General features: G+C 62.5%; 98 protein-coding genes and 1 tRNA gene (1 of these 99 only partly in view). 45 read left to right on the top strand and 54 right to left on the bottom strand.

Annotated features, from left to right (window positions below; translation table 11 throughout):
* The first annotated feature begins 71 nt into the window (after nt 1-71).
* From eno to B5E67_RS05055, 7 genes are all read left to right on the top strand, one after another.
* Complete coding sequence (gene eno, locus B5E67_RS05085) at nt 72-1,373, top strand: phosphopyruvate hydratase (protein WP_087383487.1); 1,302 nt, start codon at nt 72-74, stop codon at nt 1,371-1,373.
* A gap of 173 nt (nt 1,374-1,546) precedes the next feature.
* Nucleotides 1,547-2,947, top strand: a complete 1,401-nt coding sequence (locus B5E67_RS05080) for an MATE family efflux transporter (protein WP_242956786.1) — start codon at nt 1,547-1,549, stop codon at nt 2,945-2,947.
* A 277-nt stretch (nt 2,948-3,224) separates the two neighbouring features.
* A complete protein-coding gene (locus B5E67_RS05075) occupies nt 3,225-4,124 on the top strand; it encodes an RICIN domain-containing protein (RefSeq protein WP_087383484.1) in 900 nt (299 codons plus the stop codon).
* 249 nt (nt 4,125-4,373) lie between these two features.
* Complete coding sequence (locus tag B5E67_RS05070; RefSeq protein ID WP_087383481.1) at nt 4,374-5,393, top strand: metal ABC transporter substrate-binding protein; 1,020 nt, start codon at nt 4,374-4,376, stop codon at nt 5,391-5,393.
* A gap of 10 nt (nt 5,394-5,403) precedes the next feature.
* Nucleotides 5,404-6,126 (top strand): metal ABC transporter ATP-binding protein, encoded by a 723-nt coding sequence (locus B5E67_RS05065; protein ID WP_087383478.1) that lies wholly within the window; start codon nt 5,404-5,406, stop codon nt 6,124-6,126.
* Nucleotides 6,123-6,974 carry a metal ABC transporter permease gene (locus tag B5E67_RS05060; protein ID WP_087248852.1) on the top strand — a complete coding sequence of 284 codons (852 nt, stop codon included), beginning with the start codon at nt 6,123-6,125 and terminating at the stop codon, nt 6,972-6,974. The genes B5E67_RS05065 and B5E67_RS05060 overlap by 4 nt, the downstream gene beginning before the upstream one ends.
* Complete coding sequence (locus B5E67_RS05055; RefSeq protein ID WP_087383474.1) at nt 6,971-7,504, top strand: hypothetical protein; 534 nt, start codon at nt 6,971-6,973, stop codon at nt 7,502-7,504. Before B5E67_RS05060 ends, B5E67_RS05055 begins: the two co-directional genes overlap by 4 nt.
* A 708-nt stretch (nt 7,505-8,212) precedes the next feature.
* Here the strand turns inward: B5E67_RS05055 and B5E67_RS05050 are convergent.
* The 3 genes from B5E67_RS05050 to B5E67_RS05040 all read right to left on the bottom strand — a co-directional run bounded on the left by B5E67_RS05050 (nt 8,213) and on the right by B5E67_RS05040 (nt 11,279).
* The gene (locus tag B5E67_RS05050) at nt 8,213-9,001 is read right to left on the bottom strand and encodes a ZIP family metal transporter (protein WP_087383471.1); all 789 of its coding nucleotides are present in this window, start codon (nt 8,999-9,001) and stop codon (nt 8,213-8,215) included.
* Nucleotides 9,002-9,309: 308 nt separating this feature from the next.
* Complete coding sequence (locus B5E67_RS05045; protein ID WP_087248858.1) at nt 9,310-9,507, bottom strand: hypothetical protein; 198 nt, start codon at nt 9,505-9,507, stop codon at nt 9,310-9,312.
* Nucleotides 9,504-11,279 (bottom strand): bifunctional homocysteine S-methyltransferase/methylenetetrahydrofolate reductase, encoded by a 1,776-nt coding sequence (locus B5E67_RS05040; RefSeq protein ID WP_087383468.1) that lies wholly within the window; start codon nt 11,277-11,279, stop codon nt 9,504-9,506. The genes B5E67_RS05045 and B5E67_RS05040 overlap by 4 nt, the downstream gene beginning before the upstream one ends.
* Nucleotides 11,280-11,410: 131 nt before the next feature.
* Here B5E67_RS05040 and B5E67_RS05035 point away from each other — a divergent pair, with 131 nt between their 5' ends.
* The 6 genes from B5E67_RS05035 (at nt 11,411) to B5E67_RS05010 (ending at nt 18,383) form a co-directional block, all read left to right on the top strand.
* The gene (locus B5E67_RS05035; RefSeq protein ID WP_087383465.1) at nt 11,411-12,031 is read left to right on the top strand and encodes a GNAT family N-acetyltransferase; all 621 of its coding nucleotides are present in this window, start codon (nt 11,411-11,413) and stop codon (nt 12,029-12,031) included.
* Nucleotides 12,028-13,290 (top strand): GTPase HflX, encoded by a 1,263-nt coding sequence (gene hflX / locus B5E67_RS05030; protein WP_087248863.1) that lies wholly within the window; start codon nt 12,028-12,030, stop codon nt 13,288-13,290. Before B5E67_RS05035 ends, hflX begins: the two co-directional genes overlap by 4 nt.
* A 433-nt stretch (nt 13,291-13,723) precedes the next feature.
* A complete protein-coding gene (locus tag B5E67_RS05025; protein WP_087365060.1) occupies nt 13,724-14,164 on the top strand; it encodes an Lrp/AsnC family transcriptional regulator in 441 nt (146 codons plus the stop codon).
* 278 nt (nt 14,165-14,442) lie between these two features.
* Nucleotides 14,443-15,006 (top strand): DUF4358 domain-containing protein, encoded by a 564-nt coding sequence (locus B5E67_RS05020; protein WP_087383462.1) that lies wholly within the window; start codon nt 14,443-14,445, stop codon nt 15,004-15,006.
* Between the two features lie 348 nt (nt 15,007-15,354).
* Nucleotides 15,355-17,040, top strand: a complete 1,686-nt coding sequence (locus tag B5E67_RS05015) for a hypothetical protein (RefSeq protein ID WP_087383459.1) — start codon at nt 15,355-15,357, stop codon at nt 17,038-17,040.
* 344 nt (nt 17,041-17,384) lie between these two features.
* Complete coding sequence (locus B5E67_RS05010) at nt 17,385-18,383, top strand: glycosyltransferase family 2 protein (protein ID WP_087383456.1); 999 nt, start codon at nt 17,385-17,387, stop codon at nt 18,381-18,383.
* A gap of 95 nt (nt 18,384-18,478) precedes the next feature.
* Here the strand turns inward: B5E67_RS05010 and B5E67_RS05005 are convergent, their stop codons facing one another.
* On the bottom strand, nt 18,479-19,411 hold the full coding sequence (locus tag B5E67_RS05005; RefSeq protein ID WP_087383453.1) for an Ice-structuring protein: 933 nt from the start codon (nt 19,409-19,411) through the stop codon (nt 18,479-18,481).
* 215 nt (nt 19,412-19,626) lie between these two features.
* Here B5E67_RS05005 and B5E67_RS05000 point away from each other — a divergent pair, with 215 nt between their 5' ends.
* A complete protein-coding gene (locus B5E67_RS05000) occupies nt 19,627-20,649 on the top strand; it encodes an aminotransferase class I/II-fold pyridoxal phosphate-dependent enzyme (RefSeq protein WP_087383450.1) in 1,023 nt (340 codons plus the stop codon).
* A gap of 1 nt (nt 20,650) precedes the next feature.
* Here B5E67_RS05000 and B5E67_RS04995 read toward each other — a convergent pair whose 3' ends face one another.
* Nucleotides 20,651-20,992, bottom strand: coding sequence for an arsenate reductase family protein (locus B5E67_RS04995; protein WP_087383447.1), 342 nt, complete (start codon nt 20,990-20,992; stop codon nt 20,651-20,653).
* Between the two features lie 144 nt (nt 20,993-21,136).
* Between B5E67_RS04995 and B5E67_RS04990 the strand changes: the two genes are divergently transcribed.
* The 3 genes from B5E67_RS04990 (at nt 21,137) to tsaD (ending at nt 25,128) form a co-directional block, all read left to right on the top strand.
* A complete protein-coding gene (locus B5E67_RS04990; protein ID WP_087248879.1) occupies nt 21,137-21,325 on the top strand; it encodes a ferredoxin in 189 nt (62 codons plus the stop codon).
* A 156-nt stretch (nt 21,326-21,481) separates the two neighbouring features.
* Nucleotides 21,482-24,061, top strand: coding sequence for a DNA polymerase I (gene polA / locus B5E67_RS04985; protein WP_087383444.1), 2,580 nt, complete (start codon nt 21,482-21,484; stop codon nt 24,059-24,061).
* Nucleotides 24,062-24,102: 41 nt separating this feature from the next.
* Nucleotides 24,103-25,128 (top strand): tRNA (adenosine(37)-N6)-threonylcarbamoyltransferase complex transferase subunit TsaD, encoded by a 1,026-nt coding sequence (tsaD, locus tag B5E67_RS04980; RefSeq protein ID WP_087383441.1) that lies wholly within the window; start codon nt 24,103-24,105, stop codon nt 25,126-25,128.
* A 1,123-nt stretch (nt 25,129-26,251) separates the two neighbouring features.
* Here tsaD and B5E67_RS04975 read toward each other — a convergent pair.
* The 4 genes from B5E67_RS04975 to B5E67_RS04960 form a co-directional block, all read right to left on the bottom strand.
* Nucleotides 26,252-27,112 (bottom strand): CPBP family intramembrane glutamic endopeptidase, encoded by an 861-nt coding sequence (locus tag B5E67_RS04975; RefSeq protein WP_087383438.1) that lies wholly within the window; start codon nt 27,110-27,112, stop codon nt 26,252-26,254.
* 88 nt (nt 27,113-27,200) lie between these two features.
* Nucleotides 27,201-29,795, bottom strand: coding sequence for an ATP-binding protein (locus tag B5E67_RS04970; RefSeq protein WP_087383435.1), 2,595 nt, complete (start codon nt 29,793-29,795; stop codon nt 27,201-27,203).
* A 1-nt stretch (nt 29,796) separates the two neighbouring features.
* A complete protein-coding gene (locus B5E67_RS04965; RefSeq protein WP_087383432.1) occupies nt 29,797-30,150 on the bottom strand; it encodes an Hpt domain-containing protein in 354 nt (117 codons plus the stop codon).
* Between the two features lie 3 nt (nt 30,151-30,153).
* Complete coding sequence (locus B5E67_RS04960) at nt 30,154-31,266, bottom strand: HD domain-containing phosphohydrolase (protein ID WP_087383429.1); 1,113 nt, start codon at nt 31,264-31,266, stop codon at nt 30,154-30,156.
* A 242-nt stretch (nt 31,267-31,508) separates the two neighbouring features.
* Between B5E67_RS04960 and B5E67_RS04955 the strand changes: the two genes are divergently transcribed.
* The gene (locus B5E67_RS04955) at nt 31,509-31,898 is read left to right on the top strand and encodes a sigma-70 family RNA polymerase sigma factor (RefSeq protein ID WP_204246526.1); all 390 of its coding nucleotides are present in this window, start codon (nt 31,509-31,511) and stop codon (nt 31,896-31,898) included.
* 78 nt (nt 31,899-31,976) lie between these two features.
* Here the strand turns inward: B5E67_RS04955 and B5E67_RS04950 are convergent, their stop codons facing one another.
* On the bottom strand, nt 31,977-33,350 hold the full coding sequence (locus tag B5E67_RS04950) for an MATE family efflux transporter (protein WP_087383422.1): 1,374 nt from the start codon (nt 33,348-33,350) through the stop codon (nt 31,977-31,979).
* Nucleotides 33,351-33,604: 254 nt separating this feature from the next.
* Complete coding sequence (locus B5E67_RS04945; RefSeq protein ID WP_087383419.1) at nt 33,605-35,635, bottom strand: FAD-binding protein; 2,031 nt, start codon at nt 35,633-35,635, stop codon at nt 33,605-33,607.
* Between the two features lie 159 nt (nt 35,636-35,794).
* Here B5E67_RS04945 and B5E67_RS04940 point away from each other — a divergent pair, with 159 nt between their 5' ends.
* From B5E67_RS04940 to B5E67_RS04930, 3 genes are all read left to right on the top strand, one after another.
* Nucleotides 35,795-36,700, top strand: a complete 906-nt coding sequence (locus B5E67_RS04940) for a LysR family transcriptional regulator (RefSeq protein ID WP_087383416.1) — start codon at nt 35,795-35,797, stop codon at nt 36,698-36,700.
* A 178-nt stretch (nt 36,701-36,878) separates the two neighbouring features.
* Nucleotides 36,879-37,325, top strand: a complete 447-nt coding sequence (locus B5E67_RS04935; RefSeq protein ID WP_087365015.1) for a LytTR family DNA-binding domain-containing protein — start codon at nt 36,879-36,881, stop codon at nt 37,323-37,325.
* A complete protein-coding gene (locus tag B5E67_RS04930) occupies nt 37,322-37,768 on the top strand; it encodes a hypothetical protein (protein ID WP_087383413.1) in 447 nt (148 codons plus the stop codon). Before B5E67_RS04935 ends, B5E67_RS04930 begins: the two co-directional genes overlap by 4 nt.
* Before the next feature lie 199 nt (nt 37,769-37,967).
* Here B5E67_RS04930 and B5E67_RS04925 read toward each other — a convergent pair whose 3' ends face one another.
* The 3 genes from B5E67_RS04925 to B5E67_RS04915 all read right to left on the bottom strand — a co-directional run bounded on the left by B5E67_RS04925 (nt 37,968) and on the right by B5E67_RS04915 (nt 40,012).
* On the bottom strand, nt 37,968-38,594 hold the full coding sequence (locus B5E67_RS04925) for a twin-arginine translocation signal domain-containing protein (RefSeq protein ID WP_087383410.1): 627 nt from the start codon (nt 38,592-38,594) through the stop codon (nt 37,968-37,970).
* A 428-nt stretch (nt 38,595-39,022) separates the two neighbouring features.
* Nucleotides 39,023-39,496, bottom strand: a complete 474-nt coding sequence (locus tag B5E67_RS04920) for a TspO/MBR family protein (protein WP_087383407.1) — start codon at nt 39,494-39,496, stop codon at nt 39,023-39,025.
* Between the two features lie 78 nt (nt 39,497-39,574).
* A complete protein-coding gene (locus B5E67_RS04915; protein WP_087383404.1) occupies nt 39,575-40,012 on the bottom strand; it encodes a hypothetical protein in 438 nt (145 codons plus the stop codon).
* 109 nt (nt 40,013-40,121) lie between these two features.
* Here B5E67_RS04915 and B5E67_RS04910 point away from each other — a divergent pair, with 109 nt between their 5' ends.
* The gene (locus B5E67_RS04910; protein ID WP_087247373.1) at nt 40,122-40,364 is read left to right on the top strand and encodes a helix-turn-helix transcriptional regulator; all 243 of its coding nucleotides are present in this window, start codon (nt 40,122-40,124) and stop codon (nt 40,362-40,364) included.
* Between the two features lie 63 nt (nt 40,365-40,427).
* Here the strand turns inward: B5E67_RS04910 and B5E67_RS04905 are convergent, their stop codons facing one another.
* The 8 genes from B5E67_RS04905 to B5E67_RS04870 form a co-directional block, all read right to left on the bottom strand.
* Entirely contained in the window at nt 40,428-41,261 is an 834-nt protein-coding gene (locus B5E67_RS04905; protein WP_087247371.1) for a MurR/RpiR family transcriptional regulator, read from the bottom strand.
* 12 nt (nt 41,262-41,273) lie between these two features.
* Complete coding sequence (locus B5E67_RS04900) at nt 41,274-42,059, bottom strand: inositol monophosphatase family protein (protein WP_087383401.1); 786 nt, start codon at nt 42,057-42,059, stop codon at nt 41,274-41,276.
* A complete protein-coding gene (locus B5E67_RS04895) occupies nt 42,053-42,886 on the bottom strand; it encodes a PHP-associated domain-containing protein (protein WP_087247369.1) in 834 nt (277 codons plus the stop codon). The genes B5E67_RS04900 and B5E67_RS04895 overlap by 7 nt, the downstream gene beginning before the upstream one ends.
* An 18-nt stretch (nt 42,887-42,904) precedes the next feature.
* The gene (locus tag B5E67_RS04890) at nt 42,905-43,732 is read right to left on the bottom strand and encodes an energy-coupling factor transporter transmembrane component T (protein WP_242956789.1); all 828 of its coding nucleotides are present in this window, start codon (nt 43,730-43,732) and stop codon (nt 42,905-42,907) included.
* A complete protein-coding gene (locus tag B5E67_RS04885; protein ID WP_087383396.1) occupies nt 43,722-45,437 on the bottom strand; it encodes an energy-coupling factor transporter ATPase in 1,716 nt (571 codons plus the stop codon). The genes B5E67_RS04890 and B5E67_RS04885 overlap by 11 nt, the downstream gene beginning before the upstream one ends.
* A 4-nt stretch (nt 45,438-45,441) precedes the next feature.
* Nucleotides 45,442-46,290 carry a cell division protein FtsQ gene (locus B5E67_RS04880; protein WP_087383393.1) on the bottom strand — a complete coding sequence of 283 codons (849 nt, stop codon included), beginning with the start codon at nt 46,288-46,290 and terminating at the stop codon, nt 45,442-45,444.
* Nucleotides 46,291-46,527: 237 nt separating this feature from the next.
* Complete coding sequence (locus B5E67_RS04875; RefSeq protein ID WP_204246525.1) at nt 46,528-46,911, bottom strand: rhodanese-like domain-containing protein; 384 nt, start codon at nt 46,909-46,911, stop codon at nt 46,528-46,530.
* On the bottom strand, nt 46,908-47,444 hold the full coding sequence (locus tag B5E67_RS04870) for a GDSL-type esterase/lipase family protein (RefSeq protein ID WP_087383390.1): 537 nt from the start codon (nt 47,442-47,444) through the stop codon (nt 46,908-46,910). The genes B5E67_RS04875 and B5E67_RS04870 overlap by 4 nt, the downstream gene beginning before the upstream one ends.
* A gap of 205 nt (nt 47,445-47,649) precedes the next feature.
* On the opposite strand from B5E67_RS04870, the gene B5E67_RS04865 reads away from it, so the two are divergent.
* Nucleotides 47,650-47,934 (top strand): hypothetical protein, encoded by a 285-nt coding sequence (locus tag B5E67_RS04865; protein ID WP_087383386.1) that lies wholly within the window; start codon nt 47,650-47,652, stop codon nt 47,932-47,934.
* Between the two features lie 73 nt (nt 47,935-48,007).
* Here the strand turns inward: B5E67_RS04865 and B5E67_RS04860 are convergent, their stop codons facing one another.
* On the bottom strand, nt 48,008-48,241 hold the full coding sequence (locus tag B5E67_RS04860; protein ID WP_087383383.1) for a hypothetical protein: 234 nt from the start codon (nt 48,239-48,241) through the stop codon (nt 48,008-48,010).
* Nucleotides 48,242-48,394: 153 nt separating this feature from the next.
* Between B5E67_RS04860 and B5E67_RS04855 the strand changes: the two genes are divergently transcribed.
* The 3 genes from B5E67_RS04855 to B5E67_RS04845 all read left to right on the top strand — a co-directional run bounded on the left by B5E67_RS04855 (nt 48,395) and on the right by B5E67_RS04845 (nt 51,333).
* Complete coding sequence (locus B5E67_RS04855) at nt 48,395-49,072, top strand: Type 1 glutamine amidotransferase-like domain-containing protein (RefSeq protein WP_087383380.1); 678 nt, start codon at nt 48,395-48,397, stop codon at nt 49,070-49,072.
* A gap of 88 nt (nt 49,073-49,160) precedes the next feature.
* On the top strand, nt 49,161-50,984 hold the full coding sequence (locus B5E67_RS04850; RefSeq protein ID WP_087383376.1) for a recombinase family protein: 1,824 nt from the start codon (nt 49,161-49,163) through the stop codon (nt 50,982-50,984).
* Nucleotides 50,985-50,991: 7 nt separating this feature from the next.
* Nucleotides 50,992-51,333: a sigma-70 family RNA polymerase sigma factor gene (locus B5E67_RS04845; protein WP_087383373.1), complete on the top strand. Its 342-nt coding sequence runs from the start codon at nt 50,992-50,994 to the stop codon at nt 51,331-51,333.
* A gap of 239 nt (nt 51,334-51,572) precedes the next feature.
* Here B5E67_RS04845 and B5E67_RS04840 read toward each other — a convergent pair whose 3' ends face one another.
* Genes B5E67_RS04840 through B5E67_RS04830 form a run of 3 tightly spaced genes read right to left on the bottom strand, consistent with a single transcriptional unit; the run spans nt 51,573 to nt 54,341 of the window.
* Nucleotides 51,573-52,304 carry an EFR1 family ferrodoxin gene (locus tag B5E67_RS04840; RefSeq protein WP_087383370.1) on the bottom strand — a complete coding sequence of 244 codons (732 nt, stop codon included), beginning with the start codon at nt 52,302-52,304 and terminating at the stop codon, nt 51,573-51,575.
* Nucleotides 52,301-53,623, bottom strand: a complete 1,323-nt coding sequence (locus B5E67_RS04835) for a sensor histidine kinase (RefSeq protein ID WP_087383367.1) — start codon at nt 53,621-53,623, stop codon at nt 52,301-52,303. The genes B5E67_RS04840 and B5E67_RS04835 overlap by 4 nt, the downstream gene beginning before the upstream one ends.
* Nucleotides 53,616-54,341 carry a LytTR family DNA-binding domain-containing protein gene (locus B5E67_RS04830; RefSeq protein WP_242956784.1) on the bottom strand — a complete coding sequence of 242 codons (726 nt, stop codon included), beginning with the start codon at nt 54,339-54,341 and terminating at the stop codon, nt 53,616-53,618. The genes B5E67_RS04835 and B5E67_RS04830 overlap by 8 nt, the downstream gene beginning before the upstream one ends.
* A 267-nt stretch (nt 54,342-54,608) precedes the next feature.
* Here B5E67_RS04830 and B5E67_RS04825 point away from each other — a divergent pair, with 267 nt between their 5' ends.
* Nucleotides 54,609-55,034: a NifB/NifX family molybdenum-iron cluster-binding protein gene (locus B5E67_RS04825; RefSeq protein ID WP_087383364.1), complete on the top strand. Its 426-nt coding sequence runs from the start codon at nt 54,609-54,611 to the stop codon at nt 55,032-55,034.
* A 63-nt stretch (nt 55,035-55,097) separates the two neighbouring features.
* On the opposite strand, the gene B5E67_RS04820 is transcribed toward B5E67_RS04825, so the two are convergent.
* On the bottom strand, nt 55,098-56,885 hold the full coding sequence (locus tag B5E67_RS04820; RefSeq protein ID WP_087383361.1) for an aryl-sulfate sulfotransferase: 1,788 nt from the start codon (nt 56,883-56,885) through the stop codon (nt 55,098-55,100).
* Between the two features lie 583 nt (nt 56,886-57,468).
* On the opposite strand from B5E67_RS04820, the gene B5E67_RS04815 reads away from it, so the two are divergent.
* Nucleotides 57,469-57,810 (top strand): hypothetical protein, encoded by a 342-nt coding sequence (locus B5E67_RS04815; protein ID WP_087364166.1) that lies wholly within the window; start codon nt 57,469-57,471, stop codon nt 57,808-57,810.
* 199 nt (nt 57,811-58,009) lie between these two features.
* Here B5E67_RS04815 and B5E67_RS04810 read toward each other — a convergent pair whose 3' ends face one another.
* The 8 genes from B5E67_RS04810 to B5E67_RS04775 all read right to left on the bottom strand — a co-directional run bounded on the left by B5E67_RS04810 (nt 58,010) and on the right by B5E67_RS04775 (nt 69,405).
* Nucleotides 58,010-58,333, bottom strand: coding sequence for a hypothetical protein (locus B5E67_RS04810; protein WP_087383358.1), 324 nt, complete (start codon nt 58,331-58,333; stop codon nt 58,010-58,012).
* Between the two features lie 97 nt (nt 58,334-58,430).
* The gene (bilQ, locus tag B5E67_RS04805) at nt 58,431-58,889 is read right to left on the bottom strand and encodes a bilirubin utilization transcriptional regulator BilQ (RefSeq protein ID WP_087248018.1); all 459 of its coding nucleotides are present in this window, start codon (nt 58,887-58,889) and stop codon (nt 58,431-58,433) included.
* Between the two features lie 369 nt (nt 58,890-59,258).
* Nucleotides 59,259-62,807: a DUF4132 domain-containing protein gene (locus B5E67_RS04800; RefSeq protein WP_087383355.1), complete on the bottom strand. Its 3,549-nt coding sequence runs from the start codon at nt 62,805-62,807 to the stop codon at nt 59,259-59,261.
* Nucleotides 62,804-63,151, bottom strand: coding sequence for a hypothetical protein (locus B5E67_RS04795; protein ID WP_087248022.1), 348 nt, complete (start codon nt 63,149-63,151; stop codon nt 62,804-62,806). The genes B5E67_RS04800 and B5E67_RS04795 overlap by 4 nt, the downstream gene beginning before the upstream one ends.
* Nucleotides 63,148-64,794, bottom strand: coding sequence for an SWIM zinc finger family protein (locus B5E67_RS04790; RefSeq protein WP_158098846.1), 1,647 nt, complete (start codon nt 64,792-64,794; stop codon nt 63,148-63,150). Before B5E67_RS04790 ends, B5E67_RS04795 begins: the two co-directional genes overlap by 4 nt.
* 14 nt (nt 64,795-64,808) lie before the next feature.
* Nucleotides 64,809-65,930 carry a VWA domain-containing protein gene (locus B5E67_RS04785; RefSeq protein ID WP_204246524.1) on the bottom strand — a complete coding sequence of 374 codons (1,122 nt, stop codon included), beginning with the start codon at nt 65,928-65,930 and terminating at the stop codon, nt 64,809-64,811.
* Nucleotides 65,927-68,329 (bottom strand): DUF5682 family protein, encoded by a 2,403-nt coding sequence (locus B5E67_RS04780; RefSeq protein WP_143405381.1) that lies wholly within the window; start codon nt 68,327-68,329, stop codon nt 65,927-65,929. The genes B5E67_RS04785 and B5E67_RS04780 overlap by 4 nt, the downstream gene beginning before the upstream one ends.
* Complete coding sequence (locus tag B5E67_RS04775; RefSeq protein WP_087383346.1) at nt 68,290-69,405, bottom strand: AAA family ATPase; 1,116 nt, start codon at nt 69,403-69,405, stop codon at nt 68,290-68,292. The genes B5E67_RS04780 and B5E67_RS04775 overlap by 40 nt, the downstream gene beginning before the upstream one ends.
* Between B5E67_RS04775 and B5E67_RS15400 the strand changes: the two genes are divergently transcribed.
* Complete coding sequence (locus B5E67_RS15400; protein WP_143405380.1) at nt 69,397-69,870, top strand: hypothetical protein; 474 nt, start codon at nt 69,397-69,399, stop codon at nt 69,868-69,870. The genes B5E67_RS04775 and B5E67_RS15400 overlap by 9 nt on opposite strands.
* Here B5E67_RS15400 and B5E67_RS04770 read toward each other — a convergent pair.
* Both B5E67_RS04770 and B5E67_RS04765 read right to left on the bottom strand, forming a co-directional pair.
* Nucleotides 69,849-69,924, bottom strand: a tRNA-Thr gene (locus B5E67_RS04770). The two genes, B5E67_RS15400 and B5E67_RS04770, sit on opposite strands and share 22 nt — an antisense overlap.
* 53 nt (nt 69,925-69,977) lie before the next feature.
* Nucleotides 69,978-71,261, bottom strand: coding sequence for a helix-turn-helix domain-containing protein (locus B5E67_RS04765; protein WP_242956788.1), 1,284 nt, complete (start codon nt 71,259-71,261; stop codon nt 69,978-69,980).
* Nucleotides 71,262-71,641: 380 nt separating this feature from the next.
* On the opposite strand from B5E67_RS04765, the gene B5E67_RS04760 reads away from it, so the two are divergent.
* From B5E67_RS04760 to B5E67_RS04750, 3 genes are all read left to right on the top strand, one after another.
* Nucleotides 71,642-73,891 carry a glycoside hydrolase family 3 N-terminal domain-containing protein gene (locus B5E67_RS04760; protein WP_087383339.1) on the top strand — a complete coding sequence of 750 codons (2,250 nt, stop codon included), beginning with the start codon at nt 71,642-71,644 and terminating at the stop codon, nt 73,889-73,891.
* 25 nt (nt 73,892-73,916) lie between these two features.
* Complete coding sequence (locus B5E67_RS04755; RefSeq protein WP_087383336.1) at nt 73,917-74,771, top strand: SDR family oxidoreductase; 855 nt, start codon at nt 73,917-73,919, stop codon at nt 74,769-74,771.
* 263 nt (nt 74,772-75,034) lie between these two features.
* Nucleotides 75,035-77,266, top strand: coding sequence for a glycoside hydrolase family 2 TIM barrel-domain containing protein (locus B5E67_RS04750; RefSeq protein ID WP_087383333.1), 2,232 nt, complete (start codon nt 75,035-75,037; stop codon nt 77,264-77,266).
* A gap of 214 nt (nt 77,267-77,480) precedes the next feature.
* Here the strand turns inward: B5E67_RS04750 and B5E67_RS15700 are convergent, their stop codons facing one another.
* The 12 genes from B5E67_RS15700 to B5E67_RS04690 all read right to left on the bottom strand — a co-directional run bounded on the left by B5E67_RS15700 (nt 77,481) and on the right by B5E67_RS04690 (nt 90,232).
* On the bottom strand, nt 77,481-77,633 hold the full coding sequence (locus B5E67_RS15700; protein ID WP_087383330.1) for a hypothetical protein: 153 nt from the start codon (nt 77,631-77,633) through the stop codon (nt 77,481-77,483).
* Nucleotides 77,634-77,651: 18 nt separating this feature from the next.
* Nucleotides 77,652-80,333 carry a magnesium-translocating P-type ATPase gene (mgtA, locus tag B5E67_RS04740; protein ID WP_087383328.1) on the bottom strand — a complete coding sequence of 894 codons (2,682 nt, stop codon included), beginning with the start codon at nt 80,331-80,333 and terminating at the stop codon, nt 77,652-77,654.
* 257 nt (nt 80,334-80,590) lie between these two features.
* A complete protein-coding gene (locus B5E67_RS04735) occupies nt 80,591-81,859 on the bottom strand; it encodes a cell envelope biogenesis protein TolA (RefSeq protein ID WP_087364144.1) in 1,269 nt (422 codons plus the stop codon).
* A gap of 15 nt (nt 81,860-81,874) precedes the next feature.
* Nucleotides 81,875-82,066, bottom strand: coding sequence for a hypothetical protein (locus B5E67_RS04730; RefSeq protein WP_087248046.1), 192 nt, complete (start codon nt 82,064-82,066; stop codon nt 81,875-81,877).
* Between the two features lie 20 nt (nt 82,067-82,086).
* Nucleotides 82,087-83,961, bottom strand: a complete 1,875-nt coding sequence (locus tag B5E67_RS04725; RefSeq protein ID WP_087383325.1) for a hypothetical protein — start codon at nt 83,959-83,961, stop codon at nt 82,087-82,089.
* Nucleotides 83,962-83,974: 13 nt separating this feature from the next.
* Entirely contained in the window at nt 83,975-84,355 is a 381-nt protein-coding gene (locus tag B5E67_RS04720; protein WP_087383322.1) for a hypothetical protein, read from the bottom strand.
* 68 nt (nt 84,356-84,423) lie between these two features.
* Nucleotides 84,424-84,639 carry a hypothetical protein gene (locus B5E67_RS04715; RefSeq protein ID WP_087364138.1) on the bottom strand — a complete coding sequence of 72 codons (216 nt, stop codon included), beginning with the start codon at nt 84,637-84,639 and terminating at the stop codon, nt 84,424-84,426.
* Nucleotides 84,640-84,668: 29 nt separating this feature from the next.
* Nucleotides 84,669-85,706 (bottom strand): N4-gp56 family major capsid protein, encoded by a 1,038-nt coding sequence (locus B5E67_RS04710; protein WP_087248054.1) that lies wholly within the window; start codon nt 85,704-85,706, stop codon nt 84,669-84,671.
* A 57-nt stretch (nt 85,707-85,763) separates the two neighbouring features.
* Nucleotides 85,764-86,699 (bottom strand): ribosomal-processing cysteine protease Prp, encoded by a 936-nt coding sequence (locus B5E67_RS04705; protein WP_087383318.1) that lies wholly within the window; start codon nt 86,697-86,699, stop codon nt 85,764-85,766.
* A 6-nt stretch (nt 86,700-86,705) separates the two neighbouring features.
* Nucleotides 86,706-88,505: a hypothetical protein gene (locus tag B5E67_RS04700; protein ID WP_087383315.1), complete on the bottom strand. Its 1,800-nt coding sequence runs from the start codon at nt 88,503-88,505 to the stop codon at nt 86,706-86,708.
* 9 nt (nt 88,506-88,514) lie between these two features.
* Complete coding sequence (locus tag B5E67_RS04695) at nt 88,515-89,960, bottom strand: phage terminase large subunit (RefSeq protein WP_204246523.1); 1,446 nt, start codon at nt 89,958-89,960, stop codon at nt 88,515-88,517.
* Complete coding sequence (locus B5E67_RS04690; RefSeq protein ID WP_087248059.1) at nt 89,957-90,232, bottom strand: hypothetical protein; 276 nt, start codon at nt 90,230-90,232, stop codon at nt 89,957-89,959. The genes B5E67_RS04695 and B5E67_RS04690 overlap by 4 nt, the downstream gene beginning before the upstream one ends.
* Nucleotides 90,233-90,435: 203 nt before the next feature.
* On the opposite strand from B5E67_RS04690, the gene B5E67_RS04685 reads away from it, so the two are divergent.
* From B5E67_RS04685 to B5E67_RS04665, 5 genes are all read left to right on the top strand, one after another.
* Nucleotides 90,436-92,283 carry a sensor histidine kinase gene (locus B5E67_RS04685; RefSeq protein ID WP_087383312.1) on the top strand — a complete coding sequence of 616 codons (1,848 nt, stop codon included), beginning with the start codon at nt 90,436-90,438 and terminating at the stop codon, nt 92,281-92,283.
* Entirely contained in the window at nt 92,258-93,760 is a 1,503-nt protein-coding gene (locus tag B5E67_RS04680; RefSeq protein WP_087383310.1) for a response regulator, read from the top strand. The genes B5E67_RS04685 and B5E67_RS04680 overlap by 26 nt, the downstream gene beginning before the upstream one ends.
* Nucleotides 93,761-93,894: 134 nt before the next feature.
* A complete protein-coding gene (locus tag B5E67_RS04675) occupies nt 93,895-95,232 on the top strand; it encodes an extracellular solute-binding protein (RefSeq protein ID WP_087383307.1) in 1,338 nt (445 codons plus the stop codon).
* 54 nt (nt 95,233-95,286) lie between these two features.
* On the top strand, nt 95,287-96,177 hold the full coding sequence (locus B5E67_RS04670; RefSeq protein ID WP_087383304.1) for a sugar ABC transporter permease: 891 nt from the start codon (nt 95,287-95,289) through the stop codon (nt 96,175-96,177).
* A gap of 2 nt (nt 96,178-96,179) precedes the next feature.
* Complete coding sequence (locus B5E67_RS04665) at nt 96,180-97,028, top strand: carbohydrate ABC transporter permease (protein ID WP_087246524.1); 849 nt, start codon at nt 96,180-96,182, stop codon at nt 97,026-97,028.
* 127 nt (nt 97,029-97,155) lie between these two features.
* On the opposite strand, the gene B5E67_RS04660 is transcribed toward B5E67_RS04665, so the two are convergent.
* Genes B5E67_RS04660 through B5E67_RS04645 form a run of 4 tightly spaced genes read right to left on the bottom strand, consistent with a single transcriptional unit; the run spans nt 97,156 to nt 100,423 of the window.
* Nucleotides 97,156-98,088, bottom strand: a complete 933-nt coding sequence (locus B5E67_RS04660; RefSeq protein WP_087383300.1) for a carbohydrate kinase — start codon at nt 98,086-98,088, stop codon at nt 97,156-97,158.
* Between the two features lie 22 nt (nt 98,089-98,110).
* Nucleotides 98,111-98,734 (bottom strand): hypothetical protein, encoded by a 624-nt coding sequence (locus B5E67_RS04655; RefSeq protein ID WP_087383298.1) that lies wholly within the window; start codon nt 98,732-98,734, stop codon nt 98,111-98,113.
* Nucleotides 98,721-99,368, bottom strand: a complete 648-nt coding sequence (locus tag B5E67_RS04650; protein WP_087383295.1) for a DUF624 domain-containing protein — start codon at nt 99,366-99,368, stop codon at nt 98,721-98,723. The genes B5E67_RS04655 and B5E67_RS04650 overlap by 14 nt, the downstream gene beginning before the upstream one ends.
* On the bottom strand, nt 99,365-100,423 hold the full coding sequence (locus B5E67_RS04645; RefSeq protein ID WP_087383292.1) for a LacI family DNA-binding transcriptional regulator: 1,059 nt from the start codon (nt 100,421-100,423) through the stop codon (nt 99,365-99,367). The genes B5E67_RS04650 and B5E67_RS04645 overlap by 4 nt, the downstream gene beginning before the upstream one ends.
* A 317-nt stretch (nt 100,424-100,740) precedes the next feature.
* Here B5E67_RS04645 and B5E67_RS04640 point away from each other — a divergent pair, with 317 nt between their 5' ends.
* The 5 genes from B5E67_RS04640 (at nt 100,741) to B5E67_RS04620 (ending at nt 106,657) form a co-directional block, all read left to right on the top strand.
* A complete protein-coding gene (locus B5E67_RS04640; protein ID WP_087383289.1) occupies nt 100,741-101,688 on the top strand; it encodes an ABC transporter permease subunit in 948 nt (315 codons plus the stop codon).
* 13 nt (nt 101,689-101,701) lie between these two features.
* Nucleotides 101,702-102,610: a carbohydrate ABC transporter permease gene (locus B5E67_RS04635; protein ID WP_087383286.1), complete on the top strand. Its 909-nt coding sequence runs from the start codon at nt 101,702-101,704 to the stop codon at nt 102,608-102,610.
* Nucleotides 102,611-102,652: 42 nt separating this feature from the next.
* On the top strand, nt 102,653-104,317 hold the full coding sequence (locus tag B5E67_RS04630) for a substrate-binding domain-containing protein (RefSeq protein ID WP_087383283.1): 1,665 nt from the start codon (nt 102,653-102,655) through the stop codon (nt 104,315-104,317).
* A gap of 74 nt (nt 104,318-104,391) precedes the next feature.
* A complete protein-coding gene (locus B5E67_RS04625) occupies nt 104,392-105,867 on the top strand; it encodes a glycoside hydrolase family 32 protein (protein WP_087383280.1) in 1,476 nt (491 codons plus the stop codon).
* 184 nt (nt 105,868-106,051) lie between these two features.
* Nucleotides 106,052-106,657 (top strand): helix-turn-helix transcriptional regulator, encoded by a 606-nt coding sequence (locus B5E67_RS04620; RefSeq protein WP_087383276.1) that lies wholly within the window; start codon nt 106,052-106,054, stop codon nt 106,655-106,657.
* A gap of 75 nt (nt 106,658-106,732) precedes the next feature.
* On the opposite strand, the gene B5E67_RS04615 is transcribed toward B5E67_RS04620, so the two are convergent.
* A complete protein-coding gene (locus B5E67_RS04615; protein ID WP_087383273.1) occupies nt 106,733-109,516 on the bottom strand; it encodes an insulinase family protein in 2,784 nt (927 codons plus the stop codon).
* A 210-nt stretch (nt 109,517-109,726) separates the two neighbouring features.
* Between B5E67_RS04615 and B5E67_RS04610 the strand changes: the two genes are divergently transcribed.
* The 3 genes from B5E67_RS04610 to B5E67_RS04600 all read left to right on the top strand — a co-directional run.
* Nucleotides 109,727-110,743 carry a LacI family DNA-binding transcriptional regulator gene (locus B5E67_RS04610; protein ID WP_087246513.1) on the top strand — a complete coding sequence of 339 codons (1,017 nt, stop codon included), beginning with the start codon at nt 109,727-109,729 and terminating at the stop codon, nt 110,741-110,743.
* A 186-nt stretch (nt 110,744-110,929) separates the two neighbouring features.
* Nucleotides 110,930-112,318, top strand: coding sequence for a PTS transporter subunit EIIC (locus B5E67_RS04605; RefSeq protein ID WP_087246512.1), 1,389 nt, complete (start codon nt 110,930-110,932; stop codon nt 112,316-112,318).
* On the top strand, nt 112,315-113,348 hold the 5' portion of the coding sequence (locus B5E67_RS04600; protein ID WP_087383270.1) for a glycoside hydrolase family 32 protein. The gene runs 361 nt beyond the window's last position; only the first 1,034 of its 1,395 coding nucleotides appear in the window; the start codon lies at nt 112,315-112,317; the stop codon falls past the right edge of the window. Before B5E67_RS04605 ends, B5E67_RS04600 begins: the two co-directional genes overlap by 4 nt.

Genomic DNA, 113,348 nt, shown 5'->3' with positions numbered 1-113,348 from the left:
GCCCCCAAAGGACCCGTCCCCCTTCCATCGGGTCTGGCGCAGGAGCATGAGAACTCAGGAGGTATTCCATTATGAATTATCTGGAAATTGAACAGGTTGTCGGCCGCGAGATTCTGGACTCCCGCGGCAACCCCACCGTTGAGGCAGAAGTGACCCTGGCCGACGGCACCGTCGGCCGCGGCTGCGCCCCCAGCGGCGCTTCCACCGGTGAATTTGAGGCCCTGGAGCTGCGGGACGGCGATAAGAGCCGTTACCTGGGTAAGGGCGTCACCAAGGCTGTGGAAAACGTCAATACCACCATCGCGGACGCCATTGTGGGCATGGACGCCTCCGACATCTACGCCGTGGACGCCGCCATGCTGGCCGCCGACGGCACCGAGGACAAGTCCAACCTGGGCGCCAACGCCATCCTGGCTGTGTCCATCGCAGTCTGCCGCGCCGCCGCCGCGTCCCTGGGCGTGTCGCTGTACCGCTTCCTGGGCGGCGTCAATGGCAACCGCCTGCCCGTCCCCATGATGAACATTCTGAACGGCGGCGCCCACGCCACCAACACCGTGGACACCCAGGAGTTCATGATTATGCCGGTGGGTGCAACCTCCTTCCGTGAGGCCCTGCGGATGTGCGCCGAGGTGTTCCACGCCCTGCAGTCCATCCTCAAGAGCAAGGGCCTGGCCACTTCGGTGGGCGATGAGGGCGGCTTCGCCCCCAACCTGTCCAGCGACGAGGAGACCATCGAGACCATCCTGGCCGCCGTCGAGAAGGCCGGCTACAAGCCCGGCGAGGACTTCATGATCGCGCTGGACGCCGCTTCTTCCGAGTGGAAGGACCCCGTCAAGGGCAAGGGCCACTACAAGCTGCCCAAGGCCGGCACCGAATACACTTCCAGCGAGCTGATCGCCCACTGGAAGAGCCTGGTGGAAAAGTACCCCATCATCTCCATCGAGGACGGCCTGGATGAAGAGGACTGGGAGGGCTGGCAGGAGCTGACCCGCGAGCTGGGCGGCAAGGTCCAGCTGGTGGGCGACGACCTGTTCGTCACCAACACCAAGCGCCTGGCCAAGGGCATTTCCCTGGGCGCCGGCAACGCCATCCTGATCAAGCTGAACCAGATCGGTTCGGTTTCCGAGACCCTGGAGGCCATCAAGATGGCCCACAAGGCCGGCTATGCCGCCGTCACCTCGCACCGTTCCGGCGAGACCGAGGACACCACCATCGCCGACCTGGCCGTGGCTCTGAACACCTGCCAGATCAAGACCGGCGCACCCAGCCGCACCGAGCGCGTGGCCAAGTACAATCAGCTGCTGCGCATCGAGGAAGAGCTGGGCGCCAGCGCCGTCTATCCCGGCATGGGCGCATTCCAGGTCAAGCGCTGAGCCGTCCTTTTCCCCGCACACCAGGGGCAGTACAGTTTTCGGGCTGTACTGCCCTTTTTGTGTTGCCCGTTGAATCAAAACGCAACACCCCCCGTCTCGACAAGCTTCGCCCCCGGCGGTATACTGAAAGAAAAACCATCAGCGGCCCCGCGCCGCAGAAAGTGTGAACGTCCATGCCCCAGAACCCTCCCCGGCCCATGACCCAGCAGCAGGCCCAGTTTGTCAAGATGACCCAGACCCCCATCCCCCGGCTGGTGGCCGGCCTGGCGGTGCCCACCATCCTCAGCATGCTGATCACCAGCATCTACAACCTGGCCGACACCTTTTTTGTGGGCCAGATTTCCACCAGCGCCTCGGGCGCGGTGGGGGTGGTGTCCAGCCTGATGGCGGTGATCCAGGCGGTGGGGTTCATGCTGGGCCACGGCGCAGGCAGCGTCATCAGCCGCAGCCTGGGCAGCGGCGACGCCCATACGGCCTCCCGGTTTGCCTCCATCAGCTTTTTCACCGCGGTGGGGATGGGCGCGCTGCTGGGGGCCGGGGGCATTGCGGGCCTCACTCCCCTCATGCGGCTGCTGGGCAGTACCGAAACCATCCTGCCCCACGCCCGGGCCTATGCCTTTTATATTTTGCTGGCGGGTCCCTTCATGATGTCCAGCCTGGTGATGAACAACATCCTCCGCTATGAGGGCAAGGCCAATTTCGCCATGATCGGCCTGGTCACCGGCGGCGTGCTGAATATCGCTCTGGACCCGGTGTTCATCTTCGGCCTGGGGATGGGCACCGCCGGGGCGGGTCTGGCCACCGGTTTGAGCCAGCTGGTCAGCTTTGGGATTTTGCTGTCCATGTACCTGCGGGGCAAAACCGTCAGCAAGCTGGCCCTGCGCAACTACACCCGTTCGGCCCGGGACCTGGGCCTCATCCTCACCACCGGCCTGCCCAGCTTTGGCCGCCAGGGCCTGGCCAGCTTTGCCAGCATGATGCTGAATGTAGCGGCCCGCTCCTACGGCGACGCCGCCGTGGCCGCCATGAGCATCGTCAGCCGCATTTTCCAGTTCCTCATGTCGGTGGCCCTGGGCGTGGGCCAGGGATTCCAGCCGGTGGCCTCCTACAACTATGGGGCTCAGAAATACCATCGGGTGCGGGCCGCCTGCGTTTTCACCATTCAGGCCAGCTTCGCCCTGCTCACCGTCATCGCCCTGGCCTGCCTGCTCAACGGCGAGGCCCTGGTCCGCCTGTTCCGGGACGACGACGCCGTCACCGCCATTGCCCTGCCCGCCTTCCGCTGGCAGTGCATCGCCACCCTGCTCCAGCCGGTGCTGGTGTGCAGCAATATGCTGTTCCAGAGCGTGGGCAAGTCGGGCCGGGCCACCTTTTTGTCCTGCTGCCGCCAGGGAATTTTCTTCATTCCGCTGATTCTGGTGCTGCCCCAGGTGTGGGGCCTGGCGGGGGTGCAGTACAGCCAGCCCATCGCTGATCTGTTGAGTTTTATGGTGGCGGTGCCCTTTGTGGTGCAGTTTTTGGCCGAGCTGGACCGGATGGACGCCCGCGTGCGGGCCGGCCAGCCCGCCGAATAACCCCCTTTCTCCCACCAAAAACCTAAAAATCCTGATACAGGCCTCCGGGTTTTGTGCAACACGCCAAAAGCCCGCCGCCGCACTTGTGAGAAATTACGACAGGTGGTATAATTTGTACACAAGTGGGAAAGCCGTGCCCCGGCGTCCTGTGCCGCCCGGCGGAGAAAAACCTCTGTGCGGGCTGGGGCTTTCCTGCGCAGGTCCGTTGACACGGCGGACCGCGCGGCGGCCCCGGGGTGCGTTTAGGTATGATATACACAAACGGAGGGAAAAGATCATGAGAACCGTAGAGCAGACCCTGATTGAGCCGAGCCGGTATTACACCATCGCGGCAGCATCGGGCAACGTGATCGGCTACACCGAAAAGCCCGAAGACGGCGCCGAGCTGCGCCTGGGCAAATACGAGCACAAGCCCGAGCAGGAGTGGCTGTTTGACCGCGTGGGCGAGAACGCCTACCGGATTCACTGCCGCGCCAACGGCAAGGTCATCGACCTGATGATGGCCGGCACCGACAACGGCACCTGGCTGCACCTGTGGGATGACGTGCTGGGCAGCAGCCAGATGTGGACCCTGGTGCCCGAGAACGACGGCACCGTCCGTCTGGTGAGCCCCTGGGCCAGCGGCAAGTGCGTGGACACCGTGGGCATGGGCAGCCCGGCCGGCGCCATCCTGCAGATCTGGCAGGAGAGCCCCGGTGTGGACCAGCTGTGGACCATCCGCGCCGTGAAGGACCGCAAGGCCGCCGAGCCCGCCGCCGAGGAGGTCAAGGCCGAGGCTCCTGTCGCCGAGGTCAAGGCTGAGGAGCCCGCCAAGGCTGAGGAGCCGGTGGCGGAGGCCGCCCCCGCTGTGGAGGCCGCCGCAGAGCCCGCCCCCAAGAAGCGCGCCTGCCGCACCAAGAAGGCCGAGGAGCCCGCCGCACCTGCTGTGGAGGCAAAGGCCGAGGAGAAGGCCGCACCTGCCGTTGAGGTCAAGGCCGAGGAGAAGGCTGCACCTGCCGTTGAGGTCAAGGCCGAGGAGAAGGCCGCTCCCGCCGTCGAGGTCAAGGCCGAGGAGAAGGCTGCTCCCGCTGCTGAGGCAAAGGCTGAGGAGCCCGCTGCTCCCGCCGCTCCCGCTGCCAAGCGCGGCGGCCGCACCAAGTCGGCCAGCGCCTCCAAGCGCCGTTCCCGCAAAAAGTAAACCCTGAAAAAACCTTCTGCGCTGCGCCCTTTGGGGTGCGGCGCTTTTTGCTGCGCAGAACCTTCACCTGAAAAGTCACTCTTTTTCACCATCCGGCCCCGCCTCCCCCGTTGACAAACCCATCCCGCCTGTGTATAATAATTTGCAGTCAAGTTGCAAATTCGCAGCAGGAACGCTTCCGGCGGCCTGCTGCTCGTTTTGGGCGGGGGTGGTTTTCCCCTGCTCCCGCCCCGGAGGTTGAAAAAAGGTATGAAGAAGTTTCACAAGATTGCTGCCGCCCTGCTGGCCGTCTGCCTGGCGGGGGTTTTGCTGGCCGGATGTGCCGGGAGCAGTTCTTCCGGCCCTTCGGCCGCCCCGTCCGGGTCGTCCCAGCCCCAGCAGGACGGGAGCCTGCAGGTGGTCACCACCATTTTCCCCATCTACGACTGGGCCCGCCAGGTGATCGGGGACGTGCCGGGTGTGGAGCTGGTATGGCTCCAGGACACCGGCGTGGATATGCACAGCTATCAGCCCTCGGCGGAGGATATGCTGAAACTGTCCTCCTGTGATGTGTTCCTGTATGTGGGGGGCACCTCGGACAGCTGGGTGGACGGCGCCCTGAAAGAAGCGGTCAACCCCGACATGAAGGTCCTGAGCCTGCTGGAGATTCTGGGGGACAACGCCCGCCTGGAGGAGCTGACCGAAGGGATGCAGGCCGAGGACCATGAGGGCCACGACCACGGCGATGAGGACGAGTACGACGAGCATGTGTGGCTGTCGGTGAAAAACGCCTCTCTCCTGACCCAGTCCATTGCCGACACCCTGGCCCAGCTGGACCCGGACCACGCCGACGCCTACGCCGCCAATGCGGCCGCCTATGAGGCCCAGCTGGCCGACCTGGACGCCCAGTATCAGGCCGCGGTGGACGCTGCATCGGTGAAAACGATGCTGTTCGGGGACCGTTTCCCCTTCCGGTACCTGACCGAGGACTACGGCCTGGAGGTGTACGCCGCCTTCCCGGGCTGCTCGGCCGAGACCGAGGCCAGCTTTGAGACCATCGCCTTCCTGGCCGGCAAGGTGGACGAGCTCCACCTGCCCGCGGTGCTGACCATCGAGAATTCGGACCAGCGTGTGGCCCAGACCATCATCCAGAATACCGCGTCCAGGGACGCCGCCCTGCTGCGTCTGGATTCGATGCAGGGCACCTCGGCGGAGGACGTGGCCGCCGGCACCACCTATCTGTCCATCATGGAGTCCAACCTGGACGTTTTGAAAGCCGCTCTGGCATAAAGGAGACACTATGGCACTGATTACCTGCAAGGATCTGACCCTGGGCTACGAGAACACCCGGGTGGCAGAGCACCTTTCCTTCACGGTGGAGGAAGGGGATTACCTGTGCATCGTGGGCGAGAACGGCTCGGGCAAGTCCACCCTGATGAAAACCCTGCTGGGGCTGCGGCCCCCGCTGGCGGGAACCATCGCCTTCAGCGACGGCCTGCACAAAAACGAAATCGGCTATCTGCCCCAGCAGACTCCCCTTCAGCGGGATTTTCCCGCCTCGGTGCAGGAAGTGGTGTTGTCGGGATGCCTGAGCCGGTGCGGCCTGCGGCCCTTCTTCTCCAGGGAGGAGAAAGCCCTGGCGGCCCGCAATATGGAGCGGCTGGGCATTGAGGGCCTGGCCCGCCGGTGTTATCGGGAATTGTCGGGGGGCCAGCAGCAGCGCGTACTGTTGGCCCGGGCCCTGTGCGCCACCCGCAAGCTGCTTTTGCTGGACGAGCCGGTGGCGGGCCTGGACCCCAAAGTCACCGCCGAGCTGTACGAGCTGATCGCCGAGCTGAACCGGGCCGACGGCATCACCGTCATCATGATTTCCCACGACATTGCGGCGGCGGCCCAGTACGCCAGCCATATCCTTCATATCGGGGAGGGCCAGCGGCTGTTCTTCGGGACGTCGGCGGCCTACCTGACCAGCCCGGTGGGCCAGATGTTCGCCCCGGCTGAGAAAGGCGGTGACAACGCATGAGCGCGTTTCAGACCCTGCAGTATTATTTCACCTTTCCCTTTGTCCGCTACGCGCTGATCGTGGGCGTCCTCATCGCCCTGTGCGCGTCTTTGTTCGGTGTGACTCTGGTGCTCAAGCGGTTTTCCTTCATTGGAGACGGCCTGTCTCATGTGGCTTTCGGCGCCCTGGCTGTGGCGGCCGTGTTCAACCTCACCGACGAGATGCTGCTGGTGCTGCCGGTGACGGTGATTGCCGCCATCCTGCTGCTGCGCAGCGGCCAGAGCGCCAAGCTCCAGGGCGACGCCGCCATTGCGGTGCTGTCGGTGGGCACGCTGGCCATCGGCTACCTGCTGATGAACCTGTTTTCCACCAGCACCAACCTGTCCGGCGACGTGTGCAGCACCCTGTTCGGCTCCACCTCCATCCTGACCCTGACCCAGGCCGAAGTGTGGCTGTGCGTGGTGCTGTCGGTGGTGGTGATTGCCCTGTTTGTGGTGTTCTACAACCGGATTTTTGCCGTCACTTTTGACGAGGCCTTTGCCTCGGCCACCGGCCTGCCCGCCAGCCGCTACAGCCTGCTGATTGCGGTGGTGGTGGCGGTCATCATCGTCCTGGCCATGAATCTGGTGGGATCTTTGCTGATTTCGGCCCTCATCATCTTCCCGGCCCTGTCGGCCATGCGGCTGTTCAAGAGTTTCCGGGCGGTCACCATCTGCGCGGCGGTGGTGTCGGTGGTGTGCGCCGTGGCGGGCATCCTGATTTCGATTCTGGCCGGAACCCCGGTGGGCTCCACCATTGTGGCGGTGGACCTGGGAGTCTTTGCTCTCTTTGCTCTGGCGGGGGCCGTCACGGGCGGGGTGCAGGGATGAAGCAGCGCCTCTGTCGTTTTTGGGCGGCCCTGACGGCCGCCCTTCTGTTGGCGGGATGCGGCGGTTCCGCCTCCTCCCAGGAGCCGGCGGATTCGGTTTCATCGGTCCCGCCCGCTTCCAGCGTCCCGGCCCAGCCCGAGGCCGAGACCCAGGCGGAAGGCTCTGACATCCAGGTGGACGTAGACCTCACCACCCTCAGCAGCACCATGGTGTTTGCGGAGGTGAGCAACCTGCTGTACGATCCCATTCCCTATCTGGGCAAGACGGTGCGGATGCAGGGGGAGTTTTCGGTGGACCACGCCTACACCATGGACGGCGAGCTGGATCTGAGCAAGAACTATTTCTACTGCATCATTGAGGACGCCCTGGCCTGTTGTGCCCAGGGCCTGGAGTTCAGTCTGGCGGACGCCCCCGCCTACCCGGAAGGCTATCCCGAGGAGGGCAGCCAGATCACCGTGGTGGGCACGGTGGAATTTTTCGAAGAAAACGGGTTCCGCCATCTCCGCCTCGGCAACGCCTTACTTTTTTGAAAAAAAGTAAGCAAAAAACTTTTCACTGGGTACCATCAGGTTTGCGAGTCTCCGAAGGCTCCGCGGAGCCTTTTCGCTCTGGCTCGCTCCCGGCGTTTGCGCCTGCGGCGCGGTACGATGCAAAGCACGTTTTCACCTGGTACCTCGGACCGCTGTGGACTTCACCAGGCCCTGCCGGCGGCAAGCACACCGAAGCGCGTCCTGCGGACGATGCAGCGAGGTGTGCTTGGCGCAGCGGTCTGAATTTTCAAGCGCCCTCCGTGGCGCGCCGAAAATCCAGGAAACCGCAAGAGGATAGGTTTCAGCCTCTTTATCAGGCTCCCGGGCTGCGCCCCATCCTTTTTCGAGAAAAAGGATACAAAAAGCTTTTCACCTGGTACCGCTGACTGCTGTAATCTTCACCAGGCCCTGCCGGCGGCAAGCACACCGAAGCGCGTCCTGCGGACGATGCAGCGAGGTGTGCTTGCCGCAGCGGTCTGAATTTTCAAGCGCCCTCCGTGGCGCGCCGAAAATTCAGGAAACCGCAAGAGGATAGGTTTCAGCCTCTTTATAAGGCTCCCGGCCTGCGGCCCTGTGAGTCCAAGATTTTGTGTGGCCTGTTTTTCATCCCCGGCACGCGCTGAAAAAACAATATAACAAATCCCCCGCTTCTCCAAAAGAGGCGGGGGTTATTTGTTGATGTTTAGAATCTTTTAGCCGGGCTGTTTTTCACCCCAGCGCCACATCCAGCGCCATCATCAGGGTGAACCCCAGAGCAAAGGCCAGCGGGCCGATGTCGGAATGTCCGCCCTCGGTCATCTCGGGCACCAGTTCCTCCACCACCACATACAGCATGGCGCCGGCGGCGAAACTCAGCAGCCAGGGCAGAGCCGGGATCACCAGGCTGGCGGCCATCACGGTAAAGAACGCGGCCAGAGGCTCCACCGCCCCCGACAGCACCCCGTCCAGGAAGGCCCGGGGCCGGCTGGCCCCTTCCGCCCGCAGCGGCATGGACACGATGGCGCCCTCGGGGAAATTCTGGATGGCGATGCCCAGCGACAGAGCCAGCGCACCCGCCAGAGAGACTTCTCCCTCTCCGGCCAGCCAGGCGGCATACACCACGCCCACCGCCATCCCTTCCGGGATGTTGTGGAGGGTCACCGCCAGCAGCATCATGGTGATGCGGGGCAGCCGGGCCGGCGGGCCCTCGGGGCTGTCGGCATCCTGATGCAGATGGGGGATCAGATGGTCCAGCGCCAGCAGGAACAGCACCCCCAGCCAGAAACCGCCCGCCGCCGGCACAAAGGACCACACGCCCAGTCCGGCCGATTCGGCTTCTTCCAGCGCCGGGATCAGCAGGCTCCAGATGGACGCCGCCACCATCACGCCGGCCGCAAAGCCAATCAGCATCCGGCGCACCCCCAGCCGCAGCTGGTCCCGCATCAAAAACACGCATCCCGCGCCCAGGGACGTCCCTGCAAAGGGGATCAAAATCCCCAAAATCATCTCTTTCGTCATAGATTCACCCTCGTTTCTCCTGCATTTGGACGGCCGTCCCTCCCCCGCGGCCTTCCCCATTCTATTCCGGGGCGGCGGTGCGGTGTCTGCCGGGACAGCGCGGCTTTGCGGTTTGTTATGGCAAACCAGCGTCTTTTTCAAAAGGGCTGTCCCCCTTTGGGTCGGGCAGCCCCGCAGTTTTTCTGCTCTATGGCCCTATTATAGTGGGTCCCCTCTCCCCTGTCAAGGCGGATGGTGTCCGGGTCACATTCCGGCAGAAATCCGCCGCTCAAGGGGTTCAAAAGGGCGTTTGATGGGGGCCGGGTCGGTTATTTCCGGCCCAGCAGCCGCAGGATCAGCAGCGCCGCTTCCACCCCCGCCAGGGCAATCAGCAGCGCAATCACCAGCATCAAGGCCACAATGCCGGCAGGGTTCCCGGGGGCCAGCACCATGCAGGCCACCCGGGCCAGAACGGCAATCACCAGCAGGCAGACCAGCCACTGGGCCAGCTCCTTCAGCCGCTTCATAATGCCTCCTGTTTGAGGGCGGCAATCAGCCGCTCCATCAGGGCCACCCGGTTAAAGGGGGTCATCAGATAGAACCCGTCGGCGTAGGGCGCCGCCGCACGGGCCATTTCCAGCGAAATTTCCAGCCCCAGGGCCTCGCCCTGGGCCCGGTCCGCCCCCTCGTACCGGCGGATGATGGCCTCATCCACATGGATGCCGTTGATTTCGTTCTCCATGTACAGGGCGTTCCGCTGGCTCACCACCGGCAGAATGCCCGCCAGGATTTTGGCGTCGGGCAGGGCGGCCCGGGCGGCTTTCAGGTTGTCCACCGCCGCCTCCGACAGCACCGGCTGGGTCAAAAAGCCCGCCATGCCGCTGGCCTGCTTTTCCTGGGCCCGGCGCAGTTCCACGTCAAAGTTCCGGGCGTTGAGGTTGAGCGCGCCAAAGACGGTCATCCCCGGCAGGGCCTCCCCCGGGCCCGCCAGAGAGTGAATGTACCGGGCCAGCTTGCGGGAATTGAACTGGTAGACGTTTTTCACCTCGTCCCGCTCGGCGGTGGGGATGGGATCTCCGGTGATGGCCAGCACTTCCCGCACCCCCTCGGCATAAAGCCCCAGCAGCAGGGCCTTGGTGGCGTTCAGGTTCCGGTCCCGGCAGGTCATGTGGGGCAGGGCCACCATGCCCAGTTCCCGCCGCAGCTTGCAGGCGGTGAGGGAGGAATCCACCCGGGCCCGGGCGATGGGGCAGTCCGCCACCGTGACGGCGTCGGCGCCCGCCGCCTGGAGCCGCCGTGCCCCCTCCACATAGCCCGACAGGTCGGCGTCCTTGGGGGAGTCCAGCTCCACCGCAATCACCTTTTCCCCCCGGGCCAGCTTTTGCAGGAAGGGGTCGGCGGGGGTCAGCAAGGGAGTCTCGGCGGGGACGTCCGCCGCCGGGGCCGATGCCGCAATGGGCATGGGGGTGGATTCCAGAGCCTGGCGCAGGGCGGCGATGTGGGCGGGGGTGGTGCCGCAGCATCCCCCCAGAATCACCCCGCCCCGCTGCCGGATGCGGCACAGTTCCCGTGCAAAATAGTCGGGCCGGCCCTGGTACACCACCCGGCTGCGGGTCACCAGCGGATAACCGCCGTTGGGCATGGCCGACACCGGCAGGCCGCAGCCGGTCACCGCCGGCAGCACCGACGCCATGGCGCTGGGCGCCAGCAGGCAGTTGAGGCCCACCGCGTCCACATGGCCGCATCGGGCCATGTGGGCCGCCAGTTCCCGGCAGGAACGGCCCTCCCGGGTGTAGCCGTCGGGCAGGGCCGCAAAGGACACCAGAATGAAGGCCTCGGGCCGCCGTTCCTTGATGAAGGCCGCCGCCTCAGCTACCCCCTCGTCGGTGCTCAGGGTTTCAAACAGGAAGTTTTCCGCCCCCAGGTCCAGAAAGACCTGGGCCGCCGCCCGGTAGGTCTGGGCGGCCGGGGCGGCATCGGTGGCCGGGGCCGGGCCCAGGTCGGCAAATACCGCCGCACCGGTTCCCTCGGCGGCCCGGCAGGCCAGACGCCAGCCGGCGGCCGCCAGTTCCTGCCAGTTGTCCAGGCCGGCGGCGGCCATCCGGGGCAGGCCGAAGGTGTTGGTCTTGATGGCCTCGGCCCCGGCGTCCAGGTATTCCCAGTGGACGGCCAGAATCCCCTCGGGGTCGGCAAGGTTGGCCTGTTCGCATTCCAGACCGGGGCGGCCTTTATAATAGGTCCCCATGCCCCCGTCGAACACCAGGACCCTGTCTCGCAGAATATCGCGCGCGTTTTTCATAGATTTGTCTCACTTTCAGCGGTTTATGGTACCAGTGTAGCGGTCTGGGCCAAATTGTCAAGCACCGCTTGCATAAAAGACGGTTTTCCGTTATACTGGTCTGCACACACAGGAAAGGAAGATGATGCCGGATGCGCCATGTTGGCACACAAACTCTCGAAACCCCGCGGCTGGTTCTGCGCCGCCTTCTGCCGGAGGACGCCCCGGCCATGTACCGCAACTGGGCCAGCAATCCGGCGGTCACCCGTTACCTCCGCTGGGAGCCCCACAAAGACGTCCTGGAGACCTGCGCCCTGCTGACGGCGTGGTCGGTTCTGTACCAGAACTCCGACTATTACCAGTGGGCCATCGTGGAGAAGGACACCGGCGAGGTGATCGGGTCCATCAGCCTGGCGGACGGCCGGGCCGGTGAACCGGAATCCGTCCGGGCCTGGGCGGAGCGGGGCGCCGACCTGGCGGAAGGGATCTGGGAGCCGGGCTACTGCATTGGGCAGCCCTGGTGGAACCACGGCTATACCACCGAAGCGCTGCAGGCAGTGACGGACTACTGGTTCGTCAAGTCGGAAGGCAGCTGGCTGGCCTGCTGCCATGCGCTGGAGAACCCCGCCAGCGGCGCGGTGATGCAGAAAGCGGGCTTTGTCTACGACCACGACGCGGTGTACCACAAATTTGACGGAACCCCGGTGGACTGTCACGTCTACCGTTTGACCCGGGCGGAATGGGCCGCCCACAAGAGAAAGGAACTGTTTTGAGCGAACTGTATGATATTCTGGTAGAGACGCCCCCCACCCCCACCCTGCTGCTGGCGCTGGACCAGGGAGCCTGGGACTGCGAGCGGAGCCTGGGAGAGCTGGCAGCCCTCTGCGAGGCCAACCACATGGAAGCGGTGGGCGAAGTGGTGCAGAAGCGGTCCACCCCCGAGGCGGGCACCGTTCTGGGCAGCGGCAAGCTGGAGGAGGCCCGGATGGCCGCCGAACAGCTGGGCGCCCAGTGCGCCGTCTTTGATGGAGAGCTGACCGGCAGCCAGATCCGCAATATTTCGGCGGCAGTAGGGGTGGAGGTCATCGACCGCACCATGCTGATTCTGGAGATTTTCCGCAGCCGCGCGGTGACCAACGAGGGCAAACTGCAGACCGAGCTGGCCCTGCTGAAGTACCGTCTGCCCCGTCTGCAGGGCATGGGCGAGAGCCTGAGCCGTCAGGGCGGCGGCGGCGGTGGCGGCGGCGGCGCCCGGCGCGGCGCCGGCGAGACCAAGCTGGAACTGGACCGCCGCCACATCCACGCCCGCATTGACACCCTGGCCGAGCGTCTGGCCGAGATGGAAAAGCGCCGGGGCGAGAGCCGCCGGGCCCGGGCCAAGACCGGGATGCCGGTGGTGAGCCTGGTGGGCTACACCAACGTGGGCAAGTCCAGCCTGATGAACGCCCTGTGCGGCCCCAGCGTGGCCGAGGCGGATATGCTGTTCGCCACCCTGGACCCCACCAGCCGCAAGCTGGTGCTGCCCAGCGGCATGGCGGTGCTGCTGGTGGATACGGTTGGTTTTGTGTCCCGGCTGCCCCATAACCTGGTGGAGGCCTTCAAGAGCACCCTGGAAGAGGCGGCCTGGTCGGACGTCATCGTCCAGGTGGCGGACGCCGCCGACCCCCTGCGGGAGGAACAGCTGGCGGTGACCCAGGAGGTTCTGGACAGCCTGGACTGCGACGACATCCCCCGCCTGACCGTCTACAACAAGTGCGACAAGCCGGGGGCCGCCGCCTTTGACCCCGATATCCTCCTCACCAGCGCCAAGACCGGCCTGGGCCTGGACCGCCTGCTGCAGCGGCTGGACCAGCTGCTCAGCGACCGGGTGCGGACCATCCGGGTGCTGCTGCCCTATGACGCTTTGGGCCTGGCCGCCCCCATGCGGGAGCGCGGCAGCGTCCTGACCGAGGAATACCGCCCCGAGGGCCTGTATCTGGAAGGCATCGTCAAGCGGGAGGACCTCCACGTCTTCGAGAACTATCTGGTGTAAGATTTCCCTGCAATCAAAAACAGCTCCCCTGCCCGTCATCCCGGGCGAGGGAGCTGTTTCGTTTTCCACCGTCAGAAAACCCCCGTATAACACAAAAACCCGCCTGGCAGCGGGTTTTTGTGTATAGAGGGGTGGGAAAGTATATAAAGCAGTAAATCTCATTGGAACGGCCCGGCGCGCACCACGGCGCAGCGCGGCCCTGTGATTTGTATTATACCCAAATCCGATTTATTGTCAAATTGTAAATTTTCAAAATGCCTTATCATTTCACTTTACTTTTTCGGTAAAACTTTATATAATTAAACCTGGAATCAGACTGTTTCACATTTTTGCCCAAGTTTGTGATTTTTTACAACTGAAAACTTTATTAAAAGAAAATTTTATCTATTTCACCGGAATTCACCGGGAATAGATCGATGGAGGTAATCGAACCATGGATGATTTGGACCGTAAGATCCTCTCCCTTCTGGCACGCAATGCGCGGATGCCCGTCAAGGAAATCGCGGAGCACGTCTCCCTCACCAGCCCGGCGGTTTCCAGCCGGATTCACAAGCTGGAATCCGACGGGATCATCGGGGGCTATACTGTGGTCCTGAACCGCCCCGCCAACCGTCTGTATGTGGATGCCCTCATCAGCCTGTCGGTGGCGCCGTCGGAGCGGGAAGGTCTGCTCAGCCTGCTGCAGAACAGCAAAGAGGTGCTCCAGTGCTATCACGTCACCGGAGAGTATACCTTCCTCATCAAGGTCAGCTGCGGCAGCATGATGCAGCTGGAACAGCTGATTCTCCAGTTCCAGAAGCTGGGCAGCACCTGCACCCAGATCATTCTGTCCACCCCGGTGGATCACGGCCCGCTGGAATCCCTGCAGCTGTAACCCGCCGGATTTTTCGAGTCGTTTTCAAGGACCTCTTCCGGCCCCGCAAGGGGCGGAGGGGGTCTTTTTTTGCCGGCGGGGGCGGGGTTTGTAAGAAATTGTAAACCCTTTTTGAACGACCGCAATTTTCCCCCGGGGCTGTTCGTATAGCATGTGACAGGACTTCACAGGGGACTTGCGGGGCGCATAAAATGCCCCCGGACGGCCCATCCTGTGGGAAAGCACCGCTCCCCTGTGTTTCAATCAAACCGTTTTAACATGAAAGGAAATAAAGACTTATGAAAAAGATTCTGATTGCCGCTGTTGCCGCTTCCATGGCCCTGTTTGCCTTTGCCGCCTGCGGCGCCAGCTCCTCCTCCTCCACCGCTTCGGAGCCCAAGGATTACAGCCAGATCATCCACGACGCCCGCAGCGACGAGGACAACGAGAATATGCTGATCCTCAATATCGACAAGGACGGCAACTTCTCCGCCACCGACGGCTACAGCGAGGAGGCCACCACCGAGGACCTGCAGGCCCAGGCCGAAAACTTCATCCTGCCCATGCTGGGCCTGTCGGAGGGCGACTATGAGAGCCTGTCGGCCTCGGTGTCCCTGATGAACGTCCGCAGCTATGCGGTGGCCATCGTCAAGCCCGCCGAGGGCAAGACCGACACCGTCAAGCAGGCCCTGGAGGACTACGTCACCAGCCAGCAGAAGTCGATGCAGAACTACCTGGCCGACCAGTACGAGATCGCCAAGGCAGCCACCGTCACCACCGTCCCCTCCGGCGAGGTGGTCCTGGTCTGCTGTGAGGATTCCGACGCCGTCCTGACCTCCATCCAGGACGCTCTGGCCGCCTGAACCTGACCCCTTGACCTCTCCGGGAGTCCCCCTCTCCCTTTTCCGGCCCGCAGCTTTGTGCTGCGGGCTTTTTTGTGTGCCGGCAGGGTTCGCCCTGGTGAAAATGGGCTAAGCGCAAGAGTGGTGTAAAGACTCTGCGGAAGTGCCGAACACCCGGAAAGTGCATGGTACACAGCGAAACCCCCGTCCGGGAAAGTGTACTTTTCCGGACGGGGGTTTTTGTGCTTTTTGTGAAATTTATTATACCAAAAATTGGGCGGAGCATCAATTATACCAAAGTATTAGACCGGATTTAAGAGGCCATCCGGAAAAGTACACCTTTTCGGACGCAAACCAAAGGAGGAACCCATGACCTGTATGAAAAAGCTGACGGCGCTGCTGGTGTCGGCGGCGCTGGCGCTGAGCCTGCTGCTGACCGGCTGCGGCAATGGCAGCAGGGCCCTGTCCCAGGTGATCGCCGACCTGCTCAGCGGCCAGTACAACAACGTCACAGTGGAGGTGGACCCCGAGCTCACCGCCGCCCTGAAAAAGGCGGCCGCCGAGGGCGGTACCGAGGAGGAAATCCTCACCCGGCTGGTGAACAACCTGAACCTGTCCGGCGGCAGCATCACCTTTAACAATCTGGGGGACCGCCAGCAGGGCCAGCACGGCGTGACCCTCACCTTCCAGGCCGGCAGCGACCCCGACGCCGCAGCCCGGTCGGCCTTCACCGAGTGGAACCGAGTCTTTTCCTCCCTGCCCGATGACGGCAGCTACCGCGCCCATGTCTCCATGATCGAGGCCGAGAACGGCTATTACATCGCGGTGGATGTGGAGGTGCTCAAGGCAGGCAGCCACGACAAGGATGAGCCCGACGACAACGACGAGGACGAAGATGATGAGCCTGCTCCGTCAAAAGATCCTTATACCAAGGTAGACGATCAAAACTACACCATCAATACCTCGGAAGGTCTGCAAAAGCTGGTCGAAGATTTGAACTGGCCCGAGGCAAATACCATTCTTTCCGTCAATATCACTCTGGATGAGGATGTCGCCCTCGACGGCACTTGGATTCCTATCGGCAACAGCCAATCAAATGCTTATACCGGCACCTTTGACGGCCAGGGACATAAAATCTCCGGGCTTCGGACTTCGGATACACAATATGCCGGTCTGTTCGGCTATATCCAGGGCGGCACGGTCAAAAGCTTGGATGTAGAGGTGGAAAATGTCACCTCTGGCTACCACGCCGGCGGCATTGCAGCATTTATTATAGGCAGCCAGATCGAGGATTGTACTGTTTCAGGCGGCGAGATCATGGCTGAGCGCAACGACAATCAAGGCACTGCCGGCGGCATTGTGGGCTGTATCCAGAGTGAACCCATCAAAGGCAACAGTCGCATCGTGAATTGTACTGTATCCCAGACTAGCGTTGTGGGTGATACAGCCGGCGGCATTGCGGGCATTCACAATGGTACAGACAACTGCATTGAGGGATGCACCGTTTCCAACAGCAACATCAAGACCAACAGCTCGTATGGCTATGCCGGCGGCATCGCAGGCTCACAGGGCTGGTCCACGATAAAAAACTGCTTTGTAAATAACAACACTATTAAAGCCACTATTGAATGGGGCCGTGTTGGAGGCGTTGTAGGGAACATTATGGATGCCACCATGATTGCCTGTGGCAGCGCTGGCAATACAATTCAGTCTGCTACAACACAAGAAGACGGCCAGCCCGCCGCCGGCGGCGTCGCTGGTTATGTAAACACTGGCAAGATCACCGCCTGCTTCTCTGCAGATGATACGATCAGCGGCCCCCCCGAACGCATCGGCGGCATCGTGGGCTATACCAAGAGCACCATAAAAGAATGCTATTGGAGTGGAACTATAACCAACGGTTGCGGCTCCAGCAGCACGGGCCTCAATGACACCCATAAGGTAGGCGACCTGGATGGTCAGGGTCAGGAAATTACATGGTCCACCGTTGTATCCATTATGAATGAAAACGGCAACGCTTGGACCAATAATGGCCCCTATCCTACTCTGAACTAACCTCCCTTTCCCCCGCTTCTCAAAAAGAGGCGGGGGTTTTGTTGTTGTTTTTTCAGCACGTACCAAATGAGGAAAGTGGGCTAAAACGGGCTTTGCATCGCATCGGGCCGCAGGCCGGGAGCCTTCTAAAGAGGCTGGAACCTTACCGCCGGCAGGGCCTGGTGAAGATTACAGCAGTCAGCGGTACCAGGTGAAAACTTTTTGGTTCCTTTTTCTCGAAAAAGGAACTTGCCTGCTTTTCTTCAGAAAAGCAGGTGTTTTTTATGGGGAAAGTGTGCTATAATGTAGTTTGATTGTGTGACAAGACCCGGCCGCCCCCGCGGCCCCGGAAACAGGAGCGGCCCATGAAAGCAACCATCGTCATCCCCAACATCAACGGCAAAGGCTGGCTGAAAGATTCCATCGAATCCATCTACGCCCAGACCGAGCAGGACTTTGAACTCATTGTGGTGGACAACGGTTCCACCGACGAAAGCCTGGACCAGGCCCGCAGCTATTGCAGCCGGCCCAACTTTACCCTGATCGAAAACGGCCACAACACCGGTTTTTCCCACGCGGTGAACCAGGGCATTGCCCGGGCCCAGAGCGAATATGTGGTGCTGTTCAACAACGACGCCTTCGCCGAGCCCCAGTGGCTGGCCGAGCTGATCCGTGCGGCGGACAGCGACCGCCGGATTTTCGCGGTCCAGAGCCTGATGATCCGCCACTTTGACCGGGAACTGGCCGACGACGCCGGCGACTACGTCACCTGGATGGGCTTTGCCTGCAAGACCGGCGACGGCCGCCGCGCCAGCCGCTACACCAGACAGAAACGGATTTTCTCGGCCTGCGGCGGCGCGGCCCTCTACCGCAAGAGCATCCTGGACGAGATCGGCGGCTTTGACGAGAACTTTTTCGCCTACTTCGAGGACGTGGACCTGAGCTGGCGGGCCAACAATACCGGCTACAAGAACATCCTGTGCCCCGCGGCCCGCTGCTACCACATCTGCGGCGCCAGCACCGGCGCGGTGCGGTACAATGCCTTCAAGAGCCAGCAGAGCGGCCGCAACAGCATCCTTCTCCCCCTCAAAAACGAGCCCGCCCTGATGCTTTTGGTCAACGCCCTGCCCCTGCTGGCGGGCTACCTGCTGAAATATTATAAGTTCCACAAACAGGGCTTTGGGGACGCCTGGGACAAGGGAATGCACGAGGCCTTTGCGATTCTCCGGGAGGGCCGGCTGGGCAAGCGGCCTTTCCGCCTGCGGGACCTGCCCCACTACCTGCTGATGGAACTGTGGATGATCTGGAACATGGTGCCCTATCTGTGGTACCGGCTGGTGGTGGTCCGCTTCGACCTGAAATAATCCCCTTTCCACAAAAAAGACGCTCCGCCATCTTTCGGCAGAGCGTCTTTTTTGTTTCACCGGGCCGGGGCCCGGGGTGTTTCGGTTGTTTGGGGTCAGGCGGCTGCGTCAGTGGAGGCAGCCTCGCTGCCGGCGCTGGAAGCGGCCTCACTGCTGGCGGCGGCTTCGCTGCTGGCGGCCTCGCTGGACGCCGCTTCACTGGATGCGGCCCCGCTGGACGCGGAACTGCTAGAATCGGCGTTGGGGTTGACCCCCGAGCGGATGGCGTCCTGAAGCTGTTCGGGGTCCATCATCACCACCGAGTTGGCCGCCTGGGAGGAGGCTGCCTGTTCGGGCTTGGTGGCGCTCTCGGTCAGGCCGGTGAGGTACCAGCTGCCGCTGGTCCGCTCAAAGATATAGTCCATATATTTGGTGGGGGTGTCGGACTGGGTGCTGATGAGGTCGTCCTGGGTGCTGGTGGGGATATAGCCCACGGTGACGTGGAGCTTGCCGTCCTCCTTGAATATCTTGACCACGTCGGCGCGATAGTAGCCCACGCCGCCGGTGACCGGGATGCTGTAGCACTGGGTGGCCTCGTCAAAGACGATGGTCATGTCGTCCATGTCAAAGCTGCGGTGGGTCAGCTGGAAGGAGGGGCCCACCAGCCGGGCCAGATAGGCGTCCACCTCCACCGCCGGCAGCAGCAGCTGTTCGGTGGTGGGGTCGTGGGCGTAGTTGTCAAAGTTGCCCTGGGTCTCCTGGATGCTGTAGATGCAGCCCCAGACGGCGGCCTCACGCAGGGTCAGGTCGTCGATGTTCTCGATGCCCTCGAAGGGCAGCGGGTCGAACAGCACCAGACCCTCCAGCTTGTCCTCGTATTCTTCCATCTGTTCGGTGTTGTCAAACAGGCCGGCCACCAGCCGGTAGCCCGCCCCCAGCACCGTAAAAATCCCGATGACCAGCAGCACCAGCATCACCAGGCCCAGCGCCTGACGGCGGCGGCGGCGATGGATGCGTGCGTGTTCCTCCGGGGTGACATAGGTTCTCATGTTGTGTCTGTCTCCTGCCTTCCAACAAATCGTTTTCGGCCCGGTGGGGCCGGTTTGTGCAATGACTCTCCGTATAGTATAGCACATTGTGCCTCATGGCGCAAAAGATTGGCTATGGTAATTTTGTGAAATGATGTCGAAGCCGCCTCTTGCCAGGGCCGCCCGGCATGCTATAATAGCCTTATGCCGACTGCATAAAAAAGGAGTGTTACCGTATGATCCGTTTCACCAACGATTACAGCGAGGGCTGCCATCCCTCCATTCTGGAGGCCATGGCCGCCACCAACACCGAGGGGAACCCCGGCTATTCCACCGACCCCCACTCGGCCCACGCCCATGACCTGATCCGCCAGGCCATCGGCCGTCCCGACGCCGACGTCCACCTGCTGGTGGGCGGCACCCAGACCAACGCCACCGCCATTGCGGCCTTCCTGCGTCCCTATGAGGCGGCCATCGCCGCCGCCAGCGGCCACATCTGCGTCCATGAGACCGGCGCCATCGAGGCCACCGGCCACAAGTGCATCGCCTGCCCCGCCGTGGACGGCAAACTGACCCCCGACGCCATCCGGACCGCGGTGGCATCCCATCCCGACGAGCACATGGTCAAGCCCAAGCTGGTCTACATCAGCCAGACCACCGAGATCGGCACCGTTTACAGCCTGGCCGAAGTGGAGGCCCTGCGGGCCGTCTGCGATGAGCTGGGCCTGTGGCTGTACCTGGACGGCGCCCGGCTGGCCAGCGGCCTGGCCGCCGGCGGCCCCTCCCTCACCGACCTGGGCCGGCTGTGCGACGCCTTTTACATCGGCGGCACCAAGAACGGTGCCCTGTTCGGCGAGGCCCTGGTGATCCTGAACCCGGCCCTCAAGCCCGATTTCCGCTACAACATCAAGCAGCGGGGCGGCATGCTGGCCAAGGGCTGGCTGCTGGGCATCCAGTTTGAGCAGCTGTTCCAGGAGGGCCGCTATGTGGCCCTGGCCGACCACGCCAACCAGATGGCCCTGAAGCTCAAGGCCGGCATCGCCGCCCTGGGCTATCCCTTCTTCTGCGACAGCATCACCAACCAGCAGTTCCCCATCTTCCCCGACGCGGTGGTGGAGGCCCTCAAGCCGGATTTTGGCTTTGAGTTCTCCTCCAAGCCCGACGCGGACCACACCTGCATCCGCCTGGTGACCAGCTGGGCCACCCCCGAGGCCAATGTGGACGCCTTCCTGAAGGCTCTGGCCGCCCTGACCGTTTAACTTACTCCCACTTGGCCCAGACTTCGGGCTGGTAGCCCACGGTGGTCTGACGGCCGTTGCGGACAATGGGGGTTTTCAGCAGCTGCTGGTTTTCAAACAGCTTGTCCTCTTTCTGCCAGTCGATCAAAGCGTCCAGCAGGGCCAGTGTCTGCTTGTCCTTGGCGGCGGGATTGACCAGGTTCTGCCAGCCGCCCACCGCCCGGGCCACGTTGTCAAACTCGCCCCGGCTCATCCCCTTCTCTTTCAGATCGATCATCTGAAAGCGGATGCCCCGCTCTTTAAAATACCGCTGGGCCTTTTTGGTGTCAAAGCACTTGGTGGTGCCGAAAATCTGAATGTTCATCCTGTTCCGTCCTTTCCGGTGTGAATACCTGTATTGTAGCATACCGCCGGGCGAAAGTATAGACCGGCCCGGTTTGGGCAGACTGTGAGGGTGAGGGCGGCCCGCCGCCCCCTTTGAAAATTCACCCGAAAAAGGAGCGATACCATGAAAGCCTCTGTTGATCCCAATCTCTGCATCGGCTGCACCCAGTGCGCCGGCCTTTGCCCCGAGGTCTTTTCCATGGACGGCACCCTGGCGGTGGCCATCCCCGGCGAAATCCCCCCGGAGGACGTTCCCCAGGCGGTGAGCGCCGCCGAGTCCTGCCCGGTGGGCGCCATCCAGACCACCAACTGATCCCCGCCCCGTCCGGCTGTCCGGGCGGGGTATTTTTGCGTATCGGGAGCCTGGTCTTGTTCCTGCCGGTCTTTTTGTGGTATACTGAGAGGTAAAGGTGCGACAGACGCACAGCCCGCCTGCACGCGGGCTGCACATACAGGGAGGATTCATGCAATGTCTTTAATGGTCGTTGACGGCAACAGCATCGCCAACCGCGCTTTTTTCGGTATCAAGGTGCTGACCACCAAAGAGGGGCAATATACCAATGCCATCTATGGCTTTATGAACATTTTGCTCTCCCTGACCCAGACCTATCAGCCCGACAAGGTGGCCATCGCCTTTGACCTGCCGGCCCCCACCTTCCGCCACAAGATGTACGACGGCTACAAGGCCACCCGCCACGGGATGCCGGAGGAGCTGGCCTCCCAGATGCCGCTTCTGCGCCAGCTTCTCACCGACCTGGGCTACCGCCTGGTGACGGCCGAGGGCTGGGAGGCCGACGACATTCTGGGCACCCTGGCCGCCGCCTGTGACCAGCGGGGGGAGACCTGCTACCTGGCCACCGGAGACCGGGACAACCTGCAGCTGGTGAGCGACACCACCACCGTCCTGCTGGCCACCACGTCCCGGGGCCACAGCGAGACCCGGGTCATGGACCCCGAGGCGGTGCAGGCCCAGTATGGGGTCAGCCCCCGGCAGCTCATCGACGTCAAGAGCCTGATGGGCGACTCGTCGGACAATATTCCCGGCGTCAAGGGCATCGGCGAAAAAACCGCCCTGGCCCTGATTCAGCAGTTCGGCAGCCTGGCGGGGGTGTACGAACACATCGACGACCCCGCCATCAAGCCCCGCCAGCGGGCCAACCTGCTGGACTACAAGGCTGACGCCGAGCTCAGCTACACCCTGGGCACCATCCGCACCGACGCCCCCATCGACACCGACCCCAACCACTACGCGCCGGGTGAGGGCGACAAGGCTGCGGCGGTGCGCCTGATGCTGGACCTGGAAATCCGGGCCCTGATCCCCCGTCTGGGCCTGGAACACGTTCTCCCCGCCCAGGACGGCCCCGCGGAGGAGGCCGCTCCCCTGCCCGCCGGGCAGGTGTCGGAGCTGCCCGCCCATCCCCAGGGCCTCTATTTGCTGGCGGCCCGGCCGGCGGTCTACGGCAAAAAGGGCAACCGCATTGTGGAGGAGCGTCCCGCCCACTGGTACGCCGTCCAGGACGCCGCCGTCTATCCTCTGACCGACAGCGACCTGCCCCGGCTGCTGGATGACCCCGCCGTCACCGCCGAGGTGTTCGACGCGGCCCCCCTCTATGCCGCCGCCATGGAACAGGGCGGCTGGGGCGCCTCCATCACCTGGGACGGCAAGCTGGCGGCCTACCTGCTGGACGCCTCGGCGGCCAAGTACAGCATCGCCGCCCTGGCCGAGTCCTACAAAATCGCCCCCGCCTTCACCTGTGAGGAATGGCCCGACGCCCCCTATCTGGCGGGGCTGTTCGCCAAGATGAAGGAGGAAATCACCCGGCTAGGAGAGGATTCCCTCTACAACGACATCGAGTTCCCCCTGGCCCAGGTGCTGGCCGACATGACCCGCACCGGCGTCCTGGTGGACCGGGCGGGGATTGAGCAGTTCGGCGTCCAGCTGCGGGAGAAAATCGACAGCACCCTGTCCTATATCCGCAGCCAGGTGGAGGACCCCGACTTCAACCCCAACAGTCCCAAGCAGCTGGGAGACATGCTCTTTGTCAAGATGAACCTGCCCCACGGCCGCAAGACCAGCCGGGGCTGGTCCACCGACAACGCCACCCTTCAGAAGCTGCGGCCCGACTATCCCCTCATCGACGTAATTCTGCAGTACCGCTCCTACCAGAAGCTGTACTCCACCTATGTGGAGGGCCTGCTGAAGGTGATCGGCCCCGACGGCCGGATTCACTCCACCTTCAACCAGACCGAGGCCCGCACCGGCCGCCTGTCGTCGGACAACCCCAATCTGCAGAACATCCCCATCCGCACCGAGCTGGGCAGCCAGCTGCGGAGCTTCTTTGTGGCCAAGCCGGGCTGCGTCTTTGTGGACGCCGACTACAGCCAGATTGAGCTGCGGATTCTGGCCCACATCACCGGGGACGAGCACATGCAGGAGGCCTTCCGCAGCGGTCAGGACATCCACCGCAGCACCGCCGCCAAGATTTACGGCATCCCCCTGGAGGAAGTGACCCCCCGGCTGCGCACCGCCGCCAAGGCCATCAATTTCGGCATCATGTATGGCAAGGGCGCATTCAGCCTGTCGGAGGACCTGGGGGTCTCGGTGAAGGAGGCCGGCACTTTTCTGAAAAACTATCTGGCCAGCTTCCCCAAGGTGGACAGCTATATGGAGCAGACCATCGCCGACGCCAAGGAGAAAGGCTATGTCAGCACCCTGTTTGGACGGCGGCGGGCCCTGCCCGAGCTGTCCAACTCCAACTTTGCGGTCCGCACCAGCGGAGAGCGGATGGCCCGCAACACCCCCATTCAGGGCACCGCGGCGGACGTCATCAAGCTGGCCATGGTGCGGGTCTGGCGGCGTCTGCGGGATGAAAAGCTGGAAAGCCGGCTGATCCTCACCGTCCACGACGAACTGATTGTGGAGGCCCCCGAGGCCGAAGCCGAGCAGGCCGCCCGCATCCTGAAAGAAGAAATGGAGGGCTGCGTCCAGTTTGCAGTGCCGCTGGACACCGACGTCCGCCAGGGCAAATCCTGGCTGGAGGCCCATTAACAGCCCCCAACACATCATACTGCGGAGGAACAAACGCGAACATGGTTATACTGGGAATTGAATCCACCTGTGATGAAACCGCCGCCGCCCTGGTGGAGGACGGCCGCCTGCTGAAAAGCAACGTCATTTCCACCAGCGTCAAGGAACAGGCCCTCTACGGGGGCGTGGTGCCCGAGATTGCCAGCCGCCGGCACTGTGAGTACATCAGCGCCACGGTGGACAAGGCCCTGGCGGACGCCGGCTATACCATCGACCAGGTGGACGCCGTGGCGGTGACCTTTGCCCCGGGCCTGATCGGTGCGGTGCTGGTGGGGGTCAACTTTGCCAAGGGCCTGGCCTATTCGGCGGGCAAGCCGCTGGTCCCGGTGCATCATCTGCGGGGACACATTGCGGCCCTCTACCTGACCCATCCCGAGCTGAAACCGCCGTTCCTGTGCCTGGTGGCCTCGGGCGGACACAGCCACATTGTCCAGGTGGAGGATTACACCCAGTTCCATGTTCTGGGCCGGACGGTGGATGACGCCGCCGGCGAGGCCTTCGACAAGGTGGCCCGGACCCTGGGCCTGCCCTATCCGGGCGGGCCCAGCATCGCCGCCGCGGCCAAGACCGGCGATCCCCACGCCTACCGACTGCCGGTGCCCCATGTGGAGGGCAAGTACAACGTCAGTTTTTCGGGTCTGAAAACCGCCGTCCTCAACGAGGTGAACCAGGCCCGGATGAAGGGTCTGGAGATCAACGTCCCCGACCTGGCGGCCAGTTTCCAGGAGCGGATCGACGGCATTCTGGCGGAAAAGCTACTGTTGGCGGCCGCCGACACCGGCGCACAGCAGGTATGTCTGGCGGGCGGCGTAGCGGCCAACGGACGTCTGCGTCAGCTGGTGAACGACGGAGCCCAGAAGCTGGGCGCCCAGGTCTTTTTGCCCCAGCTGAAATTCTGCGGCGACAACGGAGCCATGATTGCGTCCCAGGGGTATTACGAGTACATAGCGGGCCACACCGCCGGCCTGGACCTCAACGGCCTGCCCACCCTCCCCATCGACTCCCCCTACTTTTTCGAGAAAAAGTAGGCAAAAAGCTTTTCACTGGGTACCATACACTCTGGCCGCTCTTTATAACGTTTGTGGGGGTTGCAGACTTTGCCGCACTCACGTTACGTTTGGCAACGTAGGCGAGGCGCTGCCTGCGGCAGAAACAGCCGAGCCGGAGTTGGGGCAGCCGTCCAAATTTTCAAGCGGACCGCGTCCAGCGCAGAAAATTTGGGCAACGGCAACCCGGACCTGCGGCCGGGTACGATGCAAAGTTTTGCATAGCCTGGTTTCATCTAGGACGGATAACTACCCCATATAAGGCCTTCCCCTTTTAAAGGGCTGCCGGCTGTCAGGTTTCAGCCTCTTTAGTAGGCTCCCGGCCTGCGGCCCGCTTTTTCGTGAAAAAGCTTGGCAAAAAGCTTCACCTGGTACCGCTGACTGCTGTAGTCCTCACAAAGTCCTGCCGGCGATAAACTTACAGCCGCTTTATAAGGCTCCCGGCCTGCGGCCCTGTGAGTCCAAAGTCTTGTACAGCCTGACCTCCCGCCCGGTACGCTCCAAAAACCTATAAGTATATAAGTAAAAATAACCCCTGTCTCGCTCTGAGACAGGGGTTACATTGTATAGTTTTTTCTGCGTGTGCCGGGTTATCAATAGTCAGGCTATGCGGAACTTCGCATCGCACCGGGGCACAGCCCCAAACGTAACGAACGAGCACGAGCGGAACGGCTCCGCGGAACGACCGGAGACCCGCAAACTTCATGGTACACAGTAAAACCCCCGCCCAAAAGATGGGCGGGGGTTATTTTTATGGATGGGGTTTCATGGTGTACCAAGTGAGAAAACCAGGCTACGCGGAGCTTCGCATCGTACCGGGGCACAGCCCCAAACGTAACGAACGAGCACGAGCGGAACTGCCCCGCGGAACCGCCGGAGACCCGCAAACTTCATGGTACACAGCAAAACCCCCGCCCGGAAGATGGGCAGGGGTTGTTTTTATGGATAGGGTTTCATGGTGTACCAAGTGAGAAGACCAGGCTACGCGGAACTTTGCATCGTACCGGGGCACAGCCCCAAACGTAACGAACGAGCACGAGCGGAACGGCTCCGCGGAACGACCGGAGACCCGCAAACTTCATGGTACACAGTGAAAGTCTTTTGCCTACTTTTCTTCAGAAAAGTAGGGGGAGAAGAGGGGGATTTCAGGGATGCGCGTTTTCCGCAGCAGGAAGGCGGTGGGGATCAGGTAGATCAGGACGCTGATCAGCATGCTGGGATCGTAGGTGCTGACCACCTCGCTGACGCCGCCCACGCCGTCGTACAGGCCCGACTGGATCAGGGCGGCCACGTCCTGGAACATATGCAGGAAAACCACCACCCACAGGTTGCCGGTTCGGAAATAGATAGCGCCGTAGAGCATGCCCAGAGCCATGGTGATGCAGCACTGGATCAGGACGCCCAGGGTAGCGCTGCCCAGCAGGTTCACCATGTGTCCCGCGCCGAACAATACGCCGGACAGGACCACCGCCTTCCAGACGCCGGCCCGGTCGGAGCCGAAATGTTCCAGCAGGGTCTGGGCGATGACGCCCCGGAACAGGGCCTCCTCAGCCAGGCCGATGAGGAACATGGTGATCAGAAAGACCACCACCCGCCAGGCCGCCTTGGGTACGGCGCCCTCCGGCGGTCCCACAATCCCCACGTTGAGGCTGAGGCTCAAACTCAGCATCACAAAGGGGAACATGCCCACCAGCAATCCGTCCAGAAATCCGGTTCCCCGGTGGGTCAGGACTCTCATTCGTCCGGTGCGCCACAGCAGCACCAGCGCCACCAGGAATCCAATCAGGTCGTTGACGGCCTGCAGCAGATATTCTTCCGTCATGAAGGGCCGGATCACTCCCTCCGGCGCCAGCAGAGCCATCAGAAAGGCAAAGAGGTTGAGTCCCAGCGCCATACATGCCATGAACAGGATGACGGACAAGAGACAGTACAGATACGGGTGATTGCCCCGCAGTCGTTTCAGCATTCGGTGTTCCTCCCGGATCAATCAGTCGGGGCGCGGCCGGGCCGTCCCCAGCCCCATTGTACCACAAACCATACGGGAAAAACAGACTTCACAGATTTTTCGCCCCTTCGGGGTCGGGCCGGTTTTCCAGCAGATCTTTCAGGGTGGCGCAGAGGATGCGGAAATCGATGGGCTTGGAGATATGGGCGTTCATGCCGGCGGCGGTGGTGGCCGCGATGTCCTCCGCGAAGGCGTTGGCCGTCACCGCCACAATGGGCACTGAGGCGGCGTCGGGTCGGTCGGCGGCCCGGATTTTCCGGGCGGCCTCACAGCCGTCCATCTGGGGCATCTGCATATCCATCAGGATGGCGTCAAAGGCAAAGGGCGCCGACGCCAGGAACAGGTCCACCGCTTCCCGGCCGTTCCACGCCTGGAACACTTCCAGCCCGTTCATGGTCAAAATCTCGCTGGCAATCTCCATGTTCAGGACGTTGTCCTCCGCCACCAGGATCTTTTTCCCCTTGAGGGAGCAGGGTTCCTCCGGCTTTTTCTCGGCGGCGGGGGCGGGAGCCGGCTGGTTCTCCGCCGAGGCGGCGGCCGCCGTCAGGAAGGGCACCGTGATGGTGAAGGTACTCCCCTCCCCCAGCTTGCTGTCCACATAAATCTGGCCGTTCATCTGGGTGACCAGGCTCTTGACGATGGGCATGCCCAGGCCGGTGCCCATCACCTGGCGGGAGAAGAACCGGGTCTCCCGGATATAGGGCTCAAACAGCTGGGGCAAAAACTCCTCCGACATCCCGATGCCGGTATCCCGCACCACAATCTGGTACTGGGGCGTGGGCGGGACGCCCATCTGGCGCACCGTCAGGGAGACGGTGTCCCCCTCCGAGGTGAACTTGAAGGCGTTGGACAGGAGGTTGTTCAGCATCTGGGTCACCCGGGTGCTGTCCCCCATAATCCGCTTGTCCTGCAAATTGCAGCTGACCTGGAAGGTTTTCTTTTCCTGCCGGGCCTGGGGCCGGAAGGAATCGGCGCAGGCCTGGATGCAGGCCTCCAGGTCAAAGGCCTGGTGGTTGAGGGTCATTTTGCCCTGTTCCATCCGGGACATTTCCAGAATATCGTTCACCAGGTCCAGCAGCTGCCGGCCTGAGTAGGAGATCTTGTCGGCGTATTCCCGCACCTTCTGGGGATCTCCGGCGTGCTGGCGCAGCAGGTCCAGAACCCCCAGAATGGCGTTCAGGGGGGTGCGCATGTCGTGGGACATGTTGTTGAAGAAGGACAGCTTGGACTTTTCGTTCCGGCGGGAGATGGCCAGGGTCTCCTCCAGCAGTTTCCGCTCCTGGATTTCCCGGCGCTTTTCCTTGTCCACTTCCCGGAAGCAGAGGACCGCCTCGTCGGGGCCCAGGGCCTCGTCAAAGAGGACCCGGATGTTGATCCACTTCTCTCCGCTGTCGTACCGGCCCAGAAAATCGCCGCCGTAGTCCCGGATATGGCCGGCGTTCAGAGCCCGCAGGCTCTCGGAGGAAAAGCTCTTGCAGAACTCATTGACGGTGTCGGCGTCCATCAGGCCGCTGATGGCGGACACAAATTCCGAATAAGGACCCTCCCCGGCCAGCCGGCCCCTGGTGTAGGGGGAACTCTTGATGATCTCGTAGGTGTCCTCCTCGTAATTGACCCGGAAAATCCCATAGTAGGAGTTGCTCAGGACCCGGATGGTCTCGCTGGATCGCTCCACCATGGAGTCCAGGCGCAGGTTGTGCCAGATGGTCACCGCAAAGCCGATGATCCAGGCCAGCATAATCAGGATATAGATTCCTATGAACTGGGTCAGCTGGCCCAGCATCCGGTCCACCGGCACCGTGAGGATGACTTTCCAGCCGTTTTCGGTGTCGGCGTAGTAGATGCCCCGCCGCACCCCGTCCATTCCCAGCACAAAGGAGTCATAGCGGCCCACCTTTCCGTCCTGGATGGAGGCCAGCATCCGGTCCACATAGACCTGCTGCTGGCTGGCGTCCAGCTCGGTGCGGGTGTAGACGGCGCTGCCGCTGGTGTCGCAGATAAAGACCGAGGTTCCCTCCGCCGGGACCACGCCGCTGGGCTGGATGTTGAGATTTTCCGGGAAGATATCCAGCGCCACCACCGTGTCGCTGTGGAGGCAGGCCCCCACCACCGTGATGATCCCCCGGTGATAGATGGAGTCGGTATACACGTCGGTAAAGACTACTTCGCCCCGGTGCTCCATGGCTTCCTTGTACCAGACCGAGGAGAGATAGTCGTAGGTTTCGTCCCCTTCCCAGGGGTTGGCTGCGTAGATTTTGCCCTTGTACACCACATAGGGGTCCACCTGGTCCTGCCCCAGGATGGTCTGGATTCGGATGCAGTACTGGTTGATGCGGGAGATGATGTCCTCGTCCGAGTCCCCTTCCTCCATCCGGGCGTCCAGCATATAGGTACCGTAGGAGATCAGGGCCTTGTAGGTGCTCAGGTCGCCGTCCACCTCTGCGGCATAGTGCTGGGCGGCGGACGTCTCAATGGTCTGGTGGTTCTGGAGCAGGACTTTCTGCAAAAAGGCAGAAAACACAATCCCCGCTGCAATCAGCACCAGGGTGGCAAAGAGATAATAGCGCAGTTTTTTCCACAGGTTGACCCACTTTTCCCGGTTGATTTTCCGGGGCCGGGCCGGTTTGTATTTTGAATACCACATATTACAGCTGCCCGATGGCGTCGGCCGCCCGGCGGTAGGCCGCCTCAATGGCGGGCATCAGGGCGGCGGCGTCGGCAGGCTTGTCCTCCCGCAACAGGGCCACCTGACGGGTGAACAGGTCGTACAGCTCGGTCATGGACAGATTGCCGCACATCCCCTTCAGGGTGTGGGAGGCCGCCAGGGCCTGCTGCCAGTCTCCGGCCTCCACCGCCTGGCAGAGGCTGCTGTAGGTCGCATCTTCCAGAAAGCGCTTGAGAAACCGTTCCAGCAAAGCGTCGCTGCCCATAAAGCGTTCCAGAGCGTCGGCGGCCTGGATGCCGCCCCGGGCCAGACTATCCAGTTTTGCCTGATCCATGGTTTAATCCTCCTTGCAGGGATGTTGATAGAGTTTGGCCAGTTCTCCTTCCACCTGGAAGAAGCATTCCAGCAGACGGGGGTTGAAGCTGCCGCAGTCGCCGCTGCGGATCATTTCCAGCACCTTTTCCCGGGGGAAAGCGTCCTTGTACACCCGCTTGCAGCTGAGGGCGTCGTAGACGTCCGCCAGGGAGACGATCTGGGCCGCCAGGGAGATCTCGTCCCCTTTCAGCCCGTCGGGATAGCCCCGGCCGTCCCACCGCTCGTGGTGGTGGCGGGCGATGTCCCAGGCGTAGGGATAGGCGCCGTTTTCCCGCAGCTGGGGGATCTGTTCCAGCAGGCGGGCGCCCTGGACGGTATGGCTCTTCATCACCTCGAATTCCTCGGGGGTGAGTTTGCCGGGCTTGTTGAGGATGGCGTCGGGCACCGCAATTTTGCCCACGTCGTGCATGATGGACCCCAGGGCGATCTGTTTGATCTCGATGGGGGACAGGCCATCGCCCAGGGGGGTATGGGTGAGCAGATAGGTGGTGATATCGTGAATCCGGCGGACATGGTCCCCCGACTCCTCGCTGCGGAATTCAATGGCGGCGGCCAGGGCCTCGATCATCCCCTTGTTCAGCTCGATGATCTGTTTGGCCTGGGCCAGCAGGTCGGCCTGCTGCAGCTCCACCACGTTGCTCAGCCGCTCCCGCGCCTGGAACAATTCCACCACCGACTGCACCCGCCGCAGCACCATATAGGGGATGATGGGCTTGCCGATGACATCCATCACGCCCAGGGCATAGGCCTCTTTCATCACCTCGCCGCTGGCCTCGGCAGTGATGAGGAACACCGGGATTTTTTCCAAAAGGCCGTATTCCTTGAGGCAGCGCAGCACCTGGATGCCGTCCATCTCGGGCATCATCACATCCAGCAGGATGGCGCACAGGTCGTCCTGCCGCTCCAGCACACGATCCAGGCCGGCCCGGCCGTTTTCGGCCGTATCGGTGTCATAATAGGGCGCGAACAGGTTCTCCAAGATCGCGCAGTTGATTTCGTCGTCGTCCACAATCAGCAGCAAGCCGCGTTCCGGCCGCACCGCTGCCTGCAGGGCCTGGGTCTGTTCTGTATCCATGGTTTCGTTCCTTCCTATCCTCAGCAACCCGCAATCAATCGTTTCTCCATACATTATTATACCTGCTTTTCCAGCAAATTACAATTCAAAAGACAGGATCGAGCTTTAAAAATTCGTATTCTCGTCCAAACCCGGCCTCCGGGCCCCGCTCCCTCCCCCGCCGGGCAAATTTTGCCCCCTCTGCTCATAGATTGAAAGCAGAAACGGCCCGTTTCGGCCCAATGCAAAGGGAGGTTTTCATCATGCTGCTGAGCCTGCTCCAATTTTTCTCCGCCCGCTTCCTCTACCTCGCCCTTCACCTGGAATCCGGGAGCTTTCCCCGCCCCCTGACCCCCCGGGAGGAGGCCGCCGCCTTTGAGGCGCTGCGGGACGGCGACCCCGCCGCCCGGGAAAAGATCATCCGCCACAATCTGCGCCTGGTGGCCCACATCGCAAAAAAGTACTACGCCCTCCCCGGCGACCAGGACGACCTCATCAGCATCGGCACCATCGGCCTCATCAAGGCGGTCAACACCTTCGACAGCACCCGCCAGGCCCGCTTTTCCACCTATGCCAGCCGCTGCATTGAAAATGCTATCCTCACCAAACAGCGCATTGAAAATCCGCGCGTTTCTCGCCAGCAACCGGCATGAAACGGCGGACTTTTCTCCTGGTCTATCTTAAAAACCACCTCCGAAGTCTCCTGCTTTTTTGCATATTTGGATGAAAGGTCACTCAAATTCCACCCCGTCCCGGGCAGGCAGGCGGCGGTAGAGGGTCAGCCACATGGTGATGAAACAGGCCAGCCCGCCGATGGCGTTGGAGATGGGCTCGGCCCAAAAGACGCCGTCCACCCCCATCCCCAGCTGGGGCAGCAGGATGGTCAGTGGGGCCACAATCACCGCCTTGCGCAGCAGCGAGAAAAAGACCGCCCGCTTGGGACAGCGCAGGGAGGTAAAACAGGCCTGGCCCACAAACTGAAAGGCCATGAAGAAGAAGCCGAAGAAATACTGTTTCAGGGCCACCTGGCCGGCTTCCAGCATAGCGGGATCGCTGGTGAAGATGGACACCAGCAGATGAGGCATGGCGATGACCACCGCCCAGGCCGCCACCGTATAGCCCGCGCCCAGCAGGGCGGTGAAGCGGATTCCCTCCCGCACCCGGCTGTAGCGCTGGGCGCCGAAATTGTAGCTGAGCACCGGCTGGGCGCCGCTGGTGATGCCGTTGACCGGCAGAGACAGGATTTCCCGCACCGAGTTGAGGATGGTCATGACCCCCACATAGAGGTCGCCGCCCCAGACCCGCAGGGTGGCGTTGCAGACCACCTGTACCAGACAGTTGGTGCCCGCCATGATGAATCCCGACATGCCCAGGCCCAGAATATCCCGCACCAGGGGCAGCTGCAGCCGCAGATTTTCCCGCCGGATGCGGCAGATGCTCTGACGCCCGGCGAAAAACAGCAGCACCCACACCACCGAGGCCAGCTGGCTGAGGACGGTGGCAATGGCCGCACCCTGGACCCCCATCCCCAGCCCGAAGATAAACAGCGGGTCCAGCACCAGATTCAAAGCCGCGCCCAGCAGGGTGGTGCCCATGCCCACCCGTGGGTGGCCCTGGGCGTTGATGAAGCCGTTAAGGCCGGTGGCCAGCATGGTGCAGGGGGTGCCCAGCAGGTAAATTTTCAGGTAGGCGTCGGCGTAGACGTAGGAGGCGTCGCTGGCGCCGAACAGATACAGCACCGGCCGCCGGAACAGATAACAGACCGCCATCAGGGCCGCAGCGCTGACCGTCAGCAGCGTCACCACCTGGCCCAGAATCCGCTCGGCCCGCTTGTCATCCTGGGCGCCCCGGGCGATGGCAAACAGCGGCGCGCCGCCGTTGCCGTACAAATAAGTAAAAGCCGAAATCAGGGTGGTCAGCGGAAAGGCCAGCCCGATGCCGGTGAGGGCCATGGACCCCACATCCGGCAGGTGGCCGATGTAAATGCGGTCCACCACATTGTAGAGCAGCTGGACCATCTGGGCCACCGTCAGGGGCACCGCCTGAGCCACAATGCTGCGCCAGACCTTTCCCTGGGTGAAGTCGCTGCTGTTTTTTGCTTCCATCCTCGTTTGTTTCCTCTCTTTCCGCAATCTTTTCTTTCTTATTGTAGCACGCCCGGGGGCCGGGCGCAAATGGGCCGGCCCAGCGCCCGAAGCCTTGTATTTCAGACCTCGCTTTCTTGAAAAGCCCCGCCCACTCTGCTATGCTATAGGAAAATACAACCATTTGACCCCCACCGAAAACCGCCCCCACAGTTTGACCTGTGGAGGCGGTTTTCTTCATAGATTTATGTGTTTTTCAAAAAGCCGTGGTGCAATCAGACGTTGTCGATGCCGGCCATCTGTTTGATGGACTTGATGGCAAAGGTCAGGGTCCGGCCACAGGCAGTGCCGCCCATGACGCAGGGGTAGTTGTTCTGGAAGAAGCTGCCCGACATATCGCCGGTGACGTACAGGCCGGGGATGGGCTCGTTGTTGTCGTCCTTGGCCTGGCAGTTCTCGGTGATGGAGATGCCCTGCAGGCTGCACAGCAGCGAAGCGCCCAGCCAGCAGCCGTAGAAGGGAGCGGTCTTGATGGCGCTCAGACGGCTGGCGGGCTTGCCGAAGTCCTCATCCTTCTGCATGTCGTACAGCTCGTTGTAGCGGGCCACGGTGGCGATGAAGGTATCCTTGTCGGCGCCGGTAAAGCCCATCTTGTCGGCCAGCTCCTCGATGGTGTCGGCCTTCATGATGAGGCCCTGGGCCTCATACTCTTCCAGCTGGCTCTCCATCATGCCGGGGATGTAGCGGGTCAGAGCCGAGCAGCCGATGGTGTGGAAGCGGTCCACATCCTCACGGAAGTTGGCGTCGTGGATCATGGCGTAGACATGGCCGGGCTGCTGGAAGGAGGCGTGGGAAGCGTTGTCGTACTCCTGGCTCTCGTTCATGAAGCGCTCGCCGTGACGGTTGACCTTCAGGAAGGGCTGGCTGCCGGGGTTGTACTGGCCTACGGTGCCGGGGAATGCCTTGCCGCCGAAGGAAGAGGGCGACTCCACATAGCCGGAGTTGACGCCGGGAGCCACCAAGCCGCGGTCAAACAGAACCGGAGCGGCCTCGGCATCCAGGTGTGCGCCGGCCCAGATGGCGGCGCGGATGCCATAGCCCTTGTCGGCGGGGGCGTAGGAGCAGGCGGTGGTGACGCTGGTGCCCAGGGGGTCCAGCTGCTCCATCATGTAGGGGTTGCCGGCGTAGCCGCCGCAGGCCAGCAGAACGCCCTTGGCGGCGTTGATGCGGATGAAGTGGCCGTCGTCGGTGCTCTGGGCGATGACGCCGGTGATGCGGCCGTCGCTGCTCTTTTCCAGCTTGGCCAGGCCGGTATTGAAGTCGATGGAGTAGCCCAGGCTCTCAATGTACTCCTGGAACACCTGATTGCGGGGCTTCTCGGCGCTGCTGTAGTCCACCTGCTGGACCGGGAACATCAGCTTGGTCTGGCTGATCTGAGTGTCGTCGGGCCACTTGGCCTCGTCGCCCAGGGTCAGGTTGCAGGTGTAGTTGTAGGGTGCGCTCTCCAGAATGCCCGACACAAAGTCGTGCATGGCGGCGGACTCATTGATCCAGGTCTTAACCACACGCTGATCGCAGCGGCCGCCCATGGAGCGGGAAATTTCGCTCAGCAGCTCGGCGCGGTCCACCGGCGGGACGCCCTGCTTCTTGGCCTCGCTGCTGTCGATGGTGCCGTACCAGTGGCGGGTCTCCATGACGGCGGAGTTCTGCTCGATGATGCGGAAGTTCAGGCCGTTCTGAGCGGCAAAGGCGGCGGCACACATGCCGCCGTTGCCGGCGCCCACGATGACGATGTCGGTGTCCCAGGTCTCGGTGATGGCGTCCTCGTCGATGTCGGGCTCGGTGCCCAGCCAGTCGTTCTCATCGCCGGTGGGCAGCTGAACCGAGGTCACCACCGTCTCGCCCATGGCCTGGGCAAAGCAGCTCTTAGCGGCCTTCATAACGGCCTCGGAGGTGATGGTGGAGCCCGACACGCCGTCGATCTCAGCCGAACCGGCGGCCAGCAGCTGCTCCTTCAGCTGGTCGGCGGCAGCAGCGCCGTAAGAGGCAGTCTCGCCCGAGGTATCCACCACCACGTCGGTGACGGCGGTCTCGCTGAAGGTCATGGTGACCTTGACGGTGGAGGAAATGCCCTCGGCGGTGCCCTCATAGGTGCCGGGGATGTAAGTGGCGCCGGACGCTGCCGAGCCTGCGCTCGAGGCGGCCGAACTGGCCGAATTGCAGGCGGCCAGGGCGCCGGCGGTAACGCTGCCCATGGCAGCGGCCGCGGCAATCTTCAGAAAACCTTTACGGGAAATCTTTTTCATGGTCTGAACTCCTTTTTCTTCGTTCCTTCTTCAAAAACCTTCCTCATCCGCAGGGATTGCGGTTTTCTTAACAAGTTTAGCGAATCCCGCTCCGATTTACAAATCATAGTTTTTATAGTACACTTTAGGAAAACCTTATGAACCACGGAGGATGCCCCCATGACCGAACGAGCCCTGACCGGTTTTGTCAAGGTGGTGGAGCTGGGCAGCTTCACCGCGGCGGCGGACGCCCTGTTCATCTCCCAGTCCGCCCTGTCCCAGCAGATCCGCACCCTGGAAAACCAGCTGCACTTCACCCTGTTCCAGCACGGCGCCCGCCAGGTAACCCTGACGGCGGCGGGGCGCAGCTTTTACCCCAAAGCCAAACAGATCCTGCGCCTGTACGACACCGCCGTCAAGGAGGGCATAGCCATCCAACAGGAATCCCGCCCACCTCACCGGCATCTGTTTCTGGCCTGTCAGGACTCTGTGCTGGCCACCCTCTGCTTTGAACTGTTCGCCATGACTCCCGAGCTGTGTGTGGAGTTTTCGCCTCTGGTGCAGTTCTGCGCCAACCGTGCCGACGTCTGGCGGGCTTTGGACAGCGGCGAAGCCGACCTGTCCTTTCAACCGGAATACGCCGACATCGCAGCCCGGGGGCTGCGCTTCATCCCCCTTCTCAACCTGCCCGAGCTGTGCTTTCCCTTCAATGTCCCCGACAGTCTGCCCCAGCACGTTCTCTCCCTGGAGGACGCTTTGTCCTGCCGCTGGATTTTCGCCTTTCCCGCCAGCGAGACCCTCTATGAAACCGAACTCATCCACCAGGCCGGCAAACAGGGCGGGGTTGTGATCCAGCCGGGCACCGTCACCAGTTCCGCCTACGGCCTGCCCACCCTGATGCTGGCCTCCTGCATCTACCACCGCCGGCCCAATTTTGACGCGGTGCGGATGCTGCGTTGGGGCGAGGGCAGCCGGTTCGGCATCGTGACCGCCGCCCATCCCGACGAGACCGTCCGCCAGTATATCGACCAAATCAGTCAGGTGGTACAGGCCCACCAGCATCAGCTGTTCGGCCTGCTGAATTGAAAAAATCCTCTCCCCCGCCGGGCTTTCTGGACTTCCAGAAGGTCCGGCGGTTTGTTGCGGGGCATTTGGGCAGGGCTGAGGGCAGCTTGGGTTTCTTCGGTTGCTTTGGCGCGGGAGGGTCTGCTATACTTGCACTGCGGCAGGGCCCTGCTGAGATTCAGGAAAGGAGCTTTTCACCATGAAACTGACCATCCAAGAGGATGGATCGGTCCGCGAGACCGAAATCACCATCCGCTGCGCCTGTCTGGACCAGCGGTTGCAAAAGCTGGTGGGACAAATCCGGCAGTATGGCTTCTGCCTGACCGGCTATCAGGAAAGCCGCCAGTTCCAGCTCCCGCTGGAAACCATCTGCTATCTGGAATCCATCGACGGCAAAACCTTTCTCTATCAGGAGAAGGAAGTCTACGCCTGCCATGAAACCCTGGCCGCCCTGGAACCTCAGCTGATCCGCAGCGGCTTTGCGCGGATCAGCAAAAGCTGCATCCTGAACATCGCCTTTCTGGACTATGTGGAACCTCTGTTCAACCACCGGCTCAAGGCGATGCTGAAAAACGGCGAGTCCCTCATCATCAACCGCAACTACATCGAGCCGCTGCGCCGCCAGCTGAAAGGAGATTCTGTATGAAAAAGGAAATTCTGTCCCGCCTGTCCGCCGCCTGCGTTCTGTTCACCCTGGTTCTTTTGTGCAGCTGCCTGTGGAACATTCTTTCCGGCAACTATGGCTCGTCCTCCTGGCCGGTGGTCCTGATCTTTGTCCTGCTGGTGGGGATCGAGGCGGTGGACTACCTGATCTCCCTGATCCCCTTCCGGACCTGCCGCCAGTATCGTTTTTGCTCGGTCGCCGTGAATTATGTGCTGGTTTTCCTGGCCTGGCTCTGTCTGGGTTGGGTGCCTCAGAACGTATGGAGCATTTTGGCTTTCAGCCTGGGCTATCTCATCTTTTACCGCCTGATCCAGCTCTATTTTGACGCCAAGCGCCAGGCAGAGGCGGCAGATTTCAACCGCCAGCTGGAACTGTGGCGGAAACAGCACCAGGCCCCTGATCCCCAGGATCACCCGGACCTCTGACGGCCCCCCTACACAGAAACATCCGCCCTTCCCCAGCCGACGGGGAACGGCGGATTTTTCGCTGCGGGTTTGGGGCGTCACGCGCCTTTTGCGGTCCATGGCCGCACAGGCAAAATGCTCCCTTCCCGGCCAGCGGCGGCGCCGTCTGCCGGAGAGAGAGCATTCTGTTTCAGGGGGTTCGGCTTTTTTTGCCGGCGTGTCACAGGTACGCCATCTGCAGGCTGCTGGAATCGCACTTCTGGGAAAACTCCACCTTGAAGGTGTGGGTGGTATCGTGCGCGCCCGCATTGGCGCCGTGCTGTTCCGGCGGGGTGAAGGTGAGGGTCAAGGTGCCCGCCTCGCTGCTCATGCTGCCGGTGGCGGTCACTTCGATGGTCTCCCCCGGGTTGACGCCGTAGGCGGTGCAGACCGTTCCGTCCGCGGTGGTCTGGTCGGCCTGGGCCATGTCGTCGCTGCGGGTGATCTGGACCTGAAAGGCCTGGTCCTGGAAGGTCCCGCTGATGCCGGTGGACCCGTCGTAGTACTCGCCAAAGGGATTGCCGTGGAGATGATACAGCCACACCGGCTCAGACGTCCGGTTGGTGACCGAGAACCCCAGCAGCACCAGACAGGACGGCTCCTGCTGCCCGTAGACCGAGCGGGAAACCGAGTCAAGTTTGATCTGCAGATAGGCGTCCTCGGAGGTGGCCTGGAGAATCTTCACGCTGTCCGCAGCGGACATCTGTTTGTCGCCGGCGGCGCGGGCGGGCACAGGGAGCGTCAGCAGCAGCGCAGCGGCGCCGGCCCGGGCGGTGCCCTTCAAAAAAGATCTGCGGGATATCAACATGGTACATCCTCCTCGCTGATCGAAGATTTTGGGTTTGATCCCGGCGCAGATCCCGCCCTCTGCCCCAAAGGACAGGCAGAATCTGCTGGTTTTAGTATAGCACGTCCAGCGGAAGAAAGGCGGATTTTTTGGCTTCTCTTTCCTCCAAACCCACAGATTCAGTACAGTATACAATTTTTCGCTGTGGTATTTGTGGGGTTTTGCCGTGGCAAAATCCACAAAAACAGCCTGTCCTCCGCGTCGGCGGCCGGTTACCTCTGCGCCCCAGGCAGAGCTTTTTCGGCGGCCCGTCCCGCTTTGGGCCGCCGCCTTTTTCCTGTGTCCGGTCGGGCAAAGCCATCCCCGGAACCCTCCCCCGCTTCACAGGCAAAAACCGGAGAAGCCCGGCCCCCACAGGCCCGGCTTTTCCGGTTTTGGTTTGGAGTGATTCAGTTTAAAATCCAGACCCCCAGGTTGAGATACCCGGCAAAGGCCACCCACACCAGATAGGGAATCTGCAGCCGGGCGGCCCATGGTTCCACCCGGGCAAAGACGGTGATCATCCAGAGGATGACGCCCCACAGGGCGGCCAGCCAGATCAGGGCCAGGCCGAACATCTGGAAGCGGAAAAAGAGAATGCTCCAGAAAAAGTTCATGGCCAGCTGCAGCCCAAAAATCCACAGCCCGTGCCGCCGTTCCAGGGTGTCGGCCGTCAGGGCAACCCGGGCCGCACTGATGCCCATGAGGGCATAGAGGATGGTCCAGACCACCGGGAACACCAGCGGCGGCGGCGACAGGGGCGGCTGGGTGATGCTGTCGGTGTAGATTCGGACATCCTCCCGGGTCAGCCAGCCGGCCAGGCCGCCCGCGGCCTCGGCCAGCAGAATCCCGAACAGATAGGTCTTGATTTTGGTGTGATTCATATTGCATCCCTCCATCACAGGGTATGCAAAAACCACAGGGGTATACACAGGGAAATGTTCGGGGCGTTTCAGATACGTTTATTCTTCCCTCCACAGGTTGTAAACCGTCTTGCCCTGTTTGCGGGCTTCGTTGGCAAACCGAGCCGCCCCACCCCACGAATGGGCCACATATGTCACCACATAATCGGCATGGCCCAGCATCCAACGGTTTCTCCAGCAAATGGCATACCGTTTGGGAACCTTTTCCACCCCCTCCGGCAGCATGGTATGAGGGCCTCCGTCCTCTGGTCTGCGCGGCATATAGGCCAGAACGACGGTATACGAAATTTCCGGGTACAGAAGTTTTAGTTCCCGCAGGACACCGGCGGCCATGGCATCAAAGGCGCCATGATTTCCCACGTAAAATGTCGTCACGCCCTGCCGCTCCACCAGTTCCATCAGCAGTGCTTTCAGCTGCGGCCGGATCGACGGGGGACTGTCCCGATGTCCAAAGAAGGTACATCCCTTTTCCTGCATATGCTCTCCTCCAAAATAGTCTATGTATAGCCTATATAGTAGCACGCATAGCCTATTTTGCGCAACCGGATTGTTTATCCTAAAGAAAATGATCCGGGAGGGAAACATCATGGACACGGTTGCTGCCGTCCGAAACCGCATTTTGACTCTCTGCGGAGAGCGTTCCATCACCATCAACAAGCTGGCCACCCTCTGTGCGCTGCCGCCGTCCAGCATCAAAAACATCCTGTACGGCAAGAGCCAAAATCCCAAGCTGTTGACCATCAAAATGATCTGCGACGGCCTGGGCATCACCTTGGGGGAATTCTTTTCCACCCCCGAGTTTGACGCACTGGAGCAGGAAATTCAATAAAACCCACAAAAAACCGCCGCCCGGAGAGGTCTCCCCCTTCGGGCGGCGGTTTGATTTGTTTTGTTACAGGCTGTGGCGGTAGGTGTCCTTCAGCTGCCGGATTTCCTCCAGGCGCTGGAGAGCGTCGGAGCCCATCCGGGCCGACACGGCCAGGGTCAGGGCTTCCGCCACCGCCACCGGGGCGCTCATGGAATGCTGGGCGTTTTCCTCCCCGCGGTAGACCAGAAGCCGGATGCTGGCCTGGGCGTCCTGCATCTCGTGATAGGCCCGGCTGGTGAACAGCAGGGTCTGGTAGCCGGCCTTTTTCTGGTAGTCCAGAAGCACCCTGCCCTCGGCCGACAACTTGGCGAAATTGAACAGCACCACCAAATCCTCCGGGCCCATGGCGGGCAGGCTTTCCAGCAGCTCGGTGCCCGCCGAGGGAATCTGCCGCACATCCACCCCGATCCGCCGCAGACGGTATTCCAGCAGCTGGGCCGGCGCGCGGGAGGCGTTCTTGCCGTAGAGAAAGACCCGCCGGGCCCGGCAGATTGCCTCCACCGCCTGGGCGAACCCCTCCTCGTCCAGCAGCTCCTGGGTCTTTTGGAGGTTGTAGCGCTGCTGTTCCAGCCAGTAGGCCAGCGGGCTGGCCTCCTGGGTCTGCAGGGTATGGGTCAGCTTCTGGGCGGGGCCCCGCTGGACCGTCTGGTCCAGAATCACCCGCTTCAGATGCCGGAAATCCTCGCAGCCCACATGGCGGGCAAACCGGGAGACGGTGGCCTCCGAAATGCCCAGCGCGTCGGACAACTGTCCGATGGTCATGCAGAGAAATTCGTCCCGGTGGGCGGCGATATATTCCAGAATGGACTGCTCGGTGGACGTCAGCCGGTCCGGCATCTGAGGGAAGGAAAATGGCATGGATGGCTCCTTTTACAACAGGGATTGCAGCTCCGAATGAATCTGCCCGTTGGTAGCCAGTATAGCACACCGGGATGCGTCAAGCAACGGGGCGTCCCCGGCAAAATCCGTCACCCGGCCCCCGGCCTCGGCCACAATCAGCATCCCGGCGGCGTAGTCCCAGGGCTTGAGGCCGTGTTCCAGATAGGCGTCCAGCCGTCCGCAGGCCACATAGCACAGTTCGATGGAGGCGGCCCCCACCCGCCGCACGTCGTGGCACCGGTCGTAGATGCGGCGCATCCGGGCAAAGGCGGCGTCGGCCTGGTCCCGGCAGCCGGGGTTGGTGCCCACCGAACAGAGGCTGTCGGCCAGGGCCGCCGCCCCGCTGACATGGATGGGTTCTCCGTTGCAGAAGGCCCCCTTCCCTCTCCGGGCGGTGAACAGTTCATCGGCGTAGGGGTCATAGATGAGGCCCAGCTCCACCCGGCCCTCCACCGCCAGCGCCAGCGAAATGGCGCTGTGACGGAACCCGTGGATCAGGTTGGTGGTGCCGTCTACCGGGTCCAGCACCCAGACCGCGCCGTTCAGGTCCACGGCGGCGTTGTCCTTTTCCTCGGCCATCAGGGCCGCGCCGGGGGTCAGCTGTTCCAGGGCCATCCGGATGTTCTCCTGCACCCGGGTGTCCACGGCGGTGACAAAATCGGTCTTTCCCTTGGCCCGGGTCTGGCCGGCCAGGGTGCGGCTGTAGAGAAGCTGTCTCTGCTGCCGCAGCAGGGCGGCGGCTTCCTGCAGCAGGGCGCTGCTGTCCAGGGTCAGCATGCGCTGCGCCCCTTGGCCATCAGGACGGCGGGAGACTCGCCGCCGTTGCGCAGCAGCACCGACACATAATCCCCGCCCAGGGCGTGGATTTCCTTCAGAGCCCGCTTGAGGACGTTGGCGGTCTTGACCTTGATGTCGGCGTCGGGGTGAATCACAATCTGGTAGCGGCCGGCCTTCATCTCCCGGGCCAGCTCCTCAAAGGTGTCGAACTCCTCCTCGAAGCAGGTGCGGATGCAGCCGTACTGCACTGCCTGATGGGTGTCGCTGCCCGCCACCACCGGCTTGTTCAGCCGCTGGCCCAGGCCGAAGGTCAGATGTTCGGTGCGGTCCTGGTCCACGGCCACGTCCTTGCCGTTCAGGTCCAGAAAATCAAACCGGGCCAGCAGTTCGGGGGACAGCTCGGGGATGTGCCCGCCCTCCCGGAAGGGGTGTCCGGCGCCCACCAGCACCGGGTACTGGTCAAACAGGCGGAACAGTTCCTCTGCCGGCAGGAAGGCATTTTTGCTCTTGTAGGGGGTCAGGCGGCGGTTCAGCTCCCGGATGGCCTCCATGGGGCCGATGGACAGCACATGGCCCCCCTCGGCGATGTCGGTTTCCATGCCGGGGAACACCTTCAGCCCGTCGATGACGTAGGCGTCCCCTTCCTTGTCCCCCCGGTCGGCAATGTAGCCGTAGAGGGTGTCAAACTGCTGGGTGTTGAAATGTTCGGTGAGGCAGATGGCGTCCAGCCCCGCCTCTTTGGCCTCGTTGAGAAGCCAGTCGGTGTATTCGGTGGAGAAGGGCAGGTATTTGGCCAGCTTCCCGTGGGTGTGAAAATCCATATACATAGGTGAAAACCTCCGGCGTCAGATCAAAGTGGAGATCAGGATGGTGACCGCCACCCACAGGAAGGAGACCGACAGGAACAGCAGGTCATTGTTGGTGACCCGCAGGACCGACAGCTTGAGCCGCTTGACCTCTTTGTTGACGGCAGCGTAGCGGTAACCCTTGATCTCCAGCACTTCCACGGTGGTGCGGGAGCGCTTGGCGGTGTTGAGCATCAACGGATAAAAGGCGTACACGATGATCCGCACCTGATAGATCAGGTAGCGGATTTTGCCCCCCAGGGTGTCGTGTTCGGGCGGGTTGCCCCGCAGCCGGTAGGACAGCAGCACGCTCTGGAACTCCTCCATCAGGATGGGCAGCATCCGGTAGGCGTAGGAGATGGAGAAGGACAGCCGTTCGGGGCAGCCGAACCACATCAGGCCCTGGGACAGCTTGTCGGGGTCCATCCCGGAAAAGACGGTGACCGACGCCAGCGAGACGGTGGCCACCTTGAGGGTCAGCACCAGCAGCGGGGCGATGGCGGAGGCGTCGCCGCCGAACAGCCAGGTCACCACCAGCAGGTACCCGGTCTGGGAGAACACACCCAGACCGAACAGGAACAGCACCAGCCCTGCCACATGGGCCAGGGCGGTGGTGATGGTCACCAGCACAAAGCACCCCAGCAGGAAGGGCAGGCTGTTCACAAACCAGGGCACCAGCCCGAAGAACAGATACCAGGCAATCAGAATCCGGGGGTCCATGGCGGCCACCAGGGTATCGTTGTTGCCGTAGGCGTTTTTCAGCACCTGATTGCGGAGAAAGTCCATGGAGAATTTGTCCAGGATGTTTTCCGACAGTTTATCGACCATTTTCACAGCAAGCGGGCCTCCCCTCAAAACAGCGCAGGAAATCATCGATGGTATAGCACAGGGCGTGCGGGTCCAGAGCCTGCCCCATGGTAAAGATCTCGGGCGGGCGGATGCCCACCTGTTCCAGGACGGCCCGGTTGCCGAACACCTCATCCCGGGTGCCGTCGGCCACCACCCGGCCGCCGCACAGCACAATAATCCGTTCGGCCCACTCACAGACCAGCTGCATATCGTGGGTGGCGATGACCACCGTCTCGGTGATCTCTTTCAGGTCCTCCAGGGTCCGCATAATCTCCTTGCGGGTGGCGATGTCCAGGTTGGCGGTGGGCTCGTCCAGCAGGAGAATCCCCGGATTGAGGGCGATGCCGATGGCCAGGCTGGCCCGGCGCATCTGTCCGCCCGACAGCAGGCGGCCGTCCCGGTCCCGCAGGTCGCTCAGCCGGAACCGCTGCAGCAGCTCGTCGGTCCGCCGGGCGGCGTCGGGCACTCCCCGCGCCTCCATGGCGTAGGCGATGTCCTTGGCGATGGAATCCTTGATGAACATGTCCTCGGGGTTCTGATAGACCATCGAGATCTGGCGGGAGAGGGCTTCGGGCTTGACGTCGTGGAGCCGGACGCCGTTCAGCTGGACGGCGCCGGATTCCGGCTTCAGCAGGCCCACCAGCAGTTTCATGAAGGTGGATTTGCCGGCGCCGTTGGAGCCGATCAGGGCCACCTTGTCCCCCTTGTGGATTTCCAGGTCCAGACCCGAAAAGACGCTGTGGGGCGCGCCCTTGACGCTGCGGTAGGACACCGACACCTTTTCAAAGGCGGCCGCCGCAGGCCCGGCCGGGTGCGGGACGGCTGCCGGACGGGGGTCCGGCTCTGCCTTGGGGGCAAAGACCGCCCGGCCCGCCTCCACCGTGGTGGGGAGGAGCACATCCGGGGCCAGGGTGCCGGCCTGCTGCATCCGCCGGGCGGCAATGGTCACCTGGGGCGGGAAGATATTGCAGCTCTGCAGCTCGTCCACCCGCTGCAGAGCGTCGGCGGTGGGCAGCACCCACTGGACCCGGCCGTCCTTCATCAGCATCACATGCTTGCAGAAGTCCGCAATGTACTCGGTGTGGTGCTCGATGACGATGATGGTCTTGTGATAAGTTTCGTTCAGCTCCCGCAGGACGGCGTAGATCCGGTCGGCGTGGCCGGGGTCCAGCTGGGCGATGGGCTCGTCCAGAATCAGCACGTCGGGCTGGAGGGACACCGCCCCCGCCAGGGCCAGCAGATGGGTCTGGCCGCCGGACAGCTGCCAGATGAAATCGTTTTCCCTGCCCCGCAGGCCGCACTGTTCCAGGGCGTCCAGGCCCCGCTGGCGGTAATCGGGCATGGCGTAGTTCTGGCAGGCATAGGACGCATCGTCCAGCACGGTGGGCCGGATGATCTGGTTTTCGAAATCCTGGTACACATAGCCGACCTTGCGGGCCAGGGTGCCCACATCGGTTTCCCGGGTATCCAGCCCGCAGGCAAGGACCCGCCCTTCCATCGCACCGCTGATGAACTGAGGAATCAGACCGTTGAGGGTCTTGCAAAAAGTGGACTTTCCGCAGCCGTTGTTTCCAACGATGGCGAGAAAGTCCCCTTGTTCAATGGTTACGGTGATGTCGTTGAGGGTGGGATGCTCTGCGCCTGGATAGGAATAGGTCAGATGATCTATCTCTATCGCGTGCATGGGTTCAACCTCTTTCTGAGGGGATCTGTTCGGTGCGTTTCCGCATGGCCAGCACCACGGCCACCACAACCACAGCGGCTGCCACCATGGCCACCGCAATGGAGGTGGAGCTCTCGGCCCAGTCGGCCTCCCAGTCGATCAGGCTCATGCCGCTCTTGGCCAGCAGCTGGGTGACGGCTGCCACCACAAAGGCCGCAGCGCAGCCCAGGATGGCTTTTGCGCCCAGGGGTTCCAGGGCGGTCTGGGTGGTGCGGGGCTCCATGCCCAGCAGGGGCTCGATCTTGCCGTGGAGCTTGGGCACCAGGTAGAGGGTGGGCAGCAGGCAGAACAGGATGCCGGAGAACAGCAGGTCGTTCAGGAAGGCGAAGCCCTCGGTGGCAAAGACGCTCTCGGGCAGGCCGGCCACCGCCTCAAAGTCATCCACAGCCAGCTGAACTTTCAGGATGTCCACCACCATGCCCAGGAACAGCTGGATGGCGGTGCCGCCGATGGCCGCCGCACCCACCATGGTGCGGTTGGCGGGGTCGCGGACCAGACGGCCGGCGACGTAGACGCCGATGGTGACGGTGATGAATTTTTCCACTTCGCCCAGACCGCCGAACTGGCCCAGCATGATCTCGCTGAACACCAGCTCACCGGTGGCGGCGCCCAGGGCCGCCGACATGGGGTCAAAGAGCATGGCCAGCGTCAGGGGGATGAACAGGAAGTACTCCACCGAGAACTCCACAATGCCCACCTGAAACTTGGGGATCAGCTCCGAGAACAGGGTAGCCAGGCCGTAAAGGGCCATGGACAGCACAAAAATCATCAGCTTCTGCGACTGGTTGGCCGCTTGCTTATGGATGGACGTCATACATGATACCTCCCAATGATATCCATGAATTTGTTAGCTTCTTGGAACAATTCACAGTCTACCAGAGGAATGTAAATCCTGCGACCAAGGCCCTGTAAAATGTTTGTAATTATTTCAGTTTCTTGTTTTTATGAAAATATATTTTCTTTTTGAAACCCGCATGACGTCCCGACGTGCAAAAACCGCCCGGAGAGGTTTCCCTCCGGGCGGCGGTGGTTTTCCTGTTCAGTTCTTCGGTCAGGACTCAATGTCGTAGGGCCAGGTAGTGATCCCGCCGAAGTCATAAATGCCGGTATACCCCAGATCGGCCAGGGCCTTGGCGGCCTTTTTGCTGCGGTTGCCGCTGCGGCAGTAGACCAGCACCACCGTGTCCTTTTCAGGGATGACGGCGGCGGCGCTCTCCTCGTCGATGGTGCCCACCGGCAGCAGGACGGCCCCGGGAATGTGGCCGCCGTCGTATTCGCTCTGCTCCCGCACATCCAGGATTAGAACCTCCTGGGTGTCCATCATCTCTTTGGCTTCTTCCTGGCTGATCTTCTTGTAGGCGTCGGAGGATGCGGCACCGCAGGCGGTGAGCATCATCAGCACCGAACACAACATCGGCAGAATGCGCTTTTTCATCGAAACACCTCCTTGTATAGACCCTCTGCAAAGGCCCGGTGGCCCTGCTCGGTGAAATGGACGCCGTCGTAGGCCAGGCCCACGCCCCAGAGCCCTGCATCGGCGAACCGGATTCCCAGCCGCGCCGCCAGCTCCCGGCAGAGCCGGGCAAACGCTTTGGAAGCGTCCATCAAATGCTCGTCCTGAACCCATTCCCCAAAGGTCACCGGCGGCGGGGCAATCAACAGAATCTTTTCCCGCTCCAGGTCCAGCCCGGTGAGAAACCGTTCCAGCCGGCCGGCGGCCTCCGCCGGGGTGCAGCCCTGCAGCAGGTCATTGGTGCCCAACATCACCACCAGCAGGCCGGTGTCCGCCGGAAAGGAAACGGGCTGCCGGGGAATCTCCCGGCCGTTCTGGCCCCGGTTGGAGATGTTCCAGCCGGTTTTCCCGGCCAGAATGTCCACCCACCGGTTTTGGGGGTCGTACCGGTCCCCCAGCCAGGAGCGGGGGTCGTAGCCATAGGTATTGGAATCCCCAAAACAGATGACGTTCATACGGCGTTCCTCCGGTCTGTTTCCTTTGCATTCCCCGCCCGCCGCAGCGTGCGCGTGTGGGTTGGATGGTCTTATTATAACATGCCCCGTTTCCCCTCACAACGCCTCTTTGGCTCCACTGTGACTGACGCACATTCGTCCCCCTTCTTTTCTTTTTCCCGCATCTGTGCTAGAATGAAAAAAGACGTTGGAAGGAGCGCTGTGTATGGGTGAATTGCTGATGGATCTGGCCTCGTTTTTCCTGAGTGACGTGCTGTTCCGCCTGCGGGAAAAGAACCGGGCTCTCTATGTTCTGATTATGGGCGGCTTCATTGCCGTTTTTGCCGGCGTGGCCGTTCTCTTTTACAGCCAGGGCGCCCCGGTCAAGGGCACGGTCATGGCCCTGTTCGCCCTGCTGATGCTGGTGCTGCTGGTCTACACCCTGCGCAAGGACCCCCAGCCCGCCCGCCGGACCTGGAACTCCTGGTACGACAAAAAGCGCTCCCGTTGACCCGTTTATTCCAAACAAAACAGCCGCCCGGCCTCTCCCCGTTGCGGGATGGGTTCCGGGCGGCTGTTTCTCTTCAGGGGCGAGGGGGCGGGGTTTTCCCGGGCTGTCCGGAGGGACAGGCGCTCTGGACCGTGTCCATCACCGCCTGCAGCAGTTCCAGCTTCTGCCGGGCCGGACAGTCCAGACGCCGGACGGCGTCGGCCACAAATTCGGCGTGGACTTCCGCCGCCCGCCGGGCCAGTTCCTGCCGGCCCGCCCCGGTGCCGGGGCCATATACCACCACCCGAATGGGTGCGCTCCGTCTCATCCCCACCGCCTCCCGCCTGTTCGCCTGGTTCTATCCTATTGTGCACGGCCTGTCTGGTATGACTGGGAAGCAGATTGTTTGCAGACACTATCTGTGCTATAGTAAAATCAACTGTTTTTCACAGAGCATTCAATATCGCCAAAGGAGGCGCTCATGGTACATATTCTGTTGGATATTCTGGATTTCTCCTCCGATTTCCTCTCAGCGGAGCTTCGCCGCTATATTCGCCCGAAAAACAAGGTGGTTATCCTTGCCTTTTCCTACCGCGACAGCGCCGTCCATTGCCTGAAAGACTGGAATACTTTATACGGAAAAGATGGCGGCATGTATTACGATGCTATGGTCACCCCCTTCCTGCATTACGGCATTCCCGAATCCAACATCCGGATCATCAACTACTATACCGACACTCCATCCCAAGTCGCAGAACTCCTTCGCCAAGCTGACATCGTCTATTTCCCGGGCGGGCTGCCCGACCGTATGCTGGAACGGATTGACGCCTTTGATTTGAGAAACACTCTGCTCTCTTTTCAGGGGATTATGATGGGCTACAGCGCTGGCGCAGTTCTTCAGCTGCAGGAATACCATCTGTCGCCGGATTCAGACTATCCGGAATTTTCCTACTATAGCGGACTCCCAATTCTCAAAGATTTTTATCTGGAAGTCCACTATGAAGGAACCGATGTGCAAAATCAGGCCATTCAGCGGGTCCTGAATGAACGCAGGAAAATCGTTTACGCCACCGTCACAGACCGTTCTGCCATCCTAATCGACGGTTCCGAAACCAAACTTCTGGGGGATGTCCGAGTATTCACCCCCTTATCCCAATAACCAAAACTTCTTTTACCGGCTTGCCCCGTCCTCTCCTTCATGGGATGTCCCTCCCCCGCATATAACATCCAGTGAAAGGAGTTCCGCCATGCAGAAACAGCCAAATCCCAACGTCATCGCCATCTATTCCCGGAAATCCCGCTTCACCGGCAAGGGGGAAAGCGTCGGGAACCAGGTGGAGCTTTGCCGGGCCTATATCCGCACTGCCTTCGGGGACCTCTGCGCCGACGGGGCGGTGGTCTTTGAGGACGAGGGCTTCTCGGGCGGCAACCTGAACCGCCCCGGCTTCCAGAAAATGATGCGGGCCGCCCGGCAGAGGCAGTTCCGGGCGGTGGTGGTCTACCGGCTGGACCGGATCAGCCGCAGCATCAGCGACTTTTCCGCCCTCATCCAGGAGCTGGGCCGGCTGCAGATCGACTTTGTCTCCATCCGGGAGAGCTTCGACACCTCCAGCCCCATGGGCCGGGCCATGATGTACATTGCGTCGGTGTTCAGCCAGCTGGAACGGGAGACCATCGCCGAGCGCATCCGGGACAATATGCAGGAGCTGGCCAAAACCGGCCGCTGGCTGGGAGGCACCACCCCCACCGGCTACACTTCCGAGGCGGTCCAAACGGTGACGGTGGACGGCAAGACCAAGCGGGCCTGCAAACTGAAATTGATCCCTCAGGAGGCGGACATCGTCCGCACCATCTATCAGCTGTACAGCGAGACCGATTCCCTCACCATGACCGAGGCGGAACTGCTGCGCCGGCAGATCCACACCAAAACCGGGCGAAACTTCACCCGGTTTTCCATCAAGGGGATTTTGCAGAACCCCGTATATCTCCTGGCCGACCCGGACGCCTACCGGTATTTTGTGGACAAGCAGGCCGGCCTGTGTTCCCCCGCCGGGGATTTTGACGGGGAACGGGGCATCCTGGCCTACAACCGCACCGACCAGGAAAAGGGCCGGGCCACCCTCTACCTGCCCCCCAGCGAATGGATTGTGTCGGTGGGGCAGCATCCGGGCCTGATCCCCGGCCGGGTCTGGGTGCGGGTGCAGGAATCTCTGGAACGGAACAAGGCCAAGAGCTACCGCAAGCCCCGCAGCAATGAGGCGCTGCTCACCGGCCTGCTCTGGTGCCGGTGCGGCAGCCGCATGTACCCCAAACTGTCCCGACCGGCCGCCGACGGCAAACCGGTCTACGCCTATGTGTGCAAACAAAAAGAGCACAGCAAGCGGAGCCTGTGCAGCTGTCCCAACGCCAGCGGCGGCCGGCTGGACGCCGCCGTGGTGGAGCAGGTCAAACAGCTGGCGGGCGACCGGGACGTATTTTTGACCCTGCTGGAAAAGAGCAAGCGCTCATACACCGGCAGCCGGGAGGAATCCCCGCCCATGCTGGAGGACCTGCGCCAGCAGCAGGTCCTCACCCGGCGCAAAATCACCGCCCTGCTGGACGCTCTGGCCGATTTCGGCGGCAGCGCCGCCTCGGTCCACCTGAAAGAGCGTCTGGAGGAGCTCCACGCCCAGGACGCCGCGCTGCAGTCCCGGATTCAGGAGCTGGAAAGCGCTCCCCCGCAAAACACCCTCAGCCCGGCCGAACTGGACCTGCTGCGTCAGCTGCTGGCGGTTTTCCGGGACAGCCTGGACCGGATGTCGGTGGAACAAAAGCGGGCCGCCCTCCGCACCCTGGTGCAAAAGGTGGTCTGGGACGGGACGTGGGCCCATGTGGTGTTTTTTGGCGCGGAGGACGAGACCCCGGACGGGCTGACCCCCGGCCCTGGCGCGGAGGCAAATTCCGTCGAACCCGGGGGTCCCGAGTCGATGAACCCCCGCGAATCCTCCGGCCATCCGGGACATTGGGTGGAATCCGGCGCTTTGGGGGCCGATTCGCCCGATTCGGCTCTCTGGGGAGAGGATAGCAAATGAAATCCGGATGCAGTTCCGGCGCGAAAAAAAGGTCGGGCCGACGTTCTCTCTGCAGGAATCCCTCGACACCGGCAAAGACGACTCGGCCCTGACCCTCTCCGACCTGCTGCAGGACACCGCCTGCATGGAAGAAACCTGTGAAAAGAAAGACGACGCATCCCGCCTGCGGGGCCTCATCGAGGCGCTGCCCGCCCGGGAGCGCCAGCTGGTGCTGCTGCGCTACGGCCTGGGCGGCCAGCCGCCCCTGACCCAGTCCGAGACCGCCCAGCTGCTGGGCATCAGCCGGAGCTATGTCTCCCGCCTGGAAACCCACGCCCTGGAAGAAATCCGGGCGCAGTGGGAGCGGTAAAAGGCGCGGCCGGCCTTTTCCCCGCTCCACAAAAAAGACGGGCTGAGAAACAAAGTTCTCAGCCCGCTTTTTGCGTCATTTGTTTGCGGGAGGCGCGTTCGCCTCCCGGCAGCATTCCACCCTACGGCGGATCCGGGTTGAAAAAGCCGGGAGGTGCAGCGGTGTTCCCCGCCGGGACCCCTGCGGGGCCAAACCGCGGCCTGTTTTTCACAAAGACAGGCGTTCTGGTGGATTTCCGGTCAGCCCAGATACTTGTAGATGGTGTACCGGCCCCGGTTTTGGGTCTTGCTGCCGTACTGGATGGCCTGCTGGGGGCACTCATGGAGGCACCGCAGGCACTGGCAGCAATTCCCGGTCCAGACCGGGGGCCGGCCGTCGGTGACGGTGATGGCGTGTGCCGGGCAGTTCCAGGCGCACAGGCCGCAGCCGTTGCACCGGTCATCGGCGTGGAAGGGCTTGGTGTCCCGGGCGAACCGGTTGAATCCGGCGTTCACCACCCCCGACTTAATCCAGGCCATGGGCCCCTCTTTGACACGATAGACCTTCTGACCGGCCAAAATCTCCTTGGCCATCCGCTCCATCTGCCAGGAGGCGTCCGCCAGTTTCCGCCGGACGGCGCCGTCGCTCTCCACGTCCTCGGCCAGAATATAGTTGTTGGGCATCACCAGGCTGTAGCTGCTGTCCAGCGGGTAGACCGCCGCCAGCTTTTTCAGGGCCAGGCCGGCCTCCGAGCCGCAGGTCCCCACGCCAAAGGTGAAGGCCCCCGTCCGGGGCAGGTTTTGGGCAAACTCCATCACCATCTGGGGCGGGCCCCAGGCATACACCGGGAACACCAGGCCGATCCGGCTCTCCCCCTGCAGGTCGGGCAGATTGTCCATCCGGGCCAGGTCACAGACCGTGTCCCCGGTATAGGACGCCAGCTGCTGCGCAGCCCACCGGGAATTTCCGGTGCCGGAAAAATAAAAAATCATCCTTGCTGTCCTCCTTTTGCCGCCTCCGCCGGGCGGATCTCCTCCCCTTCTGCCGGGCCGGGGGCCGGCAGGGTGAAGGTAAAGCAGAACCACCGATCCCTGCAGCTGATGGTATACTCGCCGCCCCAGCGGTCCAGCACGCTGCAGACGTTCACCAGGCCCATGCCATGGCCGGGCCCGGTCTTGGTGGTGGGCGGCAGGGTGCCGCCGGGCCAATCCAGATCCTGTTCCACCCGGTTGCGCACCGACACAATATATTCCTCTCCGGTGCGGCGGATGCGGAGGGTGATCTGGGGCGGGTCGGCCCGCACCGCCGCCTCGATGGCATTGTCCAGCAGGTTGCACATCACCGTCACCAGGTCGGCGTTCCGCAGCGGAAAGCTGCGCAGATCGCACAGGTCAAAGTGGAGCATCACCCCTTTTTCGGCGGCCTGATGGTATTCCTTGCTCAGGAGGGCGTCCATCAGGGGGTTGTGGGTGTCGACCACCGCGGTCCCCGCCGAAATCTTCTGGGAGACGCTGGCCAGGTAGGCCCGGGCCCCCTCCATGTCCTGCTGTTCCAGATAAAAGTGGATCGCATCCAGGTGGTTGGTGAACTCATGGGTCAGCCGCCGCTGGGTCTGGTAGGATTCCATCAGGGCGTCGGCCCGCTCCTGTTCCATTTCCATCCGGCTCTGGGCCCGGCTGGCCCGCAGGGTCTGGCCGCTGAACATGGTCAGCAGCACAAAATACACCGCCACCGACAGCAGCAGCCCCACGCAGAGCAGCAGCATAAAGCTGTATTGATCCGAAACCTGGTCAAAGGCCGCCAGCAGCACATTCATGGCGGCGGCCACGCAGAGATAAATGTCGGCCACCAGCCGCTGGCGGGGCTCAACGTATACCACAAACTTTTTCATCCCGCGGACGGCAAGCCAGACCAGCAGGTTCAGCACCACGTCATAGGCCAGGATGGAAAAGGGCATGGGCCACACGTCCGCCAGCCGGACGCCCCAGAATGTGGCCGCCAGCGAGGTCATGACGTTTTCATAGCCCAGCACCGTCACCCCGCAGACCACCACCGAAAAGAACTTTTCCAGCAGTTTCCCGCCGAACAGCAGGGACGCGGCCGCAAACCGCAGCCCGTTGAAGGTCAGCGACCAGGGGGAGTATGGGACATAATCCCCCCACAGAACCTGGGAGATCATCCACAGACCCATGGCCAGAGCGGCGGCCCGCCGGCAGGACAATCTGCCGCGGCCCAGCATGGCCGCCTCAATCTGGAGCACCGCCAGGAATTCCCCCGCGCAGGGCAGATACATCAGCCATTGTTTATCCATTGCCAAATCGCCCTTTCCACTCCAGATAGGTGCCCCGGATCGCGCCGTATCCGGCCCGGCTGACGCTCAGCTCCACCTGATTTTCCATCTGGACTTTATAGCCCAGAATCTTGTGAATATACCGCATATTCACCACGGCGCTCCGGCCCACCCGCAGGAATCCGCTGCGGTACAGTTCCTCCGGCAGCTCGGACAGTTTTCCGTAATAAATGCACAGCGGTTTATGGGGCGTCTCTCCAAAGACCATCACCCGGCGGCCTTCGCTTTCCAGGGAATAAATCCGGTCATAGGGAATCCGCACCACTTCCCGGTTGACCTCCACCACCAGGGCCTTCTGGCTGATAAACAATTCGGTATAAACTTCCTCCAGGCAGACCGGCAGGGTCTGGCGCAGCGACTCCTTCAAAAGATACCGGAAGGCGCTGACGGTATATCCCTGGGTGGCAAATTCCAGATAGGCCGAGATATACACCAGCATGATGTCGTGATTTTTCTGTTTGAGGGTACGGCCCAGCTGGATGCCGCTGGCGGTGATCAAATCCACATCCAGGAACGCCAGCTGATATTGTTCCAGATCCGGCAGGGCCTCTGCCTCCTCCGCACGGGTGCAGACCCGGGTCTGGACTTCCACCCCTTTTGTTCCAAAAAAAGAGGTCACCGCTTTTTGAATCCGCTCCCCAAAGGCGGGTTCATCGTCGCATATCAATATATTCATCATTCCTCCGCCAATCCCCTGTTTTTTGCAGTCACTTCCGGCCTGATCCGGCGCCGGCATCACGGTATTTTTTCAATAAAAATACACAATTCCGCCGCGCTTGTCAAGCGCCGGGCCGGGCCCCTTTTTCGCCGCCTTTTGGCTTTTGTTCCGACGAATGAGACCCAGGCACTGGCATCCGGCGGCAAACCGTGCTACAATAGCAGGGAACCACATCTTCCCGCCGGCCGTCGGGAGGCGCCGGCTTTTCACAACAGAAAGGAAACGACTATGAGAATTGCAGTTACCTATCAGGATGGTTTTGTTTTCCCCCATTTCGGCCACACCGCCCAGTTCAAGGTCTACGATGTGGAAAACGGCCAGGTGGTGCGCAGTCAGGTGGTCAGCACCAACGGCCAGGGCCACGGCGCTCTGGCGGGTCTGCTGAGCCAGCTGCAGACTGACACCCTGATCTGCGGCGGCATCGGCGGCGGCGCACAGGCCGCCCTGGCCTCGGCCGGCATCCGCCTGTACGGCGGCGTGTCGGGCCAGGCGGACGCTGCGGTCCAGGCTCTGCTGGACGGCACCCTCAGCTACAATCCCGACGTCCACTGCGACCATCACGGCCATGAGCAGGGCCACAGCTGCGGCGAGCACGCCTGCGGCAGCGAGGAAAAGCACGGCTGCGCCGGCAACGGCGGCTGCCACGCCGAGTAATTCCTCTTTCCCTCCACAGAAAAACCCCGGCCTGGAACGCCCAGGCCGGGGTTTTTGCTTTAGTTACTGGAACCAGAAGCCCTTGTAATCGTATTTGAAGGTGCGGTAGCCCTGCATGGTGCAGTCGTAGCTGTACTGGCGGATCAGGACGCCGTCGGCGTCGTACTCGCCGAACACCATGGCCACGCCGCTGTTGACGGTCCAGTGGCCGGTATCCGTATTCAGGGTGGAGTTGGACACGATGCTGGAATAGGGCACCGGGAAGGACTCCACCAGTTCCACCGTACCGGCGTTGGTGTCGATGCGGTAGACGTAGGTATAGCTGTTGTCCCCGTCGCCGCCGTAGAGCTCGGTGTTCACCCCTTTGTCCAGGTCGGGGGTGTAGTCGTCCCGGGAGGACAGGGCCCAATAGTTGTTGTTGTACATCCGCAGGTAGCAGATGCCCGGCTCCTCGCCCTCGGCATATTCCACGCTGTGCTGGCCGTACTGCCAGGTGAAGTCATTCGCCGGCTCCAGGCAGTACTGGGCGTATTCGGTGCCCTCCCAGAAATCGGGGTCGCCGCACATCCAGTCGATGGCGGGGGTGGTGTGGACATCCTTTACGCAGATGACGGTGGACGTCTCCCGGGAGGAGACCACCAGGCTGTCGCTGTCGGGCAGGTACTGGATGGTGTTCAGGTGAATCCAGTCCTGCTCTCCCACCTGCCAGAAGAAGGGGTCGGTGCCCTTGATGGGCCGGGTCTCCTCGTGGTAGGAGCCCATCAGGTCCTTGAAGTCCAGCAGTTCGGTGACCTCGCCGGTGTCCAGGTTGATCTCCAGGACGATGTCCTCCACGTCCACCGCGTCGGTCTTTTCGGCCAGGGCCACCACCGTGTGGTCCTGCCCGTAGTTGATGTCGTGGTGAAGCTCATAGTCCCCCAGGGGATACACCTGGGTTACCTCGCCCAGACCGTTGATCCGGGCCAGCTTGTTGGCCGAAACACAGGTGACGATCTCATCCCCATAGGTGAGGATGCGGTCCATTCCGAAGCCTTCCAGCTCCATCTCATAGCGCATGACGCCGCTGTTGTCGTACAGGAAGCCATAGCCCAGATAGCCGTTGGTGCGCATCATGGTGAACAGGCCCTCGTCCTGGGCGGCGGTGCTGGTGCCGTCGGTGACCTTCAGCAGGGTGTCGTAGCCGGAATAGGGTTCGGGCATCTCGATGGTAAACCGCACCCGCTGGCGGACGTTCCCCCACTTGCCCCGGATGGTCATGGTGACCTCGTTGGTCTCTCCGGGCACCAGGCCGATCATCTGGAATTTATGGACGGTGGAATATTCCTCCCCCGAGCTGTCGGCGGCGGTGGCGGTGAAATCGGGGATTCGCTCGTCGTCCACATGGATGGTGTATTCCACCCGGGTGGGAAGGTCGGTCTCAAAATACAGATACAGCCCGTTGGAACCGGTGCCGAAGGGGTTCAAAAAGGCCATGGGGGTTTCGGCGGTCCAGGTGTGGCCGTTGACCGACATCTGCTGTCCCCGGTCCACCATCCGGCGGATGCGCTGCTGGACGTCGGTGTCGTAGTATGTAAAGCCTTCCTCTTCCACCTCCACCGGCACCAGCTGCATCACGGTGATGCTGGACTCCACGGGGGCGGTGCGGATTTCGATTTGTTCGGCCTCGTCCACGCCCACCAGATCGCCCACGTCCACGGCCCAGCCGTCCCGGACTTCGCCCTCCTGGTCGGTGAACCACTTGCCCACCGCCGGTACCACCACCGGCACCAGGGCGGCAATCAGCAAAATCACCGCCGCCAGAATCAGCAGCGGGATCCATATACGTCGTTTATGTTTTGGCTCTGTTTTCATCTGCGTACAATCCTTTCTGCATGCGGTCTCATGTCAGGATCTTGATTTGTGAAACAGGTCCCTCGGACTGATTCGGCGCGCCCGGCAGACCAGACCTAGTATAGCACTCCATTTTTTCCGCGGTATGGCAAAATCATGGCCAATTTGTTGCCAGAGCCACAAATTGGGTAAGCGTTTTGTAAAAAATGACTCCGCCCCTCCCTGTTCCGGCAAAAAATCCGTTTTTTCGGGCCCCGGGTTTCCGCCATTCCCGGCCCGGGCGGGGTAATTCGCAGAGAAAAAACGGTTTGGATTTTGGGGCGATGTATTTTATTTTTTGCGTTTGGTCCGGCCTGGATTTTATCCCCGGTTTGACCCTGTCCGGCGGCGGGTTCCGGGTCGGTTTTGGGCGCAGAGCGCCTGTTTTGCCGCGCCAAAAAGCGAGTCGTTTCTTTATATTTCGCATAAGATAACGGCCCCTGGGTTTACGCAATAAAATTTTTGTGAAAATCTATTTTTCGACACAAAAATATTGCACCGGAATATGGTTCATGTTATACTCAGAAATATCAAAAGAATTTATATTGTTGGGAGGAAATGTATTATGCCCAGACCCAAGGGAAGCAAAAACAAGGTGAAAGCGATCAAAGGCCACAGTGCAGCGGATTACGCAGCAGCTCTCGCAGAAAAAAATGCAGAGATGGAGCAGCTGAACGGTGAGATTGCCGACATCAACGGCCAGATCACCGAGCTGAAAGCCCAGCTCAAGAGCAAGAAATCCGCCGTAAAATCCCTCGAGAAGGTGGTCGCCAAGCTGGAGGCCAAGCAGGCCGCCGAGGAGGCAAAAGCCACCCAGGAAGCCCGGAAGGCCGAGATTGACACAGCCGTCCAGAAGCTCATCACCAACGGCATCAGCGTCGAGGAAATCCTGGAGAAGCTGCAGTAACCCTGCGTCTCCCGGGAGGACGCGCTTCCCCACGCCGCCGCACCGGCCCCGGGCCGTCTGCAGCGGTATTTTTATGCCCAAAAACGGACAAAAAAGAACCCCCCGCCTTTTGCAGGAAAAAGGCGGGGGCTTTATCTAGCATGCAGCCTGCGCGGAAAGAAAGGGACACGCAGGCCATGCGGGGGAAGGTTGATTCAGATTACTTCAGCTCGTTCCACTGGCTCTTGATAAACAGGCCGGTGATGCCGGGCACCAGGGCCGAGCCGATGAAGGACATCAGGATGCTGACGGCGCCCAGATCGGCGAAGTTCTGGACCGAGCCCACCACAAACGAGCCCACGGCGCAGACGCACATGATCAGGAAGCCCAGCTTCTGATGGCGGAACAGCAGCAGGCACAGGCCTGCGATGGAAACGACGGCGATGGCCACCGACAGCCAGCGGCCCTCCGACAGGTTGAGGCAGGTGGTGCAGACGCAGAGGACCAGGGCGATCCAGAGCCAGATTTTCGATGCTTTCTTCATTTTCAGAGTTTCCTATCCATGAAAGAGGTATCAACGGCGGTTATGACGGGTCAAGGGCGCGGAAAGCGCCCCATGGGCCGCCGGAGAACGGTCCGTTTTATTCTCCGGCCTGCCCGGCAGAGTTGGTGCACTCTGCGGCGGGGTGGGGTGCGGGTTCCGGGCGGCGGGCTACCTTGCGCATCAGGGCGAACAGGGTCTGGCGCTCCTCGTCGGTCAGGGCCTCCAGGCGCTGGGCGTCCCAGTCGAAAAAGACCTGATGGCTGACTTCAAACGCCTCCTGTCCCTTCTCAGTCAGATGCAGGTGATAGCGCCGGCCAACCTTTTCTTTGGTGAGGAAGCCGCTCTCCACCAGTTTGGTGATGCAGCGCTGCGAATGGCCCCAGTCCAGATGCAGCGTCTGGGTCAAGTCCGAGGGCGTAGCACCCGGGTGCTTTCCCACGTAAATCAGGAAAAACAACAGTCCAAAATGCAGCCCGAGCTTTTCCAGCTTTTCACTGGTGTAGGCCGTAAAATCCCGGTACAGCACGGAGGAAAAATAGGCAAGTGTGTTGAACATGGGTCCGCTCCTTTCCCATACTTGACGAGATCAAGTATACTGGATTCATTTGACTTTGTCAAGTGAAAATCCCAAAAAATCAAAATTTTTCTTTTACTGATATTCCAATCCCATTTTGGACGCATCTTCGCACCAAAGCCCCCGGGGCCGTCAGGCCCCAGGGGCATACTGTGTGCGCTTTATACTTTCAGGATAGGTTTTCAGGGGGTTGGGGCTGCCCTCCCCTTTTCGGTGCCGGCCCCTGCGGGCAGGCGCCGCCGGACCGGGTCAGGCGCCTCTCGGCCCCCCTGTGCACGCCGTTTTGCGTTTTGTTCAGAGACTCTTTGTATCATTTTTTGCTTCTATACGATTTGAAATTCTTTTAAAGGATCAGCGGTTCTTTTTTCTCCAATCGGGGTCGGTCTCGGTGCTGGAAGCGGTGGCCTTGTCCAGCTGGTACACCACCTCGCTGTAATAGCGGGCGGGAACCTCCCCCAGGGCGAAGATGTTTTCCGGTTTGGGGGTGTCATAGCAGTAGCTGCCCCGCTGGACGGTGCCCTGACGGTAGAAGGTCGCCTCGTAGACGGTGACCGTCTCGTTTTCGTCTCCCACAAAGCAGCCCGAGAATTCCAGCTCCACCCCCATGCCCAGGCCGGGGTCCTCCCGGTAGAAGGTGTAGTAGCCGCCGGCGTCCTGGACGCTGCCGCGGTACCAGCCCAGGCCCAGCAGCTTGCCCGACAGGGACAGGCCGTTGAGCTTCTTGCCGCCGAAGCGGTCCAGGGTCCGGGCCTGTTCCTGGCCGGGTTCCAGCTGGAACACCGGGCGGTCCAGCTGGGGAATGCTCTGGGTGATCTCGTAGTCTTCCAGTTGCTGTTTCCAGGCGTCCAGGGTCTCCTGGTCCATCTCCACCGGGTGGGCCAGACCGATCCGGGCGTCGTCGGGCAGGGTGTATTCTTCCTCGTCCACCGTGTTGAAGGAGCCGTCCTCCATATAGCGGAAGGTCTCCTGCAGCGTTCCATCCTGGTACACGCCCCAGATGAGACTCATGGCAAACTGGTGCATAATGGGGTTGCCCACAAAGAGGGCCTTCCATGCGTCGCTGCTCCAGCAGCGCAGCACCGACAGCGCCGCCTCCAGACGGGCCTTCTGGGCCGTCACGGTGGTGCGGATCTGCTTTTTCATGGTCTTGAATTCGTTGTAGGCGGCCTCGGCCTTTTCGGGGTCGTCGGTCTTGCCGGGGGCGGGCAGGTTTTTCACCGTCTTGCCGGCGTCGTTGGTGATTTCCAGCTCCAGGGTGGGGGTCAGCCGCACCGTAAAGCTCCGGGGACCGTAGTCAAAGACCCGCTTGCCGTCGGCCCCAAAGCCCAGGTCGGGGACAATCCGGTCGGCCAGCTCCTCGGCGGTGATGCCCAGTTCCCGGGCGGCGTTGTCCAGGGCGGCGGCCGCCGCGGCCTTCACCTGGCGGAACTTGAATTTGCGGGAGATGGAGTCCACCACCAGCAGGGCGGCGGGGTCGCTGCTGAGGGCCAGGGCGGTGACGGCGTCGCAGGCGATGGCGCCGCGGGACTGCTGGGGCCACTCGTTGATGGCGTGGCTCAGCCGCGGGGTCATGGCGGCCCCGCCAAAGGCCGCCGCAAAGGCCAGCACCCACTTGGTCTTGCTCTGGGCTCCGGCGGCCAGCCAAATCTCATAGACTTCCCCCGCCAGGGCGGCCAGATCCGCCGGGTCGATGCCCTCGGCCAGCAGGGCGGCGGTTTCGCTGCGGCCAATCCGGCCCAGCTCACTGTAAGCCACCAGCAGCGCCGCCTGCCGGTCCTCGTTCACCGGGGTGCGGGCCTCGTCCTGCAGGTGCAGTTCGGGCAGAGGGTGATCCAGCACCCACTGGACTTTCCGCTTTTTGCCGCCCTTCAAAATCTGGGCGGCCTTCTCGTCGATGGTCAGGGCAGCGGCCTGCTCTGCAGGGGCCGAGGCCCGGCCCAGGGCGCCGCGGATGGCGTCGGCCACCTTGGCGCTCTTTTCCTTTTCCAGGGCTTCCTCCAGGGCGGGGCGGATGGCCTCCCCCATCTTGGCGGCGGCCCGCACTGCGATCAGCCGCTCGGCGGCCTTTTTGCTCCGCAGCAGGCCGGTCACCTCCTCGGTCCAGTCGGGATGGCTGGTGAGCAGGTCCACCATCAGCTCCTGAATCTGTTTGGAGGAATCGCCCGCACCGGCCAGCAGCCCCTCTTTGGCCCGGGAGCCGCACTCGGGGGAAGCCGTCAGGTCGTCCAGCGCCGAGAGGGCCACATACCGCCCAAAGACGCCGCTGTTGAGGGCGGCGGCGCACAGGTCCTCCAGATAGACCGGCTTGCTGAAGTTTTTGTAAAGGGTGTTGCGGGTTGTGGTCTTGCGGCGCTCGTCGTAGCAGCCATCGCAGAAGTACCCAAAGATCCGCAGGATCTCCCCCAGAGGCAGTTCCTGCTCCTGCAGGGCGGCCGCCAGACGGGCCACGTCCTGGTCGCTGTGAAGCAGATGGTTCATCCCCGACCCCTCAAACACCAGGCCAAAGACCGTGGCGCACCGGCAGGCAAATTCATCCCAGCCGGCGGCCTTGACGTACCGTTCCACCAGCTGGGCCGCCTGGGACGGATAAACATAGGGCTGCACCGTGACGCCGGCCAGCCGGACGGCGCTGTCCTTCAGGCTGCCGGTGCCTTCCAGGTATTGGGTCATGGCGCTGGCGCCGTTCTGGATGTACTTGGACAGCAGGGTGTTGATCTTGTTCCGCTGGTCCCGGTCCACGTCGCCGGCTCCCGGCATCATATCGGTGAGCCGGACATACTGCTGGGCGTCGGCCAAATCCAGCGCCTGCTTGAGTCCATTGCGGCACTGGCGGGCCACCACTTTATAAAAGCTGTTGCGGCCGTCCCAGGTGGGCAGCATGGTCAGGAAGATCAGCATGGTGACATCGCCGCCGGGCAGGTCCTCCAGCAGATGGTTCAGGCGGTCCTTCTGGTCCAGCATCACATGCTGGGACACTCCCCGCAGGATGTTCTGGAGCACCGCCGCAGGGTTGAGGCCCAGATACATCCGCAGCGCACACCGCAGCCGGGGGTCCTGTTCCGCCCCCAGGAAGGAGGCGGTGCCCAGCAGGCCGGCCAGGTAAGTTTCGGCCCCGCGGGCGGCCAGGGCGGCGCTGGGATTGGCGGCATTGGCCCACCCCGCCGACAGGGCCGGCTTGGGGGCGTTCAGGTCGCCTTTTTCCAGGTATTCCGCCAGGGCCTGGCGGTCCTTGTCGGGCAGTTTGGGCAGGGCGGCGGCCATGGTTTCCAGGTTGTTGCGGTGGATCAGCTGGATTTGCCGGGCCACCAGGGGCTGTTTTGCGCCCACCAGCTTCTGGAACAGGCTCAGCTTGCTCCCCTGCTGCACCGCCACCAGAATACCCGCCAGCATCACCTTGTAATTGTCCCGGTGGCCGCCGGCCAGGGCCTGGGCCTGTTCCAGGATTTCGGGCTCGCTGGCCGCCAGGGCATAAAACCACTCCAAATCCCGGTACCCCGGCTCATACCAGACCACCCGTTCCGCCTCCAGCGCCACCGCCGCCGGCTTGCCCAGCAGCTCGGTCCGGAGTTTCTGTTCCTCCCGGCCGGTCTTGGAATCGCTGCTGCGCTCCAGCAAAAACACCGCGGTGCTCTTGCCCATGGCCCAGTACAGCTTGATCAGCCGGGCCAGGGGGTCGGGGTTGTCCCAGCTGCGCAGGTCGTTGGCGTAGTCCACCGCCTCTCCCCGCACCTCCCAGCTGACCTCGTGGAAGTCCTCTTCCTCGGCCCGCTGCAGCAGGCTGTCGTCCCGCTGTTCCGCCGTCAGGTATTCCTCGGCCAGGGCCCGGTTGGCGGGGGTGAGCTGCAGTTTGGACAGCAGCCGGTCCAGTTTGGCCTTTTTCTGTGCTTGCAAGGTGTTCATAGGTTCCCTCCTGGTTTCTGGGTGTCCTGCGAATCCTGTCCCCGGGCCTGCCAGCGCCGGACGATGGCGTCCTCCTGTGCCTTTTCCCGGCACAGTTCCAGATAGCGGGCCAGCCGGCAAATGCAGGCCGCCGGGGTCAAATTGTCTTTTTCCAGAGCGTGGGGGCGGGCCTCCAGAGCAGTTTCCAGCTCCCGGGCCAGCGCCGCCCCGGTGTGCAGTCCGGCATCCTCACACCGGACCGCCAGCGTCCGCAGCCGGGCGCAGGCGGCGGGGCCGCCGGTATCCAGCCCCGACTGCAAAAGGTCGGTCACAGCCCGTTCCAGCTCATCCAGCAGTTGGGTCATAGGCACTCCTCCCACTCGGCGAAATATTCAATGGGGTAGAGCTTGAGCCGGTCTTCCTCCCGGTAGATCAGCCCAAAGAACACCGGCCGGAAATCCGGTTTCCGACGGAGCCGGCGGGCCAGCTGTTCCAGCGCCTCCACCACCTTTTCCTCCTCTTTTTTGTAGTGCACCTCCAGAAAGAGGTCCCGTCCTGCCCCGTCCACCAGCCGGATGGAAAACACCTGGCGGACCTGGTCGTAGTCCTGAGGCAGGCACCGGGCCGGACGGACCACCGCCAGCCGTTCCACCTCGGGGTCATGGGGACCGCTGCGCTCCCGCAGCAGCCATTCAAAGTCGGTGCAGACCGCCTTGGCCGGGATGACCTGAGCGGGGTCCTGGCGGCCCAGCAGGACGGCCCGGCACTGTTCGGTGGCCGAGAGGGCCCGGTCCCGGGAGGCCTTCGCCCCCGACAGGTTCAGGCCGCAGTTCCAGGCCTGACCCAACGTGCAGGGCAGCCCCCATGGAACGGCGGCGGTGCGGCGTCGCGCCTTGCCCTCATAAAAGGTGGGCCGGACGTCGGCGTAGGTGTAAAACCGCTGTTCCTCCCGCTCCCAGAAATAATAGATGGTGCCGGCGTAGCCGCTGCGGCCATCGAAATCCCGCTGGCCCAGCAGATACAGTTCCAGGTCCCCCACCGCCTCGTAGTCGTCCCGGAAGCGGCCCGCCCGGTCCAGGGCGGCTTTGGGGTCGGCGGTTTCCAGGGCCGCCGCCAGCCGGAACGCCCGGCTCAGCCGCGTCAGGAGGGCGGTGTCCCGGTAGGAGGCCGACCGGGCAAAGTAGGCCTGATATTCCCCGTGAACGCCCCGCAGGGCCCGTTCCAGGGCCGGGAGCCGGGCGGTATGGCAGAGAGCCGCCATCCGCTCCACCGTCTCGCAGACGCCGGCAGGCATCCGGCTCAGGCCGGTGGCCATCTGGGCGGCCAGGGTCTGCTGCACCGCCTGGCAGACGCCCTGGACCGCTTCCAGGTCCAGTTCCTCCTCCGGGGGTCGGGCGGCTTCCAGGGCCGCCGGGTCCAGAATGTTCCGGCTCATCTGCCAGTAGAGCAGGGCTTCGGCCTTGTGGATGCAAAAGGTCTTGCTGTGACAGGTGCAGGTGCTGTGTTCCAGAGGGTCCAGCAGCCGCACAGCGGCGGGAATCCAGGGCATTTCCACCGTCACCACAGAGGTTTCCTCTATGGAGGGGCCTGTCCCGCTGCGCTGGCGGAACAGAGCGGCCGCCAGACGCTTGGGGCCCAGCTGCTTTGCCAGCTTGTCCGCCGGATAGGCCCGCAGGGTCTCAAAGGTGGGTTTCGCGGGCTCGGCCGCAGGGCCTGGGGCGGTTTCCTCCCCTTGGGCCTGCTGCAGCCAGAGAATGGCGGTGATCCGGTGGCGGCAGATGCCGCTGCTGGGGCAGGAGCACCGGCTCTCCCCCAGCGGGGCGCAGATCTGGCAGGTGACGTCCCCCATCTGGACCTGGACCCCCTCCTCGGTTACGGCGACTGAGGGTTCCGCCAGGGCGGCCAGGTCTTTTTTGGCCCGGTTGACGGTGCCCTTGTTGCACAGGCCGATCAGGTAATTGTCATCCGCAGCCGCCAGGGCGGCGGCCAGCGGGCCCGGTAACTTCACGACAGATCCCCCCCTCATTCCCGCATCACATCGGCCATAAAATCCGCCAGCCGCGCCGGCGTCATAGCCCCTACATAAGCCCCCATCCCGGCCAGCGCCTGGGCGGTGGACCGGTCATAGGCGGGGGCGGCATTTTCGTCCAGAGCGGTCAGGGCCACCAGTTTGGCCCCGCTCTCCAGGATATCCCGGCAGACGCCGTAGAGATTCTGCCGGCTGTTGCCCTCGCACAGGTCGCTGACCAGCACCACCATGGTCCGGTGGGGCATGGAGATCAGGGATTCACAGTACCGCAGCGCCCCGGCAATGTCGGTGCCGCCCCCCAGCTGTACGCTCATGAGGGTTTCCACCGGGTCCTCCACATAGCCGCTCAGGTCCACCACCTGGGTATCAAAGATCACCAGCCGGGTGTCCAGCATGGGCAGGGCGGCAAAAATCCCCGCCATGACGGCGCTGTGGATGATGCTGGGCATCATGGAGCCGCTCTCGTCCACCGCCAGAATCACCCGCCAGGGGTTATAGCGCTTGACCCGGCCGTTGAAATAGACCTGTTCCAGCATGAGGCGGTGGTTTTCGGTGTCATAGTGGGCCAGGTTTTTCCGGATGGTGCGCTGAATGTCCAGGTTCCGCAAAGACCGGACCGAGCTGCGGCTGGTGCGGTCCAGCTTGCCCAGGGCCGAGCGCTGGATTTCGCTGCGCATCTTCTCGGTCATCTGCTCCACCACCCGCCGGACGATCCGCCGGGCGGTGTCCAGCACCGGGCCCCGCATCATATGTTTCAGGCTCAGAACCGTCTCCAGCAAAGCCTGGTTGGGCTCCATCTTTTCCAGCACTTCCCGGTCGGCCAGCAGCTCGGTGAGCTGATACCGGTCCAGGGCGTGGCGCTGCAAAATTTCCGCCGTCTCCTGGGGGAACAGCTGGCGCACCTCACTGAGCCACCTGGCCACCGTCAGCTGACTGGACCCATGGCCGCCCTGAGGGTCCCGGTCCCTGACGTCCTCTCCGGCCTCCCGGCCATAGAGGAAGTCCAGCGCGTCGTCCATCCGGGCCAGCCGGGCGGTGTCCAGCTCCAGCTGCTGGCCGGCGTTTTTGCCCAGGATCAGCCGCCAGCGGTTGAGGGCGGCGCCGTCGGTCATCATGGGTCATCCTCTCCTTCCGGCCCGTCCAGACGGGCAGCCGCCCAGGCGTCCAGCGCCTCGGCCCGGGCATAGTCGGCGGGGTCCACCGCGCCGCGGCGCAGGTCGGACCCTCTGGCCCCGTGGAGCTCCGCTGCCCGCCGGGCGATGCGGTCGGTCTCCATGGGCACAAAATAACTGAACGCCAGCCGCAGCTCGGGCAGCAGGGCGATGAAATCTTCCTCTTCCAGTCCCACAAGCAGGGCGTCGATCTGCCGCAGAAAGCCGTCGTCCACCAGCAGCAAGTCCCGGGCGGTGGAGAACAATCCCTGCAAAAAGGCCGCCGACTGCAGCATCATGGCCCGGGTGCCCTGCAGGTAGCCCCGCACCACCCCGTCGATGGTCTGTTTCCAGGCGGGCCGGGCGCCGTAGAGCAGGCCCAGCGCCGCTCCATGGAGGGCGGGATGGATGGGGTTCTGGCCCACCAGCCGCTCAAAGGCTTCCAGCAGGGCGGGGCGCTGGTCGGCAAAGGCCTCCCGCCCCGTCACCTGATACAGCAAAATGCAGGCCTGCTGCACCTTCTGGACGTTGTGGTCGTCCACCGTGTTCATCTGGGGCAGCATCTGCAGCACCCGGGCAAAGCACCGGCGCAGCAGGGCCGGATAATCGTAGCCGCCCCGCTCGCCATACTGGTCCTGCCATTCCTCCAAGGTGGTGAGGGAGGCGCAGGCGGCGCACAGAGAGGCAAAATCGCCGTCGGCGATGAGCAGTTCATCCATCCGGCCGGCCAGCTGGTCGGCCAGGTCCCCAATCCCCATCAAAAAGCCCTGGACCAGCAGGTCCGCGCCCTGTTCGGCCCGGGCGGCGGCAGCCATCCGGCCCCGCAGCTCGGTGGAGCAGGCCTCCCGCATGGTGGCGCCCGACACGGCGTGTTCAATGAGGGCCGCATCCACGGCGGCGGTCCAGCGGTATTCCCACACTTCCCGGATCAGGTTGCGGTCCCGGCGGCGGAGAAGGTCGGGGCCTTTCTTCCGCTGGGCAAAGCCGCAGTCCAAAAAGACGGTCTGATGGAAAAACCGGCTGATGGCCCGGTGGCGTTCCTCCGAAAAGATGGCCAGGGTGATTTCCTGCTGGGCCGCGCCTTCCAGCCGGAGGCGAAAGCTCCTGCACTGGCTGTCGAAGTCCCGGGCCAGGGGCGGCACCAGGGCGCCGCTGCACAGCCGGCCCACGGCCTGGCCGGTGGTCAGCTGCCGCAGCACCCGGAGAGGTTCCACCCCGGACAGGCTGGCCTCGCCCTTCACGAAATTGCTCAGGACCGCGTCCTGAAGCTCGTACAGGCCGGGGGCGGGCTTGTCCCGCAGCTGGGCCAGCATCTGGGCCTGCTGAAAGGCGCAGGTCTCATCAAAGGCGGAGATGAGGGTCCCGTCCTTCCGCAGCCGCCGGCCGGTCCGCACCAGATAATCCAGCACCGTGTCGGTCCAGGCCTGCCGGGGCCGGTCGCCGTGGAGGGCCGTCCACACGCTGGCGTAAAAGCCGGGGGACGGCATGCCGCTGGCGTAACCCGCCAGGGCGTCGGCGGCCGGCATGGTATAGCGCATGGGGTAGACGGCGTGGGCCGATGCCGGCAGAGCGGGCCTGGACGGCTCCTGACCGGGGTGCAGCAGGCCCCAGATATGGAACCCGCCCGCCACCACCAGAACCCGGTCATACCGGGCGGCGGCCTCCTGAATCCGGCGGGCCATGTGGGCCTCCCGGGCCAGACAGCCGTCCTCCTCCAGTTCCACCGAAGGGGTGTTCTGGCGGGAGAGGAAACAGTAGGTGTTCATCTGGCGGACAAAGGCCTCGTCGCTCAGGTCCAGCCCCGCCGTCTCGAAATATTTCTCCCAGAACTCCTCAAAGCTGCGCAGGCCGGCCTTTTCGCACAGCCGCTCCTGAAAGCGGTTGTGGGCCAGATACTGGTCGCTGGCGTAGCTCTGTTTTTCCTCCCGGGTCCGCAGGCCCCGGGCCGCCTGGGTGGCCAGCAGGATCTCGGCATAGGGCAGGTCGATGAAGGCCGCCGGGATGCCCCGGGCTGCGGCGGCCCGCAGGGCTGCCAGCTCGGGGGAATGATCCAGAAAGGGGTAATAACACCGGCAGCTCTCCGGCTCCCCCTCCTCTTTGGACAGCAACCCGGCATCGTCCCGGTAGGCGTAATAGAGGGCCACCGGGGCGGCGGTGTCGGGGTCGGTGAGGACCGGGATCAGGTCGTTGGCGTTTTCGGGGCCCTCCACCAGGATGCAGGCGGGGTTGTACCGGGCGATCACCTGTTCCAGATGCCAGGCGCAGACCGGGCTGTGGTGGCGCACCGGATAGTACACCACCGCATCCTCCAGGGAAAACGGGATTACTTCAGTTTGCCTCTCGCCTGATAATAGCGCGTCCATGCTCCGCCCTCCCGTCGTGCTTTGTCCCGGACCACCGTGGAGAAGTAGTCCGCGATCTTGTCCATATCCTCCCGGGACTCCTTGGCGACGGCGCCCACCAGGTTTTCCACCAGGCAGCTCTCGTCCATATGGCCGTCCCCGTAGTACCAGGCGGTCATCATGGTCTGGTAGTAGACCGAGATGGCCTCGGCGGTGCTCATGACGGCGGCGGGCTTTTCGATCCGCTGCCCCTCTGCCGAGATGCCCTCCCGCAGTTCGTGGTAGGTGGTGGCCAGCAGTTCGGCGGCCTCCTCGTCCAGGGGCTGATGGATGCCGGCGGCCTCGGCCAGGGCTCCCACCTCGTTGAGGATGATCTGTTTTTCCAGGGCCACATCCCGCACCGGCTGGACGGTCTCAAAGTTGAACCGGCGCTTGAGGGCGCTGGACATCTCGTTGACGCCCTTGTCCCGGGTGTTGGCGGTGCCGATGACGTTGAAGCCGGGCCGGGCAAACAGCAGCCCCTCATCCCCCAGCTCGGGGATGTTCAGCACCTTGTCGCTCAAAACGCTGATCAGGCTGTCCTGCACCTCGGCGGGGGTGCGGGTGATCTCCTCAAACCGGGTGAGAATCCCCTTTTCCATCCCCACATAGAGGGGCGCGGGCACCAGCGCTTCCCGGCTGGGGCCGTTGGCCAGCAGCAGGGCGTAGTTCCAGCTGTATTTGATCATGTCCTCGGTGGTGCCGGCGGTGCCCTGGACGGTGTTGGTGCTGCATCCGCTGATGGCCGCCGACAGCAGCTCGGACAGCATGGTCTTGGCGGTGCCGGGCTCTCCCACCAGCATCAGGCCCCGGTTGCCCGCCAGGGTGATGATGCACCGCTCCACCAGGGCGTCATTGCCCAGGTATTTTTTCCGGATGGTGAAAGTCTGGCCGCCGCAGCGGACCGGGCTGCGGGAGCCCAGGATAAACAGCCGCACCGCCTTGGGCGACAGGCGCCAGTTGGCGGGCTTGCGGTTGCCCTGATCCCAGATCTGCAGTGCTTCCAGTTCGTCCCGGTAGCGCTGTTCCGCCTGGGGACGGAGGACCGATTGTTCCATCTTGATCACCTCATTGGAAAGATCCGGCCCGCGGCCGGTCAAAGTCGTTTGATTGTAGTTTACCTGCCCGCAGGAAAACTGGCAAGCCCCTTTGTCCGGCCCCTTTTCCCCGCCGGGAAGCCGCCGGGCGGGGCCTTCTCTCTGTGTTTGGATTTTATCAAACTCATCATCCTATTAAGAGGATTTTTACGTCGCAAAATCCGCTTTTTCGCACAAAAAATTGCCTGCAATTTTTACAGACCTGCTTTCACTTCCCCACGAAACCAAAAACACCCCGCTCCCCCGCAGATTGCGGAGAAATGGGGTGCTGGGGTCAGGGGTTTACTGGCCCATTATGCCTTGGCGGGCTCCACCGGCAGGACGCCGGCGCAAAGGGTTTCGCCCGCCCGGACAGGCAAAAACAAAATCGCCCTCTCCCGACCGGGAAAGAGCGGTTTTCTGCATGGAGCTGCTATCCAGATTTGAACTGGAGACCTCATCCTTACCAAGGATGCGCTCTACCAACTGAGCTATAGCAGCGCAACTGCGGGTTGTATTATAGCATACTCCGCGCAGCTTTGCAAGGGCTAATTTCAGAATTTTTTTAATTTTTCCCGTTTTTCTTTTTCCTGGAGCAGGGGCGGGGCGCCGTCGGGGGCCACTTCCAGGGACAGCTGGGCCCGCTTGTCCCGCCGGTAATGGGTGGGGGTCTGGCCGGTGGCGCTCTTGAACATCTTGGTGAAGTAGTTCACATCCAGGATTCCCACCTCCTCGGCCACCACCGCGATCCGGGCGTTGGTGGTCAGCAGGAGCTTGGCCGCCCGCTCCATCCGGCGGCGGCTGATGTAGTCGGTGAGGGTCTGGCCGGTCTCCTGTTTAAAGACGCTGGACAGATAGCTGGGGCTGATGTAGCACTGGGCCGCCAGGCTCTTGAGGGACAGGTCCGAGTCCATATGGAGGTTGACCTGGTTGATGACCTTTTGAATCAGGGGGCTGTACTGGCGCAGGGAGTACTTCTGGACATAGAGGCAGTACTCCTTGACCATCCGGACCCGCAGCCGCTCCCCCTCCTCCAGACTGGTCAGGGCCTCGATCTCGATGGCAAAGCGGGCCGAAATCTGGTCGATGTAATAGGGGTGGACGCTGGCCTGCTCGATGGACTTGCGCAGCAGGCTGTTGAGGATGATGGAAAAGTTTTTGAAGTCCCGCAGCAGGCTGTGAAGCCGCGGCGTCACCTGGAACCGCCGAAAACTCTCATAGGCTCCCAGTGCCGAGGAGGAATCCCCCTTCACCACCGCCTGCAGCATCCGGTTTTCGGCGGCGTAGCGCTCGGCCACCAGCTCGGCGGGCAGTTCCTCGGTGAAAGACGTGTCGCTGAAGCTCTCCAGGCCGGGGCGGAAGTTCAGAGGCATAAACTCCCGCCACTCCTCGGTTTTCAGCTCTCCCTCGGGATAGATCAGGGAGATCACCCCGAATAGGGTGGACTTGATGGCGTTGTCGTCAATCTGCCGGACCCGGTTGTGGTATTCCTGGATGACGTCCTGGGCCTTTTCGTCCAGATAGTTCTTGCACCAGGCGATGGATTCCTTGGACCGGGGCCCCTCCGCCCAGGGGCCGATGCAGTAGAGGGTGTCTTTTTCGTCCGGGGAGAGAAACAGCGCAAACCGCAGCTCAAACACCCCACGGGCAAACACCAGGGTCCGGGCCGGGATCTGGTGGAGCAGCATATCCCCAAAGGCCTTCCAGTCAAACGCCGCATCCAGCGCCCGGCGCAGCCCATAGTCAAAGTTTTCGATCCCTTCAAAGGGCGGCGTCATTTTGGTCAGGCCCAGATTCTGGGCGCTGGTCAGTTTCTCCAGCACGCGGCTGATCTCCACTTTCAAGCAAATCACCTCTTGTTCCCGTTTCGCTCTTTTCCGTTCTTTTCCGCCCATCCCATGGCGCATGTTCCTACAACCGTATTTTAATTATCATATTATATCACAAAATTTTAGTATAGAAAAGAGAGCCCGGTCCCCCTTCCGGGTCCGCCGGGCCTGTGATTTTCCTCTGATATTCACGATTTCTTTGCCAAAACACCGTCAAAATCGGGCACAATGAAAAAATTCTACGGATTCGCCCAAAAATAATCCTTCCCTTTTTCTGTGTATTTATGCGATAATAAAAATACTATGGGACTCGACACCCACGGTCCGCCTGCCGGTTTCACCCGCCGGTCCACCTGCGTCTTTTCTGTTTCTGTAAGGAGGAACGCTTCATGGCAAAAAAAGCATCCGACAACCTTAAATATTACCACAATCCCAACGGCCCCACCATCGGCACGGTGTCCCGCCGCGTCATCGAGAAGGACGGCCTGACCTTTAAGGATATCGACGGCACCGGCGAGGTAACCGCCGTCAACGACTGGCGCCTGTCCCCCGCCGAGCGGGCCGCCGCCTACGTCAAGACCCTGACCGTTCAGGAGAAGATCGCCCAGCTGTTCATTTCGGACTGGCGGATGGGCGCCGAGTGCCCCGCCCCCAGCGCCGACCACAAGGTGATTCCCGATGAGTCGGGCGTCCTGGACGACGCCGAGTTCAACGGCAAGACCATTTTCGGCGAGCAGCACCTGCCCGGCACCACCACCCTGATCAAGGACTGGTTCAACCGCCATCTGATCCTCCGCGCCAACCCCACCCCCTCCTACATGGCCGACTGGCTCAACCAGCTCCACGCCGTGGCCGAGGAGTGCGACCACTTTGTGCCGGTGCAGGTGGTGTCCAACTCCCGCAATGAGAACGGCGAGGTGGTCTTTGGCATGAACGACGCCTCCGGCGTCTTTGCCACCTGGCCCGGCACCATGGGCATTGCCGCCGCCATCCGGGGCGAGGACGGCGACCTGGCCATCATCGACAAGTTTGCGGACTGCATCCGCCGTGAGTGGTCGGCCTGCGGCCTGCGCAAGGGCTATATGTACATGGCCGACTGCGTCAGCGATCCCCGCTGGCAGCGCACCTTCGGCACCTTCGGCGAGGACCCCGTCCTGATCGAGAAGATCTTTGAGCGGCTGATCCCCGGCATCCAGGGCAGCCCCGACGGCGTCACCAAAGACGGCGTCTCCATGACCGTCAAGCACTTCCCCGGCGGCGGCGCCCGCGAGAACGGCTTTGACCCCCACTACGCCGCCGGCCAGTGGAACGTCTACGCCACCGAGGGCTCTCTGCAGAAATACCACATCCCCACCTTCCGCCCCGCCGTCAAGTACCACGCCGCCTCCATCATGCCCTATTACTCCAAGCCGGCTGCCGCCAAGAGCGGCCCCCAGACCGACTGCGAGGGCAATCCCCTGCGGATGGACCCCTACGGCTTCGCCTACAACAAGGTATTCATCGACGGCATCCTGCGGGGCCAGATGGGCTTTGAGGGCTACATCAACTCGGATACCGGCATCACCCACAACATGAAGTGGGGCGTCGAGGCGCTGGACGTGCCCGAGCGGATCGGCTTTGCCGTCACCCAGTCGGGCGTGGACCTGATCAGCGGCCTGTTTGACAACGCCGACGGCCGCGAAGCCTATGAGCGCGCCACCAACGGCTACTACGACACCCACCCGGTTCCCGAGGGATTCAAGAAAGAGGATCTGGTGCTGACCGACGCCAGCCTGGACCGCGCCGTCACCCGCACCCTCACCGAGCTGTTCCAGCAGGGCATGTTCGAGAACCCCTACGCCGACCCCAAGACCGCCGCCGAGGTGGTGGCCAACGAGGCCGACTGGAACGAAGCTTCCCTGGTCCATCGTGAGAGCGTGGTCCTGCTGAAGAACCAGGACCGCACCCTGCCCCTCACCAGCGACAAGCTGTCGGGCAGCAAGATTTACGCCGAGGCCTTTGCCAAGACCGCCGAGGGCGGCGCCGCCGCCACCAAGGCCCTGCGGGAAATGCTGGCCAACTACCACCTGACCGACGACCCCGCCCAGGCCGACTACGCCATCCTGATGGTGAGCCCCTCCTCGGGCGCCTACTTCAACGCCACCCCGGGCTATCTGGAGCTGGACATCTGCGAGGACAAGGAAGTCTGCAACGTGGGCGCCGACGGCAAGCCCCTGGCCGAGACCCATCTGGAGACCACCCTGTCCGGCGCCAAGCGGATTCCCGAGATTGCGGCGGCGGTCCGTGCCCACGGCGGCAAGGTCATCGCCAACATCAACTTCCCCCTGGCCTGGATGGTGGGCAACGTGGAGCCCTACGCCGACGCCCTGACCGCCGGCTTCGACACCTACCCCTCCGCCACCATGGACGTGATCTTCGGCCGGTTTGCACCGGTGGGCCGCCTGCCCATCACCCTGCCCCGGGGCGATGAGGTCCTGGCCGTGAATGCCGACGGCATCTGCGCCAGCCCCAACGACGTGCCCGGCTACGACAAGGACCAGTACATGGCCGACGCCCTCAAGGACGAGAACGGCAAGGCCTACGCCTACCGCGACGCCGCCGGCAACTACTACGAGCTGAACTTCGGCCTGCGCTACTAAGGGCCGTCCACAGGAGGAACACAGGATGCAGAAAAACGTATTGGATACCGACCTCACCGGCAAAGTCGCCGTGGTCACCGGCGCGGGTGGTGTGCTCTGCTCGGACATGGCCAAGGTTCTGGCCCGGGCCGGGGCCAAGGTGGCCCTGCTGAACCGCACCGCCTCCAAGGCCCAGGTCTACGCCGATGAAATCGCCGCCGAGGGCGGCGTGGCCAAGGCCTACCCCTGCAACGTGGTGGACGCAGCCAGCTGCCAGGCCGCCGCGGCCCAGGTGCTGGCCGACTTCGGCCCCTGCGACATCCTGGTCAACGGCGCCGGCGGCAACAACCCCAAGGCCACCACCGACAAGGAATACTATGAGGACGGCGACATCACCGCCGAGAACGTCCGCAGCTTCTTTGACCTGTCCCCCGAGGCGGTGACCGGGGTCTTTGACCTGAACTTCCTGGGCACCATCCTGCCCACCCAGGCCTTTGTGCCCCAGATGCTGGGCCGCTCCGGCTGCTGCATCCTGAACATCTCCAGCATGAACGCCCACATCCCCCTGACCAAAATCCCCGCCTACTCGGGGGCCAAGGCGGCGGTGAGCAACCTGACCGAGTGGCTGGCGGTGCATTTCAGCCGCCAGGGCATCCGGGTAAACGCCATCGCCCCCGGCTTCTTCGCCGCCGGGCAGAACAAGCAGCTCCTCTACAACGAGGACGGCACCCCCACCGCCCGCACCGGCAAGATTCTTGCCGCCACCCCCATGGGCCGCTTCGGCGACAGCGCCGAGCTGGAGGGCGCGCTGCTGTTCCTGGTGAACGACAAGGCCGCCAGCTTCATCACCGGCGTCACCCTGCCGGTGGACGGCGGATTCTCGGCCTACTCCGGCGTATAAAACCCTGCGGGACCCTATTTTTCATCCCCCGCGCCTGGCTTGCCCCGGGCGCGGGGACTTTTTTGCGCCGGTTTTTAAGCATTTTATAAACATTGTCTAAATCCCTCCGTCATGGCACAAAAATTATACGGAACTTTCCCAAAATATTCCTACCGTCTTTTTCCACGGGATGATATACTAAAACCAGTTCAAAGGAATGCACGGCGCCGGCCCGGTCCGCCGCTGTGCCCGACTGTTTCTTGATTTGAAAGGAGCCATGACCCATGCGCACAACCACACTCCTCACCTCTGCCCGCTTCTCCAAGGGCGGCGAGCCCTTTGCCACGGTCGCACTTCCCCACACCTGGAATGCGAAGGACGGCCAGGACGGCGGCAACGACTACTGGCGCGGCGTCGGCACCTATGAGATTGCAATTCCCGACCCCACCGACGGCAAACGTCAGTTCATCGAGTTCAAGGGCGCCAACCATGTGGCCACCGTCTACTGCAACGGCCGCCTGATGGGCGAGCACAAGGGCGGTTTCTCCACCTTCCGCTTTGACCTGACCCCCGCCATGAAGCCCACCGGCAACGTGGTGCGTGTGGACGTGTCCAACGCTGTGTCGGACATCTACCCCCAGACCGCAGACTTCACCTTCTTCGGCGGCCTGTACCGCGAGGTCAGCTTTATTGAGACTTCCCCCGCCCACTTCGACCTGATGAAGGGCGGCACCAGCGCTGTGTTCGTCACCCCCATGGTCTCGGGCACCACCCGTCTGGACCTGTTCCCGGTGGAGGCTGAGGGCTGCACCGTCAGCGTGGACCTGAAGGACGCCGACGGCGCCGTGGTGGCCTCCGGCTCGGCCCCCGCCGAGCCCCACCTGGTCATGACCCTGGCGGTCAAGGCCCCCCACCTGTGGAACGGCATGGCCGATCCCTACTGCTACACCGCCGAGGCATCCATCACCCGCGGCGAGGAAGTGCTGGACACCGTGGCCGTGGACTACGGCTACCGCTCCTTCCACGTGGACCCCAACACCGGCTTCTGGCTCAACGGCAAGAACGTGCCCCTGCACGGCGTCGCCCGCCATCAGGACCGTCTGGACAAGGGCTGGGCCATCAGCCGCGCCGACCACGAGGAGGACATCGCCCTGATTAAGGAAGTGGGCGCCAACACCGTCCGTCTGGCCCACTATCAGCACGACCAGTACTTCTACGACCTGTGCGACCACACCGGTTTCGTGGTCTGGGCCGAGATCCCCTTCATCAGCCGCTTCATCCCCGGCAAGGAGGCCCATGACAACACCATCAGCCAGATGACCGAGCTCATCAGCCAGAACTACAACCATCCCTCCATCTTCTTCTGGGGCATTTCCAACGAAATCCTCATCGGCAAGGACCGCGAGGACCTGCGCCGGAACCTGCGTGAGCTGAATGCCCTGGCCAAGCGGATGGACCCCAGCCGCATGACCACCATGGCCCAGGTTTCCATGACCCCCATGGAGAGCGAGCACAACACCATCACCGACGTGGTCAGCTACAACCACTATTTCGGCTGGTACTTCGGCGAGGCCTCCGACAACGGCCCCTGGCTGGACAAGTTCCACGCCCTGTACCCCGACCGCTGCCTGGGCGTGTCCGAGTACGGCTCGGAGGCCATCACCAAGTGGCACTCCGCCTACCCTGAGAACCACGACTACACCGAGGAGTACGCCTGCGAGTATCACCACGAGATGCTCAAGACCTTCGCCACCCGTCCCTACCTGTGGGCCACCCACCTGTGGAATATGTTCGACTTCGCCGCCGACGGCCGCGACGAGGGCGGCATCCAGGGCCGCAACAACAAGGGCCTGGTGACCTACGACCGCAAGCTCAAGAAGGACGCCTTCTATATCTACCAGGCCTACTGGACCACCGAGCCCATGATGCACGTCTGCGGCGAGCGGTTTGTGGACCGCGCCCCCGGCGAGCGGAACGTCACCGTCTACACCAACTGCCCCACCGTCACCCTGGTGGTGAACGGCGTGGAGGTTGCCACCCTGCCCGCTGAGGATCACGCCGCCGTGTTCAAGGATGTGGCCCTGAACGACGGCCCCAACATCGTCACCGCCAAGTGCGGCGACGTCACCGCCAACACCATCACCCTGAAGGCCGTGGCCGAGCACAACTACGCCTACGACCTGCCCGAGGGCAACGACGCCGCCAACTGGTTTGACGACCCCGCCGCCCGCGCTGCCCGCAAGCCTCTGGATTACCCCGAGGGCTTCTACTCCATCAAGGACCGGGTGGTGGATCTGCTGGCCAACAGCGAGACCGCTGCCGTCATCCATGACGCCATGCAGGTCTTTGCCAAGAGCAGCATGATGAGCATGATGGGCAGCGACAAGGAGGACGATCAGGGCGGCTTCATGGGCACCATGCGCCTGAGCGACATGATGAAGATGGCCAGCAAGTCCTTCTCCTCCGACGTCAAGCGCCAGATCAACGAGGCTCTGACCAAGATCAAGAAGAACTGATTTCCTTCCCTACCTCAATTTTCCTCTCCATTTCATTTTTCCTTTCTTTTCCAATCCTTACGGGAGCGGGCGTACTCTGGCGGGTACGCCCGCTTTCCATTTCCGCCGCAAAACAAAAAGCAATAGCCGAACGCAACCTCTCTGCGCGCCGGCTATTGCTTTTCTTTTGTTTCGGGCCGCCCGCGGCCTTCCTTTCACGCCGCGGGACAGCGGCTCAGCGGTTCTGTTTCGGCTTCATGCCCCAGAATACCGCGTTCATCCCAATCACAATCAGCAGCACCGCCGCCATGGCCACCCAAAACCCCATATTGATCCCCAGCATGGATGTGGTGCCAAAGAGATCCATCCAAATCGTCGTCCATTTCATAGCGAACACCTCCCGGTTTTAAAGCAGTTCCCCACAGTGCCGGACATAGGCCTTTTTGAGGCTGGTTGCCAGGACCATATACAGCAGAATGCAGGGGATGAGATAGGCAAAGTATGCAGCCGGCAGCGCGACAAATCCCAGCGCGGCGCCAAAGGGGGTAAAGGGAATGATGGTCAGCACCGTAATGCCGGTGAGGGTGAGCAGCGTGAGGGGTGCAGATGCCCGTCTCTGGATAAAGGGGAGCTTGGGGGTGCGGATCATGTGGATGACCAGCGTCTGGCTCCACATGGACTCCACAAACCAGCCGGCCTGGAACATGCCGATGTACTTGGCCTGCATCATGGCCAGTTCCATCCCGCTGAAATGGGCCGGCAGGTCATTGAACAGCACCCCGCCCGAGATGAACAGCGGGCAGAACACGAAGTACATGAACAGATAGGTGGTAAAGTCAAAGATGGAGCTGGTGGGTCCAATCCAGAGCATGAAGTTCCCCACGCTGGAGGCGTCCCACTTCCGGGGTTTGGCGATGAACTCCTCGTCCACGTTGTCCCAGGGAATGGCGGTGCAGGACAGGTCATAGATCAGGTTCAGCAGGATCAGATGCAGGCTCATCATGGGCAGGAAGGGCAGCAGGGCCGATGCGGCCAGCACCGAAAACATATTGCCGAAGTTGGACGAGGCGGTCATTTTGATGTACTTGATCATGTTGGCGTAGGTCTTGCGGCCCTCCTGGATGCCTTCCTCCAGCACGTTCAGGTCTTTTTTCAGCAGCACCACGTCGGCGGCTTCCTTGACCGCCTCGGCGGCGGTATCCACCGAGATCCCCACATCCGACTCCACCACCGCCGGCAGGTCGTTCATGCCGTCCCCCAGAAAGCCCACCGTGTGCCCGTTGGCCCGGAGGGTCTGCACCACCTGGACCTTCTGTTTGGGGGACAGCTCGGAAAACACCGCGGTGCGCTCGATGGCCACCGGCCTTTCGTTGTCGGTGAGCTGTTCCAGCTCTTCCCCCGTCAGGTTGCGGGCCGTGTCGATTCCCAGCCGGCGGCAGATGGAAACCGCCACATCCCGGTTGTCCCCCGTCAGCACCCGCACATCCACCTGCAGTTTCTGCAGCCGGCCGATGGCCGCGGCGGCGCTCTGCTTGGGCGCATCAAAAAACGCCAGATATCCCAGCAGAATCAGCCCGTTTTCGTCCTCTCTCGACAGCCGGTCCCGCTGCATCGGCTTATACGCCACCGCCAGGACCTTCATGCCGTCCTCCAGCATGTCGTCCACAATGGCGTGGACGCTGGCGCTGCCCTCGCCTCCCATGCTGCGGCGCTCTCCCTTGTACTCAATCCAGCTGCAGCGGCGGCATACCTCGCGGATGCTGCCCTTCACCAGCAGCAGCTTTTCCTCCCCGCGCCCCACCAGCACGCTGGCAAACCTTCGCTCGTGGTCGAAAGGAAGCTCGTCCAGCTTTTGGTACTGCCCTTCCAGCTCCTGATAATGGATCCGGTGCCCCGGCATTTTCCGGCACCGGACCACGGCCTCGTCCAGATGGTTTTTCACCCCGGTGTGATAAAGGCTGTTCAGATACCCAAAGTCCAGCACCGCCTGGCTCTCGTTGCCCAGGATGTCCATGTAATATTCCAGGGCGATCTGGTCCCCGGTCAATGTTCCGGTCTTGTCCACGCACAGGATATCCATGCTGCCGAAGCCCTGCATGGCGTTGATGTTTTTGACCACCGTCTGCTTTTTGCCCATGGCGGCGCTGCCTTTGGCCAGGCAGGCGTTGATGACCATGGGCAGCATTTCCGGGGTCAGGCCCACCGCCACCGACAGGGCAAACAGAAACGCCGAAATCCAGTCCCCTTTGGTCAGCCCGCAGGCCATGAACACCACCGGGATCAAAACCGCCATAAAGCGGATCAGCACCCACGCGATGGAATTGGCCCCCTGGTCAAAACCGTTTTTCCGGTGGGATTCCGCGGTGGAGAAGCCGCCGTACACGGTATCTTCCCCCACCGCCAGCACAATGCCCTCCCCGGTGCCGCCGGTGACCGACGATCCCATGAAAACCAGGTTGCTGCAGTCGGCATAGGACCGGGCCTGTCCCCGGGGCAGAACGCCGGCGCTTTTTTCCACAATGGCGCTCTCCCCCGTCAGGACCGACTGGGACACAAACAGATCTTTGGCCGCGGTCAGCCGGATATCCGCCGGGACCCGGTCCCCGGCCAGCAGGCGCACCTGATCCCCCACCACCAGTTCCGTTGAGGAGAGCTTGACCCATTGGCCGTCCCGGAGCACCAGCACGGTGGAGGAAACCATCTGGGTCAGATGGTCGGCGATGCGTTTGGCCCGGAGTTCCTGTACAAAGCGGACCACGCCGCTGGTCAGCAGCATCCCCAAAATAATCACCGGCGTGGTGACGTTGCGGCTGAAATTGGACACCAGCACCACGTCGGTCAAAAAGGAGATCACCGCCAGCACAAACAGAATCACCGTGAAGGGATTCACAAAAGCCCGCCGCAGCCGGTAGAAAACCGTGTCGGCGGTGCGCCCCGACAAAACATTTTCTCCGTACCGGGCGCGGCTTTTTTCCACCTGTTCCTCACTGTAGCCCTGCTCGGAAATATGAAACGTCCTGTACAGCGCGCCGATGTCCGCCTGTGCGTCATCCAGCACACGCCGATGGACCATGGAAAGCTTTTTCATCTGTCTCACCTCAATCGGTTTGGTTCGGTCCTGTGTACCGTGTATTATAACATAAAATCCGCGCCGATACTTCGGGGGAAATCTTGCTTTTTTCTTACTTTGCCCGCCGCGGGGCCTGTCTGCGGTTTTCTCCCCCGTCCATGGCGGAAACGCAGAAAACCGGCGCGCCGTCTCTCTGCGAAACAACACGCCGGTTTCTTTTGACGCTTCTGCCTGCCTCCCGCCCCCTCTAGGGGGCGCGAAAGGCCCGCCGGGAATTAACGCTCTTCCCTCATGGCGTCAAACATATCCTTGATTTCGTCGATGCTGTACCCCTGGGACCGCATCTGCCGGGCAAAGGTCAGGTAATCCATGCCGCCCGCGGTGCCCGAAGCGGAGGACCCGCCGCTGGAGCCCGAACCGCTCTTGCTGCCCGAGCCGGAACTGCCCGAGCTGCCCGAACCCGAGGCCTTGGAGGCCGCCCGCATGCTGGCGGCGGCCGCTTCCTGCTGGGCCTGGGTGCGCTTGAGCTCCCATTCGCCCTGGGCGATGGCCAGCTTCTGGCTGGTGACGTCGTTGTCAAACTGCTGCTGGGCCAGGGCATCCTGATACTTCTGGGCGGCGGTCTGGTCCTCATAGGACTGCTGGGCCAGACTGTCCTGGCGGAGCTGTTCCTGCATCTGCTGGTTCCATGCCGCGTCGGCCCGGTCGGCCTCGTAGTCCCGGCTGTCGGCGTACATGCTGTAGCCCGCCTGGGCCAGATTGCTGAACAGGGAACCCAGGCCGGTGGTACCGCTGATGGCCAGCTGGGCCACGTTGCCCAGCAGGCCCAGCACGCTCATGACGTTGTTGAAGGTCTGCTGGCGGCGGCTGGCCTCCGCCTCTTCCTCCTGGGTGTAGTAGCCGTACAGGTCGTTCAGGTTGGCCAGGTAGTTGGTGTACTGGGCGTAGTCCTGGGCATAGGCACTCTCGTAGGCGTCCTGTTTCTGTTCCAGCTGGGTGTAGTAGTCGTCCAGCTGACGGTAGTACAGATCCTGGGCGTTCTGCTCCTGGGTGTTCAGGGCGCTGATCTGGTTCATCAGCATATCCCCTTCGCTGGTGTAGCTGTCCAGGGCCAGATTGTACAGGGTGGGAATCACGCTGTTCAGCCCGTTCATCTGCTGCTGATAGGCCTGCTGGGCCGCGCTGGTGGCGTAGCTGGAACCATAGCCGCCGGTCAGGGAGGCGGCCTGGGCGGCCGCGTCGGTGCTGGCGTTGTGGGCGTTCTGGCGGTAGGTCTGGGCGTACTGCCGGTACAGCGGGTCGGAGGCGTAGTTATAGGAGAAACTCTCCTGGGACATGGCCTTGTCCAGCAGACTGTTGATCTGGTCCTGGTACTGGCTCTGGTAGGCGCCGGGCCGGCTGGCCTGCCACTGTTCCAGGGCGCTGGCCGCGTTGTTCACCGCCTCCCCCGGCTTGTACTGGGCCGAGGCCAGCGCCTGCTGCACGTCGCTTTTGCTGTTGAGGCCCTGGGTGCTGTAGGGGTCATTTTTGCGATTGGTTGCCATCTGGCTCCCCCTTTCTCACTGCCCGTTCCCCTGGAGCTGGCTTCGCAGCCCCTCCGAGAGGTTATCGGTGTCGATATTGGTCAAAACATACTGTAACTGTTCCTGCATCTGATAGAGGTAGTTGCGGATCACCCGCGCATCCTCCGGGTTCATGCTGTCGCTCAGCCGGGGCAGGCCCAGCTTGCTCAGCCCTGCAATGCTTGCCATAGGCTAAAAGCTCCTTTCGTTTACAGTCCGCCCCGGGCGGCAGCCATGGTGCGGCTGACGCTGCGCAGGGTCAGCTGTCCGGTGCCGGTCAGCTGAAGGCGGAGGGTGTCGTGGCGGCGGGGAACAAGGGGGATGCACAGCTTTTCCTTTTCATCCCGGGTGCGGGCGGCGGCCAGCTTTTCCCATGGTCCGCCGTCGCAGCTGGCCCATACTTCCAGCCAGGTCCCCGGCTGGGCGTCCAGCCGCAGGGTCAGCCGGGAGAGGTACTTGTCCTCGCTGTCGTCCAGGCCGATGTCCCCCGTCACCATCTGGAAGGGGATGCCGGTTTCCGCCTGGCCCTCCCCTTCGGCGGTCATGACGGCGTCCTCGTCCCGGGCCGGGCCCGCCGCCCAGAGGGCCGCGCCGTCCCAGAGATAGAGCTGCCGCCCGCTGGACATCATGTCCAGGGTGCCGGAGGCCCCGGGGTCCTCCTGATGCCACAGGCCCCGCTCGGTGTCGTACACCAGCAGCCGGCCTCCCTGGTCGGTGCCCAGCCAGAGGTAATACCGCCCGTCCAGCCATCCGCCGGCGGCCTGCCGGACGGCGGCCAGACCCTCCGGGTCCAGCACGCCGGATACCTTCACCGGCAGACTGCCGTCCCAGGCCATCACCCCCTCGGGGGAGAGATAGTACAGGGTTTCGTTGATGACGCAGAGGCTCCCGGCGGCGTTCTTGGCCACGCCGCGGCACCGCAGGGAACTGAGCTGAAAGTCGGAGGGCTTGGTGCCGCAGAGCTTGTGGAGGGTGTTCTCCTTGAAAAACAGCACATACCCCATGCAGGTGGCCGCGCCGGTAAACCGTCCGTCGCTGCCCACCGTCACCGCATAGCTGTCGGCGGCGGTATTCCGGTAGGAGAACCAGTTGGTGGGGTCTCCCAGCTTGCAGGAGTAGATCACATTTTCCCCGCTGGAACAGCCCCAGACCCGGTTGTCGCACTCGGTCAGATAGTCCATGTCGGGCACCCGGCGGGTGCACTGGATGGGGGTTTCCACCGTATAGGACAGGGTGTTTTTGCCGTCCAGGCTGGTCCATGTGGCCTCTTTGCCGGTCTGCAGCACCCGCCCGTAGAAGTGTTCGCCTCCCGGCGTCACCGGAACCATCAGCCAGTCGTCGCTGACGTCGTAGAGGATTTTCTCCCCGTCCAGATCGTCGCACACCCCGGCGGCCGAGGCGGCGGTGCCCTCCACCGTGACGGTGTCCCACACCGCAAAGTTTTTTCCGATCCCCTCGGCGTTGATCTTGCAGTAGTCCAGGGTCACCGAAGTCCACCGCTCCAGCGAGCTGCTGTAGACTTCCAGCACCCCGTCGGCGTTCCAGGGGCTGGACTGGCTCACCACTTTCAGGAACACCTCCCCGTCCTCGGGGCTTTCGGGCTCGGCCAGCCCCCAGCTCTGGACGGTGTAGGTGTTGCCCTCGGCGTCGCAGGGGGTCATCTCGATGGAGGCGCCCCCGCCGCCCCAGGAAGCCCCCAGGGGCTTGAGGGTGCCGTCGGCGGTGTCAAAGGTTTTCTTGTCGGGGAAAATCAGCACCTGGGTGCCGATGCCCACCAGAATCTTTTTCCCCTCCTCCAGCACGCCGCTGAGGTTCACCGGCTCGTCCCCGCTGTCGGGGGTGTAGGTCAGCCCGCCCTTGCGGATGAGGAGAAAGCCGTTCAGATGGTACATCCCGTCCACGCTGTCCAGCTCCCGCAGCCGGCGGCGGGGGGTCCGTGTGGACAGGGCCGGGAAATCCCGGCTGGAAAAATTCTTCCCCGCCGCATACTCCGCCTCGGTGCAGCCGAAGGTCTCGTTCAGACCCCCGAACACCCGCATCTGCTGGCGGCTGTTTTTGAGGGAGGGCAATTCAGGCAGGTACATACTGCTCCCCCCTTTACCACCGCACCGAGCGGGGCGCGGGCCGGAAACTGCGCCGCAGCCAGACCGCAAACTCGCTCAGCACCGCATTGCAGCGGGACATCTCGCCGCTGTAGCGGTCGTTCTCCCCCAGGGCTGCGTCCACCATGGCGGACAGATAGTGGGGGTACATCCCGTCAAAGGGGAACGGAACCAGCAGTTCCGCGCTGTCCGCCAGCCCGTCGGTCCAGAGCAGGTCTGCCCCCACCCCGTCGAATCCGTCTGCGCCGGCGGGTTCCAAAAGCCGGGTGCGGATTTCCCCGTCCTCTCTGCGCAGCCATTCCTTCATGGTTTCTTCGCCGATCTCACAGCCCGGGCGCAGCGCCCTGGCCTGGTTGATGGCCTCGCCTGCCGTCATCTGCAAGCCTCCTTTCTTTGAAAAAGAGCCCGGCACACCGGTCTGTGGCTGTGCCGGGCTGATTCAGTTTACTTTCCTGCCGCGTCCTCGGCCGCCGCAATGCGGGCGGCGGTCAGATCGTCCTGGCGCTGGCTGTGTTCCAGCACCTCGGCCACCGCCCGGGGCACCTCCACTTCCACGCCCCGGCGAATCTTGTAGTTGACGCCGTTGACGCTGACGAACAGGTCGCCCTTGTAGCGGCCGTTGTCCTTAAACAGGCGGATGCGGACCTTGTCCTCTGCCATAGGTCATTTCTCCTTTCTGCCGTTTTGGCTCAGTTGGCGGCTGCCGAAGCCGAATAGCTGGACAGGCTCTCGATACGGACCATGTACTGTTCCACCAGACGCTCGGCGGCGCGCATGCCCTTCCAGCCCACCGAAGCGCGCTGGTTCAGGGGGTCGTCGCCATAGCCCAGCTGCTTGACGATGTGCTCCAGGCCGCCGCCCTCCAGCTCGGTGACGCCGTAGGCGTGGGCGCCCAGCACCAGGGTGCCGAACACGGCGTAATGGTCGCCGCCGTTGGCGGGGCAGGTCTCGTCCTTCCAGATCTTGGCCTCGCTGGTCTCGATGAAGCGGATGTTGCCCAGCTTGCCGATCTCGCCGCGGTACATGGCCTCGGGGTCGGCGTACTTGTGGACTTCGATCCACTCCTTGCTGGTCTTGAGGTCGTAGGCGGCGTAGGGATGGATGATGGCCACATAGCTGTCGCCCAGGGTGTCGGCGTTCATGGCGCCCAGCTGGGCGGCTGCCTGGAAGAACAGCTTGGGGGTCAGCTTGCAGTCCAGGGTCAGGGCGGAACGGCTGCTGACGGGGGTCTCGGTGCCGTCCTCGGCCACCTTGGGCGCATAGATGACGTTGGTGCCGCCGGCCAGAACGTCACGGGTCAGGGTGTCCAGAGTGCGGCCCGCCTGGCTGGCCAGAATGCGGGTGGCCTGCACCACGTTGTTGTCGATGGCGGTCATCTGCAGCACGTCGGTCAGGGGGGTCCAGCCGCCGTACTGGTGCAGATCGCTCTTGATGGTGGAGACGGTCAGGCTCTGGCCGTCGGGGGTGACGCCCTCAGTCAGAGGGGTGGTAGCCTTGGGCAGGCTGTCGTACTTGCGGAACTCGATGGTCTTGCCGCCGCCCACCGGCATGGGGTAGTAGTCGGCGAACTGGTCGTGAACCAGCCGGGGCTCGGCCTGGTCGATCAGACGCTTCTCATAGAAGGTCTTCATCTCGGCGGTCATGCCCGAGGCGGAGGTGGTGTTCTGCAGCTGGCTGGATGCGTCGGCAAAGAACTGCAGGTCAAAGCGGATTTCGTTCTGATTCATAAAGTCGTCCTTTCTTTATCGTGCCATGCCGGCCGAAGCCGGCGCGTATCCTGAAACTTACAGCCGGATCTTGGCCCCGTGGAGGGCTTCCCGCTCGATGGCCTCCCGCTGGGCCCGACTCATCCGGCTCACGTCGGGGGCGGTGGTGACGGCGGCCTTGCTGTGGATGCCGTTTTCGGCGGGGCGTGCGCCTCGCTCCTGGACCCGGTTCACCACCCCCTGTTCCACGGTGCGGGCGGTACCGGCCATCAGCTGGTCATAAAAGGCCGCATGGTAGGCCTCCTGCATCCGCATCCCGGGCATCCGCATCATCCGGCGCATGGCGGGACTTTTCAGCGCCTCACGGAACGAGAACTTGGGGTCGCCCCGGCGCAGCTCGGCCTCCTCCCGGGCCCACTGGCGGTGAAGCGCCCGGATGAACCGGCCCACCTCGCCAATGCCCATCATGGGCTCCCGGCGGGGCTGTTCCTGGGGCCGCAGAGGGGCTGCGTCCTTGGGCGGGGCCGGGGGTTCCTGGGTTTCCTCCGCCTTTTTGCGGCGGCCCATGGTCCCCTCCGCCATAGCCTGGCGCTGCTGCTCCCGGCTGAGGGCGGGGCCCTTTTTGTCCTTCTTGGCGAAGAGCTGCAGGTCGATCATCCCCTCCTCGCCCCGGCTGCTGGTGTCGGCAAACCGCAGGTTGTCGGGGTACCGCTCGGCCAGCAGGGCAAAGCCCGCCTTGGCCAGGTCAAACCCGCCGGCCATCCGCTGATTTTCCCGGGCGTCGGGGCCGGGCTGGGCGGTAATCACCACCCGGGGCCCCTCGGGGCCGTCGGACGCGGTACAGGCAGCCTGCTCGGCCTCCGCCGTCATCCAGACCAGGGCCTGCGTCAGAATGCTGGCCCCGGCGCAGACAATGTCCTGGCCGGCGGGGGCGTAGCCGGCGTGCCCCTTGACCTCCAGCCGCCGGGTCACCCCGGCGGGGCCGTCCAGCTCGCTGTAAATTGCTTGGATCATCCGTTGTTACCTCCTTGTGTTGGTGTTCATGGCCCGGGCTGCGGCGGCTGTGGGGCTGGGGCTCTGGGCCGCCCTGACCGTCCGGGCGCCGGCGGCCTTCTGCCGGCCGGCCGACCGGACCATTCCGGCGGCCTGGGTCAGCCGGGCCAGCTGCTGCTGGGCCATCTGCAGCTGACGGGCCATGGTGCCGTTCTGCCGCACCCGCTGGCGGACTTTCTCAATCCCTTCAAAGTCCATCATTTCCAGGGCGGCCAGAGCGGCGTCGGCGTTGGCCGGGTTGAAAAAGCCCAGCTGGTAGCACTCCTTGGCGGTCTCGTTCTGGGTCAGGCGGCTGAAGGTGGACTTTTTGGCCGCCGAGATGGTGATATCAAACACCGGCTCCCGGCTGCCCAGCTCCACGCCGCCCACGCTGGCGGCCGGCACGGCCCGCAGCGCTGCGCCGCTGAACGGGACAAAGACGTTCTGTCCCTTCTCCCCCGTAATGCGAAAGACCCGTTCCTCGTCGTAGAACTGCCGCATCAGGTCGATGACCAGATAGCACTCCTTGGCAAACGCCCGGTACGCGCTCTTGAGCATATCCCGGGACAGTTTGCTGCCGGCCTCCTGCAGGGCCGCAATGGCCGAAGCCGCCGTCACGCCGCCCGAGGTTCCGCCCTGGCTGATGTCCCGGTTGCCGCTGATTTCCTTCAGCTCGTCCACCCGGCTGTTGCGGTAGGTGATGGAGCTGGACTGCAGCCCCGCGGTCTGAAGCTGATGAAAGGTGTCGTCGTTGAGCCGGCCGGTCACATGGATGATGTCCCGGCCAAAGTCGGCCAGCTCTTCTTCGTTGACCCCGGCGGAATCGCTGAGGACATACCGCTGTTTGGACGCCAGCAGGACGTTTTCGTCCATGGCCTGGTTCATCTTGTCGATGGAATTCTGGCAGTCCTTCATGATGTCGATGTACCCGAAGCCCGCCGGGCTGTCCTCCTCCTGAAACAGCACGTCAAAGACAAAGGGGTACTTGCCGTGGTCGTAGAAGCCTTTCTCGGCCAGACGGGGGTCGTTTTCGCTGGCATAGAGAACGATCCCGTTGCAGAACTTGCAGTAGTGGACCAGTTCCTTGCCGCCGGGGCCCGGCTTTTTGTAGTACCAGTCCACCACCACGCTCTTGTCGGTGGTGTCGATGCTGTCGTCGTGGATGTACCGGGCCGCATCGATGGTGCCGCCGGTGCGGCCCCGCAGCTGGGGCCAGCGGGCGGCCAGCTGGTCCGAATCCTCCAGGCTCAGGCTGAAAAAGTGGGGGCTGTCCTGGATGTCCATAATGCCCGGCTCCCAGTAGAGCATCAGCAGGTTCATGGACCGGATGGCGATTTCGCCCATGCCGCCCCGGGCGGTGGGGTCCCAGAAGATGCCCTTGACGCCGGTGCCCTGCTTGAGCTTGCGCCACCAGCTGTCCGAATAGACCTGCTCGTAGTCGGCCTGTTCCAGCACCACCGGCAGAATGCTGGACAGCATCCGGGCGGTGTTTTCGTCGTCGGCGGCCCGGGGCAGGACGTTGGGCTCGGGGTAGTTGTCCATGGCGTCGGCGTGCTTGCTGGCGATGGAGTTGAACAGCCACCCGCTGGAGGGCTGGGGCTTGCCCTCCATCATCCGGTTTTTGTACTGCTTCCAGTGGGCCATCCGGAACCACAGCTCGTTGTCGATGAGACGCCGGTCCAGCGCCGCCTTGCCGGCCTTGTACTTGTGCAGAATGCGCTCTGCCTCGGCGGCCTGTTCCGGCCCGATGGGCGGTGCGGCCTGGATCTGAATTTCCTGTTCGTGCATGGTTTCACCTCATATTCTGTAGAATGCTGTTTTCTTGCGGGGCCGCAGGTCCAGCGGGTCGTCGGGCGGTGGCGCCGGCGCAGGCCGCACCGGCGGGCTGATGGGATTTTCCATCAGGACGTACCGGCACTCGTCGTAGATGTGGTCCTCCTGACGGGAATCCACATCCTCCACGTTGCTCTCGTCGTACACCAGGGACGGGATGGTGCGGATAAAGTGCTTGCAGGTGCTGAACACCTGGAACATGGGCCGCCCCTCCCCGTCGAAGGCCAGACGGTAGTGCATCTGCATCTTGCCGGCCAGACGGGTGTTGTCCGCCCCCGACCAGTGGATGCAGGCGGGAGGCCGCTCCATCATGGCGGCAATGCTCTCCCCCCGGCTCTCGTCGAAGATGGCCGGGTCGGCCACTCCGCGGATCACCCGTCCCCGGAGAACCGGGTCGTTCTGTTCCGCCTCCCGGATGCGCCGGGCCTGTTCCACCGGGTCCAGCCGCAGACCCTCGTTGGGTCGGCCGGTGCAGCCGTACAGCTCCTTGATCCGGTAGATCCGGCCGTCCTCGTCCACCGCATACCACCCCACCGAGAAGGGCCGCGAATACCCGAAGTCGTATCCCCGCCAGATCCGCCAGTGTTTGGGAATCTCGAAGGGTTCCACCACATGGGTCCATCGCTGGTCCCGGTAGTGTTCGGGGTCGTTGCGCCACTCGGTGAACACCTGACCCGAAAAGCTGTCCCAGCTGCCGTAGAGCAGCGCCTGCTTTTCGGCCTCCGGCAGGGCGGCCAGACTGGCCAGATACCCCGGGTCGTTGGCCAGCAGGGCGGGGTTGTCAAAGACGCTGGAAGGGATGAACACCCTGGCCCGGGTGAAGGTCCGGGTGGTGCCGTCGGGCATCCGCACCTGGTAGTCCTCCAGAATGGGGGTGCCGGCGGGGGCAGGGGTGATGAACCGCTCCTTGACCCAGCCGTGGCCCACCCCGCCGGGGTTGGTGGTGGCCCGCATATACACCCGGGTGCCGGGCCCGGTGGGACGGTTCCGGCTCATCATGTAGCTGTACTCCTCCCATTCAAAGTGGGTCAGCTCGTCAAAGCCGATGAAGTCGAAGGCCTTGCCCTGGTAGTTGGTGCGGTCCTTGGTGTACTGCATGGACCCGAAGTAGATCTTGGCCCCGCTGGGGAAAATCCAGACGTGGGCGGTGGCATTGTACTGGGCGGCGGGAAAAGCCCGCCGGTAGTAGTTCATGCTCTTGTCCACCAGGTCGCTCAGCTGGGGGAAGGTCTTGCGCAAAATCAGGGCCCGGTAGTGGGGGATGTCCACCTGCCGCAGCGCCTCGATCACCAGCGCGTCGCTCTTTCCCCCGCCGGCCGCGCCCCCATAGAGGGCTTCCGGCTCGCTGCGCTCCATAAACGCCCGCTGCCGGGGCTGGGGCTGCCAGATAATGGGGGCCTGCCGGTTCATGTTGATTCCTCCTTTCCCGGCTCCACCGGCGGCAGCAGCACCACGCCGCACTCCGGCCCGCCGCTCTCGCCGCCCTGCTCGCTCAGGCTTCTGGCCACGGCCGCCAGGTCCTTGAGCACCGCTGTGATTTCCTTGAGGGCCTTCATGTCCCCCGGCCCGCCCTCCTGACGCCGCCGCTGGTCCAAAGCCCTTGCCTCCTGCACCAGCAGGCCGCTCAGCAAATCGGTGGTCCGCTGCAAGTCTGACAGGCTGCCGTTCTTTTTTCTCGCCATCGTTTCGCTCCTTTCTGCCGTTTCCCGGCCGCCTGACAACATCCTACCACCGTTTCTGCGTTTCCCCCAGTGTGTCCTTTTGGCTCCCTTTTTCGCTTGCAAAAGCCGCAAAAAAATGCCCCCAAAGGGCCCCTTGTGAAAAAGTTTGCAAACCCTTATAATAGATCTGCAAAACAACTTCCAGAGCCTTTGGGGGAGATTTTATGGCGCGCACAAAAAAGCAGTCGGTGCTCAAACAGCTTTATTTCCGCAGCTTCATCATTCTGGTGGTGATTCCTCTTCTGGTGGTGTTCATCGGAGCTTTCAGCATTGTCAGCTACCTGATCCGGGCCGCCTCCATCGAGACCATCGACGCCTTCCAGGAGAGCGTCGCCTCGGTCCTTCAGACCGACGTGCGGACAGCCTCTTTGCAGCTGTCCCACTTTGTGTACGTCAACGACGGGGAGTTCCCCGCCATGGCCGCCCAGGTGTACGACTCGGCCGGGACGGTACAGTATTACACCACCAGCCAGCAGCTGGAACGGGCCTTTCACACCGCCATGACCCCGTCGGAGGACATTCTGGGCGGGATGTTCTATATGCGGGACGGCGGCAGCATCTACATGAACAAAGAGATCATGCTCACCTCCAGCGAGGTCCGCGCCGCCTCCTGGTATACGGCAGCCCAGGCCTCTCCCAATCAGGTGCGCATCGGCGGCTACGACACCAGCCGGGTCCGGCTGACCTATCCCGGCCAGAAGAACAACGTCTTTGTCCTGGTCACCGCCATGGCCCTGGACCGCTCGGTGGACAAAAGCAATCAGATTGACCTGATGGCCTTTTTCACCGCCACCCAGGCCGGCGACGTCATCCGCCGGGCCCGGGGCCGCAGCGAGCTGGGCTCCACCGTTCTGCTGGACGAGACGGGCCAGGTCCTTTACGGCGACTTTGGCAACGACGCCCTGCGGGACTTCTTCTCTCAGCACGCCGGGGAGTTCACCCCCGGCAGCAAGAGCCTGCGGGCGCCCCTGCGCCCCGACGGCAGCACCGCCGGATTTTTGTTCCGCACCCGCTCCATCCCCGACACCGGGTGGACGGTGGTCACCTTTGTGGAGGAACGGCTCCTGACCCAGGGGTTCCAGATGGTGGGCGGACTGCTGCTTTTGGTGGTGGCCCTGCTGCTGGGCCTGTTCTGTGTGTTCTCCCTGTACTTCCTCAACGCCATTGTGGTGCCGGTCCAGACGGTGGTTCAGGGGATGCGCCAGCTGGAAAACAACAATCTGGACGTCCAGGTCCAGCCCAGCGGCCATCAGGAAATCCGGGATCTGATGGACTCCTTCAACCAGATGGTCCTGAGCCTGAAAAACATGCTGGCCATCAACGCCGAGGCCCAGCGCCGCAAGCATACCGCCGAGATGCAGGCCCTCCAGAGCCAGATCAACCCCCATTTCGTGGTCAACAGCCTCAACTCCATCCGGTTCATGGCCCAGGTGGCGGGCTACGACGGCATCCGGGATATGGCGGCGGCCCTCATCAGCATTGTGTCCTGTTCCTTCCGCAGCAACGTCAGCCTGTACACAGTGCGGGAGGAGCTGGCCGTCCTGGACAGCTACGTCTACCTGATGCGGATTCGCTACAGCGAATGTTTCGAGGTCCACTATGCGATTCAGCCCGGGTGCGAGGATTATCTGCTGCCCCGGCTGATTCTCCAGCCGGTGGTGGAAAACTCCATCACCCACGGCCTGGCCGACCTGGACGAGGAGATGGGCCAGGTGACGGTGTCGGTCTATCAGGAGGGGGACAGCCTCTGCCTGGCGGTGAAGGACAACGGCCGTGGGATGACCCCTGAGCAAATCGCCCGGATTCTCAAGGGCCGGCCCCGCACCAGCGACGACAACACCAGCATCGGGCTGGAGAATGTGCTGGCCCGGCTGCGGCTCCATTTTGGCCCCCAGGCCCAGATGGAGGTGGAGAGCGAGCCCAATGTTTTGACCTGTGTGCGGCTGCGTCTGCCGCTGGAACGCTGCGGAAAGGAGACCAAACCCCATGATACGAACCCTGATCGTGGATGACGACGCCCTGGTGCGGGCCACCCTGTCCTCCCTGCTGGACTGGGAGAGCTGCGGCTACCGGATTGTGCAGGACTGCCTCAACGGCCAGCAGGCCCTGGACTATCTGCGTCTGCAGGACGTGGATTTGCTCATCACCGACATCAAGATGCCGGGCATGGGCGGCCTGAAGCTGCTGGAACAGCTGCGGGCCAGCGCCCGGATGCCGGTGTCGGTGGTCTTGTCGGGCTATGATGAATTTGAGCTGGTGCGTGAGGCCTTCCGCCTGGGCGCCTACGACTATCTGCTGAAAGCCAACCTCACCGAGGCCGAGCTCCGGCGGCTTTTGACCGACCTGCGGGAAAAGGTCTTTCACGACGCGGCCCGGCCCGAGGGCCGCGCCCCGCGGGAGGAACTGTCCCTGGAGCCGGGCAAGTATGTGGCGGCGGCCTTTTCGGTCCAGAACTTTCCCCAGGTGGCCCAGCGGTACGGCGGGGAGGTGCGGGAGCGGATGCAGCGCCCCATGCTGGAGCTGGTGCGCCAGATTCCCCGCCTCAGCAACCACGGGGTCATCCGGGCTATCGATCCCTCCTACTATGAGCTGTACTATCGGGTCAGCGATCCCCTGCGGGTTCAGAGCACGGTGGACCTGGCCGTCCGCCAGATCCAGCATGTCTGGAAAGACATGATGAACCTGGAGGTGGCGGTGGGGGTCAGCGAGATGATCCCCCACACCGAAGCGGTCCAGGCGGCCCGGCAGTGCGCCGGGCTCTGTGCCCTGGCCCAGCTGCGGGGCCCCGGCTCCATCTGCACCCAGTGGCGGTATGGAGCCCTGGCCGGGCTCTGCGCCCGGGAAGCCTCCGCCTGCGCGCCCCTTCTGGACGCTCTGTGGGGCGACAATCCCCAGGAACTTCAGCGGGAGGCCGCCGCCTGGTTTGTGGGCCTGCGGGGAGAGACCGGCGAAAGCCACACCGGCCGGTGCGCCGCCCTGCTGGCGGGGCTGAGCCATCGCCTGGCCCAGTACGGCCAGAGCCTGGGTGCCATCCTGCCCGAACAGCCCGACCTGCTGGGCGCCCTGCAGCAGATGGAATCCGCCCGGGAGCGGGAGCTCTGGCTCCACGGGATTCTCCGCCGGGTCCGCACCGCCTGCACCGCCGGCGCCAGCCAGGCCCAGCCCGACGTCATGGAGCGGGCCCGAGCCTTCATCCGGGACAATTTCGTCAACCCCGAACTGACCCTAAAGACGGTGGCCGACTATGTGGGCTTCAACGAAAAATATTTCAGCACCCGCTTTGCCAAAGAGTGCGGCTGCACCTTCATCAGCTATCTGAACGGGCTGCGGATCGAGCGGGCCGGCCAGCTGCTGCTCCAGACCGACATTAAAATTTATGAAGTCTGTGAGGCGGTGGGCTACCACAATGTTGAGCACTTTAACCATGTTTTCAAGAAAAAGATGGGCGTAACGCCCAAAATCTACCGTCAATCGGGTGAAAATATCTGAAAAAACATCAAGAAATCCAACCCGAGTTCCTATTTTCCTCCCGGTGCGGCTGCTATACTATAGACAACGTAAGGAGAGGACGGACCGACACGCAGCCGTCCTTGTGCCCCACAAGAAAGAGGAGGATCTGAACAATGAAGAAGATTTCACGCCGCTCGTTTCTGAAGGTTGCCGGCGCTGCCGCCGCCACCATGGGTCTGGCCGCCTGCGGCGGTTCCCAGAGCACCACTGCTGCTTCGGGCGGAGCTGCAGCAGGCAGCGAGCTCTCGGGCGAACTGGTTTTCACCATCTGGGACAACAACCTGATGGAATACATCGACTCCAACGACATGGTGGGCAAGTTCCAGGAGAAGTACCCCGACGCTGAAATCGAAGTGGAAAAGATCAAGGACGACAGCGAGTACTGGAACGCCATGAAGATGCGCGCCTCGGCCAACCAGCTGCCCGACGTCATGTTCAACAAGCCCTTCACCCTGTCCCGGTTCAAGGATTACCTGCTGGACCTGTCCGACACCGAGGCCGCCAAGAACAACACCCTGGCCGCCGGCTACGCCGTGGACGGCAAGATTCTGGGCGTTCCCATGACCGCCGGCTACGAGTACGTCTACTACTGGAAAGATATGTTTGAGGAAGCCGGCGTGGAAGTTCCCACCACCTGGGGCGACTTCCAGGCCGCAGCCACCAAGCTGCAGGACCACTTCGGCGCATCCGACCCCGACTTCATGGCCATTGCCCTGGGCGCCAAGGACGAGTGGCCCGACTACCCCTTCATGGAGTTCATGCCCGCTCTGGTGAACGGCAACGGCCAGAACTGGAACGACATGGCCAAGGTGGACGCTCCCTTTGCAGAGGGCACCGACATCAACATCGCCTATCACCGGATTTATGACCTGTTCACCAGCGGCGTCTTCGGCAAGGACCCCCTGGGCCTGGGCAACGATCAGGCAACCACCCTCTTCGCCCAGAAGAAGGCCGCCATCATCGCGCTGGGCGACTGGGGCCTGCAGAACATCGAGAACGGCGCAGAGAGCATCGATCAGCTGGGCGCCTTCTATCTGCCGGTCCGCGAGAGTAAGAGTGAACCCTTCCGCTACATCGTCCAGGGCGACAGCTTCATGGGCGTGACCACCCATTCCAAGAACCCCGAGCTGGCCCGCGCCTTCATCGAGTGGTTCTACAGCGAGGACTGGTACCCCGGCTACATCGCCTACATTTCCAGCGCCTCCTCCATGAGCAACTTCCCCAAGGACAAGGACCCCGTCCTGGCTGAGGCCGACGCAGCCCAGTCGGATGGCGAGATGGTCATGTACGACGGCGGCGGCGATGACTTCACCGCCATTCAGAACGAGATCGCCTTCGACTATAAGAAACTGGGCGCACAGATGTTCACCGACGGGTTCGATCTGGACGCCACCCTGGCCGATCTGGACACCAAGTGGGCCGCAGCCCGCGCCAAACTGGGCATCCAGTAAAGCAACCGGTGGGGCTGCTGCAAAGCAGCCCCCTTTCTGTTGAAGGAGGCTTCCATGAATACTCTCGCCAAACAGCGGCGCGTCTTTATTTTGGTTTCGCTGGTCATCCCGGTCCTGCTCCTGGTGGGGTTTGTGGTGTTCCCGGCGGTGGACCTGTTCCGCATGAGCTTTACCAACTGGGACGGCCTGTCCACCACCAGTGAATTCATCGGGCTGGACAACTACATCTCGATGCTCCACAACCCCGACCTGTGGCAGAGCCTGGGCAACAACGCCGTCTATTTCTTCGCCCACCTGCTGATGATCCCGGTGGAGCTGGCCTTTGCCGTCCTGCTGAACTCCAAGCTCCGGGGCGCCAAGTTCTACAAGACCATGGTCTTCATGCCCTACATCATCAACGGCGTGGCCATCTCCTATGCGTTCTCCTACTTCTTCTCCCCCATCAACGGCGCCTTCGACTCCATCCTGGAGGCCCTGCGCCTGGGGATGCTGAGCCAGAACTGGCTGTCCGACCCCAAGATCGTCAACTTTGTGCTGGCCTTCGTCTCCTTGTGGCGCTACTCCGGTTACCATGTGGTGCTGTTCCTGGCGGCGCTGCAGTCGGTGTCCAAGGACATCCAGGAGGCCGCCATCATCGACGGCGCCAACACCTGGCAGATGTTCCGCTACATCCAGATTCCTTCCATCATGCTGATGGTGGACTTTGTCCTCTTCGACAACATCCGCGGCGCCCTGCAGGTCTTTGATATCCCCTTTGTCATGACCTCCGGCGGCCCCGGCTACGCCTCCAGCACCTTCACCCTCTACACCATCAAGACCGCCTTCACCTTCTCCAACTTCGGTCTGGCCTCCACCATGGCGGTGGCCATCATGGTGCTGATCATCGTGATTTACGTCATCCAGAATAAAATCATCCACGGCGTGATCTTAAAGGAGGACAAGTGAAGATGCTGAACCAGCGTTCTCCCCGCGCCATTCTGGCGCAGTTCCTCAAGCAGCTGGTCTGCTTGAGCATGACCCTCATCGTCATCACCCCCATCCTGCTGACCGTCTTTGCCGCCCTGAAAACCAAGGGCGACATGGTCAACACCTCCCCCCTGATGCTGCCCCCCTTTGACCGGATCACCCTGGAGAACTTCCAGACCGTTCTGAGCAACAAGTATCTTTGGATCGGCTTCAAAAACACCCTCATCATCCTGGCGGTCAGCCTGATTTTCAATGTGCTGCTGGGCACCATCACCGCCTTTATCATCGAGCGCTTTACCTTCCGTGGCAAAAAGGTGATTGTGGGCCTGTTCTTTGCCGGCATGCTGGTGCCCACCTTCGTCACCGAGATTGCCCGCTTCAAGATCATCAACGGTCTGGGCCTGTACAACACCCTGGGCGCCCCCATCCTGATCTACATTGCCTCCGACCTGATGCAGCTGTACATTTACCGCCAGTTCATCTCTACCATTCCCCCGGCTCTGGACGAAAGCGCCCTGCTGGACGGCTGCAGCTACTTCCAGCTGTTCGCCCGGATCATCTTCCCCCTGCTGGCCCCGGCCACTGCCACCGTGGTCATCATCAAGGCCATCGTCATCATCAACGACATGTACATCCCCTACCTGTACATGCCCAAGAACAAACTGCGGACCCTCACCACCTTCCTGATGGACTACGCCAACGCCCAGCAGGGTTCCTGGCAGTCCCTGGCGGCGGGCATCGTCATCATCATGCTGCCCACCATCCTGATTTACATCTTCTTCCAGCGCTATATTCTGGCCGGCGTCGCTGCCGGAGCTGTCAAGGAATAAGGCGCAACGTTCCTTTCTTCTCCCGTCCCGCGGGCCGGCCCCCGCCGGCCGCGCAAAAAACCGGACTTCACAGCCTCGTGAAGTCCGGTTTTTGTTGTCCTGTTTTCTTTTTGGGTTGGGGCGGCCGTTATCCCTCCACCTCGGCCAGGGTGGGCATGGCAGAGATGGCTCCGCGGCGGCTGGTGGTGATGCTGGCGGCCCGGTTGGCGAAAGCCAGAATCTGTTCCAGCTTCTCTACAGAGAGAGCGTTCAGGTGCTCTTTGCACAGCTTGGACAGCGCCGCGCCAAAGAAGGTATCTCCGGCGCCGTTGGTGTCCCCCACCTTGCAGGGGACGCCGGCCACATGGCCGGTGGTGTCTCCCATCCGGTAAAAGACGCCGTCGGGGCCCAGGGTGACAAAGATCAGCCGGATGCCCTGCCGGGCCAGCTGAGCAGTGCCCTCGGCGCAGTCGGTGGTCCCGGTCAGGAGAGGCAGCTCCTCATCCGACACCTTGAGGATGTCCACCATCTCCAGGGGCGCCTTCATCTGGGCCACAGCGGCCTCCGGATCGGGCCAGAGGTTGGCGCGGTAGTTGGGATCGTATGTAATGACGGCGCCCATGGCTTTGGCGCGGCGCACCGCATCCAGAGTGGCGGACCGGGAGGGGTCTGCCGTCAGGCTCACTGAGCCGAAGTGCACCATGGTGGCCCCCTGCAGGGCCTGGTCGGGGATGTCCTCCGCCGTCAGCATGACGTCGGCGTTGGCGCTGCGGTAAAAACTGAAATCCCGCTCGCCCGACGCATCCACCGAGACCACCGCCATGGTGGTGGGGTGCGCGCGGTCCACCGCCACACCCGACACGTCCACCTTGTTCTCCTCCAGCACCTCGGTCAGGTAGCGGCCAAAGGCATCCGCCCCCACCTTGCCGATGAATGCGGTTTTTGCGCCCAGCCGGGCCGCCGCCACCGCCAGATTGGCGGGCGCGCCGCCGGGGTTGGCCGCAAACTGGGGGATTCCCTGTTCGTTCCGTCCGGTCTGGGTCAGGTCGATCAAGACCTCACCAATCGTTACAATGTCCATTTGCAGCATCTCCTTCTCGGTTTTATGACATCAGATAGTGGATAAAGGCGGCGGCCCGGTCGGGGTTGGGGGATTCCCGAATCACACCCAGATACACCCGGTCCGAAAAGCCTGCCGCCTCCAGCAAAGGCGACGAAGAAACATCCATCCACAGGCCCGATTCATCCAGCCCTTCTTCCCGGGTCAGAGACGGGTCCAGGGTCCGCAGGTCGGCCAGATACTCCTCCTGCACAAAGGCGTCCCGGGCCTCCTGGTCCATCAGGACCACATCCAGCTGATCCGCCGCCAGGGCCCCCATGATTTTCATGCGGGAGGCGTAGGCATACTGGGGATCGGCGTCCTCGCTCAGCAGCAGGCCATTGTAGAAGTAGACCTGCTGTTTTTCGCTGCTCAGCCCCTGCTGTTCCAGGAAGCCGGTGGTTAAATCCTCGGTCAGGTCCTGCCCCGCCGACACGTTCACCAGGGCCAGATACAGCACGTCCTCTTTTCGGGTGGCCTGCCGGTAGCCGATGTAGGCCGCCATGTACACCACAATCAGCACCAGGATGATGGGGATTTTGTAATAGGTCCAGATGTGGTCCAGCCGCTTGCGGCCGTGGAGGGATTGAATGGTCTGCCAGTCCTCTTTCCATTTAGTGTTCTGCATTTTCTTCTTCCTCCACCGGTTGCGGCGCCCCGCCGCAGGCGTGGATCACCTTCACCAGGAAAAATGAGCACAGCATGGCGCAGCACCCGAACCCCAGCAAAAACGCCGGGGTAAACACCCAGACCACCACCCAGAACATGGCGGCGTAGATGGCCGCCATCAGCAGGGTGCAGACCAAATACCGCAGCCCCACCAGCAGGGAGGTTTTCAGAATGCCGAAGGTGGTGTTTTCAAACCGTGCCAGCAGCGGGAATGCGTACAGCAGGACGATGGCGTAGACGATGGCCGCCACAATCAGCAGCGCGGCGATGAGGGTCCAGAGGATGCTGTCGCTCCAGATCCGGCTGAGGACGTAGCCGTCCACCGCAAAGAATCCGCCCACCGCCAGCAGAATCAGCCACACCTTGGTGGCGGGGACAAAGTTCTGGCGGAACGCCCGGAAGAACATTCCCGTCAGACCCTCGTCCCGGTCCTCTGCCATCTTGAGGGTGACATAGAACAGGGCGGTGGTGGATGCCCCGATGGTGACAACGGGCAGGCTGCACAGCAGCCAGAGAATGTTCAGATAGGCGCTGTAGGTCATCTTGGTGATGAAGGACAGCAGCGGGCGGTCGGGGTTCAGCAGGTCTCTCATACGCTCGCCTCACAGTCTCCGGTGGACTCCCGCAGCACCAGATCGGTCTCGGTGTACACCGTCCGGTAGTTCAGGGAAGGCTCCTTGATCCGGGTCATCAGCAGGTCGGCGGCGGTAAAGCCCATGATCTGCCCATGGATGTGGATGGAGGTCAGCTTGGGGGTCATGAAGGAGGCCTCCTGGCTGTCATCAAAGCCGCAGATCCAGACGTTTTCCGGGGCGGAATAGCCCAGGGTTTTGAGGGCCCGCAGCACGTCCATGGCCACAAAGTCGTTGGCGCAGACGATGGCCTCGGGCAGCTGGTCAAAGGCTTCCAGTCTGGCCCGGATGTACTCGGCGTATTCCCCTTCCGCGTTGTCCACCATGCACCAGCGCAGGCTGTCCGCCAGGCCCAGCCATTCCATGGCGCTCTTGTAGGCCATGTACCGCTCATAGAAGGACTGGCAGTGCCAGATGGGGCCCGCGTAGACGATCCGCTTTTTGCCCCGCTGGGCCATCAGCCGGACCACGTTCTGCACCTCCACCCGGTTGTCCATGTACAGCCGGTCGGCCTTGAGCGGGGGGTGCAGGTCCATCACCGGCGTATCCACAAACAACAGCGGAATCCCCTGCCCGCACAGCATCTGTGCATAGTCGTAGTCAAAGACCTCAAAGCAGATGATTCCGGCCGTCCGCTCCAGGTCAACCGAGGCCGGCAGGCTGCAGGCCTTCAGCTCGGCCGGCGAAATCCGGTGGATGGTCATGCAGTAGTGCAGATGCTGAATTTCCGACTGGAACCGGTCCAGCATCATGGATGAAAAATGGGAATTGCTCAAAAAGCAGGTGGTCAGCATCGCGATTTCCCGCTTGCCGTCGGGCTTGGCCGGCTCGCGGTTGTCTTCCTGAAACAGGGGCAGATAGGCGAACTGCTTGTACCCCATTTCGGCGGCCTTGCGCAGGATCTTTTCCCTTGTGGCGTCCGCCAGCGCGCCGGTATTGTTGATGGCTTTGGATACCGTATTGCGCGACAGCTGCAGCTCGTTGGCAATGTCCTGAATCGTCACTTTGTTGGCCATGGTGTCCCCCTCCTTCTTTATAATAAAAGTTTGGTTCTGATTGCTAGTATAGTGCAAATGCACGAATTAGTCAAATGTAAAAATGCAAAACGGAAATTTGCACAAATGCACACTTTGCATTTTGTGCAACCAGATAAATCCACAGAAATTCTTTCGGATTCATGGAAAATATCATTGACTTTTGACCATAAGCATGGTATAAAGATGCTGTCAGGAATTTACATTTGCACACTTCCAGCTCAGTTCACGCACAAGCAGATGTGCAAACGTAACTTCAAACGTCACCAAGATCACATTGAAAGGGAGGATTTGAATCCATGAAAGCAAAAGCGTCTCCGTCCGGGACGGTTGCGGTCTCATCCCGGCAGCGCTGGCACAACACCTGTGTCTATGTACGGCGTCACTGGCAGCTGTACCTGCTGTTCCTTCTGCCGGCCGTTGCGCTGACCTTGATTTTCAAGTACGCGCCCATGGGCGGCGTCCTGATCGCGTTCCAGAACTATAACCCCTTCAAGGGCATTCTGGGCAGCGAGTGGGTGGGCTTCGACAACTTTGTCCGGTTCATGTCGTCGCCCGACTTCCAGCGCTATCTGGTCAACACCCTCAAGCTGAGCGTCTATGGCCTGCTGTGGGGCTTCCCCATCCCCATCATCCTCGCTTTCCTGCTCAACCGCATCGAGAGCAAAAAGATCAAGCAGAAGGTCCAGCTGGTCCTCTACATGCCCAACTTCATCTCGGTCATCGTCCTGTGCGGCATTGTGCGTGTGCTGCTGTCGGTCACCGGCCCGGTCAATGGCCTGCTGAACACCAGCATCAACTTCATGACCCTGCCCGAGGCCTTCCGCCCCATCTACATCATCAGCGGCATCTGGCAGGGCGCAGGCTGGGCCTCCATCATGTACACCGCCTCCCTGTCCAACGCCAGCAAGGACCTGAAGGAAGCCGCCATGATCGACGGCGCCAACCTCCTGCAGCAGATTGTCACAGTGGAGTGGCCCGCCATCAAGGACATGGTGGTGATCCAGTTCATCCTCCAGGCCGGCAACATCATGAGCATCGGCTTTGAGAAGGCCTACGCCCTCCAGACCGACCTGAACCTCAGCTCCTCCGAGATCATCGCCACCTACGTCTACAAAAAAGGCCTGCTGGACGGCGACTACAGCTTCTCGACGGCTGTGGGCCTGTTCAACACCGTCATCAATGTCATCCTGCTCATCGCCGTCAACAAGGTTGTCGCCAAGCTCAACGACGGCAAGGGACTGTAAGGAGGCGCCCCACATGACAGTCAAGAAGAAAAAATCCAAAATGGCCCTCTACACCCGCCAGGACAAGGCCATCCTGTACTTCGGCTACTTCCTGCTGGCCCTGTTCGTCATCGCCATCATCGTGCCGGTGGTGTACATCATCTTCGCATCCTTCATGGACCCCGTCACCCTCCAGAACAAGGGCATCACCTTTGATTTCAGCAAATGGACTCTCACCGCTTACGAGCGGGTGGCCACCGACGCCCAGATCTGGATCGGCTTCAAAAACGCCGTCGTCTACTCGATTTTGTTCACCATCATTTCGGTGGCGGTGACCATGCTGGCCGCCTACCCCATGTCCCTGCCCGACTTCAAGGGCAAGAAGATCTTCAACACCCTGTTTGTCATCACCATGTTCTTCGGCGGCGGCCTGATCCCCACCTACCTGCTGATCAACAACCTGGGCCTGCTGGATTCCATGTGGGCGGTGATCCTGCCCGGCGCCTTCAGCGTCTGGAACATGATTATTGCCCGGACCTACTACCAGGGTATCCCCCACGAGCTGCGGGAAGCCGCCGACGTGGACGGCGCCAGCGAGATGCTCTATTTCTTCAAGATCCTGCTGCCGGTGTGTATGCCGGTGGTGGCCGTGCTGGCCCTGTGGCAGTTCGTGGCCATGTGGAACAGCTACTTTGACGCCATGATCTACCTGAACGACACCGCCAAGCAGCCCCTGCAGCTGGTCCTCCGCTCCATCCTGATCCAGAGCCAGCCCGAGTCCGGCATGATTGCCGACATCCAGAGCACCGCCGAGCGCGCCCAGCTGGCCGAGCTGCTGAAATACGCCACCATCATCATCTCCAGCCTGCCTCTGATCGTCATGTACCCCTTCTTCCAGAAGTATTTCGACTCCGGCATCATGGCCGGTTCCATCAAGGGCTGATCCCACCCCACCATCCAACCTGTACTGATAAGGAGAACGATTATGAAAAAGCTGATTTCCCGCCGCAATTTTCTCAAAGCCTGCGCTGTGACCGGCTCCGCCTTTGCCCTGACTGCCTGCGGCAGCAAGGGTTCTTCCAACGATGCAGCCGCCGCTGTGGAAGTGACCGGCCCGGTGGAATTCCCTCTGGCCGAGACGGCGACCCTCACCGGCACCACCAGCTACCCCGCCGGCAGCGAGTCCCAGCCCAATAACCGCACCATCTTCAAGCGCCTGGAGGAGTCCACCAACATTCACATCGAGTGGACCGCCATCCAGTCCGATCAGTGGGGCGACAAGATCTCCCTGACCATGGCCAACCCCAACACCCTGACCGACTTCATCTTCAGCGCCGACTTTTCGGACAGCAACCTGCTGCGCTACGCAGACCAGGGCGTCATCGTCAGCCTGGAGGAGTACATCGACACCTGCATGCCCAACCTCAAGACCGTCTTTGACAAGTACCCCGAGTACCGCACCATGTGCACCGACACCGAGGGCCACATCTGGGCCCTGCCCTGGATCGAGCAGCTGGGCGCCAACAAGACCGCCATTCAGACGGTGGGCGGCATGAGCTTCATCAACACCAAGTGGCTGAACTTCCTGGGCCTGTCCATGCCCACCACCGTGGATGAGTTCGAGCAGGTGCTGATCGCCTTCCGCGACAACGCCGCCTCCATCAAGAGCGAGTACGGCATCGACGGCGACATCATCCCCATGTCCTGCATCATCAACGACGGCGACCAGGACCCCGGCATCCTGATCAACGGCTTCGGCGAGGGCTACGGCGACATGGACAAGAGCCGTCACATCGCCGTCACCAATGACCTGAAGGTCATCTGCGCCGCCACCCAGCAGGGCTACCGCGACGGCCTGGAATGGCTCCACAAGCTGTACGCCGAGAACCTGATCGACCCCGAGTGCTTCACCCAGGAGTGGTCCACCTACGTTTCCAAGGGCAAGGCCGGCCGCTATGGCGTCTGCTTCAGCTGGGACGTGGCCAACATTGACAACCTGACCGACTGGCAGCCCCTGCCCCCGCTGGCCGCCGACACCACCAACATCACCCCGCAGAACGGCTCCTTCACCAGCGGCTTCAACCGCGGCCGCTGCGTGGTCACCGCCAAGGCGGCCAACCCCGCCCTGGTCTGCGCCTGGCTGGACCAGATGTACATTCCCATCCAGTCGGCCCAGAACAACTGGGGCACCTACGGCGAGGAGGACGAGTTTGATATCTTTGAGATGTCCACCAACGCCGACGGCGAGCCCATGCTGAAGCACGCTCCTCTGGGCGACGCCTCCCCCGTGGAAGTCCGCGAGGCCGAGTGCGTGGGCGGTCCTCTGGCGGTGCTGGACGAGTACTACGACGTCTACGTCACCTGCCCCGACGACGCCCAGTACCGTCTGGACTGGATCGAGCAGATCTACACCCCCTACATGAACAACGAGTACGTCTACCCCAACGTCTTTATGAGCAGTGAGGACACGGTGGAGATTTCCAACCTCCAGGCCGACCTGACCTCCTACATGAACACCTGCAAGGCCAACTGGATCATGAACGGTCTGACCGACGCCGAGTGGAACGAGTACCTGGACAAGCTGGACGCCTACCGTCTGCCCGACTATCTGAACATCATGCAGAAGTATCTGGACGCCTACTACGCCTGATCTTCTTTCCCCACTATACCAAATACGGAGCATCCCGGGCAGCCCGCCCGGGGTGACCTTCCACAGGAGACACCATGAACAGCCCGATTTTACAGAAAGCCCGCGCCTATGAAGCGCAGCACGGCCCGGAGATTCCCGCCGGCCAGCGACCCGTCTATCACCTGACCCCCTGGGTGGGCTGGATGAACGATCCCAACGGCTTTTGCTTCTATCAGGGTCAGTACCATCTGTTTTATCAGTATTACCCCTACAAGACGGTGTGGGGTCCCATGCACTGGGGCCACGCCGTCAGCCGGGACCTGCTCCACTGGGAGTACCTGCCCGCAGCCCTGGCCCCCGACGCTCCCTTTGACCAGGACGGATGCTTCTCCGGGTCGGCGGCCGAGCTGCCCGACGGCCGGCAGCTGCTGCTCTACACCAGCGTGTGCAAACAGGAACAGCCGGACGGCGAGATGCGCGAGGTGCAGACCCAGAGCGTCGCGGTGGGGGACGGCCTCGATTATGAGAAGCCCTTCGCGGCCCCGGTCCTGGACGCCAAAGACCTGCCGGAGGGCTGGAGCCGGTTTGACTTCCGGGACCCCAAGATCTGGCAGGAGCCGGACGGCAGCTACTCCGCCGTCATCGTCGGGCAGGGCAGGGCGGAGGGCGGCGCGGCCCTACTGTTCCGCAGCGCCGACGGCTTCCACTGGGAATATGTCACCATTCTGGACGCCAGCCGCGGCGAGTACGGCGTCATGTGGGAATGCCCCGACTTCTTCGAGCTGGACGGCAAGCAGGTGCTGATGGCCGGCCCGATGGAGATGCACGCCCGGGACGAGTACCACAACGGCCACTGCGTCATCGCCCTGATCGGCAGCTATGACCCTGTGAACCATCGCTTTGTCCGCGAAAACGTCCAGCTGATGGACGAGGGCATCGACTTCTACGCCACCCAGACCCTCCAGGCGCCCGACGGCCGCCGGATCATGACCGCCTGGATGCAGGCCTGGGCCGGCATCAGCGACAAGCCCCACGGGGCCAAATGGTTCGGGCAGACCATCTGCCCGCGGGAGCTGCACATCCGGGACGGCCGCATCATCCAGACCCCCGTCCGGGAGCTGGACGCCGCCCATGGCGAACGGGTTTTCCACTCCAATGTCCCCATCTCGGGGGAAACTTCTCTGGAAGGCATCGGCGGCCGGGTGGCCGATCTGACCTTGACCGTCACCCCCGAGGCGGGCTGCCGCACCTTCACCGTCAAGCTGGCCGCAGACGCCGGCCACTGCACCACCCTCACCTATGAGCCGCGCACACGGCGGCTCACCCTTGACCGGAGCCAGGCAGGGTTCCATCAGGATATTGTCCACATCCGCAGCTGCACGGTGCGCGGCGAGAGCGAAACGCTCAGCCTGCGCATCCTGCTGGACCGCAACAGCGTCGAGGTCTTTATCAACGGCGGCGAGCAGACCATGACGGCCTGCATCTACACCCCCCAGGAGGCCGACGGCATCACCTTTGCCGCCGACGGCAAAGCCCTGCTCACCGCCGAACAGTACCAGCTCTCCTTCTGATTTTCCCGATCTTCTTCACATTCTCCAAGCCATACAGGCAAGCAGGCCCCCGCTTTGGCGCAGCGCCAAGGCGGGGGCCCGTCTTTTTGCCCCTCCGCCCCGCAGATTGCCCTAACTCTACGCTCCGTGTGTGTACATCGGCCCGCCCGTCTGCTACACTGATAGCGAAAGGAGGCCCCGCCCCATGGATCAGATCAAGATCGGGCATTTCATTGCCGACACCCGCAAAGCCAAAAACCTCACCCAGCGCCAGCTGGCCGACGCTCTGGCCATCAGCGACAAGACGGTCAGCAAATGGGAAACCGGCAAAGGTCTGCCGGATGTCTCCCTGATGCTGCCCCTGTGCCGGGCTCTGGAGATCACCGTCAACGACCTTCTCACCGGCGAAAAGGTCTCTGCATCCGACTATCAGACCAAAGCGGAGGAAAATATGATGGATCTCATCAAGGAAAATCAGGAAAACAAAAAGCGGATGGTTCTGTCTGTCATCTGCGGCACCATCACCGTCATCGCGGTGTGCTCCCTGGTCATCATCGCGTCCTATCTGGAACTGCCCATCGCCGTGCGGATTCTTTTGATTCTGCTGGCCCTGGCCACCGCCGTGGCCGGCGTGGGGGCGGCCGCCGTGCTGGATGCCCAGGCCGGCTACTATGAGTGTCCCGCCTGTGGGGCGACCTTTGTCCCCACCCTGGGCGCCTATGTCAAAGGCTATCACACCTTGACCCGGCGTCGTCTCACCTGCCCCACCTGCGGCAAAACCAGCATGTGCCGCCACCGCATCATCCGCTGAAGCAAGATTCCACCCCAACAAACAGAGCGGCATGGCCCTTCCGGTCATGTCGCTCTGTTGTTTTTCGTGTTTGGTTTACCCTAAGTTTTCAATGCTGTCAAACAGCCCGGCGGCCCGGTCGATGGCCTCCTTGCTGCCAAAGGCGCAGCGGACGCCCTGGGCCATCTTTTCGGCCAGGCATCCAAACTCCTGCTGCAGCCATTCGCTGGTGACACCGCAGATGGCAGCCCGGTCGGCGGCGGCCATGGCATCGGTCACACCGCAGAAATACCGCCGGTCTGCCTCCAGAGCCTGCTGCCGCGGCTTGCGGGGCGGGTCCACCTGGGCCACGGTGCCCACAATGCACTCGTTCAGGGCGGCAGGGGTGTATTCCTTTTCCGCCAGCAGGGCCGGGCCCTCGGCGAAGCGCTTGTAGCTGCCGCCGGCGTGGGGGTCGCGGTAGGTGTAAATCAGCTCCATGTCGGCCCGGCTCAGCATGCCGGTGCCGTAGGCGCCGCCCTTTTCCCGGATGGCCTGCCACAGATACTCATAGCTCATAAAGCGGGCCAGAACTTTCCGGGCGGCGCTGCCGGTTCCCGGCCAGGCCAGGACGTCGTAGTTCACCCCGCCCTGGATGACAAAAGCCTCGTTCCGGGGCGCGGGCAGGGGTTCGCTGTAGGGCTGGGCCGGGGCGCGGCCCTCCGCCGCAAAGGCGCTGCCGGGCAGCAGCTCCCGCAGCCGCTGGCAGGCGGCCTCGCTGCCGTGACAGGCCACCGTCAGGGCGCAGTGATTCAGAATCTTGTCCCGCACTGCCTCCAGACGAGCCGACAGGCCCGCCCAGTCTTTGGCTTCCAGCAGGGCGCAGATGTGGCGGTACAGGCTGACGCCGCCGTTCCGCTCTCCCAGGGCGGCATTCACCGAGAAGCAGCGGCCCGCCCGAAGGATGGCGTAATTGTGGCCGCTCTGGATGAAGTCCTGCTCAAAGTTCAGCTTGAACTGTTCCAGCACCTGCTCAAAGGCCGCCTCGGCCTGGGGGCCGTCCAGACGGGTCTCATAGAGCAGCTCGCTCATCAGCTCCACCGCCTTGTCCAGGTTCCGTTCCAGCAGGCTGGTCCGGGCCTCAAACTTGGCGATGCAGGGCTGGCCCTCCTGGCGGCCGGCCCAGTGGTCGGTGGACACCACACTCTCACCCAGCCAGGTGTTCCGCAGGGTGGTCAGCTCGATGGCGGTATGGCGGCGGCTGTCCAGCTCTTCCAGCAGGAAGGGCAGCAGGGCCGCGTCGCTCATCTCCTCGGGGGTCAGGGCGCCCATGTCGTAGTAGAAGTTCAGGTACAGGCTGCCGGTGGTGGGCCGGGTCACCAGGGTCAGGCCGGCCACATCCTCCACCTGGGCGGCGGCAAAGTGGGGCGGCTCGCTCAGGTCGGCCACCGTCAGGGGGTGGTCCAGCTGGAGTTTGCCCTCCTGCCGGGCCGAGGGGGCATCCTCATCCCGGGGCTTTTCGGGGACCAGAATCACCTCCACCGGGTCGGGCGCAAACAGCTCGCCCAGCAGCTGGGTATACCAGTCGGTCCCCAGCTTGCCCCGCAGGAAGGCGAAAATCTCCTCCGGCCGCAGGTCGGACATGGGGTCATCGGTATGGAGCCAGCCGGTCACCGCCTCGATGGCCGCCAGCACGCCGTCCGGCAGGCTGCCGGGCCGCTCGGTGACCTGGAATTCCAGAGAGTTGATGGAGGCGGTCAGCATCTCATCCGGGATGCCCTCGGCGCAGATTTTGGCCACGCCCTCCTTGACCGCCGCCCCAAAGCGGGCAGCCCGCTCCTTGTCGGTGCCCTTGAGCAGCAGCTCCAGCACCGGCTGCTGAACCGAACTGTCAAAGCCCACGTCAATGTCGGCGCCCAGGTTCTGTTCCAGCAGGTATTTTTTCAGGGGGGACTGGTTGGTGCTCAGCAGGGCATCCAGCAGCAGGTTCACCGCCGTCTGCTTTTCCGCCTCGTCGAACCGGCCGGTGTACCAGCCCAGCGCACACTGGACCGGCACCGTCTCGGGGGTCTCGGTGGTGTAGGTCACCACTTTTTTGGTTCCGGCCTGGGGATACTGAAGAGGGGTGCGGGGCCGCGGTGCCCCCTTGGGCATCCGGCTCAGATAGTTCTCGTCCAGGAAGGCCAGCTTTTCGGCCATGTCCATCCGGCCGTACAGAGTGATGCAGCAGTTGTCGGGCCGGTAGTGGCGGCGGTAAATCTTCACATACTGCTCATAGCTCAGGCCGGGGATGGAGGCCGGGTCGCCGCCCGACACAAAGCCATAGCCGTTGTCGGGGAACAGGGCGGCGTTGAGGGCGGCGTCCAGCTGGGCCTCGGGGGTGGCCAGGGCGCCCTGCATCTCGTTGTAGACCACGCCGCTGAAATGGCCGTCCTCCTCCCGGTGCCAGGCCTCCTGGTCAAAGACCGAACGTTCCTTCATGGCCAGCGGGCAGAACACCGCATTGAGATAGACGTCCATCAGGTTGCGGAAGTCCGCCTCGTTGGGGGTGGCGAAGGGATACACCGTCTTGTCCGGGAAGGTCATGGCGTTGAGGAAAGACGCCATGCTGCTCTTGACCAGCTGCATAAACGGCGAAGATACCGGGTACTTCTCCGACCCCGACAGCACCGAATGTTCCAGAATGTGGAATACGCCGGTGTCGTCGCAGGGGAAGGTCCCGAAGCCGATGCCGAAAGCTTTGTTCTCGTCCTGGTTCTCAATCAGGAGGACGGTGGCGCCGCTGACGTCGTGGGTCAGGGTGGTGGCCGTCCCGTGGAAGATGGGGCTTTCCTCCCGTTTCACCAGGGTATAGCCGGGGTACACGGCCCCCGGGGTGGGGTTCTTTTCTTGATCCTTCATGTTGGTTCTCCTTATAAGGGGGTAAAGGTTTGTTTCTATTGTATCATTCCCCGGCGGGAAAGGCAATCAACCGGGAAAAATCCCTTTTCCCGCCCGGCGGGCCGGGCGTTCGAATTTTGCCGCCCGCTCCTTGCAAAATATTCTGTCCTGCGTTATACTTTTATCAAATAGAAATCGTTTTCAGTCACCCATCCAAACGGAGGAATCCTCATGAATATCACTGAATTCGCCGCCTACGCCGGCGTATCCAAAGCGGCCGTCAGCCGCTATTTCAACGGCGGTTACCTCAGCGAGGAAAAACGCGCCCGCATTGCCGCCGCGGTGGAGGCCACCGGCTACCATCCCAGCCTCCAGGCCCAGATGCTGCGGACCCGCCGCACCCGGCAGGTCCTGGTGATCCTGCCCAAGCTGTCCAGCGAGAGCTGCGCCCGGATGGTGGAGGGCATTTCGGATGTGCTGGATCAGAACGGCTACCAGCTGCTCCTGGTCAACACCGCCAACGACAGCGCCCGGGAGGTGGCCGCCCTCAATCTTCTGCAGCAGAACACGGTGGACGGCGTCATTCTGATCGCCACCATCTTCACCCCCGAACACCGGACGGTGCTGGCCAGCCTCAAGCTGCCGGTCATCATTCTGGGCCAGGAATATCCCGGCTTCTGCTCGGTGTCCCACGACGACCGGGGAGCGGCTTACGCCGCCACCGCCCATATGCTGGCCAAAGGCCGCCGGGCCCCGGGATTCCTGGGGGTGACCATGCTGGACAAGGCCGCCGGCCTGGACCGCCGCCGGGGTTTTGAGGACGCCCTGCGGGAGGCCGGCGTCCCCCTGCGGCCCGGCCGCACCAGCATCGCCGCCTTCAACATGGAGTCGGGCTACGAGCAGGCCAGCACCCTGCTGGAACGGGACCCCTCCCTGGACTGCCTGTTCTGCGCAACGGATTCCATCGCCATCGGCGCTCTGCAGTATTGCCGCAGCCACAACATCCGGGTCCCCGAGGACCTGATGGTGGCCGCCGTGGGCAACAGCGAGGCGGGCCGGGTGGCCTATGTCCCCATCACCAGCGTCCAGCTCCACTACCGGACCGCCGGGCAGATGGCCGCCGAAATGCTGCTGCAGCATCTGGCCGACCCCCACGCCAAACCCGAGAACCGGGTGCTGGACTATGTCCTGCGTCCCCGCGCCTCCACCGGCGACGCATCCCCGGAGGAGAACATCTGGGCAGAATGACGGGGTTTCGTCCTGAAACATTCTGAAATCGATAACGCAATATCCCCTACTTTGTCTCATTTGCGAATGGAAATTTTGCGCAAAACCGTCTATACTAGAGACACAAAGTGAAATCGTTCCCGCCTTCTTTTCTGCAAAGGCGGAGCGATCCGCGCACACGGTTTTTATGAGAAAGGAGAAGCGTTTATGGATTACAACAAGGCAGCGCAGCAGGTCCTGGATGCCGTCGGCGGTTCCGGCAACATTGTATCGGCGGCCCACTGCGCCACCCGGCTCCGCCTGGTGATTGCGGACAACAGCAAGGTGGACAAAAAGGCTCTGGAAGATGCCGAGGGGGCCAAGGGCGTCTTTGAGGCCCAGGGCCAGCTCCAGATCATCTTCGGCACCGGCACCGTCAACAAGGTATATGACGCCTTCATCGCCCTGTCGGGCGTCCAGGGCGGCACCAAGGAGGACGTCAAGCAGGCCGCAGCCGCCAAGGCTCCCCTGCCCCAGCGCCTGATCAAGACCCTGGGCGACATCTTTGTCCCCATCATCCCCGCCATTGTGGCCTCCGGCTTCCTGATGGGCATTATGGAAGCCCTCAAGTTCATGGTCAACAACGGCTTTCTGGACATTGACACCTCCGGCTCCATCTATGTGTTTGCAGACCTGTTTTCCAACACGGCCTACACCTTCCTGCCCATCCTGATCGCCTTTGCGGCGGCCAAGGTCTTTGGCGGCAACCAGTTCCTGGGCGCCGTCATCGGCATGATTATGATTCACCCCAACCTCCAGAACGCCTGGACCGTCTCGTCGGGCGTCGAGGTGATGCAGCCGGTGTTCGGCGGCCTGTATTCGGTGCCTCTGGTGGGCTATCAGGGCCACGTCATCCCGGTCATCATCGCCGTCTGGGTCATGTGCCAGATTGAAAAGCGGCTCCACAAGGTGGTGCCCGCCATGATCGACCTGTTCGTCACCCCGCTGGTATCGGTTTTCGTCACCGGCTACCTGACCCTGGCCGTCATCGGACCCATCTTCACCACCATTGAGAACGGCATCATCGGCGGCGTTCAGGCCCTGATCACCCTGCCCTTCGGCATCGGCTCCTTTGTGATGGGCGGCCTCTACGCCATCACCGTGGTGGCCGGCATCCACCATATGTACACCATCATCGACCTGGGCCAGCTGGCACAGTACGGCTTCACCTACTGGCTGCCCCTGGCCAGCGCAGCCAACATGGGCCAGGGCGGCGCAGCTCTGGCGGTTGCCCTTAAGAGCAAGAACGCCAAGGTCAAGTCCATGGCTCTGCCCTCCGCCCTGTCGGCCTGCATGGGCATCACTGAACCCGCCATCTTCGGCGTCAACCTCCGCTTCTTCAAGCCCTTCATCGGCGGTCTGGCCGGCGGCGCCTGCGGCGCGCTGTACGCCAGCATTGTAGGTCTGGGCGCCACCGGCACCGGCGTCACCGGCATCTTCGGCGTTCTGCTGTGCCTGCATCAGCCCATTCAGTACATCATCACCATCGCCATCTCCTTCGTGGTGGCCTTTGTGGTCACCTGGGTGATCTGGAAGCCGGAGGACACTGCCGCATGAATGCACTGCAGCGCGACCTGAAACGTCTGGTCCCCCTGATGGAGAGCCTGGAGGCTCCCCGGGTGGCTGCTGACCCGCACCGCCAGCAGTTTCACATCCAGCCGCCGGTGGGCTGGCTCAACGACCCCAACGGCCTGTGCAAAATCGGGGACACCTACCACGTTTTCTACCAGTACAGCCCCTTCAACCCCGACGGCGGGGTCAAAATGTGGGCCCATGTGACCAGCACCGACCTGCTCCACTGGGAGCAGCAGCCGGTGATCCTCTACCCCGACGAGCCCTTTGACTGCCACGGCGCCTACTCGGGCTCGGCCCTCTACGAGGACGGCCAGCTCTGGCTGTTCTACACCGGCAACATCAAGCTGCCGGAGGGGAACCACATCAACACCGGCCGGGAGAACAACCTCTGTCTGGCCACCAGCCGGGACGGTATCACCATCGACACCAAGACCTGCCTGCTCCACAACCGGGACTACCCCGACGGGCTTTCCTGCCATGTCCGGGACCCCAAGGTCTGGGCCCAGGACGGCCGGTACTATCTGGTGATGGGCGCCCGCACCGCCGACAGCCAGGGCGAAGTCCTGGTGTTTGCGAGCAGCGACAAGCTCCACTGGCATCACTGCAACACCCTGACCACTCCCCAGCCCACCGGGTACATGTGGGAATGCCCCGACCTGTTCGAGCTGGACGGCCAGTGGTATCTGATGACCTCTCCCCAGGGGATGGAGTGCCAGAACCAGTACGGCTGCGGCTACTTCCCCCTGTACGGGGACTTCCGGGGCGAATACACCCTGGGCGAATTCCACCTGCTGGACCACGGCTTTGACTATTACGCCCCCCAGAGCTTCACCGACGGGGTGCGGCGGCTCCAGTTCGGCTGGATGGGAATGCCCGACGCATCCTACACCAACCCCACCGCCCGGCAGGGCTGGCAGCACTGCCTGACGGTGCCCCGGGAGCTGACCCGGGCCGCCGACAATTCCCTGCTCCAGACCCCCGCTGCCGAGCTGAAAGCCCTTCGCGGGGAGGC

Source organism: Faecalibacterium sp. An122, from assembly GCF_002160895.1.
GTDB lineage: Bacteria > Bacillota > Clostridia > Oscillospirales > Ruminococcaceae > Faecalibacterium.
This window is presented reverse-complemented; position numbering and strand designations above follow the sequence as displayed.

Excerpts from the sequence above, each read along its gene's own strand:
- eno (WP_087383487.1), top strand. The coding sequence starts at position 72 with ATGAATTATCTGGAAATTGAACAGGTTGTCGGCCGCGAGATTCTGGAC.
- B5E67_RS05080 (WP_242956786.1), top strand. The coding sequence starts at position 1,547 with ATGCCCCAGAACCCTCCCCGGCCCATGACCCAGCAGCAGGCCCAGTTT.
- B5E67_RS05075 (WP_087383484.1), top strand. The coding sequence starts at position 3,225 with ATGAGAACCGTAGAGCAGACCCTGATTGAGCCGAGCCGGTATTACACC.
- B5E67_RS05070 (WP_087383481.1), top strand. The coding sequence starts at position 4,374 with ATGAAGAAGTTTCACAAGATTGCTGCCGCCCTGCTGGCCGTCTGCCTG.
- B5E67_RS05065 (WP_087383478.1), top strand. The coding sequence starts at position 5,404 with ATGGCACTGATTACCTGCAAGGATCTGACCCTGGGCTACGAGAACACC.
- B5E67_RS05060 (WP_087248852.1), top strand. The coding sequence starts at position 6,123 with ATGAGCGCGTTTCAGACCCTGCAGTATTATTTCACCTTTCCCTTTGTC.
- B5E67_RS05055 (WP_087383474.1), top strand. The coding sequence starts at position 6,971 with ATGAAGCAGCGCCTCTGTCGTTTTTGGGCGGCCCTGACGGCCGCCCTT.
- B5E67_RS05050 (WP_087383471.1), bottom strand. The coding sequence starts at position 9,001 with ATGACGAAAGAGATGATTTTGGGGATTTTGATCCCCTTTGCAGGGACG.
- B5E67_RS05045 (WP_087248858.1), bottom strand. The coding sequence starts at position 9,507 with ATGAAGCGGCTGAAGGAGCTGGCCCAGTGGCTGGTCTGCCTGCTGGTG.
- B5E67_RS05040 (WP_087383468.1), bottom strand. The coding sequence starts at position 11,279 with ATGAAAAACGCGCGCGATATTCTGCGAGACAGGGTCCTGGTGTTCGAC.
- B5E67_RS05035 (WP_087383465.1), top strand. The coding sequence starts at position 11,411 with ATGCGCCATGTTGGCACACAAACTCTCGAAACCCCGCGGCTGGTTCTG.
- B5E67_RS05025 (WP_087365060.1), top strand. The coding sequence starts at position 13,724 with ATGGATGATTTGGACCGTAAGATCCTCTCCCTTCTGGCACGCAATGCG.
- B5E67_RS05020 (WP_087383462.1), top strand. The coding sequence starts at position 14,443 with ATGAAAAAGATTCTGATTGCCGCTGTTGCCGCTTCCATGGCCCTGTTT.
- B5E67_RS05015 (WP_087383459.1), top strand. The coding sequence starts at position 15,355 with ATGACCTGTATGAAAAAGCTGACGGCGCTGCTGGTGTCGGCGGCGCTG.
- B5E67_RS05010 (WP_087383456.1), top strand. The coding sequence starts at position 17,385 with ATGAAAGCAACCATCGTCATCCCCAACATCAACGGCAAAGGCTGGCTG.
- B5E67_RS05005 (WP_087383453.1), bottom strand. The coding sequence starts at position 19,411 with ATGAGAACCTATGTCACCCCGGAGGAACACGCACGCATCCATCGCCGC.
- B5E67_RS05000 (WP_087383450.1), top strand. The coding sequence starts at position 19,627 with ATGATCCGTTTCACCAACGATTACAGCGAGGGCTGCCATCCCTCCATT.
- B5E67_RS04995 (WP_087383447.1), bottom strand. The coding sequence starts at position 20,992 with ATGAACATTCAGATTTTCGGCACCACCAAGTGCTTTGACACCAAAAAG.
- B5E67_RS04990 (WP_087248879.1), top strand. The coding sequence starts at position 21,137 with ATGAAAGCCTCTGTTGATCCCAATCTCTGCATCGGCTGCACCCAGTGC.
- polA (WP_087383444.1), top strand. The coding sequence starts at position 21,482 with ATGTCTTTAATGGTCGTTGACGGCAACAGCATCGCCAACCGCGCTTTT.
- tsaD (WP_087383441.1), top strand. The coding sequence starts at position 24,103 with ATGGTTATACTGGGAATTGAATCCACCTGTGATGAAACCGCCGCCGCC.
- B5E67_RS04975 (WP_087383438.1), bottom strand. The coding sequence starts at position 27,112 with ATGCTGAAACGACTGCGGGGCAATCACCCGTATCTGTACTGTCTCTTG.
- B5E67_RS04970 (WP_087383435.1), bottom strand. The coding sequence starts at position 29,795 with ATGTGGTATTCAAAATACAAACCGGCCCGGCCCCGGAAAATCAACCGG.
- B5E67_RS04965 (WP_087383432.1), bottom strand. The coding sequence starts at position 30,150 with ATGGATCAGGCAAAACTGGATAGTCTGGCCCGGGGCGGCATCCAGGCC.
- B5E67_RS04960 (WP_087383429.1), bottom strand. The coding sequence starts at position 31,266 with ATGGATACAGAACAGACCCAGGCCCTGCAGGCAGCGGTGCGGCCGGAA.
- B5E67_RS04955 (WP_204246526.1), top strand. The coding sequence starts at position 31,509 with ATGCTGCTGAGCCTGCTCCAATTTTTCTCCGCCCGCTTCCTCTACCTC.
- B5E67_RS04950 (WP_087383422.1), bottom strand. The coding sequence starts at position 33,350 with ATGGAAGCAAAAAACAGCAGCGACTTCACCCAGGGAAAGGTCTGGCGC.
- B5E67_RS04945 (WP_087383419.1), bottom strand. The coding sequence starts at position 35,635 with ATGAAAAAGATTTCCCGTAAAGGTTTTCTGAAGATTGCCGCGGCCGCT.
- B5E67_RS04940 (WP_087383416.1), top strand. The coding sequence starts at position 35,795 with ATGACCGAACGAGCCCTGACCGGTTTTGTCAAGGTGGTGGAGCTGGGC.
- B5E67_RS04935 (WP_087365015.1), top strand. The coding sequence starts at position 36,879 with ATGAAACTGACCATCCAAGAGGATGGATCGGTCCGCGAGACCGAAATC.
- B5E67_RS04930 (WP_087383413.1), top strand. The coding sequence starts at position 37,322 with ATGAAAAAGGAAATTCTGTCCCGCCTGTCCGCCGCCTGCGTTCTGTTC.
- B5E67_RS04925 (WP_087383410.1), bottom strand. The coding sequence starts at position 38,594 with ATGTTGATATCCCGCAGATCTTTTTTGAAGGGCACCGCCCGGGCCGGC.
- B5E67_RS04920 (WP_087383407.1), bottom strand. The coding sequence starts at position 39,496 with ATGAATCACACCAAAATCAAGACCTATCTGTTCGGGATTCTGCTGGCC.
- B5E67_RS04915 (WP_087383404.1), bottom strand. The coding sequence starts at position 40,012 with ATGCAGGAAAAGGGATGTACCTTCTTTGGACATCGGGACAGTCCCCCG.
- B5E67_RS04910 (WP_087247373.1), top strand. The coding sequence starts at position 40,122 with ATGGACACGGTTGCTGCCGTCCGAAACCGCATTTTGACTCTCTGCGGA.
- B5E67_RS04905 (WP_087247371.1), bottom strand. The coding sequence starts at position 41,261 with ATGCCATTTTCCTTCCCTCAGATGCCGGACCGGCTGACGTCCACCGAG.
- B5E67_RS04900 (WP_087383401.1), bottom strand. The coding sequence starts at position 42,059 with ATGCTGACCCTGGACAGCAGCGCCCTGCTGCAGGAAGCCGCCGCCCTG.
- B5E67_RS04895 (WP_087247369.1), bottom strand. The coding sequence starts at position 42,886 with ATGTATATGGATTTTCACACCCACGGGAAGCTGGCCAAATACCTGCCC.
- B5E67_RS04890 (WP_242956789.1), bottom strand. The coding sequence starts at position 43,732 with ATGGTCGATAAACTGTCGGAAAACATCCTGGACAAATTCTCCATGGAC.
- B5E67_RS04885 (WP_087383396.1), bottom strand. The coding sequence starts at position 45,437 with ATGCACGCGATAGAGATAGATCATCTGACCTATTCCTATCCAGGCGCA.
- B5E67_RS04880 (WP_087383393.1), bottom strand. The coding sequence starts at position 46,290 with ATGACGTCCATCCATAAGCAAGCGGCCAACCAGTCGCAGAAGCTGATG.
- B5E67_RS04875 (WP_204246525.1), bottom strand. The coding sequence starts at position 46,911 with ATGAAAAAGCGCATTCTGCCGATGTTGTGTTCGGTGCTGATGATGCTC.
- B5E67_RS04870 (WP_087383390.1), bottom strand. The coding sequence starts at position 47,444 with ATGAACGTCATCTGTTTTGGGGATTCCAATACCTATGGCTACGACCCC.
- B5E67_RS04865 (WP_087383386.1), top strand. The coding sequence starts at position 47,650 with ATGGGTGAATTGCTGATGGATCTGGCCTCGTTTTTCCTGAGTGACGTG.
- B5E67_RS04860 (WP_087383383.1), bottom strand. The coding sequence starts at position 48,241 with ATGAGACGGAGCGCACCCATTCGGGTGGTGGTATATGGCCCCGGCACC.
- B5E67_RS04855 (WP_087383380.1), top strand. The coding sequence starts at position 48,395 with ATGGTACATATTCTGTTGGATATTCTGGATTTCTCCTCCGATTTCCTC.
- B5E67_RS04850 (WP_087383376.1), top strand. The coding sequence starts at position 49,161 with ATGCAGAAACAGCCAAATCCCAACGTCATCGCCATCTATTCCCGGAAA.
- B5E67_RS04845 (WP_087383373.1), top strand. The coding sequence starts at position 50,992 with ATGCAGTTCCGGCGCGAAAAAAAGGTCGGGCCGACGTTCTCTCTGCAG.
- B5E67_RS04840 (WP_087383370.1), bottom strand. The coding sequence starts at position 52,304 with ATGATTTTTTATTTTTCCGGCACCGGAAATTCCCGGTGGGCTGCGCAG.
- B5E67_RS04835 (WP_087383367.1), bottom strand. The coding sequence starts at position 53,623 with ATGGATAAACAATGGCTGATGTATCTGCCCTGCGCGGGGGAATTCCTG.
- B5E67_RS04830 (WP_242956784.1), bottom strand. The coding sequence starts at position 54,341 with ATGATGAATATATTGATATGCGACGATGAACCCGCCTTTGGGGAGCGG.
- B5E67_RS04825 (WP_087383364.1), top strand. The coding sequence starts at position 54,609 with ATGAGAATTGCAGTTACCTATCAGGATGGTTTTGTTTTCCCCCATTTC.
- B5E67_RS04820 (WP_087383361.1), bottom strand. The coding sequence starts at position 56,885 with ATGAAAACAGAGCCAAAACATAAACGACGTATATGGATCCCGCTGCTG.
- B5E67_RS04815 (WP_087364166.1), top strand. The coding sequence starts at position 57,469 with ATGCCCAGACCCAAGGGAAGCAAAAACAAGGTGAAAGCGATCAAAGGC.
- B5E67_RS04810 (WP_087383358.1), bottom strand. The coding sequence starts at position 58,333 with ATGAAGAAAGCATCGAAAATCTGGCTCTGGATCGCCCTGGTCCTCTGC.
- bilQ (WP_087248018.1), bottom strand. The coding sequence starts at position 58,889 with ATGTTCAACACACTTGCCTATTTTTCCTCCGTGCTGTACCGGGATTTT.
- B5E67_RS04800 (WP_087383355.1), bottom strand. The coding sequence starts at position 62,807 with ATGAACACCTTGCAAGCACAGAAAAAGGCCAAACTGGACCGGCTGCTG.
- B5E67_RS04795 (WP_087248022.1), bottom strand. The coding sequence starts at position 63,151 with ATGACCCAACTGCTGGATGAGCTGGAACGGGCTGTGACCGACCTTTTG.
- B5E67_RS04785 (WP_204246524.1), bottom strand. The coding sequence starts at position 65,930 with ATGATGACCGACGGCGCCGCCCTCAACCGCTGGCGGCTGATCCTGGGC.
- B5E67_RS04780 (WP_143405381.1), bottom strand. The coding sequence starts at position 68,329 with ATGGACGCGCTATTATCAGGCGAGAGGCAAACTGAAGTAATCCCGTTT.
- B5E67_RS04775 (WP_087383346.1), bottom strand. The coding sequence starts at position 69,405 with ATGGAACAATCGGTCCTCCGTCCCCAGGCGGAACAGCGCTACCGGGAC.
- B5E67_RS04760 (WP_087383339.1), top strand. The coding sequence starts at position 71,642 with ATGGCAAAAAAAGCATCCGACAACCTTAAATATTACCACAATCCCAAC.
- B5E67_RS04755 (WP_087383336.1), top strand. The coding sequence starts at position 73,917 with ATGCAGAAAAACGTATTGGATACCGACCTCACCGGCAAAGTCGCCGTG.
- B5E67_RS04750 (WP_087383333.1), top strand. The coding sequence starts at position 75,035 with ATGCGCACAACCACACTCCTCACCTCTGCCCGCTTCTCCAAGGGCGGC.
- B5E67_RS15700 (WP_087383330.1), bottom strand. The coding sequence starts at position 77,633 with ATGAAATGGACGACGATTTGGATGGATCTCTTTGGCACCACATCCATG.
- mgtA (WP_087383328.1), bottom strand. The coding sequence starts at position 80,333 with ATGAAAAAGCTTTCCATGGTCCATCGGCGTGTGCTGGATGACGCACAG.
- B5E67_RS04735 (WP_087364144.1), bottom strand. The coding sequence starts at position 81,859 with ATGGCAACCAATCGCAAAAATGACCCCTACAGCACCCAGGGCCTCAAC.
- B5E67_RS04730 (WP_087248046.1), bottom strand. The coding sequence starts at position 82,066 with ATGGCAAGCATTGCAGGGCTGAGCAAGCTGGGCCTGCCCCGGCTGAGC.
- B5E67_RS04725 (WP_087383325.1), bottom strand. The coding sequence starts at position 83,961 with ATGTACCTGCCTGAATTGCCCTCCCTCAAAAACAGCCGCCAGCAGATG.
- B5E67_RS04720 (WP_087383322.1), bottom strand. The coding sequence starts at position 84,355 with ATGACGGCAGGCGAGGCCATCAACCAGGCCAGGGCGCTGCGCCCGGGC.
- B5E67_RS04715 (WP_087364138.1), bottom strand. The coding sequence starts at position 84,639 with ATGGCAGAGGACAAGGTCCGCATCCGCCTGTTTAAGGACAACGGCCGC.
- B5E67_RS04710 (WP_087248054.1), bottom strand. The coding sequence starts at position 85,706 with ATGAATCAGAACGAAATCCGCTTTGACCTGCAGTTCTTTGCCGACGCA.
- B5E67_RS04705 (WP_087383318.1), bottom strand. The coding sequence starts at position 86,699 with ATGATCCAAGCAATTTACAGCGAGCTGGACGGCCCCGCCGGGGTGACC.
- B5E67_RS04700 (WP_087383315.1), bottom strand. The coding sequence starts at position 88,505 with ATGCACGAACAGGAAATTCAGATCCAGGCCGCACCGCCCATCGGGCCG.
- B5E67_RS04695 (WP_204246523.1), bottom strand. The coding sequence starts at position 89,960 with ATGAACCGGCAGGCCCCCATTATCTGGCAGCCCCAGCCCCGGCAGCGG.
- B5E67_RS04690 (WP_087248059.1), bottom strand. The coding sequence starts at position 90,232 with ATGGCGAGAAAAAAGAACGGCAGCCTGTCAGACTTGCAGCGGACCACC.
- B5E67_RS04685 (WP_087383312.1), top strand. The coding sequence starts at position 90,436 with ATGGCGCGCACAAAAAAGCAGTCGGTGCTCAAACAGCTTTATTTCCGC.
- B5E67_RS04680 (WP_087383310.1), top strand. The coding sequence starts at position 92,258 with ATGATACGAACCCTGATCGTGGATGACGACGCCCTGGTGCGGGCCACC.
- B5E67_RS04675 (WP_087383307.1), top strand. The coding sequence starts at position 93,895 with ATGAAGAAGATTTCACGCCGCTCGTTTCTGAAGGTTGCCGGCGCTGCC.
- B5E67_RS04670 (WP_087383304.1), top strand. The coding sequence starts at position 95,287 with ATGAATACTCTCGCCAAACAGCGGCGCGTCTTTATTTTGGTTTCGCTG.
- B5E67_RS04665 (WP_087246524.1), top strand. The coding sequence starts at position 96,180 with ATGCTGAACCAGCGTTCTCCCCGCGCCATTCTGGCGCAGTTCCTCAAG.
- B5E67_RS04660 (WP_087383300.1), bottom strand. The coding sequence starts at position 98,088 with ATGGACATTGTAACGATTGGTGAGGTCTTGATCGACCTGACCCAGACC.
- B5E67_RS04655 (WP_087383298.1), bottom strand. The coding sequence starts at position 98,734 with ATGCAGAACACTAAATGGAAAGAGGACTGGCAGACCATTCAATCCCTC.
- B5E67_RS04650 (WP_087383295.1), bottom strand. The coding sequence starts at position 99,368 with ATGAGAGACCTGCTGAACCCCGACCGCCCGCTGCTGTCCTTCATCACC.
- B5E67_RS04645 (WP_087383292.1), bottom strand. The coding sequence starts at position 100,423 with ATGGCCAACAAAGTGACGATTCAGGACATTGCCAACGAGCTGCAGCTG.
- B5E67_RS04640 (WP_087383289.1), top strand. The coding sequence starts at position 100,741 with ATGAAAGCAAAAGCGTCTCCGTCCGGGACGGTTGCGGTCTCATCCCGG.
- B5E67_RS04635 (WP_087383286.1), top strand. The coding sequence starts at position 101,702 with ATGACAGTCAAGAAGAAAAAATCCAAAATGGCCCTCTACACCCGCCAG.
- B5E67_RS04630 (WP_087383283.1), top strand. The coding sequence starts at position 102,653 with ATGAAAAAGCTGATTTCCCGCCGCAATTTTCTCAAAGCCTGCGCTGTG.
- B5E67_RS04625 (WP_087383280.1), top strand. The coding sequence starts at position 104,392 with ATGAACAGCCCGATTTTACAGAAAGCCCGCGCCTATGAAGCGCAGCAC.
- B5E67_RS04620 (WP_087383276.1), top strand. The coding sequence starts at position 106,052 with ATGGATCAGATCAAGATCGGGCATTTCATTGCCGACACCCGCAAAGCC.
- B5E67_RS04615 (WP_087383273.1), bottom strand. The coding sequence starts at position 109,516 with ATGAAGGATCAAGAAAAGAACCCCACCCCGGGGGCCGTGTACCCCGGC.
- B5E67_RS04610 (WP_087246513.1), top strand. The coding sequence starts at position 109,727 with ATGAATATCACTGAATTCGCCGCCTACGCCGGCGTATCCAAAGCGGCC.
- B5E67_RS04605 (WP_087246512.1), top strand. The coding sequence starts at position 110,930 with ATGGATTACAACAAGGCAGCGCAGCAGGTCCTGGATGCCGTCGGCGGT.